General features: G+C 46.3%; 100 protein-coding genes (2 of these 100 cut by a window edge). 58 read left to right on the forward strand and 42 right to left on the reverse strand.

Annotated elements, in window-relative coordinates; translation table 11 throughout:
• Window positions 1-190, forward strand: partial view of a DEAD/DEAH box helicase gene (locus LQ567_RS02855; RefSeq protein ID WP_231002589.1) — the end only. 3,149 nt of this gene lie to the left of the window's left edge; only the last 190 of its 3,339 coding nucleotides appear in the window; its start codon lies beyond the left edge, outside the window; its stop codon occupies window positions 188-190.
• 190 nt (window positions 191-380) lie between these two features.
• On the opposite strand, the gene fbaA is transcribed toward LQ567_RS02855, so the two are convergent.
• From fbaA to LQ567_RS02875, 4 genes are all read right to left on the reverse strand, one after another.
• Window positions 381-1,451, reverse strand: coding sequence for a class II fructose-bisphosphate aldolase (gene fbaA / locus LQ567_RS02860; protein ID WP_231002590.1), 1,071 nt, complete (start codon window positions 1,449-1,451; stop codon window positions 381-383).
• A 190-nt stretch (window positions 1,452-1,641) separates the two neighbouring features.
• Window positions 1,642-2,769 carry a hypothetical protein gene (locus LQ567_RS02865; RefSeq protein ID WP_231002591.1) on the reverse strand — a complete coding sequence of 376 codons (1,128 nt, stop codon included), beginning with the start codon at window positions 2,767-2,769 and terminating at the stop codon, window positions 1,642-1,644.
• A gap of 170 nt (window positions 2,770-2,939) precedes the next feature.
• Complete coding sequence (locus LQ567_RS02870; protein ID WP_231002592.1) at window positions 2,940-3,275, reverse strand: YtxH domain-containing protein; 336 nt, start codon at window positions 3,273-3,275, stop codon at window positions 2,940-2,942.
• 441 nt (window positions 3,276-3,716) lie between these two features.
• The gene (locus tag LQ567_RS02875) at window positions 3,717-6,245 is read right to left on the reverse strand and encodes a TonB-dependent receptor domain-containing protein (protein ID WP_231002593.1); all 2,529 of its coding nucleotides are present in this window, start codon (window positions 6,243-6,245) and stop codon (window positions 3,717-3,719) included.
• 535 nt (window positions 6,246-6,780) lie between these two features.
• Here LQ567_RS02875 and LQ567_RS02880 point away from each other — a divergent pair.
• Window positions 6,781-7,569 carry a hypothetical protein gene (locus LQ567_RS02880; RefSeq protein ID WP_231002594.1) on the forward strand — a complete coding sequence of 263 codons (789 nt, stop codon included), beginning with the start codon at window positions 6,781-6,783 and terminating at the stop codon, window positions 7,567-7,569.
• Between the two features lie 23 nt (window positions 7,570-7,592).
• Here LQ567_RS02880 and coaE read toward each other — a convergent pair whose 3' ends face one another.
• The 4 genes from coaE to nusB all read right to left on the reverse strand — a co-directional run bounded on the left by coaE (window position 7,593) and on the right by nusB (window position 10,466).
• A complete protein-coding gene (coaE, locus tag LQ567_RS02885; RefSeq protein WP_231002595.1) occupies window positions 7,593-8,186 on the reverse strand; it encodes a dephospho-CoA kinase in 594 nt (197 codons plus the stop codon).
• Between the two features lie 301 nt (window positions 8,187-8,487).
• Entirely contained in the window at window positions 8,488-8,826 is a 339-nt protein-coding gene (gene yajC, locus LQ567_RS02890; RefSeq protein WP_231002596.1) for a preprotein translocase subunit YajC, read from the reverse strand.
• Window positions 8,827-8,843: 17 nt separating this feature from the next.
• Window positions 8,844-9,302 carry a DUF1573 domain-containing protein gene (locus tag LQ567_RS02895; protein ID WP_231002597.1) on the reverse strand — a complete coding sequence of 153 codons (459 nt, stop codon included), beginning with the start codon at window positions 9,300-9,302 and terminating at the stop codon, window positions 8,844-8,846.
• A 234-nt stretch (window positions 9,303-9,536) separates the two neighbouring features.
• Complete coding sequence (gene nusB, locus LQ567_RS02900; protein WP_231002598.1) at window positions 9,537-10,466, reverse strand: transcription antitermination factor NusB; 930 nt, start codon at window positions 10,464-10,466, stop codon at window positions 9,537-9,539.
• Window positions 10,467-10,671: 205 nt separating this feature from the next.
• On the opposite strand from nusB, the gene LQ567_RS26350 reads away from it, so the two are divergent.
• From LQ567_RS26350 to LQ567_RS02960, 12 genes are all read left to right on the forward strand, one after another.
• The gene (locus LQ567_RS26350; RefSeq protein ID WP_449585082.1) at window positions 10,672-11,142 is read left to right on the forward strand and encodes a co-chaperone GroES; all 471 of its coding nucleotides are present in this window, start codon (window positions 10,672-10,674) and stop codon (window positions 11,140-11,142) included.
• A gap of 106 nt (window positions 11,143-11,248) precedes the next feature.
• Window positions 11,249-12,889, forward strand: coding sequence for a chaperonin GroEL (gene groL / locus LQ567_RS02910; protein WP_231002599.1), 1,641 nt, complete (start codon window positions 11,249-11,251; stop codon window positions 12,887-12,889).
• A gap of 87 nt (window positions 12,890-12,976) precedes the next feature.
• On the forward strand, window positions 12,977-13,432 hold the full coding sequence (locus LQ567_RS02915) for a GNAT family N-acetyltransferase (protein WP_231002600.1): 456 nt from the start codon (window positions 12,977-12,979) through the stop codon (window positions 13,430-13,432).
• Between the two features lie 119 nt (window positions 13,433-13,551).
• Window positions 13,552-15,177: an ABC-F family ATP-binding cassette domain-containing protein gene (locus tag LQ567_RS02920; protein ID WP_231002601.1), complete on the forward strand. Its 1,626-nt coding sequence runs from the start codon at window positions 13,552-13,554 to the stop codon at window positions 15,175-15,177.
• Window positions 15,178-15,347: 170 nt separating this feature from the next.
• Entirely contained in the window at window positions 15,348-16,544 is a 1,197-nt protein-coding gene (locus tag LQ567_RS02925) for a C1 family peptidase (protein WP_231002602.1), read from the forward strand.
• 230 nt (window positions 16,545-16,774) lie between these two features.
• A complete protein-coding gene (locus LQ567_RS02930) occupies window positions 16,775-17,821 on the forward strand; it encodes a hypothetical protein (RefSeq protein WP_231002603.1) in 1,047 nt (348 codons plus the stop codon).
• Between the two features lie 217 nt (window positions 17,822-18,038).
• A complete protein-coding gene (locus tag LQ567_RS02935; RefSeq protein ID WP_231002604.1) occupies window positions 18,039-19,241 on the forward strand; it encodes a Gfo/Idh/MocA family protein in 1,203 nt (400 codons plus the stop codon).
• A 23-nt stretch (window positions 19,242-19,264) separates the two neighbouring features.
• Entirely contained in the window at window positions 19,265-20,302 is a 1,038-nt protein-coding gene (locus LQ567_RS02940) for a Gfo/Idh/MocA family protein (RefSeq protein ID WP_231002605.1), read from the forward strand.
• Between the two features lie 100 nt (window positions 20,303-20,402).
• Window positions 20,403-21,212: an alpha/beta hydrolase gene (locus LQ567_RS02945; protein WP_231002606.1), complete on the forward strand. Its 810-nt coding sequence runs from the start codon at window positions 20,403-20,405 to the stop codon at window positions 21,210-21,212.
• A 98-nt stretch (window positions 21,213-21,310) separates the two neighbouring features.
• Window positions 21,311-21,844 carry a DUF488 domain-containing protein gene (locus LQ567_RS02950; protein ID WP_262909542.1) on the forward strand — a complete coding sequence of 178 codons (534 nt, stop codon included), beginning with the start codon at window positions 21,311-21,313 and terminating at the stop codon, window positions 21,842-21,844.
• A gap of 271 nt (window positions 21,845-22,115) precedes the next feature.
• Complete coding sequence (locus LQ567_RS02955) at window positions 22,116-23,366, forward strand: putative DNA modification/repair radical SAM protein (protein WP_231002608.1); 1,251 nt, start codon at window positions 22,116-22,118, stop codon at window positions 23,364-23,366.
• 2 nt (window positions 23,367-23,368) lie between these two features.
• Window positions 23,369-24,163: a TIGR03915 family putative DNA repair protein gene (locus LQ567_RS02960; protein WP_231002609.1), complete on the forward strand. Its 795-nt coding sequence runs from the start codon at window positions 23,369-23,371 to the stop codon at window positions 24,161-24,163.
• An 86-nt stretch (window positions 24,164-24,249) separates the two neighbouring features.
• Here LQ567_RS02960 and LQ567_RS02965 read toward each other — a convergent pair whose 3' ends face one another.
• Both LQ567_RS02965 and LQ567_RS02970 read right to left on the reverse strand, forming a co-directional pair.
• A complete protein-coding gene (locus tag LQ567_RS02965) occupies window positions 24,250-24,765 on the reverse strand; it encodes a pyridoxamine 5'-phosphate oxidase family protein (protein WP_231002610.1) in 516 nt (171 codons plus the stop codon).
• 419 nt (window positions 24,766-25,184) lie between these two features.
• Complete coding sequence (locus tag LQ567_RS02970) at window positions 25,185-26,162, reverse strand: metallophosphoesterase family protein (RefSeq protein WP_231002611.1); 978 nt, start codon at window positions 26,160-26,162, stop codon at window positions 25,185-25,187.
• A gap of 263 nt (window positions 26,163-26,425) precedes the next feature.
• On the opposite strand from LQ567_RS02970, the gene LQ567_RS02975 reads away from it, so the two are divergent.
• Window positions 26,426-26,911, forward strand: a complete 486-nt coding sequence (locus tag LQ567_RS02975; RefSeq protein WP_231002612.1) for a hypothetical protein — start codon at window positions 26,426-26,428, stop codon at window positions 26,909-26,911.
• Between the two features lie 47 nt (window positions 26,912-26,958).
• Here LQ567_RS02975 and LQ567_RS02980 read toward each other — a convergent pair whose 3' ends face one another.
• Window positions 26,959-27,714 (reverse strand): sulfite exporter TauE/SafE family protein, encoded by a 756-nt coding sequence (locus LQ567_RS02980; RefSeq protein ID WP_231002613.1) that lies wholly within the window; start codon window positions 27,712-27,714, stop codon window positions 26,959-26,961.
• 954 nt (window positions 27,715-28,668) lie between these two features.
• Between LQ567_RS02980 and LQ567_RS02985 the strand changes: the two genes are divergently transcribed.
• From LQ567_RS02985 to LQ567_RS02995, 3 genes are all read left to right on the forward strand, one after another.
• Entirely contained in the window at window positions 28,669-29,895 is a 1,227-nt protein-coding gene (locus tag LQ567_RS02985; RefSeq protein WP_231002614.1) for a DUF763 domain-containing protein, read from the forward strand.
• 85 nt (window positions 29,896-29,980) lie between these two features.
• Window positions 29,981-30,829, forward strand: coding sequence for a LytTR family DNA-binding domain-containing protein (locus LQ567_RS02990; RefSeq protein WP_231002615.1), 849 nt, complete (start codon window positions 29,981-29,983; stop codon window positions 30,827-30,829).
• A 67-nt stretch (window positions 30,830-30,896) separates the two neighbouring features.
• Entirely contained in the window at window positions 30,897-32,087 is a 1,191-nt protein-coding gene (locus LQ567_RS02995; protein WP_231002616.1) for a dioxygenase family protein, read from the forward strand.
• A gap of 140 nt (window positions 32,088-32,227) precedes the next feature.
• Here LQ567_RS02995 and LQ567_RS03000 read toward each other — a convergent pair whose 3' ends face one another.
• Entirely contained in the window at window positions 32,228-34,069 is a 1,842-nt protein-coding gene (locus tag LQ567_RS03000; protein ID WP_231002617.1) for a hypothetical protein, read from the reverse strand.
• Window positions 34,070-34,387: 318 nt separating this feature from the next.
• On the opposite strand from LQ567_RS03000, the gene LQ567_RS03005 reads away from it, so the two are divergent.
• A complete protein-coding gene (locus LQ567_RS03005) occupies window positions 34,388-35,035 on the forward strand; it encodes a response regulator (protein WP_231002618.1) in 648 nt (215 codons plus the stop codon).
• A gap of 319 nt (window positions 35,036-35,354) precedes the next feature.
• Window positions 35,355-37,070 carry a sensor histidine kinase gene (locus LQ567_RS03010; protein WP_231002619.1) on the forward strand — a complete coding sequence of 572 codons (1,716 nt, stop codon included), beginning with the start codon at window positions 35,355-35,357 and terminating at the stop codon, window positions 37,068-37,070.
• 169 nt (window positions 37,071-37,239) lie between these two features.
• On the opposite strand, the gene LQ567_RS03015 is transcribed toward LQ567_RS03010, so the two are convergent.
• Together LQ567_RS03015 and LQ567_RS03020 are read right to left on the reverse strand one after the other, a co-directional pair.
• Window positions 37,240-37,521: a TFIIB-type zinc ribbon-containing protein gene (locus LQ567_RS03015; RefSeq protein WP_231002620.1), complete on the reverse strand. Its 282-nt coding sequence runs from the start codon at window positions 37,519-37,521 to the stop codon at window positions 37,240-37,242.
• Between the two features lie 156 nt (window positions 37,522-37,677).
• Entirely contained in the window at window positions 37,678-38,361 is a 684-nt protein-coding gene (locus LQ567_RS03020) for a Crp/Fnr family transcriptional regulator (protein ID WP_317206826.1), read from the reverse strand.
• On the opposite strand from LQ567_RS03020, the gene LQ567_RS03025 reads away from it, so the two are divergent.
• A complete protein-coding gene (locus LQ567_RS03025) occupies window positions 38,339-39,043 on the forward strand; it encodes an HAD family hydrolase (protein ID WP_231002622.1) in 705 nt (234 codons plus the stop codon). The genes LQ567_RS03020 and LQ567_RS03025 overlap by 23 nt on opposite strands.
• 47 nt (window positions 39,044-39,090) lie before the next feature.
• On the opposite strand, the gene LQ567_RS03030 is transcribed toward LQ567_RS03025, so the two are convergent.
• Complete coding sequence (locus LQ567_RS03030) at window positions 39,091-40,107, reverse strand: helix-turn-helix transcriptional regulator (RefSeq protein WP_231002623.1); 1,017 nt, start codon at window positions 40,105-40,107, stop codon at window positions 39,091-39,093.
• Between the two features lie 96 nt (window positions 40,108-40,203).
• Between LQ567_RS03030 and LQ567_RS03035 the strand changes: the two genes are divergently transcribed.
• The 8 genes from LQ567_RS03035 to LQ567_RS03070 all read left to right on the forward strand — a co-directional run bounded on the left by LQ567_RS03035 (window position 40,204) and on the right by LQ567_RS03070 (window position 47,210).
• The gene (locus LQ567_RS03035) at window positions 40,204-41,526 is read left to right on the forward strand and encodes a class I SAM-dependent methyltransferase (RefSeq protein ID WP_231002624.1); all 1,323 of its coding nucleotides are present in this window, start codon (window positions 40,204-40,206) and stop codon (window positions 41,524-41,526) included.
• A complete protein-coding gene (locus LQ567_RS03040; protein WP_231002625.1) occupies window positions 41,510-42,712 on the forward strand; it encodes a DNA ligase-like domain-containing protein in 1,203 nt (400 codons plus the stop codon). The genes LQ567_RS03035 and LQ567_RS03040 overlap by 17 nt, the downstream gene beginning before the upstream one ends.
• Window positions 42,713-42,732: 20 nt before the next feature.
• Window positions 42,733-43,650 carry a phosphatase domain-containing protein gene (locus tag LQ567_RS03045; RefSeq protein ID WP_231002626.1) on the forward strand — a complete coding sequence of 306 codons (918 nt, stop codon included), beginning with the start codon at window positions 42,733-42,735 and terminating at the stop codon, window positions 43,648-43,650.
• A 67-nt stretch (window positions 43,651-43,717) separates the two neighbouring features.
• Window positions 43,718-44,617, forward strand: a complete 900-nt coding sequence (locus LQ567_RS03050) for a serine hydrolase (RefSeq protein ID WP_231002627.1) — start codon at window positions 43,718-43,720, stop codon at window positions 44,615-44,617.
• A gap of 174 nt (window positions 44,618-44,791) precedes the next feature.
• The gene (locus LQ567_RS03055; RefSeq protein WP_231002628.1) at window positions 44,792-45,247 is read left to right on the forward strand and encodes a YkvA family protein; all 456 of its coding nucleotides are present in this window, start codon (window positions 44,792-44,794) and stop codon (window positions 45,245-45,247) included.
• A 101-nt stretch (window positions 45,248-45,348) separates the two neighbouring features.
• Complete coding sequence (locus LQ567_RS03060) at window positions 45,349-45,747, forward strand: VOC family protein (RefSeq protein WP_231002629.1); 399 nt, start codon at window positions 45,349-45,351, stop codon at window positions 45,745-45,747.
• A 369-nt stretch (window positions 45,748-46,116) separates the two neighbouring features.
• On the forward strand, window positions 46,117-46,476 hold the full coding sequence (locus LQ567_RS03065; protein WP_231002630.1) for a DUF2200 domain-containing protein: 360 nt from the start codon (window positions 46,117-46,119) through the stop codon (window positions 46,474-46,476).
• Between the two features lie 254 nt (window positions 46,477-46,730).
• Window positions 46,731-47,210: a DUF1772 domain-containing protein gene (locus LQ567_RS03070; protein WP_231002631.1), complete on the forward strand. Its 480-nt coding sequence runs from the start codon at window positions 46,731-46,733 to the stop codon at window positions 47,208-47,210.
• A gap of 208 nt (window positions 47,211-47,418) precedes the next feature.
• Here LQ567_RS03070 and LQ567_RS03075 read toward each other — a convergent pair whose 3' ends face one another.
• On the reverse strand, window positions 47,419-47,883 hold the full coding sequence (locus LQ567_RS03075) for a DoxX family membrane protein (RefSeq protein ID WP_231002632.1): 465 nt from the start codon (window positions 47,881-47,883) through the stop codon (window positions 47,419-47,421).
• Window positions 47,884-48,232: 349 nt separating this feature from the next.
• Complete coding sequence (locus LQ567_RS03080; RefSeq protein WP_231002633.1) at window positions 48,233-50,149, reverse strand: CshA/CshB family fibrillar adhesin-related protein; 1,917 nt, start codon at window positions 50,147-50,149, stop codon at window positions 48,233-48,235.
• Between the two features lie 439 nt (window positions 50,150-50,588).
• Between LQ567_RS03080 and LQ567_RS03085 the strand changes: the two genes are divergently transcribed.
• From LQ567_RS03085 to LQ567_RS03095, 3 genes are all read left to right on the forward strand, one after another.
• Window positions 50,589-51,020 carry a DUF1772 domain-containing protein gene (locus LQ567_RS03085; RefSeq protein ID WP_231002634.1) on the forward strand — a complete coding sequence of 144 codons (432 nt, stop codon included), beginning with the start codon at window positions 50,589-50,591 and terminating at the stop codon, window positions 51,018-51,020.
• A gap of 76 nt (window positions 51,021-51,096) precedes the next feature.
• Window positions 51,097-51,963 (forward strand): helix-turn-helix domain-containing protein, encoded by an 867-nt coding sequence (locus LQ567_RS03090; protein WP_231002635.1) that lies wholly within the window; start codon window positions 51,097-51,099, stop codon window positions 51,961-51,963.
• Window positions 51,964-52,074: 111 nt separating this feature from the next.
• Complete coding sequence (locus LQ567_RS03095; protein WP_231002636.1) at window positions 52,075-53,199, forward strand: epoxide hydrolase family protein; 1,125 nt, start codon at window positions 52,075-52,077, stop codon at window positions 53,197-53,199.
• A gap of 93 nt (window positions 53,200-53,292) precedes the next feature.
• Here LQ567_RS03095 and LQ567_RS03100 read toward each other — a convergent pair whose 3' ends face one another.
• The gene (locus LQ567_RS03100) at window positions 53,293-53,661 is read right to left on the reverse strand and encodes an iron chaperone (RefSeq protein ID WP_231002637.1); all 369 of its coding nucleotides are present in this window, start codon (window positions 53,659-53,661) and stop codon (window positions 53,293-53,295) included.
• 331 nt (window positions 53,662-53,992) lie between these two features.
• Here LQ567_RS03100 and LQ567_RS03105 point away from each other — a divergent pair, with 331 nt between their 5' ends.
• Window positions 53,993-54,457 carry a MarR family winged helix-turn-helix transcriptional regulator gene (locus LQ567_RS03105; protein ID WP_231002638.1) on the forward strand — a complete coding sequence of 155 codons (465 nt, stop codon included), beginning with the start codon at window positions 53,993-53,995 and terminating at the stop codon, window positions 54,455-54,457.
• Window positions 54,458-54,800: 343 nt separating this feature from the next.
• Window positions 54,801-55,205: an NAD(+)--rifampin ADP-ribosyltransferase gene (gene arr, locus LQ567_RS26250; protein WP_394800342.1), complete on the forward strand. Its 405-nt coding sequence runs from the start codon at window positions 54,801-54,803 to the stop codon at window positions 55,203-55,205.
• A 419-nt stretch (window positions 55,206-55,624) separates the two neighbouring features.
• Here the strand turns inward: arr and LQ567_RS03115 are convergent, their stop codons facing one another.
• Both LQ567_RS03115 and LQ567_RS03120 read right to left on the reverse strand, forming a co-directional pair.
• A complete protein-coding gene (locus LQ567_RS03115; protein ID WP_231002640.1) occupies window positions 55,625-56,509 on the reverse strand; it encodes an aminoglycoside 6-adenylyltransferase in 885 nt (294 codons plus the stop codon).
• Window positions 56,510-56,594: 85 nt separating this feature from the next.
• Window positions 56,595-57,440 (reverse strand): rhomboid family intramembrane serine protease, encoded by an 846-nt coding sequence (locus tag LQ567_RS03120; protein WP_231002641.1) that lies wholly within the window; start codon window positions 57,438-57,440, stop codon window positions 56,595-56,597.
• A 289-nt stretch (window positions 57,441-57,729) separates the two neighbouring features.
• Between LQ567_RS03120 and LQ567_RS03125 the strand changes: the two genes are divergently transcribed.
• A complete protein-coding gene (locus tag LQ567_RS03125) occupies window positions 57,730-58,293 on the forward strand; it encodes a cupin domain-containing protein (protein ID WP_231002642.1) in 564 nt (187 codons plus the stop codon).
• 24 nt (window positions 58,294-58,317) lie between these two features.
• Here LQ567_RS03125 and LQ567_RS03130 read toward each other — a convergent pair whose 3' ends face one another.
• On the reverse strand, window positions 58,318-60,195 hold the full coding sequence (locus LQ567_RS03130) for a heparinase II/III domain-containing protein (RefSeq protein ID WP_231002643.1): 1,878 nt from the start codon (window positions 60,193-60,195) through the stop codon (window positions 58,318-58,320).
• 107 nt (window positions 60,196-60,302) lie between these two features.
• On the opposite strand from LQ567_RS03130, the gene LQ567_RS03135 reads away from it, so the two are divergent.
• Entirely contained in the window at window positions 60,303-61,490 is a 1,188-nt protein-coding gene (locus tag LQ567_RS03135) for an AGE family epimerase/isomerase (protein WP_231002644.1), read from the forward strand.
• A 206-nt stretch (window positions 61,491-61,696) separates the two neighbouring features.
• Here the strand turns inward: LQ567_RS03135 and LQ567_RS03140 are convergent, their stop codons facing one another.
• Window positions 61,697-62,857, reverse strand: a complete 1,161-nt coding sequence (locus LQ567_RS03140; protein WP_231002645.1) for a galactokinase — start codon at window positions 62,855-62,857, stop codon at window positions 61,697-61,699.
• Window positions 62,858-62,892: 35 nt separating this feature from the next.
• Here LQ567_RS03140 and LQ567_RS03145 point away from each other — a divergent pair, with 35 nt between their 5' ends.
• Entirely contained in the window at window positions 62,893-63,933 is a 1,041-nt protein-coding gene (locus LQ567_RS03145) for an aldose epimerase family protein (RefSeq protein WP_231002646.1), read from the forward strand.
• A 116-nt stretch (window positions 63,934-64,049) separates the two neighbouring features.
• On the opposite strand, the gene LQ567_RS03150 is transcribed toward LQ567_RS03145, so the two are convergent.
• The 6 genes from LQ567_RS03150 to LQ567_RS03175 all read right to left on the reverse strand — a co-directional run bounded on the left by LQ567_RS03150 (window position 64,050) and on the right by LQ567_RS03175 (window position 70,462).
• Window positions 64,050-65,093 carry an NAD(P)-dependent alcohol dehydrogenase gene (locus LQ567_RS03150; RefSeq protein ID WP_231002647.1) on the reverse strand — a complete coding sequence of 348 codons (1,044 nt, stop codon included), beginning with the start codon at window positions 65,091-65,093 and terminating at the stop codon, window positions 64,050-64,052.
• A 420-nt stretch (window positions 65,094-65,513) separates the two neighbouring features.
• Window positions 65,514-66,509 carry a GSCFA domain-containing protein gene (locus LQ567_RS03155; protein WP_231002648.1) on the reverse strand — a complete coding sequence of 332 codons (996 nt, stop codon included), beginning with the start codon at window positions 66,507-66,509 and terminating at the stop codon, window positions 65,514-65,516.
• A 271-nt stretch (window positions 66,510-66,780) separates the two neighbouring features.
• Entirely contained in the window at window positions 66,781-67,716 is a 936-nt protein-coding gene (locus tag LQ567_RS03160; protein WP_231002649.1) for a transporter, read from the reverse strand.
• A gap of 89 nt (window positions 67,717-67,805) precedes the next feature.
• Window positions 67,806-68,858 carry a cytochrome-c peroxidase gene (locus LQ567_RS03165; protein ID WP_231002650.1) on the reverse strand — a complete coding sequence of 351 codons (1,053 nt, stop codon included), beginning with the start codon at window positions 68,856-68,858 and terminating at the stop codon, window positions 67,806-67,808.
• Window positions 68,859-68,862: 4 nt separating this feature from the next.
• Window positions 68,863-69,684: an MbnP family protein gene (locus tag LQ567_RS03170; RefSeq protein ID WP_231002651.1), complete on the reverse strand. Its 822-nt coding sequence runs from the start codon at window positions 69,682-69,684 to the stop codon at window positions 68,863-68,865.
• A gap of 388 nt (window positions 69,685-70,072) precedes the next feature.
• A complete protein-coding gene (locus LQ567_RS03175) occupies window positions 70,073-70,462 on the reverse strand; it encodes a hypothetical protein (RefSeq protein WP_231002652.1) in 390 nt (129 codons plus the stop codon).
• Between the two features lie 342 nt (window positions 70,463-70,804).
• Between LQ567_RS03175 and LQ567_RS03180 the strand changes: the two genes are divergently transcribed.
• A complete protein-coding gene (locus LQ567_RS03180) occupies window positions 70,805-71,410 on the forward strand; it encodes a DNA-3-methyladenine glycosylase family protein (protein ID WP_231002653.1) in 606 nt (201 codons plus the stop codon).
• Between the two features lie 27 nt (window positions 71,411-71,437).
• Here LQ567_RS03180 and LQ567_RS03185 read toward each other — a convergent pair whose 3' ends face one another.
• From LQ567_RS03185 to LQ567_RS03195, 3 genes are all read right to left on the reverse strand, one after another.
• Window positions 71,438-72,742 carry a Gfo/Idh/MocA family protein gene (locus LQ567_RS03185; protein ID WP_231002654.1) on the reverse strand — a complete coding sequence of 435 codons (1,305 nt, stop codon included), beginning with the start codon at window positions 72,740-72,742 and terminating at the stop codon, window positions 71,438-71,440.
• A 92-nt stretch (window positions 72,743-72,834) separates the two neighbouring features.
• Window positions 72,835-74,361 (reverse strand): flotillin family protein, encoded by a 1,527-nt coding sequence (locus LQ567_RS03190; protein WP_231002655.1) that lies wholly within the window; start codon window positions 74,359-74,361, stop codon window positions 72,835-72,837.
• A 16-nt stretch (window positions 74,362-74,377) separates the two neighbouring features.
• Window positions 74,378-74,944, reverse strand: coding sequence for an NfeD family protein (locus LQ567_RS03195; RefSeq protein ID WP_231002656.1), 567 nt, complete (start codon window positions 74,942-74,944; stop codon window positions 74,378-74,380).
• A gap of 353 nt (window positions 74,945-75,297) precedes the next feature.
• On the opposite strand from LQ567_RS03195, the gene LQ567_RS03200 reads away from it, so the two are divergent.
• The 10 genes from LQ567_RS03200 to LQ567_RS03245 all read left to right on the forward strand — a co-directional run bounded on the left by LQ567_RS03200 (window position 75,298) and on the right by LQ567_RS03245 (window position 84,143).
• Window positions 75,298-75,801 carry a hypothetical protein gene (locus LQ567_RS03200; protein ID WP_231002657.1) on the forward strand — a complete coding sequence of 168 codons (504 nt, stop codon included), beginning with the start codon at window positions 75,298-75,300 and terminating at the stop codon, window positions 75,799-75,801.
• A 92-nt stretch (window positions 75,802-75,893) separates the two neighbouring features.
• Complete coding sequence (locus LQ567_RS03205) at window positions 75,894-76,850, forward strand: energy transducer TonB (protein WP_231002658.1); 957 nt, start codon at window positions 75,894-75,896, stop codon at window positions 76,848-76,850.
• A 195-nt stretch (window positions 76,851-77,045) separates the two neighbouring features.
• Complete coding sequence (sufB, locus tag LQ567_RS03210) at window positions 77,046-78,527, forward strand: Fe-S cluster assembly protein SufB (protein ID WP_231002659.1); 1,482 nt, start codon at window positions 77,046-77,048, stop codon at window positions 78,525-78,527.
• 315 nt (window positions 78,528-78,842) lie between these two features.
• Window positions 78,843-79,592, forward strand: coding sequence for a Fe-S cluster assembly ATPase SufC (gene sufC, locus LQ567_RS03215; RefSeq protein ID WP_231002660.1), 750 nt, complete (start codon window positions 78,843-78,845; stop codon window positions 79,590-79,592).
• Between the two features lie 130 nt (window positions 79,593-79,722).
• Window positions 79,723-81,027 carry a Fe-S cluster assembly protein SufD gene (sufD, locus tag LQ567_RS03220; RefSeq protein WP_231002661.1) on the forward strand — a complete coding sequence of 435 codons (1,305 nt, stop codon included), beginning with the start codon at window positions 79,723-79,725 and terminating at the stop codon, window positions 81,025-81,027.
• A gap of 71 nt (window positions 81,028-81,098) precedes the next feature.
• Entirely contained in the window at window positions 81,099-82,358 is a 1,260-nt protein-coding gene (locus tag LQ567_RS03225; protein WP_317206827.1) for a cysteine desulfurase, read from the forward strand.
• Between the two features lie 133 nt (window positions 82,359-82,491).
• Window positions 82,492-82,932, forward strand: coding sequence for a SufE family protein (locus LQ567_RS03230; RefSeq protein ID WP_231002662.1), 441 nt, complete (start codon window positions 82,492-82,494; stop codon window positions 82,930-82,932).
• 29 nt (window positions 82,933-82,961) lie between these two features.
• The gene (locus LQ567_RS03235) at window positions 82,962-83,273 is read left to right on the forward strand and encodes an SUF system Fe-S cluster assembly protein (protein ID WP_231002663.1); all 312 of its coding nucleotides are present in this window, start codon (window positions 82,962-82,964) and stop codon (window positions 83,271-83,273) included.
• Window positions 83,274-83,319: 46 nt separating this feature from the next.
• Window positions 83,320-83,787, forward strand: a complete 468-nt coding sequence (locus LQ567_RS03240; protein ID WP_231002664.1) for an RrF2 family transcriptional regulator — start codon at window positions 83,320-83,322, stop codon at window positions 83,785-83,787.
• Between the two features lie 155 nt (window positions 83,788-83,942).
• A complete protein-coding gene (locus LQ567_RS03245; RefSeq protein ID WP_231002665.1) occupies window positions 83,943-84,143 on the forward strand; it encodes a hypothetical protein in 201 nt (66 codons plus the stop codon).
• Window positions 84,144-84,406: 263 nt separating this feature from the next.
• On the opposite strand, the gene LQ567_RS03250 is transcribed toward LQ567_RS03245, so the two are convergent.
• The 5 genes from LQ567_RS03250 to LQ567_RS03270 form a co-directional block, all read right to left on the reverse strand.
• Complete coding sequence (locus LQ567_RS03250; RefSeq protein ID WP_231002666.1) at window positions 84,407-85,720, reverse strand: hypothetical protein; 1,314 nt, start codon at window positions 85,718-85,720, stop codon at window positions 84,407-84,409.
• A 101-nt stretch (window positions 85,721-85,821) separates the two neighbouring features.
• Entirely contained in the window at window positions 85,822-88,434 is a 2,613-nt protein-coding gene (gyrA, locus tag LQ567_RS03255) for a DNA gyrase subunit A (protein ID WP_231002667.1), read from the reverse strand.
• 238 nt (window positions 88,435-88,672) lie between these two features.
• Window positions 88,673-89,926, reverse strand: coding sequence for a methionine adenosyltransferase (metK, locus tag LQ567_RS03260; protein WP_231002668.1), 1,254 nt, complete (start codon window positions 89,924-89,926; stop codon window positions 88,673-88,675).
• 89 nt (window positions 89,927-90,015) lie between these two features.
• Window positions 90,016-91,548 (reverse strand): DUF4270 family protein, encoded by a 1,533-nt coding sequence (locus tag LQ567_RS03265; RefSeq protein WP_231002669.1) that lies wholly within the window; start codon window positions 91,546-91,548, stop codon window positions 90,016-90,018.
• Window positions 91,549-91,583: 35 nt separating this feature from the next.
• Window positions 91,584-92,396: a glycogen/starch synthase gene (locus LQ567_RS03270; RefSeq protein ID WP_231002670.1), complete on the reverse strand. Its 813-nt coding sequence runs from the start codon at window positions 92,394-92,396 to the stop codon at window positions 91,584-91,586.
• A 73-nt stretch (window positions 92,397-92,469) separates the two neighbouring features.
• Here LQ567_RS03270 and panC point away from each other — a divergent pair, with 73 nt between their 5' ends.
• The 3 genes from panC (at window position 92,470) to LQ567_RS03285 (ending at window position 95,214) form a co-directional block, all read left to right on the forward strand.
• On the forward strand, window positions 92,470-93,333 hold the full coding sequence (gene panC, locus LQ567_RS03275) for a pantoate--beta-alanine ligase (RefSeq protein ID WP_231002671.1): 864 nt from the start codon (window positions 92,470-92,472) through the stop codon (window positions 93,331-93,333).
• A gap of 234 nt (window positions 93,334-93,567) precedes the next feature.
• On the forward strand, window positions 93,568-93,996 hold the full coding sequence (locus LQ567_RS03280) for an OsmC family protein (RefSeq protein WP_231002672.1): 429 nt from the start codon (window positions 93,568-93,570) through the stop codon (window positions 93,994-93,996).
• 39 nt (window positions 93,997-94,035) lie between these two features.
• Window positions 94,036-95,214 carry a trans-sulfuration enzyme family protein gene (locus LQ567_RS03285; protein WP_231002673.1) on the forward strand — a complete coding sequence of 393 codons (1,179 nt, stop codon included), beginning with the start codon at window positions 94,036-94,038 and terminating at the stop codon, window positions 95,212-95,214.
• A gap of 123 nt (window positions 95,215-95,337) precedes the next feature.
• On the opposite strand, the gene holA is transcribed toward LQ567_RS03285, so the two are convergent.
• Window positions 95,338-96,333, reverse strand: coding sequence for a DNA polymerase III subunit delta (gene holA, locus LQ567_RS03290; RefSeq protein ID WP_231002674.1), 996 nt, complete (start codon window positions 96,331-96,333; stop codon window positions 95,338-95,340).
• 190 nt (window positions 96,334-96,523) lie between these two features.
• Between holA and LQ567_RS03295 the strand changes: the two genes are divergently transcribed.
• The 3 genes from LQ567_RS03295 to LQ567_RS03305 all read left to right on the forward strand — a co-directional run bounded on the left by LQ567_RS03295 (window position 96,524) and on the right by LQ567_RS03305 (window position 99,897).
• The gene (locus LQ567_RS03295) at window positions 96,524-97,525 is read left to right on the forward strand and encodes a hypothetical protein (protein WP_231002675.1); all 1,002 of its coding nucleotides are present in this window, start codon (window positions 96,524-96,526) and stop codon (window positions 97,523-97,525) included.
• 596 nt (window positions 97,526-98,121) lie between these two features.
• Window positions 98,122-99,006 (forward strand): phytanoyl-CoA dioxygenase family protein, encoded by an 885-nt coding sequence (locus LQ567_RS03300; RefSeq protein ID WP_231002676.1) that lies wholly within the window; start codon window positions 98,122-98,124, stop codon window positions 99,004-99,006.
• 69 nt (window positions 99,007-99,075) lie between these two features.
• Window positions 99,076-99,897 carry an SDR family NAD(P)-dependent oxidoreductase gene (locus tag LQ567_RS03305; RefSeq protein WP_231002677.1) on the forward strand — a complete coding sequence of 274 codons (822 nt, stop codon included), beginning with the start codon at window positions 99,076-99,078 and terminating at the stop codon, window positions 99,895-99,897.
• 128 nt (window positions 99,898-100,025) lie between these two features.
• On the opposite strand, the gene LQ567_RS03310 is transcribed toward LQ567_RS03305, so the two are convergent.
• Window positions 100,026-101,318 (reverse strand): fasciclin domain-containing protein, encoded by a 1,293-nt coding sequence (locus tag LQ567_RS03310; RefSeq protein WP_231002678.1) that lies wholly within the window; start codon window positions 101,316-101,318, stop codon window positions 100,026-100,028.
• 30 nt (window positions 101,319-101,348) lie between these two features.
• Window positions 101,349-104,057, reverse strand: a complete 2,709-nt coding sequence (locus LQ567_RS03315; protein WP_231002679.1) for a TonB-dependent receptor — start codon at window positions 104,055-104,057, stop codon at window positions 101,349-101,351.
• 146 nt (window positions 104,058-104,203) lie between these two features.
• On the opposite strand from LQ567_RS03315, the gene LQ567_RS03320 reads away from it, so the two are divergent.
• Window positions 104,204-105,124 (forward strand): phosphoribosylaminoimidazolesuccinocarboxamide synthase, encoded by a 921-nt coding sequence (locus LQ567_RS03320; protein ID WP_231002680.1) that lies wholly within the window; start codon window positions 104,204-104,206, stop codon window positions 105,122-105,124.
• Between the two features lie 64 nt (window positions 105,125-105,188).
• Here LQ567_RS03320 and LQ567_RS03325 read toward each other — a convergent pair whose 3' ends face one another.
• The 3 genes from LQ567_RS03325 to LQ567_RS03335 form a co-directional block, all read right to left on the reverse strand.
• Window positions 105,189-105,923, reverse strand: a complete 735-nt coding sequence (locus tag LQ567_RS03325; protein ID WP_231002681.1) for a TlpA family protein disulfide reductase — start codon at window positions 105,921-105,923, stop codon at window positions 105,189-105,191.
• 181 nt (window positions 105,924-106,104) lie between these two features.
• On the reverse strand, window positions 106,105-106,818 hold the full coding sequence (locus tag LQ567_RS03330) for an SMUG2 DNA glycosylase family protein (protein WP_231002781.1): 714 nt from the start codon (window positions 106,816-106,818) through the stop codon (window positions 106,105-106,107).
• A 135-nt stretch (window positions 106,819-106,953) separates the two neighbouring features.
• Window positions 106,954-110,703 (reverse strand): DUF3857 domain-containing protein, encoded by a 3,750-nt coding sequence (locus tag LQ567_RS03335; RefSeq protein ID WP_231002682.1) that lies wholly within the window; start codon window positions 110,701-110,703, stop codon window positions 106,954-106,956.
• Window positions 110,704-111,236: 533 nt separating this feature from the next.
• On the opposite strand from LQ567_RS03335, the gene LQ567_RS03340 reads away from it, so the two are divergent.
• The 3 genes from LQ567_RS03340 to LQ567_RS03350 form a co-directional block, all read left to right on the forward strand.
• On the forward strand, window positions 111,237-111,875 hold the full coding sequence (locus LQ567_RS03340) for a class I SAM-dependent methyltransferase (RefSeq protein ID WP_231002683.1): 639 nt from the start codon (window positions 111,237-111,239) through the stop codon (window positions 111,873-111,875).
• 1,715 nt (window positions 111,876-113,590) lie between these two features.
• Window positions 113,591-114,010, forward strand: a complete 420-nt coding sequence (locus tag LQ567_RS03345; protein WP_231002684.1) for a helix-turn-helix domain-containing protein — start codon at window positions 113,591-113,593, stop codon at window positions 114,008-114,010.
• 215 nt (window positions 114,011-114,225) lie between these two features.
• A protein-coding gene (locus LQ567_RS03350; protein ID WP_231002685.1) for a hypothetical protein crosses the window boundary here: on the forward strand, window positions 114,226-115,343 show its 5' portion. It continues 829 nt past the right edge of the window; 1,118 of the gene's 1,947 nt are visible here — the first part of the coding sequence; it begins with the start codon at window positions 114,226-114,228; its stop codon lies beyond the right edge, outside the window.

A 115,343-nucleotide genomic window follows, 5' to 3' on the forward strand; every position in this document is an offset into this window, starting at 1 on the left:
CATTGACCGGAGTCACCGGATCGGGCAGGAGAAGAACATTGTTGCGGTACGCCTGATATGTACCAACACCATCGAAGAAAAAATCGTACGTCTTCAGCAAAAGAAAAAAAAGCTGGCGCAGGGATTGATTAAAACAGAAGCGGCTTTCTTTAAGACCCTGTCGAAAAACGAGCTCCTGGAAATGTTGTAGCCATTCGCTCCGTGTAAAATAAAATCGCAGAAGTACTAAGGTGATATTCTTTGGGGCCCTGGTGATTCCCAGGTAATCCGTTACTGAAGCGTTTGCACAAAACCTCAGTGTTTCAGTGGCGACGATCGCTGCAACATAAAAAATCCCCGCTCCGGAAGGAGCAGGGACGTTATAAAAACGAAGATATGTCTTACGCGTTTTTGCCGATACAGTTCAGATCGACAAAGGCTTCTTCCAAACGTTTTACAAATGTTTCTTCGCCTTTGCGCAACCATACGCGGGGGTCGTAGTACTTTTTGTTCGGTTTGTCGTCACCTTCGGGGTTACCCAGCTGACCTTGCAGGTAGGCCTCGTTCTTCTTGTAGTAATCGAACACGCCTTCAGCAAAGGCCCACTGCATATCGGTATCCAGGTTCATTTTGATAGCACCGTAACCAATGGCTTCGGTGATCTTCGCTTTTTCAGAACCGCTACCGCCATGGAATACAAAGTAAACCGGTTTGTCGGAGGCTGTGCCGAATTTTTGCTGAATGAATTTCTGGCTGTTATCCAGGATCGTAGGAGTCAGCACCACGTTACCGGGTTTGTACACACCATGTACGTTACCGAATGCTGCAGCTACCGTAAACAGGTTGCCTACTTTGCTTAGTGCTTCGTATGCCTGTGCCACGTCTTCGGGCTGTGTATATAATTTGGAGTTGTCCACGTCGGTATTATCCACGCCATCTTCTTCACCACCGGTAACTCCCAGTTCAATTTCAATGCTCATGCCCAGGGGGGCCATGCGTTTGAAATATTCAACAGAGGTCTCGATGTTTTCGTTGATCGGCTCTTCGCTCAGATCCAGCATATGCGAGCTATACAGTGGCTGGCCTTTTTCTTTGTGAAATTGTTCGCCGGCATCGATCAGCGCGCTGATCCAGGGTAACCATTTTTTTGCAGCGTGGTCGGTATGCAATACTACCGGAACTCCGTAGTATTTGGCCACATTGTGCACGTGCAGGGCACCGCTGATGGCACCGGAAATATTCGCCTGTAATTTGTCGTTCGGCATCCCTTTACCGGCAAAGAACTGAGCTCCGCCGTTACTGAACTGAATCATTACAGGGGAGTTTACTTTTGCTGCGGTTTCTAAAACAGCATTTACACTGTCGGTTCCCACTACGTTTACTGCAGGTAATGCAAACTGATTGTCTTTTGCGTCGTTGTAGAGGTCTTCCAGCTCTTTGCCAAATAAAACCCCGGCTCTGTATTTACTCATTCATTAAAATTTTTAAAACAACTGTATTTTTCGTTTTACGAGGCGCTAAGTTAACCATTCCTGAGAAATTATCTGCCATTTCGGTGAATATATTGAAGTTGTTCAAACTTCTTTACCGAAATGTGAATTTTTAATAATCAGGCTGCGGTTTTGGGTGCGGGAATGTGTATTTTTTACACAAAACCCTGATTTATTTCCCGGTATTCCGCGAAAACGGCTGGAAAACCGGTTTCTTGAGTGATCGTGTTTTCTCCTGGATCAGCTTCAGATTTTCTCGAAGCATATATTTGAGGTGCAGCTTCAGGATCTGTCCCATAGAATTGCAGCGGTTAAAAGCCGCCGTATGAAAATGCTGGTTTAATTGTTCCGCCAGTTGTTTTTGTTTGGCAATGGGGGAGATGGTATCCTGCGACATAATATTCAGCAATTCCATCAGCCGGAAGCGTCCGGCGGCAACCCGGAAGGCCATGGAGGATCGCTCTTCGGCCTTATATTGTTCGATGGACTCTTTATTCAAATGGCTCAGCACGGTTTGTACAAACCGGTTATTTTCTTTAAAGAACTGGGGCATGTACAGGCTTTTGCGTCCCTCATAACTTTGCTGGTCAAAATCGATCGCGCGGATGCGGTATTGGTATCCCTCAATATCCGGTGTGCTTACGATCACAAAATTATAACTCCGCATGTCGCCCAGCAGGCGTACAAAACAACGTTCATTGAACTTTACAAATTCCTTGGCAAAACGGGTCTTGTTGGTTTCGGGCAGGTCCAGGTACTGGCTCAGGAACACATCACCCGGTATACCGGGAATATGTTCTTCAACGAGCGTGCCGCCATCGGTATAAAAAGTGATCCGGTTGGGGGAGAGGATATGTTCCATCTCCAGACCGTAGATGCGGGAGGCATCCGTGATCTTCATATAATAATGATCGAAATTGGCATTGAACTTATTGATGATGCGGATGCGGAAGGGCAGGGAGTTGCCAAAGTTGCAATAATCGATGCGGGCCACATCCAGCTGGTCGGCAAAGCTCATATCGCCCTCCGTTTTTAAAATGGCATAGATCTTTACCAGCCCCTCTTTTAAAAAATCCCAGTCGCGTTTGTCATAGATCGCCTTCTCCCAATGGGTATAATTGCCATCTTTATCCTTTATGGGGATGGACCAGGTAAAATTAAGCAGATCCCGGTGCGATACGGGTAACTTCACTTCCCGTCCCTGGTGTTTCAAATAGGCCGAAAGCTCCGGATTCACCGGGTATAATAATTTTTTCCGGGACGGTTTGTCATTCAACTCATCAATCAGCGAAGTATCCATGGAGCAATTTAAACCAACCCATGTAAACTATCAAATTTTAAAATAGAAGCGGCTGTTGTTGTTTGATCCCATCCGGGTATAGTCTGTATTGAAAAAGCGCACCGGCACGGGCGGCTTCACTGTATAAAAAAGCCGCCTGTTGAGGCGGCTCTAAACAAAAAAATGTATCCTTATTCCTTATCTTTTAGGTCTTCCAGCTTTTGATCGGCTTTATCTGCAAGATTGGCAACGCCTTCTTTTGCTGCATTCAGTTTCTCTTTAGCAAATGCTTCCGCATCGGCTACCTTTTCCTGTGCTTTTTCGGCACCGGACGAATCGTCCTTTCCCCGGACCGTATCTATTTTTTCCCCGATCGAATCTTTTAGCTCCTCCGCTTTGTTTTTGGTGACATCCCAGGCGTCTTCCAGCGTATCTTTGGTTTTGTCCCAGGCTTCACCGGCTTTCTCTTTTAAGTCAGACAGGGTTTCTTTGGCTTTGTCGAAAAACGACGCTTTGTTTTCTTCCATAATCGTTGTTTTTAAAAATGATTCAATAAAGTGGCTGCTGCTCTTTAAAAGCCAATCCCGTGCCAAAGGTTGGGGGAATTTGAAAATGTAGCAATCTGGAAATTTGAAAATGCAGTGCCTGCTGTCATTCCATGGTCTTTCCTCCGGAACAAAATTCGGATCAACGTTACCCAAGCGGTCATCCGGCATCAAACAGTCCGGTTTCGGAAGAGCGAAATGCTGATGTTCAACACACCCGTATAAAACGAAATCCAACCTGGTCCCGATTCAGCTTTCAGCTATCTGTTTTCAGCCATGGGAATTGCTATTTGCTTTTTGGATCTTGTTATTTGTTTTTTTGAGATTTGTCTTATTAGAATTTTAGCCTTCCGTTTTCAACGGCATCGAGTACAAACGACCCCCAACCTTAAACGTTGAACATTAAACCTGAAATTGCCTTTTCTACGGAATCCGGAACCGCATACCGGCATAAACCATTCTTCCGGTAACCGGTCCCCAGATCAATGATCCGTCAAAATACGGACTGAACGGCGTTTGTGCGTCAATGATCCGGTATTCCTGCACATAATTGGTAAGATTTTCTCCGCCCACATATACTTCCCATTGTTTACTGAACTGTTTACTTACCTGCGCGGCCATCTGGAAGAAAGCGGGCGACCATGCATCCATTTGTTTGCCAACAGGATTGGAAGCAGTGCCAGGAATGCGTTTCCCGCTGAGCCATTGCGTGGTATAGTCAAACTTCCATTTGCTCCGGGTTTCATAAGCCAGGTTCACAAAAGCCCGGTGCTTTGCTGTAAATGGCTTATCCAGTAACCCCTGGTGGTATTGCGTTTGCACCTCCAGCCAGCGGTAAGCCATACGAAGCTCCAGTTTGCGCAGCAATTCATAATTGAGCTCGGCCTGAATACTGCTGGAGACCGATTTGCCGTTTAAATTGTAAAACAGGATGGCCTGGGGATCAGCGTCCAGATCGGCCACCGTTTGATTACGGAAACGGGTCTGGTAAGCATCCAGGGCAATGGACCCTTTGCGGTTGCCCAGGTTAAACTGGTGTATAAAATTGAGCCCGTAATTCCAGGCTTTTTCCGGATCCAGGCCATAGCCATAGGTGGAGCCGGGATGCTGGATCTCGTATTGCCGGGCACTTACAAAAACACCAATGTTCTCTGCAAAAATATTGCTTACACGGAAACCGGACCCGCCGGATAACCGCAGGTTGGTTTTGGGGGTGAAATCATATTTTACATGTACCCGTGGGGTGGTGATCAAGCCGTATTGATTGTGATGATCAAGCCGTAATCCTGCAATAGCTGTAAGCTTCTCCGAAGCGGTATAAGTGTATTCAAAAAATGCGCCCGGAACGATCTCGTTGCGTTTGAATAGGCGCTGGTTTAACCGCTCGTTATAATTGTCATTGGAGAAGCTGAGACCGGTGCGGAATTTATGATCGGTGGTGCCGATGATGGACTGATAAATAAGATTACCATAGAGCTGCTTTTGTTTGCCGCTGTATTCCGTTAGGCCATAATACGCATTGTTGGTGTATTGGTTGGCAGACAGGATCAGCCCCAGGCTTTTGTATTTATGCTGCGGAAACACATAGCCCACTTTACCGGTAAACTCGTATTGCTGCGCATCGATCCCCACTCCGTAATAATCGGTACCATACCGGTTGCTGTTACGGTCAAAATCCATTTGACCGGCATAGCGTTGATCGTTCAGTGCCTTCAACGCCAGCTGAACGATCCAGCCATTATTATCCATATACTTCCAGCGGTTGATCACATTCCACTGCGATCCGGTGGGCAGGTCCTTAAACCCGTCCATATTATGATCGATCTTTTTATTGCTGTAATTGCCATGTGTAAGCAGGGCCGTGCTCCATTTATCATTTAGTTTTTGGGCGGTGTTGATATTGGCTTCAAGACGCCCCATACTGTTCACATAGGTATTGACCAACAGCTGCTCGGAATTGTCCGGCTTTTTCTCCTCTACGTTGATCTGTCCGGCAATGCTTTCATAGCCATTCACGACGGAGCCGGTTCCTTTGGTAAGCTGAATGCCTTCGATCCAGGGACCGGGGATATACGTAAGTCCGTAATGTGCGGTAAGCCCCCTGATCTCCGGAACATTTTCGGTCAGCAGCTGTGTATAATTTCCCGACAGTCCCAGTAACTGGATCTGTTTTACACCGGTAACAGCATCGCTGTAGCTCACATCCACCGAAGGACTGGTTTCAAAGCTCTCGGAAAGATTGCAGCAGGCCGCCTTGGTAAGCTCTTTTGCACCCATATTCAGTGTATTCAGGATGCTCATGGTAGATACAAAAGTGGAGGGGTTCCTGGAACTGATGATGACTTCCTTCAGATCGCCGGTAGATGAATTTTTCAGGATGATGGTGAGCATCTCCTGATTTTTAACGCTGATGGTATCCGATTGAAACCCCACATAACTGATGGCAATATGGGTGGGAAGATCTGTCTCCAGCCGGAAAACACCGGTACTGTCGGTAACAAAGTACTGGTTCGAATGCAGGCTTTTTACCGTGGCACTGGCGATGGGGTTGATCTTTCCTTTAGCGGTTTCTTCCAGCACCACCCCGGTGATCAGCTGTTTTTGTTTGGGAGCAGCTGAATCGGTATCGCGGTGATAATGACAGCAGGCGGGCAGGGCCTGGTATACCGCATCCGGAGCTTTGAAACGTTCATTGTCGTGACCGGCTTCAGACACGGCTTTCAGGAGCTTTTCGTCGGTGGTTTTCGCCGGATCATAGCTCACTGTAAGGATTTGGGAAATAGCATCCCATTTTGCGGTTTTGGCCTTATGATCGAGCACGGTAGATTCTATCCGCTCTTTGCACATTTCGCAGGCTCCCAGTACTTTAAAAGTGGCAGTCTTTATATTTTTTTGAGCAAGACCAATCTTTGTAATCAGTAGAAATACAATGAAGAGATATTTGTGGTTCATGAATTTGTTTTTAGAAAAGAACAATAACAACAGGGCGGCACCGGCAATAGCAGGGCCTGCAAACAAAAAAGTTGTTTGTTCTAAATTCTAAAAACGCCCAAAAAGATGGAACGGTCTTCCTGCTGTGGCTCCGGGGGACCGGCGGGAGGCCGGGGCAGAAAGGCGGCAAAAGGCAATTCCGGTATATTGCCAAACAGGGCAGGAGGAGTAACGAAAAATGCTCCGGGCTGTGCCAGCGCTAAAACAGATGCGCCGTTGGTTTTTTGATCGATAGAAACCTTTGCATCTACTGTTTTGTTTTCACAGCAGTTTTTTCCTTTTTGTACAGGGCAATCTTTCGTTTCCGAAACATGAGACGTTAAGGATACCGATTTTAATTTGCCACAGCAATAGAAAAAATGGAGGCTAATCCCAAAGGATGCCAGGGCATAAAAAACAAAAACAAGTAATATGGTCAGTTTCCGTAACACAGTTGTAGCCAGTGAATACCTTTAAACAAGAAGGTTTATAAAAGGTTCAAAGATAAAAAATTATTTTGGGATACAGCGGCGGAGTCGCCGAAACACGAATCGTTCCAGCGGCGTTTCCGGAAAGGGAGGTGAAAATGATAAGATATCCCGGATCCCTTTCCGGGAGGCCGGCAATGAACGAAAACAAGGGCGCAGGTATGCTTTCTTCCATCAAAACTACCATTAGCATTGCAGGGGATAAAAGTTATTCCGTACCTTACATGGTAATGTTAACCGCTAACGAAAATTTTGAACCACTCTATTCGACGCCTGCCAAAGCGCGGACCATGGCGCTGAACGTTTTTTTGCTGAGCCTCTTCGCATTGCTATTGTTCGGGCTGTTGGTGATGGCCGTTGTTGCTTTCCAGCTAAAAAAGACGGAATACCGGCTTCCGGTTTTTGGCTTTACCATAGTCGTTTTGGGGCTTCTGATCTGGTTGGCTTTTGTTACTTACCAATCAAGCAAAGGGCCGCATAAGTTTACGCATCTATCGGTGGATGCCACGGGGATGCACCATTTCACTAAAACAGGACGGGCAGTATCGTTGCTTTATGAGTCGCTGTTGGTCAATAACAGGGGAGGCATACATGACGTGCTTTTAACCGATATGGGCTACAGTGAAGGAGATCTGGAACTCTGTGTTTTTATCAAAGACGATTCGGGAGCTGTTCGAATGCAGCCAATAAGGTTCAAACTCTTTTTGGTACCTAATGGCAATGCTTTGCGCGCGCATTTTATAAAAGGTATCAGGCATTTTCGTCCCGATTTAAAGATAGACCCGCAAGTGGTGAACGTGTATCAAATCACTTCTTGATTTTATTGCCTGCAGGAAAATTGTTACGCGTTTTTTTGCAGCGCTAATATTTGTTGATGAATCTCCATTACCTGGGCAATCAGGGATGTAGTTTCACTGTTATCAATTACAAAATGACAACGGCGCATTTTTTCAGCTTCGTCCATTTGTTGCTGCATGCGCTCCCGAACCTGTTCCTCCGTTATATGGTTGCGCTCCATGGTACGGCGGATGCGCAATGCCTCCGGTGCCGTAACGCCGATCATATAATCTACATACCGGTCGCTGCCACTTTCAAAAAAAATAGCGGCTTCCTTAATGGCATAAGGAGCTGCCTGCTTTGTAAACCAGTCCTGACTATCGCGAATGGTAACCGGATGTACGACCTGGTTCAGTTGTTTTAATTTTTCCGGATCGCTAAATACTTTTGAGGCTAATACAGCACGATCCAGCTGCTGCCCCCTATACGTATCGTTCCCGAACAGACGAACGATCTGTTCCCGGATCTCCGCACTGGTATTCATCAGTCTTTTTGCTGCAGCATCGGCATCGTATACCGGTATACCCAGCGTGTGAAATATAGCTGCCACCAGCGTTTTGCCGCTTCCGATCCCTCCGGTAATACCTACTTTAAGCATGAAGTTCGTTTTTCTAATTTGCCACAGAGACACAGGAATACTAAGTTTTTGATTCCTGTTTTCCGGCATCCATAGTAACGGATGATCAGGAACACGGTTTGTGGTATTCTTTCAACAAAAGTCCCTTACCGTTCGCCCCCCTCATTCGTCTCAATCCACAAGTCTAAAACCTTCTGTGTCTCAGTGCCACTGCGGCAGGAAAATAAAAAACACGGCAAAAATACTTCTTTGCCGTGTTTTATGTTCTTATTCATTAATCCGGTTCAGCGTCTGCTGATTACTGACGACTGAAGGCTGATTGTTATTTGGCCGGGGCAGTGGTACCCTTATTCAGTTGGTTCGTCCAATCCATGCTGATCGCCGATTTTTCAATCTTGATATAGTTGCCCGGGCTTACTTCAATACTCAGGGTTCCATCTTCGTTTACCTGGTTGATCTTGCCATGGATACCGGCAATGGTTACTATTTTATCGCCTTTCTGAAGATCTTCAATAAATTTCTTCTGATTTTTTGCTCTTTTTGCCTGCGGACGGATAAAAAACAACCAGAAAACGATGATCATTCCAAACATGAAGATCATTGTGGTCATCGATCCGAAAGGGCCTGGCGCACCCTGCGCCTGCAATAATACATTTGTCATTTCTATTTACGCTTTGATTATTTAACTACTTCTACTTTAAAATTTAAAACGGTTTCGGTAAAGGGTTTGGTGTTGGCACGTACCACCATGTTCTTATTATGAGAACCTTCTGCCTGTCCTTCACTGTTGAATTTAGCCACTACCTTTCCTTCCTCACCCGGCATGATGGGCTTCTCGGGCTTCTCGCCAACGGTACATCCGCAGCCCGGGCTTACAGAAACAATCACCAGCGGCTTATCGCCGGTATTCTTGATCGTGAAGGGGATCTCAACGATCTGTCCTTTCTTTACCTTGCCGATATCTTTAAATGTGGAATCTACCCAAACGGCAGTTGTAAAGTTTGCAGAATCGGTTAGTGCTGTTTCCTTTTGCGCTGTAGTAATACTGTCGCCGGAAGCGCTGCCGCCTTTTCCGGATGAATTCTTACAGGCAATCAGCGTTGCTGCTGCAACAATAACGAGTAACCCCTTTTTCATCAGTTTATTTTTTATATTTAATGGTCGCTCCGGATGTTCGTGAAAGATCCGGAAAATTATCACGCTATCCTGCGAAAATACTGATAACTGTCAGTATATCCGGCTTGTTTCAATGAATTCCTTTTTAAGATTGCAAACTTAGTTCAAAATCAGCAGGAGACCATCACCTTTTTTCTTTTCCTTCAAGCCTGCCAGGAACATATACAACACGCTGAACGTTTTTTACAAACCGGTTCAGGCTTTCTTGTAATCTGTTTTCTTTAACCGGCCTTCCTGTACCAGTTCTTTATGAATATTATCAAGAATACCATTTACAAAATGCCCGCTCTGGGCGGTACTGTATTCTTTGGCAAGATCAATATACTCGTTGATGGTCACTTTTGGCGGAATGGTTTCAAAATACAGGAATTCCGCTACCCCCATTTTCATGATCACCATATCCAGCAAGGCAATCCGCTCGGGATCCCAGTTTTTTAGTTTGGGCGTAATAAATTCCAGCAGGTAGGCATTCTTATCAAGAACCGTTGTTAACAGTTGCTGTGCAAAACGCGCTTTATCCGGGCTGATCATTTCCTGGAACTTGGCCGATCCTGGTTTGTGCAGGTAGGTCTGCAGCAATTGTACCACCATTTCCCCGTCATCACTCCAGTTAGAAAAAAGCTCTTCCGTATGATTGATAAATTCCTCGTTACCCAGCATATAATCATTCAGAATAAACTCGAAGATCTTCCGGTCTTCCTGTTTATTCTGCTGACTTACTGAAATATATTGCTGGTATTCAGGTGTTTTTACCAGTTGATTGTAAATTTTCTTTACCAACTCTTCATCAATAAGATTTTCGGGTTTATCCTTTTTCAACTGTTCTTCCAGTTGTTTATCTTCCAGGATCTGCCAGAGCAGGCTGCTGCCCGCAAGTTTGGTATTTACATTCAGATCGTTTTCAGAAGGAATGAATTTACTGGCACGTTTATGCGCGTCTTTCTCCGCATAACGGGCGATCTGCGTTAAAAAATAGATCAGGTAAACAAACAGGCTGCGGGTTTGATTAAAATGCTGGTCTAAAACTTTGGAGGGACTGGGTACTTTACTATTCTGTTCGGCTTCCGTGCTGCATGCGTATAGGGTTTGCATCACCTTAACCCTGATATTTCTTCTGCTAATCATTGATTGAATGAACTCTTTTGCGGCTGCGAAGATAGTTGATTTGTACCTTATTAAAGAAAAAACCGGAGAAAATGCAGGACAACACCCCAAATTACCTGCTTCATTTTATAGCCGGCGCCCTCGCTGACTAAAATGAAAACTACAGATCCTTAAGTTATGCCAGCCGGCTGCTGATGCTATTGATCGGGCTTAAAACAGGTTATGCATGTGCATTGCAGCAATGTGCAATTTTGACAGGAATGGGAATAACAGGGTTCACATTTCTTGCAAGAACGGGCCTGAAACTGAAAAAATTTCACTTTACAGCGGGATGGCATACTATTTATGCTACTTTAGCAGCCCAAAAATTACATTTTGGCACTATAAATTAAAATTTAAAAAAAACAATACGATTATGGCTAAAAAAACAACTGTTACCCCTTTGCACGACCGGGTAATTGTAAAACCAGCAGCAGCAGAAGAAAAAACAGCAGGTGGTATTATCATTCCTGACACCGCTAAAGAAAAACCCCAGCGTGGTACAGTAGTAGCAGCGGGTCCTGGCAAAAAAGATGAACCCGTAACAGTAAAACCCGGAGATACCGTATTATATGGAAAATATGCCGGTACAGAAATCCAGATTGGCGGCGAAGACCTTTTAATTATGAGAGAAAGCGATATCCTGGCGATTGTTTAATTTGAAAATTGATAATGTGCTGATATAAAAACGATTGGCCATTTCAAATAATATTCAAATTGATTCTCAAATTTTCAAATCCTCAAATTTTCAAATCAGAATAAAAATGGCAAAACAACTTTTCTTCAATATTGAAGCAAGAAATAAAATGAAAAAGGGCGTTGATTCTTTAGCCAACGCTGTAAAAGTTACATTAGGACCTAAAGGACGTAATGTAGTAATTGAGAAAAAATTTGGTGCACCTGCAATCACTAAAGATGGTGTTACCGTAGCAAAAGAAATTGAGCTGGAAGATGTAGTAGAGAACATGGGTGCTCAAATGGTGAAAGAAGTAGCTTCTAAAACCGCTGATATTGCCGGTGACGGTACTACTACCGCAACTGTTTTAGCACAGGCGATCATTGGCGAAGGACTGCGTATGGTAGCCGCCGGCGCCAACCCGATGGACCTGAAGCGTGGTATCGACAAGGCGGTTTCTTTGGTAGTAGCGAGCCTGAAGGCACAAAGCCAGACTGTTGGTAACGACAGCAAAAAGATCAAACAGGTAGCTACCATTTCTGCGAATAACGACGAGCAGATCGGTGAACTGATTGCCCAGGCATTTGGTAAAGTGGGTAAAGAAGGTGTAATTACCGTTGAAGAAGCAAAAGGTACCGATACTACTGTTGATGTGGTAGAAGGTATGCAGTTTGACCGTGGTTATATTTCTCCATACTTCGTTACCAACAGCGAAAAAATGGAAGCAGAATTGCAGAATCCTTATGTATTGATCTATGATAAAAAGATCAGCACCATGAAGGATATCCTGGGCATCCTGGAAAAAGTGGCACAAAGCGGTCGCCCGCTGGTGATCATTTCCGAAGACCTGGAAGGAGAAGCGCTGGCTACCCTGGTAGTAAACAAACTGCGTGGAACCCTGAAAGTGGCGGCTGTTAAAGCTCCGGGCTTTGGCGACAGAAGAAAAGAAATGCTGACTGATATCGCAATCTTAACCGGTGGTACCGTGATCTCTGAAGATCTGGGTCATAAGCTGGAAGGTGCAGATATCGCTGCTCTGGGACAGGCTTCTTCTATTACCATCGATAAAGACAATACCATTGTTGTAGGCGGTAAAGGTAAAAAAGCAGATATCACAGGTCGTGTAAATCAGATCAAGGCACAAATTGAAAATACTACTTCCGACTACGATCGTGAAAAATTACAGGAGCGCCTGGCTAAATTAAGCGGTGGTGTGGCTGTATTGTATGTAGGTGCGGCTACTGAAGTGGAAATGAAAGAAAAGAAAGACCGTGTAGATGATGCATTACATGCAACAAGAGCGGCCGTTGAAGAAGGCATCGTTCCTGGTGGTGGTGTGGCTTATATCCGCGCAATCGACAGCCTGGATGTAAAAGTAAAAGGACAAATCGAAGACGAAGCTACCGGTATGGCTATTGTTAAGCGTGCACTGGAAGCTCCGGTACGTACCCTTACTGACAACGCCGGTATCGATGGTTCGATCGTTGTACAAAAAATCAAAGAAGGTAAAGCTGACTTCGGTTTCAACGCCAGAACAGAGAACTACGAAAACCTGTTCAAAGCAGGTGTAATCGATCCTACAAAAGTAAGCCGTGTTGCATTGGAAAATGCTGCTTCTATTGCAGGTATGTTACTGACAACTGAGTGTGTGATCGCAGACAAACCCGAACCTAAAGCTGCGGCTCCTGCAATGCCAGGCGGTCCGGATATGGGTGGCATGGGCTACTAATCACATTCTTAAAGAATACAGGAACCGCCCCGGATTGCCGGGGCGGTTTATTTTTGCAGGAATAAACGCTTAAAAATTTTGAAATATATGCATCATGAAATCATCCGGCCGCTCACCCCGGCTTTTCTGAACGCCTTTATAGATATGAAGCGGGATTTCTTCGCTATTGACGGGTATCCGTTCGATGATGCGCTTATGCGGGAGAATACCGGCTATTTTCTGGACCATCCTGAAGTAGGGAAGATCTTTATGATCGTTGATGAAGCCGGAACCCCGATCGGCTTCCTGATCCTGGCCTTTATGTTCAGCTTTGAATTTGGCGGCCGCATCGCTTTTTTGGATGAACTGTACCTGGGTGATAAGGCCCGCGGAAAGGGCTATGGGAAATACGCGGTGAATTTTGTAAAGGCTTACGCCGCCGGTAATGACCTGAAAGCCATTTTCCTGGAAGTAGAACATCATAACGAACGGGCCGCCGGGTTATACGAGGCCAGCGGATTTAAGGATCATCACCGGCGTTTGATGATCTATCGGCCTGAATAACAGGAAAGCAAGTTAAAAGAGAAGCCCTTCCCAACTTTTAAACCGTCAAACTTCGCCACCTGTCAACTTTGCGTTACCTTTGCACCACTTTTTGAAAACAGATAAATAAAGACGGACTCATGATTAGTGTTAAAGATCTGAAACTGGCTTATGGCAAGCGGGTATTGTTTGAAGATGTGAACGTAAACTTCACAAAAGGGAACTGCTATGGCGTTATTGGGGCCAACGGAGCTGGAAAATCAACTTTTCTGAAAATTTTAAGTGGGGAAATCGAGGCAAACAAAGGCACCGTATCCATTACTCCGGGTGAGCGCATGGCGGTTTTGAAACAAAATCAGTTTGAGTTTGATAACCAGACCGTGCTGAATACGGTATTGATGGGGCATAAAAAAATGTGGGATACCATGTTGCGCCGGGACGCGATCTATGCCAACCCCGATGCAACGGAAGACGATTATATGAAGGCATCTGAACTGGAAGCCGAATATGGTGAAATGGGAGGCTATGAATCGGAGAGTGATGCCGCGGCTTTTTTAAATGGATTGGGTGTAAAAGATGAGCTGCACCAGATGCTGATGAAGGATATCCCCTCCAATATGAAAGTACGGGTATTATTGGCCCAGGCCCTGTTCGGAAATCCGGACATCTTACTGTTGGATGAGCCTACCAACGGTTTGGACATTGAAACCATCGGCTGGCTGGAGAACTTCCTGGCTGATTATGAAAACATCGTATTGGTAGTGAGCCACGACCGTCACTTCCTGGATGCAGTATGTACCCATGTGGCCGATGTAGACCGTCAGAAGATCAAAGTATTTACCGGTAACTATTCCTTCTGGTATGAAAGCTCGCAATTAATGGCGCGCCAGATCAGCGATAAGAATAAAAAGCTGGAGGAGAAGAAAAAGGAACTGTTGGACTTTATTGCCCGGTTTAGTGCCAATGCTTCCAAAAGCAAACAGGCTACCAGCCGTAAAAAGGCGTTGGAAAAGCTGGACTTCCAGGAAATTGAACCAAGCTACCGGAAATATCCGGGTATTATCTTCCAGCCCCTGCGGGAGGTAGGAAACCAGATCCTGAATGTTGAAAAATTAAAATCGGCAACCGAAGACCGGGTGCTCTTCAACAATGTAACGTTTAGTGTAAATAAAGGAGATAAGATCGCCTTTATTTCAAGGGATCCGCTGGCCGTAACACAGTTTTTTGAAATTATTAACGGCGAGGCGAAAGCAGATTCAGGCAGCTTTGAGTGGGGCACTACGGTTACCCCGGCATACCTGCCCATTGAGAACAGTAAATTCTTCCAGTCTGACCTGAATTTAATGGACTGGCTGCGTCAGTTTGTACCGTCTCATGTTACCGATGTGGATGAACCCTTCCTTCGCGGATTTTTGGGTAAAATGCTGTTCAGCGGGGAAGAAGTACTTAAAAAGACCAATGTATTAAGCGGGGGTGAAAAAGTACGGTGTATGGTGAGTAAAATGATGCTGCAAAATCCCAATGTGGTGATCCTCGACCAGCCAACCAACCACCTGGACCTGGAAAGCATCCAGAGTTTCAACGAACAATGTACGGTTTATAGCGGCGTTGTACTGCTGACCAGCCATGACCATACCTTTATGCAAACCGTAGCAAACCGGATCATCGAGTTAACGCCCAAAGGGATTATCGACCGTTTGAGCACCTTTGATGAGTACCTGGAAGATGAACGCGTAAAAGCGTTGCGGGATGAAATGTACGCATAAAAGAAACAGACGTATAGTACAGAACGGAGCCTCGGCTCCGTTTTTTGTTTTTGGGTACGGCGCCGTTCATAAAAAATTCCGTATTATTTGAACCAACAATCTTTTCTTTGCGGGATTAAGTATTGCTTTGGCGGGGATCCGCTTACAAACAACTGATAAATTTGAATAAAATGCGTAGAAAGTTTTTCTTAACTGCTGTGCTATCCGTAACGGTTGCCGGCAGCAGCTGGCTGCATGCCCAGGACGACCTCATCAAGAAGATCAGCGGCAACAGCAGCGACAGTACCGGTTTCCGGTTTACCGATGTGATTAACCTGGCCGTTACACCGGTAGAAAACCAGGGCTCCTCCGGCACCTGCTGGAGCTACTCTGCCAACTCTTTTTTAGAAGCTGAAATGATCAAGGCCGGGCGGAAACCGGTGCCGCTGGCAAAGATCTATACCGCCCGGAAGTCTTATGAGGATAAAGCGGAGAACTATGTAAAAATGAATGGCGCCGTAAGCTGGGGCGATGGCGGCGAACCGCATGATGTAATTAATATGTATGCCAAATACGGTGCCGTACCCGAAGAGGTATATACGGGTTTACTGAACGGCGCAACCATCAACAACTTCAGTGAAATGCAGGCCATCCTGAAAGCGATGCTGGATGCAGTTATTAAAAACCCTGCCGGCGTGCTTTCTCCCCGTTGGAAGAAAGCCTTTTCGGCTACCCTGGATGCCTACCTGGGACCGGTGCCTCCCATGTTTACCTATCAGAACAAAAGTTATACACCGCAGAGCTTTGCAAAGGAAGTAGTAGGACTCGATCCCAATCAGTACATTGAGTTTATTTCCCAAAACAATACGCCCTACTGGCAGAAAGCCATGATGATGGTACCGGATAACTGGGCGTTCCAGTGGGATTATAATATTCCGCCTGCGATGATTACCGAGGTTATCGATCATGCATTGAAGAGCGGGTATACCGTAGCCTGGGGCACCGATGTTTCTGAACCCTATTTCAGCTGGCCCAATGGTGTGGCATTTGTACCGCAAAACCCCATGACTTACGTAAAGAGCATTAGTGCGGCCCAGAAAAAAGAATTGTTCAGTGGTCCTAAATCCGAACCGGAGATTACCGCAGAACTGCGGCAGCTGGGCATTGAAAATGGCCAGACATCGGATGACCATGGTATGCATATCGTTGGGGTATCCAAAGATCAGAATGGCAAGGAGTATTATATTGTTAAAAACTCCTGGGGCACCGGAAATGATTATAAGGGCTACCTGCATGTAACCAAAGCCTATGTGCAGTTTAAAACCACCAGCATCCTGGTGAATAAAAAAGCCGTACCGCAATCGGTTGCTGCAAAGATCACCCTGTAGGAACAGACCACCGGTATAACGGAAAAACAACGCCCGCACCTGGCAACAGCCGGTTGCGGGCGTTGTTGTGCAAACGGTTGACTTACAAAAGCGGGTTAAAAAAAAGAAATATGTCATACATGTTTATTATATTGCGCTAGCATACGGCACACGCTTTAAAACGGTGCGGTGTTCCGGCAAACCTTACCTGCCGGCTGATTTTTATAAGTACGATTCATAAAACGAATGTTATGCTTCATTGCCCGCCATTTTGGCTGTCAACCGTCATCGCTGTATTTATTTCCCTGATTACTGGCTGTGCCGTTCAACCGGGCAGTGCCACTCAACCGTCAAAACCGCCGTTTACCGTTAGCGTAGTGCCCCACAGCAGGGAGGTGGTGCTGCAGCAAACGCTTCCCTGGGAAGAACAAATGATGGGATACTTCAAGGTGCTGGAGCCAAGGCCCGGTTACTGGCAGATGTGGTATTCCGGTTGGGATAACCATCGCAAAGACGATTATTCCGGCTACCTTTTATATGCAGCTTCAAAAGACGGCCGTAGCTGGCAGAAAAACCTTCCGGGTGATGCCGGAAATATCCTGATGGGTACCGGGCATCCGAAGCGGGACGGCGCGGTTGAGCAGGATGTTTTTATCGTCCGCAGCACCCCATATCCATACAAAATGATTTATACGGCCAGAGATGCCGGAGACGGGCATAAGGAGAAAACATTTATCACGGAATCTGCCGACGGGATACAATGGCGGCCCGCAAAAGTATTGTGGAACCGCAAACACGATTCGCAGTTTTCGGTCGTACAAAAAGGCGATCGGTTTCATATTTATCTGCGTTACTGGACCACGGTAAATAAGGTCCGGTACCGGACGATCGGTCGCGCAATCACAGACGAGCACTGGAATACGATTGAGGAACCGGTAACTGTTTTTACTGCGGATCCCGCCAGTGATTTTCCACACTTATACAACCCGGCTGCCAGTAAAATTGACGCCGACCTGGACCTGCTTTTTCCCACCTATTTTAATGAAGCCTCCAACCGTATTCGCATTGGCGTGTTGTATATGTATCGTAATCAGGCTTTTTCCACGGATATTGATCTGACAGAAGCGCTGCTGGAAAAAAGTAAAAATAACTGGGCCATCATAAGTCCTGGTCTGATCCCCGCTGGAAAAAATACCTACTGGTTGTATTACTACGCCACCAATATGGTACACAGCGACTATGAAAAAGCCGGCCGGCAATTCAGCTATTACCGGATCAAAATAAAAATTGTACGTTAAACCAACAGCAATCCTTTCAACACGTTTTTTGCCGTCCTTCCATTTTTTGATATTTTCGGTAACGTAACCGGAAATATTATCCGGTACATGCACATAATTGAATATCTTTAGAGGGGGCTGATGGATCATAGGATTGTTCGGCAGTGATGCTGTTATTTTATGAGCGGTTGTGATGCATCTGAAATCCTTAAATATATTAGCAGACTAAACAAACAAAATGAGTAAACGATTTTCGCGCCGTGATTTCCTGAAGCAAAGTTCGGTAGCTGTTGCCGGGTATTCTGTGGGAGCCGCTGCATTTACGCCGCTGATCAACAAAACGTATGTACGGGTGGGATTGATTGGGGTAGGTCAGCGGGGATTAGGCCTTGCCACAACACTCCAAAAAATAAAGACCGTGCAGCTGATAGCCTGCTGCGATATTGATGAGGCCCATTTGCAGTCGGGCATGAAGGTGGCAGCACCCGGCGCCCGCTCTTATAAGGATTATAAAGCACTGCTGGCAGATAAGCAGGTAGAAGCCGTGATCATTGCCACGCCGTTGTTTTTACATCACCCGATAGCAATGGATGCCATCAGCGCGGGTAAGCATATATATGTGGAAAAGACCATGACCTATAATATCGAACAGGCATTGTCGCTGGCCCGTATGATGAAGCAGCATCCCAGGCAGGTATTACAGGTAGGTCATCAATACCGCTACTATGAAATGTATGCAAAGATCAAAAAGCTGCTGGCGGAAGGTATGATTGGTACCGTTACTCATTTCGAATCGCAGTACAACCGCAATAACGACTGGCGCCGGCCGGTAGAAGGAGGGCGCAGTGAGAAGGCCGTTAACTGGCGGATGTATAAAGAATATTCCGGCGGACTGCTTGCAGAACTGGCCGCTCACCAGATCGACCTGGTAAACTGGCTGGCAGGAGCCGCCCCGCAAAGCGCGGTGGCCATGGGGGGCATTGACTTCTGGAAGGACGGACGTACTACATATGATAATATCCAGGCTGTTTATGAATATCCCAACGGGGTGCGTTCACTGGTAGGCTCGCGGCTCAGCAATGAATTTGTAGGCTACCGGATGCTGATCTTTGGTTCTAAAGGTACCTTTGAACTGGGACGGGATACGGCCATGTTCTATACCGAGAACCGGGTTCGAACCTATGCCACAGTAGACGGTGTCACCGGCGCTACCAAAGAGGCCCTGCAACAAGGCAAGGGAATTTATGTATACAAGGATGAGAAAAAAATAGAGCCAACATTTTTTGCGCTTAGCGGGTTTGCCGATTCCATTATCAATGGTACGCCGGTAGCCAGCAATGTACATACAGGAAAAGATGTAGCTATTGCGGTTCATATGGGCAATACGGCGGCAGAAACCGGCCAGGTGCAACGGTGGCAACCGGAATATTCGGCTATATAACGGCATTCCAAACAAACGATAACATGCTTAATCAACCAACGATGGACCGGAAGCAATTTCTGCGTCTTTCTGCGCTTGCGGGTATCGGGCTCAGTATCCGCAGCAGTGCCTCCGCAACATGGAATAAACCTTTCGCACAAGGTAAAAGAATCGGAATTATCGGGCTGGACACCTCGCATGCAGTGGCTTTTGTAAAATCGCTGAACGGGAACAATCCCGATCCGGCGTTTATGGGCTACCGCGTTGTGGCCGCTTATCCCCGGGGCAGCAACGATATCCCAAGCAGTGTAGATCGCATTCCCGGCTTTACCGCTGAGGTGCAGAAATATGGCGTGGATATCACCCCTTCCATTGCAGCATTGCTGTCAAAAGTAGATGCCGTTTGCCTGGAAACCAATGATGGACGGCTGCATCTGGAGCAGGCGTTGCCGGTATTAAAGGCCGGCAAACCACTTTTTATTGATAAACCCATCACCGCTTCGCTGAAAGATGCGGTTGCAATTTTTAAAGCTGCGGCCCAGTATAAGGTACCGGTATTCTCCAGCTCCTCGCTCCGGTACATTACCGGTATGGATGCGATCCTTAATGGCAGCTACGGGAAAGTGATCGGCGCCCAAACGTATAGCCCGGCTCCGCTGGAGAAAACACACCCGGATCTGTTCTGGTATGGCATCCACGGGGTAGAAATGTTGTTTACAGCCATGGGACCAGGCTGCCGGTCGGTGATCCGGTTGCATACACCGGATGCTGATGTGGTGGCCGGCATCTGGAACGATGGACGCATCGGGAGCTTCCGCGGCACGCGCAGTGGACAATCGGAATACGGCGGTACCATCTTTACGGAAAAGAAGACCGTAACCTTGGGTAGTTTTAAAGGATACGATCCTTTATTAAAAGAAATCATCCGTTTTTTTGAAACAGGCAAAGCACCGGTGGCCGCCAATGAAACGCTGGACATCCTGGCTTTTATGGAAGCGGCCGATGAAAGCAAAAAGAGAAACGGGCTTCCGGTGACCCTGGAATCCATCTATAAAAAAGCCCATTACAAACCCGATCACTAAATCCGCGATCAGCGTTCATGAGAATGTTACCAGGATGCCGACGCCATCCTGATCGGAGCGAAAGCCGTATCTTGCTGATCAGGATTTAAAAGGATCTGATATGAAGCAATTATTGATTTTTGTAATGCTGAGTTTAGTGCTCCAGGTAAAAGCACAAAACGGTTACGACTGGCAAAAAGATATTCCCTACTATCCGGCATCTGTTAAACAGGATGCATACCAGCAAAGCCAATGCCGGCTGGATATTTATTATCCGAAAAACAAACGCAATACAACTACCATTATCTGGTTTCACGGGGGAGGACTTAAAGCCGGGAAAAAAGAAATTCCGGAAGCCCTGATGAATAAAGGATATATTATTATAGGAGTGGGGTACCGGTTCTCACCCAGGGTGAAGGCGCCCCAATATATCGAAGATGCGGCCGCAGCGGTGGCCTGGGCGTTTCAGCACATCGAACAATATGGGGGCAGTGCTTCCCGCATCGTGCTCTCCGGGCATTCTGCAGGTGGCTACCTGGATCTGATGCTTACACTTAACAAAAAATATTTACGGCATTATAATATCGATGCAGACAGCATATTGGGAATTGTACCTTTTAGCCCCCAATGTATCACGCACTTTACCGTTCGGGAAGAGCAGGGCATAACGCCTCTGCAACCCAGGATCGATTCACTGGCGCCATTATACCATGTACGCAAAGCCAGGCCCGCAATCCTGCTCATCACCGGCGACCGCGAGCAGGAGCTCTATGGCCGCTATGAAGAAAATGCCTACCTGTTGCGGATGTTGAAACTGACCGGTAATACCCAGGTACAACTTTATGAACTGCAGGGCTACGATCACGGTGGCATGGCACAACCGGCATTTCCGCTGCTGTTGCGGGAGGTGAAAAGACTTTCGGGCAACTGACCGCTGGCAGAACCGTTGACCGGATGCAACGTCGTTGCCCCGGGTCTCTGCCGGCCGGGAACAGCGGGAATTCGTATATTGCATATTATTACACCGGTTTGCATACCCTTTATACCATAGGCCACTCTACACACAGCATAGAAGATTTCATCAGGATGTTGCAAGCATTCAATATCCGCATGCTGGCAGATATCCGGCGTTTTCCGGGATCAAAGAAATTTCCGCAATTTAACGGTGAAGTGCTGGAAGCAACGCTGAAAAACAACGGTATTGAATATGTGCACCTGGAAGCATTGGGCGGAAGAAGAAAAGTGCAGGAACATTCCAGGAACGATCGCTGGCACAATGCATCTTTCAGAGGTTATGCCGATTATATGGAGACACCTGACTTTGAAAAAGCCATAAAAAAACTGGAAGCATTTGCTATAAAACAACCCACCGCCTGTATGTGTTCCGAAGCGGTATGGTGGCGTTGCCACCGCTCCCTGGTTGCAGACTACCTGAAAGCAAAGGGTTGGAAGGTGCTGCATATTATGGCGGTTGGTAAGGCAGCAACACATCCTTATACGGCACCAGCAAGGGTAGTGGGCGATCATGTTTTTTATTTTGATGCCGGCTTATTTGATACATAAAAAGCAATTCGGTATCCTGCCAATGCATCCGGCTTTCGGAAAAGGAAAAACGTCATAAATCCTGTGTTGTGCTGCCGGTGTATGCATCATGGCCTTATTAACGCCGTTTATAAATACAGTCGACATATTAAAAAAGGGACATCTGTGTAGCAGTCCTAAAAGCATGCTTATTATGTGGCCATTATATATGCTGATTTTTTAATTGCATATTATGTATTCGCCAATAATTCAAAATACTAATATTTTTAGTATTTTGCCATCAAAAATATTCATGGAGCGAATCAGGGAAAAACTACGCATCCTGGCAGATGCTGCCAAATATGATGTGTCCTGTGCATCCAGCGGAAGCAACAGGAAAAATACCAATGGAGGGATAGGGGATACCGGATCTGGCATTTGTCACTCCTATACCGAAGACGGACGCTGTGTTTCCCTTTTAAAAATTTTACTCACCAACTTTTGCATTTACGATTGTGCTTTCTGCATTTCAAGAAAAAGTAATGACGTCAAACGGGCCGCCTTTACAGTAAAAGAAGTGGTAGACCTCACGATGAATTTCTACCGACGGAATTTTATTGAAGGATTGTTCCTGAGTTCCGGCATTTTTAAGCATGCAGACTATACTATGGAACGAATGCTGGCCATTGTAAAGAAGTTGCGGCTGGAGGAAAACTACAACGGATATATCCATTTAAAAACCATCCCGGGTGCCAGCCAGGAGCTGGTGAGAGAAGCCGGTTTGTATGCAGACCGGATGAGCATTAACCTGGAAATGCCCACCGAAGCCGGATTAAAAGCGGTGGCCCCAGAAAAGTCACATACCGAAGTACGAAGGCAACTTGCAACGGTAAACCATCAGCTGATCCGGTTCAATGATGAGCGTAGTATGATCCGCAGTGTTCCAAAATTTGTTCCGGCCGGGCAAAGCACGCAAATGGTAGTAGGCGCAACGCCCGAAACAGACTTGCAGGTACTGCAAACGGCCGCCGAATTTTATACCGCGTATGCACTGAAACGCGTATACTACAGCGGGTATATTCCGGTAAATACCGATGAACGCATGCCGTTGCTGAATAGCCAGCCACCTTTGTTACGGGAAAACCGTTTATACCAGGCCGACTGGCTCATGCGTTTTTACGGGTTTGCGGCCGGGGAAATTGTCAATGCTGCGCAACCGCACCTGGAAATGGAGATCGATCCCAAGTTGAGCTGGGCGCTGCGTCATCCGCAATTCTTTCCTGTAGACCTGAACCGGGCCGATTTTAAAACCATTATCCGCGTGCCTGGCATCGGCAGACAGTCTGCCCAAAAAATCATTGCAACACGACAGTTCGGCAATATTTATGTTTACCAGTTGCAAAAGATGGGTGTTGCCTATAACCGGGCGCAGTATTTTATTACCTGCACGGATGCGTTGAACCGGTATACAGATAAAGATCCGCAGCAATTGCGGGCGCTGATCCTGAAAACAGTGCAAAGCAAGTATGCTTCTTTACTGGCGCCACAGTTAGCCTTATTTTGATCATGCCACATTTAATTACACACCACTCGGTTGTTCAGTATCTATTTGACGGAAGCTTTTCCGGCCTTTTAACAGCGGTGTTTGAAAGTTATGCCGCCCGGCATTGTCATGTTGCGCTGTTTGAACAAGATAAGGCCCGAAATAATTTTTTTGACCCGGTGGTCATCATTACTACAACACCGGAAAAAGCCTTACGCGTATGGAAGGGGTTAAAAAAGAAACTGACCACCGCACTGCAGGTTGAGTATTATAGTGCTTTTCTTGCAGAAGATGCTGCTGTTATGCAGCAGCTTTTCAATTATGCGCGTTTTGTTTTTGATCACGCTGCCGGTGCTGCCGCCAACTACGGACATCCGGCGGTGATGGCCGTTCAGCAGATGGCCCAAAAAGTAAGCCGGGAGCGGCACCGGATGAAGGCTTTTGTACGGTTTCAAAAAACAGCCTGCGGGTTGTATATCGCTGCCATTGAGCCCGATTACAACGTGCTACCGCTGGTCCGTAAACATTTTAAAGACCGGTATGCCGATCAGCGATGGTTGATCTATGACCGTAAAAGAAAATACGGGATCTACTATGACTTACATGCCATTCATGAAGTGCTGATTGAAGCAGCGGCCGCCGGCACGGTAGTTCATGCTGCTGAAATGATGCTGGATGCTTCCGAAGCCCTATACAGCACACTCTGGAAAGACTATTTTAAAAGCACGAATATTCAGGAACGTAAAAACACCCGGCTGCATATCCGGCATGTTCCCAGGCGTTACTGGCGGCATCTAACCGAAAAGCAGCTGGGCTAAATGCTCCGGGTATACAATAAATTTACTAATCCTGCAGGGGGTAACCGGCAAGGTAATATTCATTGAAGCACACCAGGGCAACACCATCAGGCATTTCCCGGCAGGTCGATATCACCTTCCCGTCCCATATCCAGTTTGCTTCCCGTAACCGCGCTGGCTGCCAGTTTCAGGAAAGTGACCAGCTTATTGGCTTTATTATCCCAGTAATGCGCATCCTCCACCGTTACCTTCATAATACGGATATTCGGATCTTCTTTGCCCTTTTCAAACCAGGCTTCGGTAAATTTGCTCCAGTACTTTTCAATACGTTGAGGATCCCTGCTAATAACAGCGCTGCCGGTAACGGTCATAAAATTATAATCGCTTACATGTGCATACAGCAATTGCACCCGCGGATCTTCCAGTACATTTTTACAGGTGTCACTTTCCGCAGAAAGCAGGAACCAGATGGCGCCGGTATCATCTATTTCCTGCCGGCTCATCGGCACAGCATGCAGGCTGCCATTGCGGATTGCGGAGCAAAACATACAAACATCAATTTTATTTACAAGGTGCTGAAGCTTTTCAATAGCTTCCGTATACGATAGATTTTCCTGGCTCATGATTGATCGGTTTTAGAGTAATAAAAATGCGCGGATAAGTACGCCTTTATACGGGGTCTAAAACTATGCCGTTTTTAATCGACCGTTACTTTCAGAACAATCGGGGCTGGTTATTCCCGAATGGTGGAAAAAACAGGGCAGGCCCGCAGATAAGCAGGAACAATAATTCTATTGGGAAAAGTACGGGTACAGGTTTTAACACTTTTTCTCTTTGAAAATGCAATATCCTTTGCCAATAGCGCCGGGTTTATAAACAGGTGATATCCGTCAATGCGATCCTGCTCAATCAGCAACCTTACAAAATCGGCGCTTCAAAGGCTTAAAACGAAAATTATTTTTGCAGGAACAGAGCAGGCAGTATTGAGATAAACCTGTGGTAAACTTGCGTAACCAACAACCGGGAATGATTCTTGTAACAGCTACCACTTTACTTCGCTGATCCGGGGTACGATCTCTTTTCCGGCATGAAGCATTGCTGAATTTTGATAGTTCAGTTCCTCCGGGGATTTTCCTTCCCACTGACTGGCTTTTCCTTTTATATGGATCCTGCCTTTAACGGGATCGATAGTGAGCCTTGTGAAAAGCGCATCCTTATAGGGACAGGTATAGGAAAGATAGGGGTATTGCTGGTGCACAGCAGGGGTATAGATGGCGTGTTTGTACTTTTCACCCATCCAGTAATAGGAGGCGGAGTTGATATGTACATAATGAACACCGTTTATCTGCAGATGTGCATCAATATGGGTATGCCCGTTGATGGCCATCAGGATCCTGTTCCGGTGCTGCTCCAGCACTGCCTGTATTTCAGCCGCATTATCCACCGCCGCAGAACCTGCCAGCGGCTGGTGCGATACAATGATCACCGGTTCTTTCGCGGCTTCCAGCTGTTCTTTCAGCCAGGCCGCTTGCTCCGGACCAATATAGGAGGGATAGCCTCCTTTATGTCCTGGCGAACCTTTATCATTGCCATCCAGTACCAGCAAACGTATTCCTTTAAGCAGGTATGTATAATACCGTGCGGGCATGCCCCAGTAATCGATGCACTGCTGCTTGGTATAACCCGCATCGGTATCATGATTGCCGATCACGTGCAAGGTCGTAGGATGCGCGTTCTTAAAAAGGTCGATCAGTTTTTTATTTTTATCACCGGGGTAGGCAAAATCACCCATTTGCAGGAGTGCATCGGGCGCGGCTTTTTTCATATCCGCCACAAATGCAGTAAGACGCTCATAGCCATCGGGGATCAGGTCCTGGTGCAGGTCGGTAATAATACCGATTTGAATAATTTCTTTTTTCAATGCCGCCAATACAGCAGCAGGAATGCTCCATGCGAGGCCGGCAAATGCCGCGGCTTTTACAAATTGCCGCCGGTTAAGGGTAGTAGCTTGCAGTTTCATATTTATCTCCACAATTTAGATCAAATGCATTAATTATTAAGGAAGTGATGTAAACTTAATACCGTCTTTTCATCTTTTCCTGCGGTTCGGTATTTACCGCCAGGCGCGCAAAGCATCCGCCATGTTCGCAATGAGGTAACCGGTACCCAAATAATATTGCGTTCTTTGCAGAAACCTGGCGTTCCCTGCGTTTAAAATAAACCCGGAAACAATACGGAATAGTTTTTACTATCTTCATTGAATAAATCGTAAACAGATATTCTATGAGATTGAAAATTGCGGTCGCTTTTATATGCACCCTTGTTATATCCTGTGCCCAAGAAACGAAAGAAAAGATTGAGCAGGCCGGGCCGCCGATCAACGGTACCTGGAAGCTTTTAAGCGGAACACTTATTGAAAACGGCGATACCACCATTACGGATTATACGAAAGACCGGTCTTTCATAAAGATCATCAACAACAGTCATTTTGCCTTTCTGCATCATGGGTTAGAAAACGGGAAGGACTCCGCTGTCTTTTCTGCAGGCGGCGGTGCTTATACGCTTAAAGACAGTGTGTATACGGAGCATCTCGAATATTGCAACGCCCGGGATTGGGAAGGCAATGATTTCAGTTTTATAGTTTCCATTCACCAGGATACACTCGTACAGCAAGGGATCGAAAAAGTTGCCGGCAGCAATGTAAACCGGTACAATATTGAAACATATATCCGGGTGAAAACACCTTTAGCCGAAACTTCCGATAAATAAACAGTGTCTAAAATCAACTACCGGTGAAACCCGTGGGGCAATGAGCATCATGCCATGGTGGCCGGGGGCTGATACCAGGCCGTCAGCATTAAAATAACCCCAATGATCATCAGTCCGTAAAGCACATACCGGAGAAAGGACCGGCTATTTAATTTATGGTTCAGCCATCTGCCTAAAAAGGTGGCGGGAATAGAAGTGGTCAGCGCTATCAGGAAATAGTAATTCACTTCAGCCGTTACCAATCCCTTAACGGCATACCCGATAAAACCCAGCAGGCTTACGGGTAAAAAATAAGCTTGCAACGTGGCGCGAAAATGGACCGCCGACCAATTCCTGAGATTGCCGTATACCACCAGGGGCGGACCGTTCAATCCATAGGCGCCGCCAAACACACCCGACAAAAAGCCGCAGATAAAAAGCCACCAATGATTATCCTTCATTAAACTTTTTGTGGTTTTAACAGCCAATGTATACCATGCGTAACCGATAATGAGCAATCCAAGCACTGTTTTTACAAGGATTTCGTTGCCATATATAAGAACCAGCAGGCCCAGCGGAATGCCCGGAACTGCATAAAGAATGAGCCATTTCGCACTGTAAAAATGAATCTTCCGGTGGTCCTGGATCACAATGATCAACGCAATAACAATAGACAGCATCACCGATAACGGCACAGCTGTAGTTGCAGGCAGAAAAAACAGGAAAAGTGGTACGGCAATTAATGATTCCCCAAAACCCAGGGTTGACCTTACGAGCGCAGCAATAAAACTGATCACAAGAATTAAAATGATACTTAAGGACATAGGGGTGAAAATACACAAATATCCAGCTTCCGGAGCGCTGTAAATTATGAGTGGTAACAGCTGGATAGATATGGGTTGGAAATGGTAATTTATTTATTTAACATAATATAAATTATAAGAAATAAATAATTGACGTACCTTTGCAGATGCATGTATAGAACACCTGGCCGGGTTCCTGGCCGGATATTTATGCCTGCATTAGTTAGGGTTTACATTTAAAAACGACAGCGCTGTATTTCCATATGGCGCTGATTTTATTTTCAGTGAAGTGATGGTCAACCGATCATCTTCTTTAGGACCGGCGTGTGTGAACGGCATTCTTTTTTACAGGAGCGCAAATATGGTGCAGGCGGATTATTCTATTCACAAAATGATTCCCATTATTGATGGTCACGCATGATGGGTTCTGCGTTGCGGGCTGCGCCTGATTAGCGCTGTGGCCATGCTATCTGCCTGTAAAATTTTTGGTGGCGATTTTTCGAAATTTACGCCACAAATTTTACGCGCAGAGCCGCCCGCAGGCACTGGATTTAATTTCCTCCTTGAGCCACGCGTAAAGAAATTTGCCGGCGCTTAGGATATTTTTATTAGTCCTTTGTCTTAAAATAACAAAAAATCAAGGTCAACGGATGCTCCGCCGTTTGGCCGGCCACGCACACGAACACGCTATACGAAACGTTACACAAGCCTTATTGCAGGTGTTGGTTGCCTATTGTCTGATTATAAGAATTTCTATACTGAGCTGATTTTATGAGTATAAATACATATTACCTACAATTATATATGATGAAAATGACACTTTGAACTACCCTAATAGCGAAAACCTATCCGCCTCCTAATTTAACATAATGTAAGGCAGCCCTGCTATACTCATATTTGAGCATCTTAAAAACGACCGGTTTGGATAGGTTGTTTCATTAAGTAAATTTAAAATGCTAATTTTGTTAGTAATTCATGAAAAGATCCGGCAGTGCAGATTTACCGTTACATTATGGCCATGTTCCGCCATGGCTGGCGGAGCGCATGGCTAAATTGGGAAAAGCCATTGTAGAAGAAATTATTTCCGGTCAGGGTAAAAATGCCCTGTTATCTAAATTAAGTGATCCCTTCTGGTTCCAGAGCCTGGGCGCAGTAATGGGTATGGACTGGCATTCTTCAGGGATTACCACTTCGGTAATGGGCGCTTTAAAAAGAAGCATCAATCCGCTCGCTAAAGAATTCGGTATTTTTATCTGTGGTGGTAAAGGCAAACAATCCAGGAATACACCAAACGATATTGTACGGTTTGCTGAAACCACCGGGCTGCCGGCGCAGAGCCTGGTCCGGAGCAGTAAATTGAGTGCAAAAGTGGATAATACGGCGGTTCAGGATGGGTTTCAATTGTATCAGCATTATTTTGTTTTAAGTAATGAAGGTGAGTGGACGGTTATACAACAAGGCATGAGCAACAACAGCGCCACTGCCCGTCGTTATCACTGGCACTCCCCTTCTGTGCAATCATTTACAGAAGAGCCGCATACTAGTATATATGGAGCAAACCAGGGCCATATCCTCAACCTTACCGATAAAATGGCCCGGCCTTTGAAAACAGCCATGCTGGAGGTAACCTCAGAAAATCCGGATAAAATGTTATCTGAGATCTCCAGGATCCGGCACCTGGTCATGCCCGGGCATCATGACGTAACTGCAAAGGATGTTGACATAAAACGTTTGGGTGCTGTTCTATGGTTGGCGCAGGAGCAGCATGTGCGCAATTTTGAAGAACTATTGTTATTGGAGGGATTAGGTCCCAGAACACTGCAGTCACTGGCCTTGGTAAGCGAAGTGATTTACGGACAGCCGGCGCAGTTTAAAGATCCGGCGCGGTTTTCTTTTGCGCATGGCGGCAAAGATGGCCATCCCTTCCCTGTTCCCACCAGAGTTTATGATGAAACAATTGACACCTTACAACAAGCCATACAAAAATCGAAGCTGGGACGGCAGGATAAAATACAGGCTATTCAATCGCTTTCAAAAGTAACCGCCCGACTGGCAGAAGATTTTATACCGGATGGAAGTCTCGACGAATACATAGCCCATGAAAGGGCCAACTCGTGGAAATATGGTGGCAGAACCGTTTTTGGTAAGGCAAAAGCCCCTCAAAACCGCCAGTTGGATTTGTTCGATGAACAACAGTTATAATCAACAGGCGCTATTTTCTTCTTTATCTGCCACACCGTAAAAATGGTACATTGCCTGTTTTAAGCTACCTTGTGCCATATAAAAAATGAATTTGACCAGTCGCTTATTCTATTCTCTTTTCCAAAACAGGCTGAAGCCGAAGTATATTTTAACGGCCTGTTTAGGATTGCTGATAACTGCCAATGTGGTGCTGGATTATTTATTTACCCGGGTTCAAAACAGTGCGTTCTACTTTTCCGAGTCGCTGCTGTTCAGTTCTTATTGGGCGTTGTTTCTTCCATTGCTGACGTTGGCCTTAAAGCGCGCTGAAAAACCGGAAAAAGCCGCATCCAGGGTACTAATCGCCGGTTCAGCCATTGTACTACATTTGCTTTTATACCCCGCATTGGTTTGGATGCTTTCAAAAGTATTTTGTGCGCATACGTTTAACTATATGCAAACCTTTCATTTTGGTTTATCGGCTTATTTCATAAAAACGGTGCTTATTTACGGATTTCTGCTGACCATTTATCCGTTCCCGGTTCGAAACCATCAGCCGGCACCCATGCCTGAAAAAGCGGGGACGGAAACCGGATTGCCGCAATTCATCCATTCCATTTTAATTGCCGACGGTAATAATAGAAAATTGGTGTTAGCGGTGGCGGACATCCTTTATTTTTCGGCCAATCCCCCTTATGTGAACATCCATCATTCTAAAAAACACCTGCATACCGGCACCTTGAGGTCTTTGGAAACACAATTGAATGGTCATCAGTTTGTACGCATCCACAAATCCTATATCGTAAATGTCCATAAAATTGCATCCATGCAATCGCGGCAAAACGGAGATTACGATATTACCCTCCTGGACGATACGGTTTTGCGCGTGAGCCGTAATTATGCGAAGCATTTCAAGCTCCGGTTTTCGGAACGGCATCAGCTTACCATAAAATAAACTCCACTCGGCATATTTTAATTGAAAACCAATGGCTTCCACGGTCATTTTTGCAGAAAAATCAGTTATGCAAAAAAGGACTTATCAACTGATGCTGCTGTCCCTGGTATTTCTAAGCTGTAGCGGACAAGTCAATGAAAGGGCAAGAAACGAAAAGCATCCGCCAATCGGCGGTGGCTGCGACGGTTGCGAACTGATGTATATCGGAATGCCGGAGCAATTGCACGCGGTTGATACCAGTCCCGGTTGGAATGAAAAAGGACAAAAGCTGGTGGTTACCGGAACCGTTTTTCAGCTGGATGGAAAAACACCTGCTCCGGGCATAATTATTTACTACTGGCAAACGGATCATAACGGGTATTACACACCGGTACCGGGAATGGATCAACGGGTAAAGCGCCACGGGCATATCCGCGGCTGGGTTAAAACCGGGGAAAACGGGGAATATACCATCCGCACCATCCGCCCTGCCCCCTACCCGGATGATGTGCTGCCTGCACATATTCATTTGTCCGTTAAGGAACCGGATATAGCCAATGAATATTACACCGATGAGATCAATTTTGACGATGATCCTTTATTGATCCCCCACTTCAAAAAATACCCGCAGGAAAACCGCGGAGGAAGCGGCATTGTAAGAATACTGCTCAAGGACCGTCTGCAGATTGCGGCGCACGACATTATCCTGGGACTGAACATTCCTGGTTACCCAAAGAAAATAACCGCAGCAACACGATCGGGCCGAAGCATCGGCGAAGACCAGCCTTCATTTACACCCTTTCATGCAGTTGGGCCGGACAAGGACTCACAAACCTGCCCTGTTTGTAAATACGGCCGCTACCACGGTATTGTTTATTTTGTGGGCAACCGACCCGATTGGAAGGCCGTAAAAAACTGGCTGCAGTTTTTAGACGGGGAAAGCGAAGAGCATAAAAATTACCTGAAAGTGTATTTTGTATACGCCAACGATAACGGTTATAATAAAGAAGAACGGCAAGCGGAATTGGAAAAATTAGGAACCGAACTCCATATCAAACACGTCGCCTTAACTTTTGTGCCCTCATTTTATGACAAGGAAACCGAAGTGCACGTTAATAAAATAAATCCGGATGCCGCAAACACCTTTATCATTTATAAACACCGGCGTATTATAGACAAATACATTGACCTGGCCCCCACCCCGGAAAATTTCAAAATGCTTTCCAAGGACAAAACAAAGGGCAACTTTTTTGATCTGGCAGAACCAGTGCATGATTAGAAAAGGCTTGCTGCAACGGGCAGTGGTAAAGGCACCGATTCCGTTATAAATGACCGGCAGAAGTAGAAACAACACCGGGTAATTTACACGAGAAATACTTCTTTAAGAATATCTGTATATTAATAATTGTCCATAACGAATCACTTCGTTTCGCTTACTACTGAAACAACTTTTGAATATGTTTTTTGCCCATCCATATTTACCTGAGCGATCCGGATAAACAGCCTGTTGTTTGCATTATCGGATAAGACGCTGTTGTTTTTATTGCAGGAAGCACTGATAACTACCAGCAGCACGGTTAAAAGTGATAAAAACCGCCATTTTCGCTTTTTGAATGTAGGCAACAAGATGGCAAAGGCAATTACCGCAAATGCAGCACCAACCGGTAACGCCGTTTGGAAATGATAATCGGTCTTTATACTGGAGTTACCGTTCACAGCGCTGCTGTTCATAGTTCCGATACTGGTAAATGTTTTTCCGTCGTTTGATACTTCAATATTAAAATAGTTATTGTTGATTTCGGTAAGAGTGCTCCATTTTACATCTAATTTGCCGTCGACAATGGTGGCGGAAATATCACCGAAAATTACCGGCAGCGCCACTTGTCTGATGCCAAAGTTGATATCAACTGCGTCACTTGTACCTACGGTAAATACGGCGCTGGCACCATCCGCTAGCCCATCATTACCCGAGCCGGGTGCTCCGTTATATTCACCCGTATTTTGCCATCCTGCCGGCACAGAACCGGTGGCAGCCGTGGTTTGCGGATCGAGGGCATTTGTTGATAATACAGCAGTATAGGTACCCTCGAATATTGAGGGAAACGTATATGTACCGTCTGTTGATACGGGAACAGAGGCCACCACCATATTATTTGCATCCACGAGGTTTATATACATACCGCCCGGCACGGTATTGGCAACACCACTGCTGTTGTTTACATTACCTCCATCCGGATCATTAAATACGTTGCCGCTGATAGTCACCGGTGCCTGTAATGAAAGGCCGATGGTCAGGGCATCTCCATATAATCCTCCGGCGGGATCAACACCTCCTAACGCAGCAGACCATTTAGGTGTACGGCCGGCATCGGCGATTGTTTGTGCTCCCGCAGCAGTTGTAACATCCCCGGGATCGCCCTGGATAAAAATCCTGAATGTAAGTGTTGTAATATTGGTTCCCAATACAGCTACGCTGCCGGCAGCACCATATCGCATAGTACCATTAAGAAGAGCGCCCACTGCGTTAAATCCTAAGTTTGCTGCTGTATCCCTGATTGTATTGCCCATTACGTCAAATTTGCTGCTGCCCGATAATTTTTTCAGGCTTATACCAGGTGTAAGCAGGTCAAATTCTGATGCATACCCATGATTGTAATATTTTCCACCGGCAGTATAGTAATATTGGCCCCCGATACCTGCAAAATGTAAAACCGGATTAGAAACAGGTTTGCTGAAGGTGATCGTAAGATCGGCAAACCGAACCCTCGCTGTAATTGCAAATAAATTATTGTTAGCTGCATCAATAAGTGCATCGGCAAAAGGTTGCAGCTCTATTGCCCGGTTGGCTGCCACGTTAATCCCTGACCCCGGCGTACAGCCATTGCAGGGGGTAAAATAACTGTTCAGCGGACTGCCTACAACATTCATGGTTGGGTAGAACAGTTCCCCGCTGCCGGCGGCAGGTACCAGGTTTACATCTGTGCCTAAGGACAGATTGCTGCCAAAAGCCACCCCAGGCGTGGTAGGATTTCCTTCGATAGCACTGAATTGTTGGTTGGACAAAGAATACATAGCCGTAACAGCCGGGTTGGTTGGCGTTGTGCTGTTAACAAAAAATGTTACCGTTTGATTGGTGGTTTCAGGACCTTTACCGGCAGGACCACCGGCGCCCGGAGCGCCTACCAGTTGAATGATGTTTTGGGAGAAAGCCGTTCCCGCAATGTGGAAAATAAGTATTCCAGTGAGCACTTTTTTTTTCATGTTCTTGAATATTAAAAAGGAGTTATAGAAACAGTTGGTTATGCGGCTGAAATTTATTTATTAGGTATTACTGTTGCGCCGCAGCATGAAAGCAGGAAGTTTAAAATGGGCTTCCCTTTAGCCTGTTGAATCTGTATCATTAGTTCATAATTGTTTAAATAAGATAAACGTTGCCAGCATAAAGGGATATGTAAAAGTCAAACAGATCATCCGGTTTTACAATCATACATATACAGGAATTTAAATATCATTTTTATGAATTATCTACTATATTTATAGTAGATAATAATCAGACAGGGTATTGTAGCTTTGTAATGAATGATGCAGTACAAAATAGATATCCAGCGTATCAATGTTTTATTGATAGATGATCACTCCCTGGTAGCGGAAGGTCTCAGGCAACTTTTGACAAAAATGCTGCCGGCAGACAGCATCATCAACATATCTGATTCAATAGAAAAAGCAAAAGCAAGCCTTCAAAAGATCCAGTATGATTTTGTGCTTACCGATCTGGTGATGCCCGGCCAGCAGGTATCCGGGTTTATTTCTTACCTGCGCGCCCATTATCCCGATCTGATCATTCTTGTTGTAAGCAGTGTTATCGATACCAACACGATCAAAGAATGCTTATCCTTAGGCATCCATGGGTACATAAGTAAAGCTACAACACCCGGGGAAATCAAATTTGCATTTGAAAATACTTATAAAGGACTTAAATTCATCAGCAGCGATCTGAGTGGCCGGCTGGCAGGCAGTGTATTGCACATTGAGCATACAAATCTCACTAAAAAAGAATTAGAGGTATTAAGACTTTTAGCAGCGGGCCATAAAACAAAGGTAGTGGCAGACCTGCTTCATGTAAGCCCTATTACCATTATGACACATAAACGGAATCTGATGCACAAACTAAACCTGCATTCGGTTGTGGGCCTGGTAAAGTATGCATATGATCATCATTTGATATAAATAACCGTTTTTATTGTTGCAAATATGCTTTATAGATCCTGTTCTTTTATACTGTTACGGTTGAGGGACAGCTATGCTTCCGCTAAAAATCAACTAGTTTATGCCGAAAAGATTCTATATAACCGCTTGTGAGTACTTATTGCCGGTATTCAGAAAATTGCTGCCTGGTATCGCGTTGATCGTTTGCGGATATACAGGATGGGGTCAGATAACTGATAACCATTGGAAACAGTTAGATGCACTATATAACTCAGGCAAAATAAACGACACCTCTTATTTAAACAGCGTTCAACTATTGGCTGAAAAGTCTTTTAAGGATATGCTGCTTAAGAAGCATCTTGAGCTCTATAAAAAGATTGTGTGGCGTAAACAGCAATACCAGGCCTACCGGTATAAGTATTATTCATTTTTAGCCAATAATGCTGCTTTTACACACAAAGATGGCGCCGTTATCTATTACCTCCAAAAAGCAGAGGAAGAATTGAAAAAAAAGCAGCCATACATCAATTCTCTGAATGAACCCCGGCAATTACTCACTATTTATGGCACGAACGAAAACGCAAATTATGAAAAACGGAAAGCGGTTTTTGAACGCGTATTGCCTTTTTTGAAAGCCCTGCCGCAATATATACTGAATCAGGAAGTGCCCCCAAATACGTGTACAAATGCAATGACGATCCTCAACAATGCATCCAGGCTGTATGCCCATATACAAGATACTGCCATGGTGGTAGTCATACTGGGTATTTCAGGAAAGCTCTGGAATAGCCTTCAGGAAAGGAGCAATCTTACCAGGGACAAAATGGATCAATGCCGGTATCTATACTATCAGGTACAATACACGGCAAACCGGGTGCAAGGAGGTGCTGAGATTGCCAGAGCGATATTGGACAGCAGTTATACCGTCATCCGCTCGGATACGACCATCAATCAGGTATGGACCAGGTCGGTTGAAAGGGCGTTGTTAGTAAAGTATATTGACTTTTTTTTATCCCGCAATCAAACAGACAGCAGCAGGTATTATCTGCAATTGCTTGCCCGGAAGCGTAATAAAAATGATCCCGGTGAATATACCACGGAATTGCTGTATTCGGCGAAGATAAGCGCACTCGAACATGATTTTCAGCGGGCTTATCATGATCTTTTAGATGCTTACGAAATAAACGATTCAATCATCGATCTTAAAACGGCAGATATAAATAATAACTTGTATGCGCAACTTGTTGCCGAGCAGAAGCAGGAAGAAATTACGGATCTTCAAAAACAAAAGCAGCAGCAACGTATGATCATCGCCGGGGCTTCTCTCCTTGCGATGCTATGTATTGCTTTTCTTGTGGTGCTGATGCGGCGAAAAGACAAAAAGAACCGGCGTAAAATTGAAGCGCTGAACCGGCTCACACAGATAGAGATCGCTGAATTAGAGATTAAGGCTAATTTAATCCAGCGCCGGTTGGGCATGGAGCTTCATAACGATATAGCAGGCAAATTAGTTTATCTGTGTAACACGATCGACAAAAAAATACTGGATGAGGCAGACCCCACCCATAGAAACAGCTTAAAGGTTATTTGCGATTTGGCGAGGGATACGTACCTGGACACCCGGAATAAAAGCCACGAATGGTATGCCGAAGGATTGAAGGAAGAACAAACTGCGTTCAGGGAAAGCGTCAACAAGATCACAGCATATGCGTTGCCCGACGGACAATTCGAAAAAGTGATTGAAATAGATGATGATTCGATGCAAAAGGTCTCCAATCAGGTACGGATAGCATTGCTGCGTGTTATACAGGAATCATTTGTGAATATCTTAAAACACGCTGCCGCCCGAAAGATGTATTTATATATTTACGAAGAAGACCAAACGATCATTACACAGATTAAAGACAATGGCAGAGGGTTTGATGTCAGGCTTCAACGGAAGAAAAATGGTATAGGACTCTCATCGTTGCAGCGCAAAATAAAAGAGCTGGGAGGAACCCTGAATATCCATTCTTCGAAAGACGGAACGGAGATCATTGCTGCGATCCCGATTTAGTCATCAACCTTTGTCTAAAAGGCTTGTCTGGTACCAGGTTGGTCGCGTTAAACCAAACGGTATAGCCGGGCAGGAATTAAAAGGACCATCAATTTAAGCGCGCAGCAAGGGAATATGCCCCCGTGTCGTCTATCAGCGCATTGAGTACCGTATTTGAAAAGCGTTACTGCTAATCAAAGTCAAAAAAATCAGACAGGAAGGATTTCTTCTTACGCGGATACTGCTGCTCATATTTTTTATGACCTCTATGACCGGAGTACTGGTCACTGCGCGCTTCATAATTCTTCGTTTGCTGAGGCTCGGATATGTTGTTTTGTTCGGAAGCAACCTGTAATAATTTGTCAAGCTCGCCCCGGTCGAGCCACACCCCCCTGCAATTGGGGCAATAATCTATTTCAACCATCTGCCGCTCGGTCATTAACAAGGTTTCATTACAATTAGGACATTTCATTTCTTATCGCTTTTAATTGGCAAACAATGCTTCCCGGCAATATAATAAAATAACACCAGTGCCGCAATTGAAATGCAATTTTTGTAGTCTTGCTTGAACACCACAGACTGTTTTTAACAGTTCCTTGCCTTTTGGGCGTTTGGTGCATCTGAAGCATCAGCGGTGCCCGTCATTTTCCTGCACGGTCTTTAGTGCCCGGTTTAAACTCCGGATGGTAACACCGAGGTACGCTGCCATATCTTCTTTTGTAATGGCAACAGCCTGCTGTGCCTGCAAAGCCAGGAGCCGCGAAAGTGAATGCTCTATGGTATAAAGCTGCTGATAGGATGCCCGGCTGGATGTGTGCACAATACGTTGCGCAAAAACATCCAGCAACAGGTTATTGAGTTTAAGGTCTGTTTTGATAAGCGCCGAAAAATAAGAAAGGGATAGTGCATACACCTCCACATTGGTGATTGCCTCAATGGTACACAGGCAGGTTGTTCCGCGAATGGACTCGATCTCCCCTACGATCTCTCCTTTGCCCAAAAACTCTACGATGTAATCCTTATCGTTCTCCTCTGTAAAAAAACATTTGGCGATCCCCTCTTTTAGGAGCATTACCCTGGATACCTTGTCATGTTGCATCAGCAGTTTTTTCCCTTTGACAAAGGTTTTTCGAATAATGTCTTCTTTACGCTGCTGCGTCTCGTACAGCTGCTGCATGTAGGTCAAAAAAGACTGGTTGGTACGTAACATATCATTCCGGGACAAATGTCCTTGCCAGCCCCATGGCCGGCAACGAAATTTGCATTTTTTAGAATAATACAAAAATAAAATGAATTCAGGAATTACCACCATCGCTTTTGATGCAGATGATACCTTATGGGTAAACGAACCATACTTTCAGGCAGCAGAGCAGCAATTTTGTATACTACTGGAAGATTATCTGCCGCAGCATGCGGTATCGCAGGAACTGTTCAAAACTGAAATGCAAAATCTGCATCTCTACGGTTATGGCGTAAAAGGATTTATACTCTGCATGATTGAAACGATCGGAAGGGTGTCTGGAGAAACGGCCTCCCTGCAACTGGTGAACAAGGCCATTGCATTGGGCCGGGAACTGCTGCAAAAGCCCATCGAATTACTACCCGGTGTTAAAAGTACATTGGAATGCCTCCGGGAAAAGTACCGCCTGGTGGTGGCCACCAAGGGTGACCTGCTGGATCAGGAGCGGAAACTTAAAAAATCGGGATTGGAACCATTTTTTCACCATATCGAGATCATGAGCGATAAAAAGCGGGGCGATTATGAAAAACTGTTAAACCACCTGGATTGCCAGCCTGAAAACTTCCTGATGGTGGGTAATTCCATCAAATCGGATATAATGCCGGTTTTGGAGCTGGGCGGTTTTGCGGCGCACGTTCCCTATCATGTTACATGGACACATGAACAGTACGACAATACTTTGCAACACCCTCAATTTATGGAACTCAATACCATTGATGCGGTGCTGGAACACCTGGAGGATAGCAGAAAATAAATAAGGACCCGGTTTCTTGTGATGTTGTTCCGTTTTCCAACCAAAGATCAAATACCTCCGTATAACCTGGCTGCCTGTAACAACCGCCTTGCCACACGCCCGGCCAGCAAACGCGGTGCCAGTACTTTAATGGTTTCCCCAAAGCTAAGCAGCTCCCGTTCCAACTCAAAATTCAAAATCACATCGATCCGGATAATGATGCCCTCGTCATTTTCTTCAAGCAGTTGTTGAGAATGATGCAGCGGCTTTGTTAATACATAAGGAGCATTGGCCTTATTTACCTGGATAATGACTTTATGGGCACGATCATTTTGGTTTTTTGTTACCCCAACCAGGTCGTTATAATAACGGTCCCAATCCACACCGGTATGCTCCACAAAAGGCTCTCCCGGTACATCGGACAGGGCAATGATCCTGTCAAGTGCCAGATTTAGCAGATGACTTGCTTTTTTACTCCGACAGATAAGAAACCAACGGTTGCGGTATTCCTTCAGCAGGTAGGGATAATATACCGCCGTTGCCGGCTGTAAAGCCTTAAACGACTGATAGGTGATGACTAATGCTTTTTTATTCCGGATTGATTGGTAAAGCGGCGTAATAAAATGCAGCCCTTTCAGAAGGGCGTTTGCCTCAAATTGAATATAACTAACTGTTTGCCCCGCAGAACTGTAAAGCCGGTCCTCCAATCGGGCCACCAGTTCTCCCATATCCTCCAGGTATTGAAAGGCGTTAAACTGTTTCAAAAGCTCAATTACCTCTTTTAGGCGGTTCATGTCCACCTCGTTCATAGGTGCTTTGGTAATACTATAGCCTTCATCCGTATAATAATAATATTTACGTTCAGCTATCTCTATGGGCGCATTATAGCCAAGTTTATCGCTGCGCATGATCTGAATGTCGCCCTGAATGGTCCGTTTACTCACCCCATTTTCAACACCCTCCTGTTCATACAATTTTTCGGATACCGTATGGATCAACTCTTCCAACGTCCATTTCCGCATTCTGTTGCGTAAACAGTCATCAATGATCTTATAACGGATTAATGCCAGTTTATTGATCGCCATCGCTCTTTTTTTATAAAAATCGGGAAATATTTTTTACTGCGCAAATACATTGCGTAGTACTGCTAACATCTTTGTTTCAACAAAACATAAAAGGGTATGATTTTAAAAATCTACAGTAATAATGACCATTTGGCTGACCTGCTGCATAAAAATCCACAGACAGATGAGGGTTTATATGCCAAACCGCTAAAATCAGGTATTGTTATTGGCAACGTAGTTTCAGCGCATCGGTATGAAGTGTTGTTTCAGGACATGAGTAACGGCTTTACGGAAGAAACCGGCAATCAGCTGGATTTCCAGAGTCTATGTAATCCGTTAGCCGTTTTAAACAGCTGCACGGAATTATTTGGTCATGTATTGAAAGAAAAAAACGAATACGAGGCACAGGAAATGAAATGGCTTAACGGGTTAACAAGAGGACAGGCAGATACACAACCCTGTACCATACAGGTGCCTGTATTTTATATTAATTCGAGCTGGTATCGCAATGGTGTTTTCCTTTTAGAAAGATATTTTAAAGGGATCGATGTAAAACGGATGGTGGGTAATAATTACTACCTTACGATAACCGCCTCCACTTTGTTTGAAGCAATGAATTTGCTGAATCTTACAGCACTGTTTACGCACTTGACCAATGTAGATGCATTTAACACATTCATTGATGATTCCTTTGCGCAAAAATACTTACGCGTACTTACTAACCTGGAACAGGTGCCTTATTTTGTATTGTATCTGTTTATAAAGCGAGCGGTAAAGAACAACGCCCAGTTTACGCTGGTGAAACCTGTTTTAGAAGCCTACCTGGCCCAATATGGCATTGCCGCAAATCTTACCAGTGAGGACACGCAGCGGTCGCGGCTTGGATTTATTACTAGTGAAATCGGGATAGATCATGCGGTATTGGATATTGGCTGTGGTGAGTTCGCTTACTACAAACAGCTTACAAACAAAGGATTTGCGCATTCATACTATGCGGTAGACCGGGATGAAAATCTAAGGCGGCTGGGGGAAAATATTATGAACAGGATGAATACGGACAACCTTTCTTTTTATACCCGTATTGATGAAGTGCTACCTAAAGAGCGGATAAATATCATTATGTCAGAGGTTATAGAACATAATGCCCCCGAAGTATCTGCAGCGCTGGTGAAAAGGGCTTTGTTATTTGACTTTGGCAAGTTGGTTATTTCCACTCCAAACGCAGCGTTTAATAAGTTCTATTTTGAAAACGGATTCCGTCACGAGGACCATCATTTCGAATTTACGGGTGAAGAATTCCGTTTGTTTATTGAAGCATGCACGGAAAACAGAGCGGATATACAGGTAACCTACATGCAGGTTGGCGATGAGCTAAACGGCATTTGTCCTACACAGTTGGCAATTATCAAAAAAAAGATACAAGATGAAAAGCAACGATAAAATTCAGGAACTTAGAAAAATAAGAGCGAGGATCGACTGGATGGCACAGCATAAAATCAATGCGTTCTCTCCTACCATTGCTCCTGCGCCCAAATCAGTTGAACGTAATGAAATTGAAAGTATTTATGAGGGACTGCGCTATTATTTAAGGAACGGAGTACAGGATGTGGTAATACAAAGGAAGTATATGGGCTCATATTGTGACATTTACCTGCATAAGAACCCTGAGGACACCTACTTTGTAAGCAGGAACGGGCATAAAATAGAACATATAAATCTTACAGAAGCCAAAATAGCTTGTGAAGGGTTATATGACCGGTTCGATTGGACAGAGTTGGAGATCGTCATTATCCAGGCAGAGTTATTACCCTGGAATGTGCTGGGAAAAGGGCTGATTGAAAAAGAATTCGAAGCTTATCTAAATGCACATAAAGAACGCCTGTCATTTTTCCGGGAATCCACCTTGATGAATAAGATCCTAAGCGTCAAATCGGGCGAAGCATACACCACATTTGACAAAGATAGTATGGAATTGAAACCGGCCGCTTTTAAAGCGAAATACCCGGCTCACATTATTCGCCAGTATGAGGCATTGCGGGACTTTGATATACCAAACATAACCCAATACACCCAAGGGGTCCACATTTTTGAAAACCAGGTTACGCATTATGGCAAGGAAGCGGCACTGTATTTTAAGCCTTTCAATATATTAAAAAAGATATATGCAACCGGAAGAGAGGAAATACCGAATGATAACCGCACCTATCAGCAAATCAATGATGACGAAATGAAGGTATTACACCTAAATTCTGAGCTGGAAATAGCGGAAAGTGCGACTGGTATTTATGAATGGTTTACATCCCTGAGCGAGGAAATGGAAGAAGGTATCGTTATTAAACCCCTTAAGGCATTTGCAACGGGATTACCGCCGGCATTCAAAGTAAGAAATAACAACTACCTGACCATGATATATGGGGTACATTTTCAGCATGAGTTGGAGCATCAGGTCAAAAAGCGGAATATCCGCGGTAAACTAGCCTGCTCCATTAATGACTGGGCAATCAATTATCAATTATTGTTGGTACCCTATAGCGAAATTACCCCGGAGAACTATTATTATAAAAACCTGATGCTCGACCGGATCCTGGAAGAAGCAACAGAGAGCAGGCTGGACCACGCGTTATAAAATCTTTTAACTTTTTTAGCATGAAAAATAAAAACCCGCAACTATTGATACTTATAGGTGCTCCTGGCAGCGGCAAGACCACTTTTGCAAAATATCATGTGCGAACACACATAAACTGGGTACGCGTTTGCAGGGATGATTTCCGTACCATGCAATTTTCGCAAACATTTCTCTCCGATGAAATGGAAGCAGCTGTTACGGAAATGATATTTGCAACGATTGAAAAGACGCTAACGAGAAAAATGAATGTGCTGGTGGATGCAACACATACCAAGGCGGAATATCTGGAACAATATACAGCTGCTTTCGCACATTTGGCAGATATTGCGTTTAAGGTTTTCGATATCCCCCAAGCGGAGCTGTTGTTGCGCTGCAAAAAGCGGGAAGCAGCAACAGGGAAATGGATACCGCCAAAAGCAATCAGTCGTCATTCAGATGCTCTCGAAAAATTGAAAGCCAATTTTGATCTTTCTGTGAGGCATCGTCAACGGATGTGTAATACGGTTAAAAGGCAGGATATAAATCTTCCCAGGGCCGTTATCTGTGACCTGGATGGAACCCTAGCGTTAATGGATCACCGGGATCCGTTTGATGCTTCCGATTGCGAGAATGACCGGTTGAACAAAGCAGTTGCCGATACACTGATTTTTTATCAACAGAACGGGCATCATATTTTACTGGTTTCGGGAAGGGAAGATAAATACCAGCAACAAACACTTCGTTTCTTGAAGAAACACGCTATCCATTTCGATGCTTTGTGGATGCGCCCTTCCGGAAACTATATAAAGGACAGCGTATTGAAGAAAGAGTTGTTCAAACAACAAATAGAAGGCCGGTATCATGTTTCCCTGGTTCTTGATGATCGTGATCAGGTAGTGGATATGTGGCGGAAGGAGTTGCAGTTGCCCTGCTTTCAGGTATTCTATGGTCCTTTTTAAAATAAAGTCCGTTCTGTACTCCGTACGCGGAACGGACTTTTCCTATATTTGTCAAAACCGGTTTACCATGTCAAAATATATCCTGCTTGCAAGTTTGCTCTTCATGTATACTTTAACCTACGCTCAAAAGGAAGACAAAAAATTAAAAACGCGTATTGAACAGGCGGTCGGCGACTTTCATGGGGATATTGGCGTGTACGTGCACCATTTGAAGAAAAACAGGTCAGTGGCCATCAATGCAGATACCGTATTTCCCACGGCCAGTATTGTAAAAGTGCCCATCCTGGCAGGTATCTTTAATAAGATTGCACAACATGAGCTGAAGTTGTCGCAGGAGTTTGTGTATGATGCCAAACGGGTGTATGGCGGCTCGGGGTTGATGCAGTTTTACAAAGATAGTGCCCGTACCGATCTGTCGACGATGATCTCCCTGATGCTTACATACAGCGATAATGTGGCGTCCATCTGGTTACAGGAGCTGGCTGGCGGTGGTGCCGCTATCAACACGATCATGGATCAACTGGGCTTGCCCAACACAAAAGTGAACTCCCGTACGGCGGGCCGCCAGGACATCTGGAAGAAATACGGCTGGGGGCAAACCACACCCAGGGAAATGGCACAGCTTTTTACGCTGATCCGGCAGGGCAAGGTGGTGGATGCCCGGCATTCCGATAAGATGTATCGTTATTTGAAAAACCAGTTCTATAATGGCCGCTCCTTATCGCAGCTGCCGGCAACGGTAAGTACGATTTGTAAAACCGGATCGGTGGATGACGCACGTGGAGAAGTGGTGCTGATAAATGCACCCGGAGGCGATATTGTTTTTTGCATTTTGACAAAAAATAATAAGGACCGGAGCTGGACCGATAATAACGAAGCAGAAGTACTAACCCGGAAACTCGCAAGCATTATCTGGAACTATTATGAGCCCAAGCATCCCTTTACTGCTTTTGAAAAGATCGATTGATAGCGTGGGCGTCACAAAGGCACAGCCGCACAGAAGCTATTATTTTGTTTAATAAGGGGCATCTTAATACCGTGTACAAAAGGAACGCAGATCTATTTGGTTGCAGATCCGGTTTAGAAAGGAAAATATAAAGCTCCGTATTTCAGCGCCTCAGTTGCCATATAAACAAGTGGTATGTTTAATAAGCTGAAGGAACGCGTAAGAAAGGTAAAGCGGGAGATCGTTCCGGTTTACTATGCCCTGCACGACCGGCGTACCCCGCTGGTGGCAAAGCTGCTGGCAGCGCTAACCGTAATTTATGTGTTAAGCCCGGTAGACCTGATCCCCGATTTTATCCCCGTACTGGGCCTGCTGGATGATCTGATCATTGTACCACTACTCATCAGGGCTACCCTTAAGCTGATTCCCCCCGCGGTTATCAAAGAAATCAGGGCAAGGATCGATACAAACAAAAACTGCCACAAAGATGGTATTATGCCCTGCCCGTGGCTGCCGTGTATGCATACCTCCTATTCCTGGTTCTGCGGTATTTCTTGTATCATTAATATTACATACTTCGCTTATGCATGGCATGCCGTTGCCCGGATTGTCTTAAATCCCCCCGTCAAATGCCGTTTTTGCACTGTTTGATACTCCAGGCTTTGAAGTAGTTTTGTGAAAGCAATTTAATATATAAATAAGGGGCTGCCGATTTATAGCGCATGACGTATAAGCCCCGAAAAATTAAACACATGAATCCAAAAAAGATATGGGCCAATATGGCCGTAAACGACCTGGAGCGAACTACCGCGTTTTATACCCAATTGGGATTTAAGCCCAATGGCACTCCCAATAATGCACTAACCAGTTTTATTATTGGTGAAAATGATTTTATCATTCATTTCTTTTTAAGAGATGCACTCAAACCGGGCATGAAAGGTGAAATAGCCGACGCCCAGACCGCCAACGAAATTATATGTACACTCTCTGCCGGCAGCAAGGATGAGGTGGATGCCTGGTCAAAAGAAGTGGAGCCCGCGGGCGGAAAAATAGTGTCTCCCCCGGAAGCATTTGGAGCGGGGTATTACGGCTTTGTTTTTGCAGATCCGGACGGACACCGGTTTAACGTCTTTTATATGGAAGGGCTTTAGACGGACGCTACCTGTTAAACGGCCATACTGTTTTTGTTGGTGCGGCACCGGGCCTGCCGCGGTGGCAAATCAGCGGTGAACCCTATGCAGGTTTTGATCCTATTACCTGGGTAAAGGCTGCAGCATCACGCATTTTAAACTTTTTGAAAGCCGGGGACATTTTATCTGCGGCGATAAAAACTGGGAGGAAGTAGCCGGGTATGTATATGACTGGATAAAATAAAGGGAAAACGATGTGCATTTTTAAATAGCGTAATGATCAGTTGCCGGTGCATCTATTTACGTAATTTTGACAAACCTGCAACTCGTGGGCGCGTTGCCCTTGCCCTGCAGTGCTGATTGAAATTTTAACCATCAATACGTTCTGACATGAATAATGCAAATAATGCCCGGGTTTACAAGATGGCCTTTGCCGGCGTTTATCCGCTTTACATTCAAAAGGCGGAAAAAAAAGGCCGTACAAAAGAAGAAGTGGATACCATTATTTGCTGGCTAACCGGGTATGATTCGAAAACATTGCAAGCCCAGATTGACAACAAGACAAATTTTGAAGATTTCTTTGCGCAGGCGCCGCAACTGAATCCGAATGTTTCAAAGATCACGGGAGTGATCTGTGGCTACCGGGTGGAGGAAATAGAAGACCCGCTTATACGGAAAGTGCGTTACCTCGATAAACTGATTGATGAACTGGCCAAGGGTAAGGCCATGGAGAAGATCTTAAGGAAGTAGTTGATTACAAATGTTGCACTTCTGAAAACGAATACCTTATTGCCTTACAGAAGCATAAAAATAGTTCCAGGCCGTTCCCGGTCATTCATAAACCTTGTATTGATAACCTGCTTGCTCCATTGAACCACCTCCGGGCGATCGGCGCCGGAAAGCAGCATCCTCTTTGTAAAATACAGCTATAGGATTTTCTGGCAAAATGCAATAACTTTATTGTTTGAAACAACGTGTTGCCTAACGCATTCAAAAAATAAGCCATGAAAAAATTCTGGTGGTATTGCAGTCTGATCCTGGTTATGCTGGTTACCGGAGTGTTCTGGGGCACCTGGTTCACCCTTACACGTAGCCTGGAAACCTTTCCCCCCGATCATTTTATCCGGATTGGCCAAACCATAATTGCCAATGTAGCCTTTCCCATGCGGATTCTGATGCCTGCAACCTTGCTGGTACAGCTATTGCTTGGTGTTAGTTCCCGGAAACAAAAGCCCGCCATTTATTTTTTTGCAGCTTCATTTATATTTATGATCATTTCCCTGCTGATCACCTTAATTGTTGAAGTGCCGATCGATAACCAGATTAAAACCTGGACCCCGACCACGATCCCGGATAACTGGACAGCGTTAAGGACTACCTGGAAACAGTTTCATTTTTTCAGGACCCTCAGCAGCATGCTCAGTTTTGTATTACTCGCCTTACCGGTTTTGTTCCGGCATAGAAGCAGGTCTGCGTACCGGTAGCAGGACCGGATAAATCCTGACCCGGTTGATGCAGGATACACCGAGAAATACTTACAGCGGAGTGCTTCTATTGAATAATTTTGAGAACCCAGCGTTTCACTGAGACCACTAATATCAGGTTACCTTTCATAAAAGAATAGCTACTAACTCCCAAAAGATACATGCACCCATTTCCCGAATTTCATTTTTCCCGTTTGATAGTCGCGGCTTAAAGGGATACTGCCATCTTTTTTTTATTGGCGATCCGATTGTCGATACTGTATCCGTACCGGCTGAAATTGCCAAGTAAAAAAGCGGCAGCAGCCCCTGTCCATACAGAATAATCCAGGCTGGGCTTAATGCCAAAGCTATAGGTCATGGCAGCTGCAAAACAGCATAATAAAACACCAGTTGCAATGGATGCCCATCTGATTTTATATCCCGTTATCAGTAATAAGGGCAACAGTATTTCCAGGCCTGTAGCCGTAATAGCCAGCAGGCTGTTCAATTGAGGTCCTGCAAAGGAATTTACAGCGTTGCTATAGCTGAGAAAATTTTCCCAATTGCCCCAAACCACGCGGGGGCTGCCGGGTTTGCCCCATAAGCCGAACCGGTCCGCTACAGCCGACAGGAAAGCACCTGAAATAGCGAGTCTTAAAAAGAGTTGAGTGCAGGTGGTAACGCGGGTACCCATATGTCCGTAATTTTCCGTAAAGTTAACCAGCAATCCATTTTGTATACATTAAACTGGTTTAAGAAATTACGTTCCTTTTGCCTTTATTGTTCGAAACATCGCTGTTCCTGATTAAAAGCCGGAAAGCATTACAAGGTAAAATGTGCTTAAAACAGCCTGCCGGATTTTAATAATGACCGGCGGAAGTAGAAACAACACCGGGTAGTTCTCATAGAAAATGCCTTGTTCAAAATGCGTTAATGCCGGTAACGGATCTTCCCCTCCTGCTAAAAAAAGCGAAAACCAGCGGTCTTTTTCAAGACCACCGGAAACACGCTTTGCGGTATTTGTAAAGGTTAAAACGGACCAGTTACTGCGCTTCGTTTATTACTGACACAATCTTAGAATACGATTTATTGCCGTTGATATCGACCTGGGCGATCCGGATAAACAATTTAGCACTTGCTTCCCTTTCAATAATAGTTGAATTTTTATTACAGGATGCATTTATCAAGATCATTGCCACTAGTGCCGTACAAAACATAGTCCATTTTCTTTTTTTAATGGCCGGTAGTAACATTCCAAAGGCAATGAATACAAATACGGTAGTCGCGGGAAATGTTGTTTGAAAATGATAATCCATTTCTACACTTGAATTGCCATTATCCGCCTTTGTGTGCACTGTGCCAATTTGAGTGAAATTGGTACCATCATTAGAGGCCTCTATAGCAAAATAACTATTATTAGTTTCTTTCAGACTACTCCAGTTTATCATAAGCAGATCTCCCTTCCGGACTGCACTGATGGTACCGAATGTTACAGGTAGCGCAGCCGGGTAAGAATAATCTTCTGTCTCCCCATCAGCTAACGCCACAAAACTGCGTTCGTCCACAAATGTATTGGGGTTATCCGCCAGAGCGCGAGGATCAGTGGGCGATATCCTAAAGCGGGCATAAGGTATCATGGTGCTCACAGGTGTGGAAGACAAATCCCAGATAAGAGGCACATTTACCGTACTATTATTAGTGGTAAATAAAGTTGTAGTATATTCAGTGCTGCTAAATATGCCATCGCCGTTGAAATCTATCCAGGCCATAATATAAACCGGAGTAGTAGCATCATCTGTATTTTTAAAAGCCGGAATTGTTAACGAATAAGAACTGCCCCCGCCCAGGTTAATAGCTCCAAGCCCGGAGGGGAAGGCATCCTCATCATCTGTGCCATCTAAATCATCTCCTGTAGCAGTACTGCCTGTGCTGGCCACTGATTCGTTATCACCCCCGATCGCGCCCAGTCTCGGATTTTGCGGTGGTGTTAGGGTTCCCGCAGTAATAATCGGTGAGCCTCCGCCAGTTCCAGAAGATAAATACACCATCCCGCCCGATGCGGGAGGATTATTGCTTCCTCCGGTGATTACCGGGAAGAAAAAATTGCTTGCCAGGCCGTAAGACACCGGAGCATCCCCAAAATCCTGATTAATGATCAAACCCAGTGCCTCTGCAGAACGACCGGCTCCAAAAATCTGCAGATCAACAGCCATCGGATTGGAGCTACTGGTGTTTTGAAGTGAGGTATACAGCAATGCAACATTTGCTGTAGATGGTGTTGGAGCACCGGTTCCGCCCATCCGCATCCTCGCTGTACGGTTTGAATTTGAATAGGCAATCTGTCGGCTGGTTGTGTTGGTATTAATGACACCTTCCAGTAATCGCCATTCAGTGCCATTTGTAGTTCCTTGGGTATATTCAGGATTGCCTGTCGATGTAACACCGCTATCATCCTCAGCACTGCTAAACACGAGTCCAAGACTAATTGGCTGGCCGCCTAATGTGGCATATGCCCGTACTCTAAAATTGGCGGTAAGTCCGGCGGTGTCTGAAAAGCCGCCACCTACCCAATTCGTGCTTAATGCATTTATCAATGTATTTGATGTTCCTGTTCCTCCAATATTATAAAGATCGTCCAGTCCATCCCCGGGCCAGGTGCCAGGAACATATCCTTGTAATTTTGCATTAGCCGCGCTACTTCCGGGATAAAAGGTGGTATTCGTTTCACCGCTGAAGCGGACGTTATCAATTATTACGGTAACCAAAATACCATTAATTGAATAAGTCTTGGAGGTGCTTTCGCCGGCAGCCATATTTACCCCTGTAAAATCAAACCAGTAAATCTTATCTTTATTTGCACCGGTTCCACCGGTTGCCAGTTTTAATGTTTGTGCATGTAAATTTCCGGTAGCTGTCGACAGCGCCACCGCGAATAATAGAAAATGTATTTTTTTTGTCATCTTAGGGGAAAGATTAAGTTTTGAATGATATGGGATCTGAAAAAAGACGTTGCCTCCTTTATAATACCTGATTATTTAACGCTGCCTGGAATATTACTTTTCAACTTTCTCTGACTTTTCCTGGGAGAGTTTTGGATTTTTCAGGATGAATAGTATCAATGCTCCTTTGTGTGCCCTGCCTGCCAAGCCATTCAATAGACGCAAAAAGTATATCGTTTGTATGAGTCCAGCTCCCTTGCCTTTTTGATTTTATGAGTAAATGATTCATTTTATTATTTTAATCATATTCGACATTAGGTCTAAAGGGAGCGTGCAAAGTTGAATTAACTATACAAAGTGTGCAATCGGCTGTATGTACGATTTTTAAGAAAGAATTGATTGCATTTCTACTATATACGTAGTATAAAACAGCCCGGCTCCTGGTATACCGGTTACCGGAGTGTTCTGGGGCACCTGGTTCACCCTTACACGTAGCCTGGAAACGTTTCCTCCCGATCGTTTTATCCGGATTGGCCAAACCATTATTGCCAATGTGGCTTTCCCTATGCGGATTCTGATGCCTGCAACCTTGCTGGTACGGCTATTGCTTGGTGTTAGTTCCCGGAAACAAAAGCCTGCCATTTATTTTTTTGCAGCTTCATTTATATTTATGATCATTTTCCTGCTGATCACCTTAATTGTTGAAGTGCCGATCGATAACCAGATTAAAACCTGGACCCCGACCACGATTCCGGATAACTGGACAGCGCTAAGAACTACCTGGAAACAGTTTCACTTTTTCAGGACCCTCAGCAGCATGCTCAGTTTTGTATTACTCGCCATACCGGTTTATTACGGCAGAGAAGCAGGTTTGGATACCGGTAACAACTGAAATAAACTGCCAGCGTATTTATCTTACATTTGATGCGTATTTAGTATGATCAGTCGTCTGACTTTAACGTCATCTTATGCTCAAGAACCTCCATCTTAAAACTTTCAATCTTTTTGATTATCTCAGAGAGCAGCAGCGGCAATACATGAGCGTGCCCTACCTGCTGGCGGACAAAGATGCCTACCGCGATGCCCGCGTGCGCTTTCCCTTCCGCACGTTTACCTATGGCATCGGCATCACGTACTCCGGCGGCGGCGATAAATTCCGGATCGGCAGTATGGATTACGAGGTCAAAACCGGCAGTCTTACCACGATTGGTCCCGGTATTGTATGCCACTGGATGGGCGATTATACCGCCGTACACGACACGGTTTATTTTACCGAAGCGCTGTTTTCCGACACGCTCAGGGTGTCTTTTCTTAAATCGCTGCCCTTTTTTATGCCCGGTGGCAATCATGTTATTGCACTGCCTCCGGAGCAGGTAGCGGAGCTGTCCACCTTGTTTGGTACGATCAAAACCTTTGACAAGGATAAGGAGGTGATCGCCGGCCTGGTATATGCCCTGCTGATGCTCGTTAAAAAATACCATAACCTGCAGCACGGTAAGGCACAGGCTTGCGGCTCGCACCAGGAGCAGCTGGCCGCCCGTTTCCGCCAGTTGCTGGCACAGCATTTTGCCGCGCAGAAGGATGTCGGCTTTTATGCAGCGCAGCTCCATATTACTCCCAAATACCTGAGCGAGGTTTTGCAGGCCCAGCTGGGTAAGCCTGCCAAGACGCTTATAGACGAATACATCGCCATGGAAGCCAAAAGCCTGCTGCGGCAAACCACCATGTCGGTACAGGAAATAGCCTATACCCTGGGTTATGAAGACGGCTCCTATTTTGCCAAAGCCTTTAGAAAATGGGAAGGACTTACCCCTGCCGCCTATAAAAAGCTGTAAATGGCAGAAACCGAAAAAACTACCATTTTCCCCGTCCTTTGTACCTGTCTGAACGGCCTTACTGTATGCATCTTTGCATTGTTGATCCTTTAAAACAATCAACAAAAAGGTATGAGCACAGCAAACACTTTCCGTATCGAAGTAAGCCAATCCGTACTGGACGATCTGCAGGAACGCCTGCAAAAAACACGCTGGACCGACGAGCCCGCCGATGCCGGCTGGAACTACGGTACCAATCCCGCCTATCTCAGAGAGCTGGTAACATACTGGCAAAAGATTTACGACTGGCGCCGCCATGAAGCCATGCTCAATACCCTGCCCCATTTTAAAACCGAGATCGATGGCACCGGTATCCACTTCATTCATGTAAAAGGAAAAGGTCCCAACCCCAGGCCCCTGCTGCTTACCCATGGCTGGCCCGACAGCTTTTACCGCTTTTATAAAGCGATCCCCATGCTGACCGACCCAGCCGGCCAGTCTTTTGATGTCATTATTCCCTCTTTACCCGGCTTTGGCTTTTCGGATAAGGTGGCGCTCAATACCGACCAGGTAGCGGCGCTCTGGGCAAAGCTTATGACCGACGTGCTGGGCTATGAGCAATACGTGGCGGCCGGCGGCGATATCGGCGCCATCGTTACCAAGTCGCTGGCCAACCAGCAGCCGGATCGTGTAAGTGCCATCCATCTTACCGATGTGGGATATCCCACCGGCCAGGAAGACTGGGCCACAATGTCGGCGCCGGAGCAGGAATTTGGTCGCTACATACAGCAGTGGTGGTATACCGAAGGCGCTTATAACATGATTCAATCCACCAAGCCGCAGACCCTGGGCTATGGCCTTAACGATTCGCCCGTGGGACTTGCTGCCTGGATACTGGAAAAATTCTACAGCTGGAGCGACAATGGCGGCAATATCGAAACCTGCTTTACCAAAGATGAGCTGCTCACAAATATCATGATTTACTGGGTCAGCCAGACCATCAATACATCAGTACGCAGTTACCTGGAAAATGCGCGTGCCGCCTGGTCCGGTACCCCGTCGCCATCGGCGCAGTATGTGAAAGCAGCTACAGGAGTAAGCGTCTTCCCTGCCGAAGCACCCATGCCGGTAGAATGGGCGCAACGTATGGCCAATGTACAGCGGTTTCATAAAATGCCAAAGGGCGGTCACTTTGCTGCATTGGAAGTGCCCGAAGACTGGACAGGCGAGCTGCGCAGCTTTTTCTACAGCCTGTAGTTGAGGTGACCTTTTTACAGCATATACCCGGTAAAGAAAAACGAAACGCTGTTTTACATGACCGGGACTACAGGTTGTTTTAATAATGATATTTTACTTCTTAGCCTCGCATTCTTTTTTTCGGAACGTTATGAGCCGCTTTATAAACGTTGTGGGCAGCGGCTTGTCCGACGGGAGCTGGATGGCAGACCGGGATACCTTCAGCCCTTCCAGCTCGGTTTCAAATTCCTTCAGCAATGCCGGGCTCCAGGGGCTGGAAAGGGAAATATGTTTGGCATAGGCCGAATAGTAAATCAGGAACTGTTTGCCGATCCTGAAGGCCGGGATCTGGTAACTGATCACTTCTTCCGCCTCGGGCGCCATTTCTTTTATGATCCTGCGAATCTGCTGCATGCGTTCCTGCACCGCTGCGGGAAAGGTGTTTTGGTATTCGTCAATCGTTTTGAAGTCTGTTTTAGCCATGGGGTCTTCATTTTGCCGATAAAAATAATCGTTTAATGGTAATTTTTCGCAGCCGGATAATGCACTGCCGGCGGTACTATAATGCTATCGCGTACAGCCCGGATGTATAGCCACGGCTTTAGCCGGAGCGAGGACTACAGGTGGATTATTCGCTATCTTTTTATTTATTTTTAATAATACTCATGAACGCTTCGACGTTACGCGGCCCTCAAAAGAAGTCTCATAACCTTCTACTCATTCATGGCAGCTTCCTTTCAGCACTGCCCTCCTATCGTATTTTTTTGATCATTTTTCGAAAATTTATTTTATCTTTGTAACTAAGATAATTAGTTTGGAAGATAAAATGAAGAACCAGGTCATCCAGTTAAGAAAGCTCAGCCAGCAATATGCCTATGCCTCAATCCGCATGCACGAGGCCGTGGGGCGTAAGGCCGGGCTGTCGGGCACCGATCACAAATACCTGGGCTTCCTGCTGCAGCAGGGCTCCATGACGGCGGGCGAGCTGGCCGATATTACCGGTCTTACCACCGGCGCGGTAACAGGCCTGGTAGACCGGTTTGAAAAGAAGAAGCTGCTGAAGCGGCAACCCGATAAGACCGACAGACGCAAGATCATCATCGTTCCTGATGTTGATAAAATACGGGCATTGCTGCAACCGCTGTACCAGGATTTCCAGGACGATACGGACCGACTTTTCGCTTCTTTTTCCGCTGCAGGGTTAAAGACCCTGGAAACGTATTTTATAAAAGCACTGGAGATCATGCAGCATAAAACAGATCAACTCAATCAAAAATAATCGAATGGAATTCAACCCCAACAACCCCGTTATACAACGCTGCATGCAGGGCATGGAGCTGGCAGAAAAAGACCAGTCCGAAGCCGCGGCTTCGGTGTTCCTGCAAGCCTGGAATGAAGCCGGCAACGATTTTGAAAAATTTATCGCTGCGCATTTTGTGGCACGGCATCAACAGGATGCCCGTAACAAATTAACCTGGCTGCACGCTGCTTTGGAGCATGGACTAAGTGTTAACAGCGATGCGGTGAAGAGCGCGCTGCCCTCCCTGTACACCAATATGGCACAATGCTATACAGCCCTGGGTGATGCGGACAATGAAAAGAAATACCACAGATTGGCTGTCTTGGCCGGAGCACAGTTGCCAGACAAAGGACCTTTTTATCATGGCACCCGGGCCGATCTGCAGCCGGGCGACCTGCTCGTAGCAGGTGGCATATCCAATTACCAGAGCGATGTGGTCATGAATCATATTTACTTTACGGGCCTGGTCAATGGCGCAGGGCTGGCAGCCGCACTGGCAAAGGGCAACGGGCCCGAGCGTGTATATATCGTAGAACCCACGGGCAGCTTTGAAAATGATCCGAACGTAACCGATAAAAAATTTCCAGGTAATCCTACGCGTTCGTATCGCAGTACGGCGCCGTTGAAGATCACTGGTGAGGTGGCTGATTGGGACCGGCTGACGCCGGAGCAGCTGCGTCAATGGCGGGAAAAGCTGGCCAATAACAAAGGCGCTATTATTAATTAGCGTTGCTCCTGCACGTCCTGGCTGCATAAGGCCTGAGCGACCGGCTTCATATATCTGTATGGAAGCCTGCTTGTAATAACATTTTGAAACATCCCGCTACAAAAAAAAGGTAATGATAAGCAGGACTTTTGTGCGGGGAGGTACTTTTCCTCGTTTTCTGGAAACAGGCAACCGCATAAAGATTTTATCCACAATGCGCAGATTCTTTTTTATACGTTCCTGTAAAATGCTCCGGCACAAAAATCTGTACATCTGCGGCCATTAAAAAAAGTTAGTATCGCCTTTAACCGTAATAACGCCCAACACTACAAAAATGAAGAACATTCCGGGTTGCACCCGCAGATCTGAGAATAAAGGAAAACCCCTCCAACTAGAGGCGATCACCGGCCACTGCTGTGGGTGATCGATATCGAAAATAGCTAGTAGATTCCTAGCGCATTCCCCCGCAGCTGTTGTACATGTTGCATATAAGCAGTCACATTGTTATCCCAGTCTGCCGGGTAAGTGTAGCCCAGTTCTATTGCAATAAATTGTGCGGTACTTCTGAAAAGATCCTGCATCGCGTATACCGCCTGCCAGATCTGCGCCAGATCCGCAACCGGATAAGTGGCCAGCAACTTTTCATAGGTAGCCGGTTCGAGATAACGCTGGTAATGCTTTCCAAATTTCCCAGGGTTTACGTTGAAATGATGCCGGCAACCAATATACCAGTCTATCATTTGCAGGAGTGCGCCGCGGATCACCTGGTTGATGAGTTCCTGGGCCAGGATCACCTCCCCTCTCCAAAGACCTTTTGCCAAGCCGGCATTGGTATACCAGAATTCATTGCAACAATCAACAAAAGAGCGTTCCGAAGGTTTTTGTACCCTATATCCGGCATCGCTGGCAGGCGGCAGCGGATGGTTCGTAAAGATCCCGGTCTTATCCCATAACACTTTACAAAGACTATCTCGGGTAAACTGTTCCAACCGATCCAGGGGCACTATGGTGAGATCGATCCGGTTGCCATCTTTAAACTGCAGCAGGTAGGAAAAAGCGCCTTCCAGTTCCGGTGCAGGCGGGTACAGTTCCATTGCTTCCGGCAGCTGCATGATCATCCGTTCGCCGAATACATCCACCCAGCCATGATCCTGCAAAAAGGACTGCAATGCATTTACCACATAAATGATATCATAATCCTGGAAGATATCCGGCGTTATATTGGGATTGGACCGCGATCCATCCTGTAATACGGCCAGTATCCGGGGATCCTTTGCCACCTCCAGTATTAATTCCATCATCTCCGCATTGCTCCTGCTTGTCATCGTATTACGGTTTATTCAAATTTAGGGATAATTACCGGGGAACATCGTTAAGACGTACTGCTTACCATTCTTTACCACAACGCTCCTAAGGTATGTTTTTCGAATGTTCTTTTAATTTTTCCAGCTCAGCCCTGCTGAGACTGGACATTCCCCGTTTATGGATCTTATCAAGAATGCGGTCAATATCCCGCTGTGCGTTATTCTTTTCCGCATTGTACCGGTCGTCCATGGAGTAATTTTTATGGTGGGTTTTAAACCAAAAATTATCTACTACCAGTAGATCCGGTCTTCTTATCATCATCCAGATAAAAGCAATGGAAGGTATCGCAATCAGTAGAATTGTAAAATAGTTGTGTACAAAAGCATCCGGCTTCATCACTAAAGCTGTAAGCATGCCAACGACCCCACCGCCCAAATGTGCATCATGTCCGATATTATTTTTACCTGAGCGGATCCCATAAATGGAAAACAGCACGTAAAGGATCCCGTACAGCCAACCCGGAATGGTGAATGGAAGTCCAAAGAAACCAATCCCAATACCCGGGAACAGGGCAATCGCCGCAAAAATGATCCCGCAAATAGCTCCGGAGGCGCCCACTGCGCTGTAATCCCCGTGATGCCGGTGGATCAGCAAAGAAAGCAGCCCGCCACCGATCAGTCCCGAAAAATAGATAATCAAGAACCGCAGGCCACCGAGGTGATCTCCGATCAGCCCGCAGAAAGCATAAAGACTGATCATATTAAAAATAAGATGTAGCCAGCTAACATGCAGGAACCCCGATGTAACCAGACGTTTATAATCTTTGCGAACCAGTATTGGATCTATCTCAAACTGATAACTATCAAAAAAGGTCCGATTGGTAAATCCCTTGTAGGAAAAAAGAATATTCAACAGGATCAGCAGGAGCACAATGATGCCGGTATCAGTCATGAGCAGGGTGGTTTAATCATTTTTCTAATCAAAAATACGCGAACGCTTGCATTTATATGCAGGAATGACACAGCAACTTCCCGGAAGTTGTTCTTCTGATAAAAAAACAGTAACTAAAAGTTCGCACTTATTATCCAATAGCTTGGGTGCATATCCCTAGGGTTGTTGCAATACGTACTCCATATATATTAAAAATGTGTAAATTTATAATAGCAGTAGGTCTTTATTTTGGCAAAGGCTTCATTCGCGGACCTACTGCCCTGCATTCCGTACCATTTAACACGCAGCTATGAAACGTAGTTATTTTATTTCTGCAGTGCTTACAGCTATTCCGCTTTTCACATGGATGAAGATAAAGGCCACCCATGTGCTGCAGACGGTAAAGGGGTTTAAAGTTCCCGCCGGACAGGCCCGGTTTGGTGTTCATTACAACATGAAAGGCGTTACCCTGAACCGGCTGGACATTAAAATATCGGGTAAGGACACCGATGGCAGGCTGGCTGTTTTTGAGCAAACAAGTCTCACCTATAAAGGCGGACCACCCCTGCATATCCACCTGAATCAGGACGAATGGTTTTATGTGCTGGAAGGAAAATACCGGTTCCAGGTGGGAGACGATCTATACGATATGCACGCAGGCGATACCATTTTTTTGCCTCGCCAGGTGCCGCACGCATTTATCCAGCTTACGGAAAAGGCCAGTGTGATTGTTTCCTACTGTCCCGCCGGCCGTATGGAGGATTTCTTTGCGGTAACCAGCCAGTGGGCAATCGCTCCTACCAAAGAAGCCATCGCCGGTGTATTTGCAGATCATGAAATGAAAGTAGTAGGCCCCCCGTTAAAAGCAGATTGAGCTCTTCTATGGCGGCCCAAATCGTTATCTCCAGTCCTTGAGCGGTACAATCTTGGCATCCACCTTTGATGCATTATTTTCCGGAACCAGTCGCACCACAAAACGTTTTTTACCGGATGCCGGAAGCTTCGTTTCAAAGCCTACCAGTACGGTGCCCGGGTTGGGCGCATCGTAATCAGTGGCGGTCGCCGTACTCCAGGTTTTTACAGTAACCGGCTGATCGGAAACAACCTGCATCAGCAGCGTTTTGCCGTTCTTTTTTAGTACCAATTCGTTGGATGATTTAACCTCTACATCGGCCGGGGTTAACATACGCCACTGCATATTTACGGCATGATCGCCGGTTTCAATCTCGTCCTGTATCAGTCCATACGCCTTATCCTTCAGAGCTACTCCGCGTACCGCTTGTTTTATCTGTCCTTTGTATACGGGCAACAGATCCGACTGAGCGAAACTGAACTCCGGCCGGTTACCATACCGGGTAATAGCGGTTACCCCTTCCATACGTTGCAAACTGTCGTCAAACGTAAGGGTACTATGTGCATAATTGGTATAGCGAAAAACCGTCCACCGCGGGGAGTTTTGTGTGCGCAGCCAGATGTTCAGTCCTTTTGATTCCAGCGATTCATAGTTCTGCATGCCGAAATCCATTCCCCAACGAACGCCTTCCGCTTCAAATACGAAAGAACCCTCATCCATATGCGCATGGTTCACAAAGGGAGAACCGGCTTTAAAACCCAGGAACAATGCATCCGGGTTGGTCCAGCTGGTGCGCATCATTACCACGGGACTGGCACCACCACCCTCCCAGAAGGTTTTCTCTGGTGGGGTAACGCCGGCTGCCGCCAGCTGTTTGCCCCAGATAAGTAAGGTTGGTAAAAAACGATCGCCTTCCAATGCCCGCTTGTTTTTATCATTGTGCAGGTATTGCAACTCGTTCCAGGCCAGCGAAGGTCTTTTTAATTTTTTTGCAAACCAGAACATCGCCCCGTTGGATTCGGCACCCGGACCGGAATCGGCATAATTAAACGGAAGTCCGCTGGGAGTGATCATATGCTGGAAATAATCCGCTGTTTTCAAAAAACCCGGTAAGGCGCTCAGTCCTTCATCGCTCCCTGTTAACTGTTCGAGGGCATCGAGAAAAAATACATTATAAGTCGTTCCATAACTCCAGTACCCATAGCCCTCTGGATAAGCGCCATCCGGTGCATATTGTTTCATAGGGATCTTTATCGATTCAATAGCGCGGCGGATCACCTGGCTGCATTGCTCCGGTGCGGATTCATAAATGGCCCAGGCTCCATAAGCCAACCCGGTATTGCAAACCTGGTTCCAGTTGTTTTCAACCCTGAGCCAATAGTTATATTTCGAATCCAAAGAAGTGCGGATCCCTTTTTCGAGGATCGCATCTTTGATCTTCGTTCTCGCATCCGGGGAGAGCTCGTTGTATAACCAGTCGTATCCGATAGCCGCCGCCATGGTCATTTCCGCCACATCCAGGTAATGTGTGGGATTCCAGTCTGCAAAGGAACTGATCGTTAATAATTGTTGTACTGCTGCATCCCTGTAGGTTTTATTCCCCGTCATCCGCCAGGCATAGGAAAGAAAAAAGATCCGCCGGATGGCTTCCCGTGAAACCGAGAGCAAGCGCTTCCCGATTTTTTTATGCTCCAGTGGTGCTGCGGCACAGATGCGGTCGGATGCATCCAAAAGCAACTGGTGCACGCGCCTCAGGTCCGGGTTCCGATCCATTGCCAGCTTTACCTGTGCTTCTTCGCCATTGGTGAGCAGCAAACGCGGATGCGCCTTCCCGGATACTCCGTCCATCATGTTTTTTTGCGAAAAAGCAGGGGTGCCCAATAAAAACAGCAACCAGCAAATCATGTGCGCAATCGGTTTCATAACTCCAGTTTTGGAACTAAAAATACTTAAGTAATCAGGATTATTACCAGAACCTTTTATTTTTTATTATTTTGCCCGTTGATCTTTTAATTTTTAAACTTCTGTTAATGAAATGCTTTCTTAAACTGGGTATTGCTGCCGGGCTGATGTGTTGTTTTTTAACTGCAGGTGCTCAAAAAGATATGCGAGCGCTTATTAAAAAAGACGCGGCTTTTGCAGCCAGTCAGTACAAATTGCTGATGAAAAATATACCGGCCGATAAAATGCCCCAAAATTATGATCCGGCTAAAGATCAGCTGGTAACTTCTGCTACCGATTGGTGGACGAGTGGATTTTATCCCGGTACCCTATGGCTGATCTACAAAGCAACCAAGGACCCGCAGATCCTGGCCGAAGCCAAACAACGGCTGGTACTAGAGGAACCGATCAAATATTACACTGGGAACCATGATATTGGTTTTATGATCTTTTGCAGTTTTGGCAATGCTTATGCCATTACAAAAGCCCCTCATTACAAAGAAGTGATCCTTACCGCGGCGGAAACCGCCACCAAGCGGTACAAACCGGGGATGAAAGCCATCCAGTCATGGAATAAAAGTAAAAAATTCAACGCCCCGGTGATCATAGATAATATGATGAACCTGGAAATGCTGGAATGGGCTTCCCGTAACGGCGGCAGCAAACGGCTGGCCGAAATTGCAGAGAACCATGCCAACACAACATTAAAAAATCATTTTCGCCCGGATGGCAGCAGCTATCATGCCGTAGATTATGATACCGCTACCGGTGCGGTTTTAAAGAAGGTTACACACCAGGGATATGCCGATGAATCGGCCTGGGCGCGCGGACAGGCCTGGGGGCTCTATGGTTATACCATGATGTATCGTTTTACAAAAAAGCCGGAATACCTGGCCCATGCACATAAGATCGCAGCGTTTATCCTGAATCATCCGAACCTGCCAAAAGATAAAGTACCTTACTGGGATTTCAATGCACCGGATATTCCAGCAGCTCCGCGGGATGTATCTGCTGCAGCGGTAATGGCTTCTGCCCTGCTGGAGCTGGCCCAATACAGCAATCCGCAACAAAAAGCAACCTACGTAGCAAACGCGGCAACCATGATCCGCTCAATGTCCGCCATCTATAAATCCAAGCCGGGCGGCAGCAAGGGATTTATCCTCACGCAGAGTGTTGGGCATTTGCCGGGAAAATCGGAAGTAAATGTATCGCTGTCTTATGCCGACTATTATTATATGGAGGCGCTGGACAGGTATAAACAGTGGGTGTTGAAATAGGCCTGCTGCCTGTGGCAAATTCCGGTACCGGTCCATATGCGGCACCGCTTAATATACTGCAAAAAAAAGGCTGTATCAAGGTCATTCTGGAATGTCATCCTGAACTTGGTTCAGGATCCGCTTTACTACTATAATGCTGAAACAAGTTCAGCATGACAATGCGATGTAAACAGCTTTGATACAGCCCCTTTTATACACTACATTTCTTACACTAACGTACGTACTCCTTCTGCGATCACAGAGGAAAATACGCCCGGCTTATAGCCTATTTTTTCTTCATACGCCGCTGTTACCTTTTCTGCAAAATCATCAAAGCTTTCCTGTTTGATCAGTGCAATGGCGCAACCACCAAAACCGGCGCCGGTCATGCGTGCACCGATACAATCTTCGTAGGTTCTGCAAAAATCAACTATGCTATCCAGTTCGATCCCGGATACTTCATACAGCTGCTGCAGTGAATCATGCGAAGCATACATCAATTTTCCAAATGTTTCGATATCACCGCTGGTAAGCGCATCCTTTGCTTTTTTCACCCGCTCATTCTCTGTGATCACGTGCAGGGCCCGTTTTTCCAGTACCGGGTCATTTAGCAGCCCCTTTTCTTGTTCAAAATCATCCACGCTGATCTCTACCAGGTGCTGCACCGGAAATTTGTCCTGCAGCCGTTTCAATGCTTCCCGGCATTCGCTGAAGCGTTCGTTGTATTTGGATTCTACCAGCTTGCGGGGTTTATTGCTATTGATGATCGCCAGTACATAATCGCCAATCTCAAATGGCAGGTATTCATATTCCAGCGTATCGGTATTTAATAAAACAGCATGCGCTTCCTTTCCTACGGCCACAGCAAACTGATCCATGATACCGCTGTTGAGTCCCATAAAATCGTTCTCCACTCTTTTACCCAACAGCGCCAGGTCTACTTTTGAAAGTCCGCCGTTAAACATTTCGTTTAATGCAAAGGCGGTCAATACTTCAATCGAGGCACTGGACGATAGTCCGGATCCAATGGGAAGATTACCCGAAAACAGGAAATCAAGCCCCGTGATCTCCTTGCCCTTTTGCTGAAACTCATGGAGTACACCTAGCGGATAGTTAAACCATTCCGGTCCCTGTTTGCTATATCCATCCTGGCTAAAAGCGATCTCCGCAGATTCGGGGAAATCCAGTGCGTGAAAACGGAATTTCCGGTCTTCATTTTTCGCCACCAGCAACGTGGTCCCCAAAGAAATGGCACAGGGCATTACCTGTCCGCCATTGTAATCAATATGTTCCCCGATCAGGTTTACGCGGCCCGGACAAAAGAAAATATGCTCCGGTTGTTTATGGTAAATTTTTTCAAATTCTTTTTGCAAATCTCCAATGGTCATAACAATTATATTATTTTTATCAAAATTAAACGTTCATGATTGAAATAACTGAGCAGCTTGCTACGCAGCACCCCAACGGAAAAGATGTGTATGTGTTCACCCTCAAAAACGGTTCCGGTACAGAAGCAACGGTTACGAATTACGGCGCCATTATCATGTCGATAAAAGTACGGAAATCGGATGGAACTTTTAATGATATTGTTTTAGGATTTGATACCCCGCAGGAATACTGGTCGGAAGCATACTTTAAAAACTACCCTTACTATGGAGCCGCTATCGGGCGTTATGCTAACCGGATCAACCACGCGGCGATCACTATTGATGGCAGGGATTATCCTTTAAACAGTACCAATCCCGGTTATCAGCTGCACGGTGGCGTGGAAGGCTTCGACAAAAAAGTATGGGATAAGGTTTCTGCAACCGATGGTCATGTGGTATTGCAATATATAAGCCCGGATGGTGAAGAGGGCTACCCGGGGAACCTTACCGTACAGATCATTTTTTCATTGAACGAGGATAATGAGTTCAGCTACGAATACCGGGCAACAACCGATCAGCCAACGGCGGTAAATATTACGCACCACAGTTATTTTAACCTCAATAACGGCCAGGGCCGCATCGACCAGCAGCACCTCCGCATCCATGCTTCCAATTACCTGGAACAGGACGCCAACTATTGTACTACAGGAAACGTACTTCCGGTAAAGGGTACACGGAATGATTTCAGCAACTGGCAGGAAACCGGGAATATTGAAAACCCGGAACAAGGTATCGATATCAGTTATCCGCTCGATAGCCCGGGCATACACCAGGTGGCAGCTGAGGCCTGGTGCGATGAAGAAGCCGTAAAATTAGAAGTATATACGACCGAACCGCTGGTACATCTTTACAACAGTTATGGTTCTCCGGAGATCAAAGGGAAAAACGGTCAGCAATATACCGCCTTCTCTGCTTTCTGTTTTGAAACACAGGTACATCCCAATGCGATCAATATTCCTTCCTTCCCAAATACGATCTTGCGCCCGGGCGAAGTGTATCAAACAAAGACAACGTACAGGCTTACGGAGAAGGGATAGCAGCGAGAATCGAGATTTGAGAAATCAATTGACTAATTGCCGGTACACAGGTTCCTGTGGTACCAGTCAACTACAATGTACTTTCTCAAATCTCGGATCTCAAATCTGCACCACTTCTAAATCGTAGCCAGATCAATCACGAACCGGTACTTTACATCACTTTTTAACACGCGTTCGTAAGCGGTGTTTACGTCTTTGATATCGATGAGCTCGATATCGCTTACGATATTGTGTTCGGCACAATAATCAAGCATTTCCTGTGTTTCCGGAATGCCGCCGATGGAAGATGCCGTTAACACCCGGTTTCCCCGCATTAAACTGCCTCCGGCAATGCTTAGCGGTTCGGGCGGTAATCCCACGCAGATCTGCACCCCGTTTGTTTTAAGCATCTGCAGGTACATATTGTAATCATGCGGCGCAGAAACCGTATCGATAATAAAATCAAAATAGCGGTCGAGTTTTTTTACCTGTTCGGGATCTTTGGTAAGTACAAATTTATGCGCGCCCAAACGTTTGGCATCTGCTTCCTTGGAGGGTGAAGTACTGAGCATGGTTACCTCTGCACCAAAAGAAACCGCAAATTTCACGGCCATATGTCCCAGTCCACCCAGGCCCAGCACACCTACCTTATGTCCCTTCCCCACCTTCCATTTACGCAACGGGGAATAGGTAGTAATGCCGGCACAAAGTAATGGCGCTACCCCCTTCAGGTCTAATTTATCCGACACATGCAGCACAAAATGCTGATCGCAAACGATCTTATCGGAGTACCCGCCGTAGGTTACCGATCCGTCTTTATCCCGTGCATTATAGGTCCATACGGTTTGCTTATTATCGCAAAACTGCTCCTGTCCATGATCACAGCTATCGCAATGCTGGCAGGAGTTAACCATACAGCCGATGCCCGCCAGTTCGCCAGCCTTGAATTTGGTTACGTTAGCCCCCACTGCGGTAATCCGGCCAACGATCTCATGTCCAGGTACGATCGGATAAATGGCCGGTCCCCACTCGCTGCGCACCTGGTGAATATCCGAATGGCAGATGCCGCAGTATAAAATATCGATCAGTACATCGTCCGCACCCAATTCCCGGCGCTCAAAATCCCAGGGTCGTAAGGGTTCTGTCTTACCGTGCGCGGCGTATCCTTTTGCGTTTATCATGCTTTTATTTTTTTGTGTGGTAATTTGTTTTCTTAGAGCGAAGCGAAGCCCTTGCTTCTATTTATTGGTATTCCGTGAGGTTCAGGCTCCGTTATCACTCTTCCTGTATATAAAGGTAACAGGAATTCGGTTTCCGATACGGACCGGGGAAAAATTTACCGGCCACTGAAGCACAGCGATGCGTTCCCTGCAGTTGAACCAATCGTGAAGGGAGGTATATAGAAATATAAAAGCAATGAACGATACGCCGCACCCTTGCAGGAAAGCCCGGCGATTTTAAAATACTGAGTTGTTGATTCTTGTTCCGGCATCCATCATCGCTGAAGATCGGGAAGACTGTTTTTTATCTTTTTTCCAACAAAAGCCCAGCCTTCTTTTCAGCGGCACACACAGGAGTTACTAAACATCTTATGCAGTATTTTATTGACTGAAATAGGCCATTTCCTCCTTCAGATCCAGGAACGGGTATTGCTCCATCAGGTTCCGGGCCTTTTCATACTGGGCTTTCAAAAACTGCTGATGCGCCTTTGTTTGAGGATGAAAGGGTTTATGTCTTCTGGCGATCATGAGGGGCCGGATCGCTTTCATGAGTTGCCTTGACGGTTCGTCAATGCAGGTTTCGGTAAATTTTTCCAGTACAAATTCCGTAGCCGGATAGTTGGGATGTGCCAGATCCACGTCGTAAAACCGGTAATCCCGCAGTACATCGATTACCAGCTCATAGGCCGGAAAGTAATACAGCCCTTCGAATTTATGCACCATATGATGCACCGCTTCAATCAGCCGGGCCTTGCTCCGGTTATTGGCTACCACACCATCCCGGAGATGGCGTACCGGACTGATGGTGAACAGCAGTTTTGCACCGGGGTTAAAGATGCGGATTCGGTGGTAGAGGTTATCCAGCAGGGAAACGGTTTCCTCGATCTCCAGCATTTTCTTATCAAACCACTGCCCCGGCGCCCGGTGGCAATTGGCCACTTTCAGCCCCGATAGTGCTGCCTGCGGATTATTGGCGTTGAGCCGGTAGGAAAAAGAAGAACCCAATGTAATAATGATCCACCCGGTTTGTTTTAAGAACCGGTGTGCCGTTTCCAGTGCTCCGTTCATCTGGAGCAATACCGTTTCCTTATCCGTACCGGAAAAACGAGAATGATGATGCCAGGATTGCCATACTTCATTCAGGTAAAAGAGATCTGCTTCCGTGTACGGCTTGTTTTCTATATAGCGGATCAGGCTGTGGTATACGCTGGCCGGGTCAAACAGGATCCCATGCGGATTCTGAAGCGTTTCAAACTTGTGCTCGGCCAATGCATTGCCGATATGCTCGGTAAAGCAGGAGCCGATCAGCAAGAGCTTATCCGCATACCGGATCGGTGGCGACAGCGGTTCCATCTGTATGGGGGCCATGAAGTCCATTCCGCAAATATCCGGAATTTACGATTACGGCCCTCATTACAATGCTCCCATTCATTCCGCGCACCGGCGCGAAGGAGCAACGATCACTGCATTGCCGGCACAAAGCCGGATGACGCTCCACCCCCACTACCGGGTAAAGCGGATCACTGAAATTTGTTTCCGGTTTGACGCATACGGCTTTCACTCCAGGAACCTCATTGCCTATTTACTATTGCCCATTCGCTGCATGTTGATCCCGTTTAATACCCGATGCTTTGCATCGATCTGCTGTTCACAGCGCTAAAGATACATGAACCATTACCCGGTTATTGGCCTTTACAATACCGTTGGCCAGGTTCTGCGAAAACGGCGTTTGAAAATTGGCACCGATCGCTATTTTTTTATAGGCGGTTTCCAACCCTGCCGTCCCCATCAAAAGATTCCCCCCCGATACCGTAACCAGTACATCATTGTCCACGTCGGTTTTCCCTTTTTCATATTGTACACCCGCATTAGGCGCGATCATTACCGCCCCCGCTATCCGGATCTTGTAATACGCCTGCGCATTCAGATTGAGCTTGTTTCCATACCGGTAATCATACCGGTTGGCAGTATTGATTTTATAATGTGCATTGAGGTTGATGCCGGCATCCTGTACCCGCAGGTCGTACATACCGCTTAGTGCAAAATCAGTACTCCCGGAGCCCAGCTGAAACAGGTTAGCGCTCTCTCCTGCAGCGCTTTTATCCGCCGGGTTATAGTTCCCCGTGGCCAGTTTTATATTTCCTCCCAGCCAAAGACTTTGCACCAGGAGTTTGTTTCCTGCGGGCTCCCGCTTATTGATCAGCTGGTAAAATGCCGATACGGTTATATCGCCGGCACCACTCTTTGTAACGCTTTCATCCTGGTTGCTGCGCCGGTTGCTGCTATAGGGAACCACGGCCATTACCCGGAACTTTTCAGAGATGTTCCATCCGCCCCAGGCTTCCAGGGTACGATACTGCTCCGAGGTGGTGAGATAGGTGTGCTGTCCGCCCACGCCCAGGTGACTTAAAAGCGCATTATGACGGTAGCGCAGCCCGAAAACATGCCGGTGAAAATCTGGAAGAATACCGATATAATCATTACCCACGCCGCAGCCGCAGATGTCACAGGCGGTAGCCGGTTTTGAAAAAGCACCGGAAGCTATTAGAAAGAAAAAGAGTTTTTTTATCCATTGGTTTTTCATTGTATCTGTTTTTTTAAGCGCGTGAACAATGCCGGTGTTGATCTTTCATTCGCTTGCCGGCATACGCGCAGGTGAAGTTTATCCGGCTCCTACTGCTCAGCTAAAAGTTTATCTGTAATAAATGCCCGGTCGTTCAATGTATTCAGAAAGGCCAGGATCGCTTTCCGCTCACCGGGTGTAAGTGCCATACCTCCTTGTCCAGTAGCAAGCAACGGATCCAGGTTCGGCGTTAATTTTACACCCGTGCTGTAATGGTCAAGCACCGCATCCAGCGTATAAAACCGGCCGTCGTGCATATAGGGTGCGGTATAGGCCAGGTTACGCAGACTGGGTACTTTGAAAAGATACCGGTCTTCCGACCGGAGGGTTACCATAAAGCGGCCCTGATCATCATTGGCACCTACCCCGATACCATTGTTGCGGAAAGTGCCATCGGCAAACAGCGGTTCATGGTGGCAGCCGCCACATTTTTCCGATACCAGTGTGTGCCCCGCCGCTTCCTCGGGTGTAAAAGTGGTATTACCTTCTTTACGCATCACACTATCGTATTTTGCGCGACTCGAAACACACATCACCATAAATTGCGATAAGGCTTTCATCAGGTTGCCGGTGTTGATCTGCTCCGTTCCAAATGCTTTCTTGAAAAGTACCCGGTACTGAGGTAATGCCTGCAACTTGCTGACGACATTGGCCACTGTTTCATCCATTTCCTCATGACTGGTTATGGGGGCTACAGGCTGCAGATCGAGGTCGAATATACCGCCATCCCACATCAGGAGCGGGTTCCAGGCCAGGTTCATAATGGGCGGCGCATTCCGGCTCCCCAACCGGTCGTCGATGCCATGACTTACATCATGTCCATGCTGGGTGAAGGCCGACGACTGAATGTGACAGCTTCCGCAACTAATGGTATTGTTCCGGGATAGACGAGGCTCGTAGAAGAGCTTTCGTCCCAGTTCAAATCCTTCCTTTGTAACCGGGTTGGTTTCAAAATGATACACCGGAACCGGAAAGTTGCCGGGCTGCTGAAACCCGGCAAATATTCCTGTATCGTTTTGAGCGTCGTCACCCGGAAGTTTCCTTGAGCAGGCAAATACCAGCACCACCAAGGTGCCGATCACTGCGATATATTTCCGGTTCATGATTTTAATTTTCGGTATGATCGTGTACAAACATTTTTGCATAGTTGTTGGCGATCTGTACGCTGTAGTCGCTGAACATTACCTGCGGATTGGTGGCAAAACTTACATTTGTTGAGCCGTTCAACGCTTTTGAAACATCTACCATCAGGTGAATATTCGCCAACCGGTCTTTGCGCACCTGGGCGATTCCCCGGGCCGTAAGATCAACAGTGATTACCTTGATGTTATTGATCGTTGGTGCATTGTACCCTCCGAAGCCGCCGATGTGATACCGGAACTTATGCTGGCCGGTTGGATCCGCCGGTGCGTCAGGAGCGGTACCTTCCATTTTAAAGAAGATGTATCCGCTGTTCCATCCCCAGTACATCCCATCATGATTCCCTGCACCGGGGTCCAGTACGCCGGTACGCTTACTGATATCCATGATACTCCGCAAACTGTCTACTCCCACGGTAAAAGTGAGTGCGGTATAATTGCCCTCCGGCACTTTTACACGGGCGAATCTGCTCGTGGGATCATCCTGGCGGATCAAAAAATAACTGCTGTCCGCATTAACCGTATAGGCAGTTCCGTCTGCTTTCTTAACCTGGATATTGCTGATAAAATACTGCAATAGCTGTATATTATATGATTGCCCCAACGCATTGACATAGGTACCCGTATTTAATACCAGTTTTTGTCCGCCAACGATATTGTCGAATTCCACAGCCAGCGGCGCCAGCGCGCGCTGGTCATAATTGGGCTCTACCGGGTTTTTAGAACAAGCGGTCAGCAAAACGACCGCGCCAAACAGCAGCGTCATAAAAAAAGTATATAATGATTTCATATTAAAAAGATAATAGCGTGCCTGGAGATGCTCCTGGAAGCCATTTAACGCTACACGGTCAACATATCCTGAATAGTTTCAGGGACCGTGCAGCACACGCAGGCGTTAGCTCTTTTTCAGCAGCGAACGGCAGGCCTGTTTGCTGAAAAAGATGCTTCCGGTATTCATCTCAACACTGGTTAAATAATCCCTCCCGGCAACGGATACAATAGCTGTTACGTTGCAGCAGCACCCGCAGGAAGTACAAACAGTACTGAATTTCATAAAGGATTGACCTGAAGTAGTCGGAGAAAAGCAGCTTCAACTACGGTTCCTATGTGCGTTATCTGTGCTATACACGACAATACCGCATATAGCATAAGGAAACAGGAAACAGCAGTTTCGCAAATCAGGCCATATCATTGAGGCGTAAAGCAGGAGGATGAAAAACCGAACGCGGTCTTTTGATCTCCATGCCCATAATGATCTGGTGATAAACAGAAGGCTGGCTAAGTGTAATAAAAGTAAGTTCGGGGAAAAATGATTTCGAGGAAAGGGTGATTTCGTTTTTGAATTCCAGCTTCCGTTCCGGGTGCTGCTGGCTTTTTTTCTCTTCCTCTTCAATCTGTTTCATCAGCTGGCAATGCCCGTTACAGTGCATTTTCGGACGAAATTTATTTACGCAATTCTTTGCGTAGGCCTGCTGGTTTACCCTGTAGTCGATCATCATAATGGTCTTGCTGAACGTTTGCATCGTAAACGTCATCAAAAAAAACAAGGCCATGATTCTTTTAAACAAGGAAATAATTTTGCGCAAAACTATCGATTCCTGCTTAAAGAGAAAAGAAAAATCGTCATTAAAAAAACGGATGCGGATCAGGATACCATTATCGGATCCCCGTAAATGCGCGGAGCTATTTTGCATGGCACACAGGCAATCGTTATACAGGCATAGTGCCCTTCAATTGTCCTTAGTATAATTGCGCCCGAAACAGATACGGTTATTCCGCGATACCATATGCGTGTTTGGACGGCCTTATTGATTTTATGTGTATCGATCAAGAAGTAAGGATGACAGGATGCCGTTCGTACAGATTTGAATTATCCGGAACTGGTGGAATTATTTATTTAATTTTATACCATGGCATATCACAAACATCTGTCAAAAGACAAAGTTTTAAAAAAGCTGATCCGGGAACAGGGACTCCATGCCCTGCAACTGCAGCAAAACATTTTATTCCGCTTATGTGGTTCCATTATGGGACAGCAACTGAGTACAAAGGTGGCGGCAGTGATCCGCAACCGGTTTCTTGAGTTATTTGATGGCAAAAAACCTACTGCGCAAAAGATCCTCGCCATTCCGCATGATACCCTGCGTGCCATAGGTTTGTCAAATGCAAAAGCGGTTTACATCAAAAATGTATGTCATTTTTTTATTGCGCACAAACTAACGGATGCCAAAATTCATGCCTTAACGGATGATGCCTTCGTCAGCCTGATCACGCAGATAAAAGGCGTTGGAAAATGGACCGCTGAAATGCTGCTGATGTTTTCCCTGGGACGGGAAGACGTATTTTCGATCGGAGACCTGGGACTGCAAAAAGCGGTGGCTGAACTTTATGATATCAGTTATACCAATAAGAAAGAATTCGAAGCAAGGATTCTTTCCGTTACAGAAAACTGGAAACCCTACCGCACTTATGCCAGTATTCATCTTTGGCGCTACCTGGATGCAACACCGGATTAGTGCGGCAGATCGCCCCGGCTCCCAGCCTTATGCACCTTTTCCGGACCGCCCGTCAAGTGCCCTCCGTTTCCGGTAACTTTCATGACATAATAAAGCCGCCGTTGACGCCTGCACCCCGAAACGGGTATCCGCAACATTTTTCCCCTCGCCTCTTACGGCTGTAAAGAAGTTTACAAAATGATCGTGATGCGCGCCCTTGGCCCCTTTAGGCCCATTAAACACGTATTCGTTGTCAGACACCTTAACCGGGTCACCGGACCATTCCTTTAACGGGCTGAAGGCTGCGATATCAGTTTTACCGGGCGTTTTCAATGTGAGTTGATCCCAGCCTACATTCAACAGGCCCCGGGTACCTTTTATGGTAAAATCGGTACTTCCCCATTTTTTTGAAACCCCATCGGCCTGGTTGGCAGAGAGGGATAAGGTAAATGCGCCTTTTTTCTGCACATCCGGATAATCCAGGTAGCCCAACAGCACATCAGGTGTATCCCTGGATCCATCCGTATAATACCGGATCCCACCCGTGCTGTACACGTTTTCCGGTTTACCGGCACCCATGATAAAATGCGTGCTTGCAATTACATGTACAAACAGATCTCCGGCAACTCCGGTGCCATAATCGCTCCAGTTCCGCCAGTTCAAAAAACGTTGTGCATCAAAAGCACGCTTGGGGGCATTCCCCAAAAAACGATCCCACCAAATATGTTGGATTGTTGCATCATCAGGCGCCGTAAATGGCCTTAAAGCCTGCGGCGGCGACGTAAACTGTCCCTCAACCTGGGTTATCTGGCCGATCAGCCCCGCCTCTACAATACGTTTTGCAAGCTGGTTACCCCAGGACGACATGCCCTGGCTGCCCATCTGAAAAATACGCCCGGTTTTCTCCTGTGCTGTAATCAGCGCCTGGCCCTCCTGCAACGAATGGATCACCGGCTTTTCGCAATACACATCCTTGCCGGCCTGCATGGCTTCAATGGCGATCTTCTGATGCCAGTGATCCGGAGTACCGATGATGACCGCATCAATATCTTTCCGGTTCAGGATATCCCGGTATTCCCGGGTAAACACCACCTCTTTCCCGGACTGCTGCCGCAAGGCATCCAGGTTTTTATCATAGATATCACAAACGCCCGCCAGGGTAGCCATGCCGGTAGATAAGGCGGTACGCAGATCGCTGGATCCCATACGCCCCTTACCAATAACGGCCAGCCGCACAAGGTCTTTCTTTTGCGGATACTTTTTTATTCCGGTTCCTCCGGACAACTTTGGAAGCGCAGCAACGGCAACGGTGCTCATGAGCGCGTTCCGGATAAATTTTTTACGGTTGTACATGATAATAGCAATAGTTAATAAGACAAATAATTGAATCGTTATCGGGCAATCAGTAAAAAAAGCGCCCCAAAAGAAGCGCTTTTACCATCCGTTTATCCTTTCGGATCCGTAGTAATATCGGTCGAAGGCGTTTGCGTTTCTTTCGGGTCTGTACCCTTTAAATAACTGGGCAGGTTCAGGCCCGCCATATTAAAGAGGTCATTCAGCGGCGGCACCGATTTCATCAGCCCCTGTACAAAATTAGCGGTAGAACCGTTACCGTTTTCACCGTTTCCGCCATCCCATACGGTTACCTTATCGATCTTGATATTTTTCACCGCTTCAACCTGTGTACGTACCAGCTCCGGCAGTTTTTCCAGTAACAACAACTGGAATGCATTAGTAGCGTCGCCACCGGCAGCTTTCACCACTTTGTCGTACCCATCGGCCTGTTTGGTAAGGATCTCAAATAAACCCTTTGCTTCTGCTTCCATTTTTGCAAAGATGGCATCGGCTTCCCCCTTGGCTCTTAAACGGATGCGCTCCGCCTCTGCTTCTGCATCGATAATGGCTTTTTGCTTGGCAATCTGCGCGGGTATCACCACGTTTGCATTCTGCGTGGAACGCTCCCGCTCTGCACGGGCCTGCTCGGCTTTTTGTTCTGCGAGATACGATTCCTCCAATGCCCTGGCCGATTGCACTTTCTCGGCTGTTACCGCTATTTTCAATGCTTCCGCTTCTTTCTCCCGGCGCAATGCATCTGAATTGGCAATGGTGATCTTGGCATCATTCTCTCCTTTTACCGCCAGTGAGTTGGCTTCGGAAGTAGCAATACGCGCATCCCGCTCAGCTTCGGCCTTACCAATGGCTTCGTCTTTCCCGGCCGCCGCAATACTGATCTCCTTATCTTTTTGAGTGATGGCGATCTTTACATCCCGGTCGCGGTTGGTTTCTGCGATCTGTGTATCCTTCTCCCGGTCGGCAATGGCCTTTCCCGTTTCCCCGATCTTTGTTTGCTCTGCCACACTCACAATGGCTTCATTGATCGCTTTGGCAGCGGCTTCCTTACCCAGCGCCTCAATATAACCGGATTCGTCCCGGATATCGGTAACGTTCACGTTGATCAGTTTCAAACCGATCTTCTTCAGTTCTGTATCAACATTCTTTGAGATATTGTCTAAAAATTTATCCCGGTCTGAGTTGATCTCTTCAATGGTCATGGTCGCAATCACCAGGCGGAGCTGTCCGAACAGAATATCTTTCGACAATTCCTGGATCTGCTCCGGACTCAATCCCAGTAAGCGTTCTGCCGCATTCCCCATACTTTCCGGTTCGGTAGAAATGGCAATCGTAAAGCGACAGGGTACATCCACACGGATGTTCTGGCGGGATAATGCATTGGTCAGATTGGCTTCGATAGAGATAGGCTTCAGATCCAGGTACGCAAAGTCCTGGATCACGGGCCATATAAAGGCACCGCCTCCATGTACACAACGGGCGGAACTGCCGCCTGTTTTACCGTAGATCACGAGGATCTTATCAGAAGGACAACGCTTGTACCGCGAAATCAGCGATACAATCGTAACAAACAGGATCAGGGCTCCTACAAGGATCAGGATAAATGGTCCGTCGAAATTCATAAGTGGATTGTTTTTATTAAAGTTTGGTTACAATGAGTACACGGTCTTCGATATCGAGCACCTTAACCCGGGTGCCGGATACCAGTCGTTCCCCTTCGGTAACGGCCAGCAGTTCGTGGCTGGTATTGTTATAACTGATCTGGATCTTGCCTACGCCGCTCCGGTGTTCCGGGATGGTTAAATAAACAGACCCCGACTTGCCGATGAGGCGTTCGGCTTTAAAGGTATTGTCTTCCGTCAGTTTCATCAGCTGGCGGATCACGAAAAAGAACAGCAGCACAAAAAAGATCCCAACGGCAACTGCCAGGGCGGTCAGCAAGGCTTTGCTTTCAATGGAGCGGTAGAAGGCCACACCGGTCCAGCCAAATCCCATCAGGAAATTAATAAGATTTCTTAGTGAAAACATCTGGAAAGGCGCGTCCGCGCCGCTAAGGTCCCCGTCGAAATCGGCATTGATTCCATCTGCACCATGGCCGCCGGCAAACGTGAGCACGGTCTGGATCAAAAAGATCACACTGGTGATAATGGCTACCCACCAGAATCCCTGGAGCAATGAGGGCATTCCCTCAAAAAATGCATTCATATTTTAGATAGATTAGGTACAGCGTTATTTTTAATCATTCGTCAACAGCAGTAATATAGCTCATACAAATATATTCAAGTTCATGGATTTTTCAATACCCCACACGAAAAAGAAGGCTTCAGGTTCCTGCACCACCGGACGATGGTTACCATATAGTGTTGTTGATACGCCTGCATAAAAGGGCTGCTGCAGCTACAAACTTCAAACTCGTAACAAATATATAAAAGACATACAACGGGGAACGCCAAAGGAAAAACGCAGTTTGTATACTATTGTTTTATAAAAAAAACTACCTAAAAACAGGTATTTTTTTAGACAACGGGACCCTTACTTTTGCAGAAATTTTTTCCATTATGAAATTGAAAATGACCTTATGTGTTGCACTTGCCTTTACTGCAACTGCTTTATTTGCCCAAAGCGACTACAAACAATCGATCGGTTTACGGTTTGGTAGCGGCTATTATGATATAGTTTCTGCGGCATACAAAACCTTTTTAAACGAAGCCGGTGCTTTGGAAGTGAATGCCGGTTTTCACCCCTATGGTGTAACAGGATACCGTTGGGTAAATGCGTCGGCATCGGTGGGCTATCAGCACCATTTCCCGATTAAACCTGTTGACGGACTGAAATGGTTCGTAGGCGGCGGTGTTGTTGCAGCCAACTCTTTTTCCTCCAATGATTATTACAAGGGTTTTAGCCTGGGACTGTTCCCTACTGCCGGCGCCGACTACAAATTTTCAAAAATTCCGTTGGCCGTTTCTGCCGATGTGCGTCCTACCATCCATGTAATTAAAGCGGTAGATTACCACAACAGCTTTTACCCCAATGCCGGTGTTTCTGCACGGTATACATTCTAAAATTTATCCCTTATGCTCCACGGGCCGCACTTTTGATAAGTGCGGCCCGCTTTTTTTAGGGAAACGCTATTTTTGTATAAATAATTTAAGAGATGCACCGTAAACTCCAACTGCTGCTGCTGGGCATGGTAATTAGTACCAGCTTAAATGCCCAAACTACCGAACGTTATTACGATTACTCATGGAAGGCCTGCAAACCTGAGGAAGCCTTGTTTTATTCGACGGTTATCAAAACAGACACCGGCTGGTATCGCAGGGATTATTACCTGCGGGAAAAGAAATTACAGATGGCAGGCCTTTACCAGGATGAGGACTGCAAGGTTCCCAACGGTACTTTTTTCTATTTTTATCCCAATGCACAGATCAGTTCTGTTGGAAAATTCAGGTCAGGGAAAAAAGAAGGGATCTGGTTGCGGTATTATCCCAATAAAATGCTGCAGGATTCAGCTTCCTATCATAATGACCGCCCCGTCGGCCTTGTGCTAAGCTGGCATTCCAATGGCTACCTGAGTGATTCGGCTATTTACCGTCCGGATGGTTCGGGGCTCAGGGCCTCATGGTTCGATAATGGAATGCCTTCCTCCGCCGGTCGTTTTTCCGAAAAAGGAAAGGCCGACAAAAAATGGGTCTATTTTCATAAAAACGGAAAACCTAGCTGCGTTGAAATGTACAATAATGGCACCCTGACCGCCCGTCAGCATTTCGATATCACTGGTAGCCCGCTCTCAGATACCACCGATATAGAACGGGAAGCGGAATTCCCCGGAGGCGCAAATGCCTGGTCAAAATATCTTCAGAAAAAGCTATACTTCCCGACTCAGTATAAATTCGACAATGATGGAAAAGCTGTTGTTATCGTAAGCTTTACAGTTGATGAAGCCGGAAAAGTAGCCGATGTGTATGTGAGTACTTCCCTACACCCCACTTTTGACAGGATTGCAGAAAACGTTGTCCGACAATCGCCCCAATGGATCCCGGCCTTTAGAAAAAACCGCAGTATAAAATCATACAGAAAGCAGCCGGTATTTTTCGGCCAGGAAACACGGTGATATTCCTCCGGTGCTTGGCTTATTTGCATATGTTTAACAGACTTGCGGGCACTGCATGCCTTTTCAGGAACAACACAACGGGTGGATCTGCGAAGGTACAGGTACGTTTGTATAAGGTATAAAAAGGCGACCGCCCACCCGCATTTTCCCTTCATTTATACTTTTTTGTACAAATAAAAAACGTACCTTTGCAAAATGAATATGGAAACTGATCAATTAGTGCATAGCAACACAGCAGCAGAACCGGATGTTATTGAAAATCATGTAAATAGCGAGTATAAGTATGGTTTTGTTACGGATATTGAGATGGAATCGGCCCCTAAAGGTCTTGATGAAAATACCATTCGTTTTATTTCAGCCAAGAAAAATGAACCGGAGTGGATGCTGGAATGGCGGTTAAAGGCTTTTGCTCAATGGCAGAAAATGAAGCCGCCGCATTGGGCCAATCTGACCTACCCGGATATCGATTTCCAGGATATCATTTATTACGCAGCGCCCAAGCAAAAAATAAAGCCCAACAGCCTGGATGAAGTAGATCCCGAACTGATCAAAACATTTGAAAAACTGGGTATTTCACTGGATGAGCAAAAACGCCTGACCGGCGTTGCGGTAGACGCGGTGATCGACAGCGTTTCGATCGGTACTTCTTTTAAAGAGCAGCTGGCCGAACTGGGCATCATTTTCTGTTCCATCAGCGAAGCCATCCAGGAACACCCGGAACTGGTACGGCAGTACCTGGCTTCCGTGGTTCCCGTTACCGATAATTTTTACGCAGCATTGAATTCCGCCGTATTCAGCGACGGTTCTTTCTGCTATATTCCCAAGGGTGTACGCTGCCCCATGGAGCTTTCTACCTATTTCCGGATCAATGCCGAAAATACCGGTCAGTTTGAACGCACCCTCATCGTTGCCGAAGAAGGCTCCTATGTAAGTTACCTGGAAGGATGCACCGCTCCCATGCGGGACGAAAACCAGCTGCATGCGGCCATTGTGGAGATCGTTGCAATGGACCATGCCGAGGTAAAGTATTCCACCGTGCAAAATTGGTATCCTGGTGATAAGGAAGGCAAGGGCGGTATCTATAATTTCGTTACCAAAAGAGGGATCTGTAAGGGCGTACATTCCAAAATCTCCTGGACACAGGTGGAAACCGGTTCTTCCATTACCTGGAAATATCCCAGTGTAATTTTACAGGGCGACTATTCTACCGGTGAGTTTTACTCCGTAGCGGTAACCAATAATTTTCAGCAGGCCGATACCGGTACCAAGATGCTGCATATTGGTAAAAATACCAAAAGCCGCATCGTCTCCAAAGGGATCTCTGCCGGGCAGAGCCAGAACAGCTATCGCGGATTGGTGCGCGTAGGTAAAAATGCCGCCAATGCGCGGAACTTCTCTCAATGTGATTCCTTATTATTAGGCGATAAATGTGGGGCGCATACCTTCCCCTATATTGAAGTAAAAAACAATACAGGCGTGGTAGAACATGAAGCCACCACTTCAAAAATAGGCGAAGACCAGATCTTTTATTGCAACCAGCGAGGCATCGATACCGAAAAAGCGGTAGCCCTGATCATCAATGGTTTTGCAAAAGAGGTGATGAACCAGCTTCCGATGGAGTTTGCAGTAGAAGCGCAGAAGCTACTGGCAATTAGTCTGGAGGGTTCTGTTGGGTAGTTCAACGTTTAAGGCTACGAGCTGCATTATTGGGCCAGCAGTTGAATGCCTATCGGCTTCGTTGTGTCACTCACTTGTTTTGCAGTACATTACCCGGCAATTTGCCGGAGCAAGGTAATAAGAGTAGCCTTTGAACATCAAGCCTAAAACAGGCTTATCGTAAAACGCTTTGAAGATCTCAACATCCGGAAAACATAGCTGAAGGTTTTGAGCAGGATGGCAATAATGATTTCCGGGGCAATAAGTTCAAGTCCGGGCTCCAACCTGAAACTTAGAACTTAAAACTAAATAAAAACGAAAAATTACAAATAAGAAATGTTAAGTATCAAAGACCTCCGCGCAGGTATCGAAGAACGGGAAATATTAAAGGGTATTAACCTGGACATTAAACCAGGTGAAGTACACGCGATTATGGGGCCCAACGGCTCGGGTAAAAGTACCCTGGCATCGGTGCTGGCCGGAAAACAGGATTATGAAGTAACCGGCGGCTCTGTAACGTTTGAAGGCAAGGACCTGCTGGAACTGGCACCCGAAGAAAGAGCCGGCGAAGGTATTTTCCTGAGTTTTCAGTACCCGGTTGAAATACCCGGATTAAGCACCACCAATTTTATGAAAACAGCAGTGAACGAGATCCGCAAATACCGCGGACAGGATGAACTGGATGCTGTTTCTTTCTTAAAGAAAATGAAAGAGAAAATGGCCCTCGTAGAAATTGACCAGTCTATGCTGAGCCGTTCGCTCAACGAAGGTTTTTCCGGTGGTGAGAAAAAACGGAACGAAATATTCCAGATGGCAATGCTGGAGCCCAAACTGGCGATCCTGGATGAAACCGATTCCGGTCTGGACATCGATGCCATCCGTATTGTAGCCAATGGCGTCAATAAACTGCGTACCCCCGAAAATGGTATCCTGGTGATCACCCACTACCAACGCCTGCTGGATTATATCATCCCCGATTTTGTACACGTGTTGTATAACGGGCGTATCGTAAAATCCGGTACCAAGGAACTGGCCTACGAACTGGAAGAAAGAGGATATGATTTTATAAAAAGCGAGCTGGTGTAGCATCATGTGCTAATTTGAAAATTTGAAAATGACACAGATCAAAGCGGCGTTTTTAGGCCATTGATCATTGGAGCTGTTGTGGGTCCATTCATTTTCAAAACTTCAAATGCTCGAATTTTCAAATTAAACAATGGATACAATAACATATTTTAAAGATCGTTTTGAAAAGCTGCAGGGACAACAACTCGATTCCCGGTTGAAATCCTTACGGGACGACGCTTTTAGCGCGTTTGAACAAACAGGCATTCCTACGGTAAAACACGAGGAGTGGAAATATACAAGGATCAATGATTTTTTCAACAAGGATTATCATTTTACTACGGACCTGAAGGAACAGCAATTCCGGTCCGCCGAGCTGCAGCCCTTCCTGTTGCCGGGGCATGAAAATGCCAATATCATTGTTTTTGTAAACGGGCATTATCATGCCGAGCATTCGGTATTGCGTTCGGAAGAACTGGAGATCATTTCCCTGGAAGCTGCTGCACACAATCAATATGCCGGTATTGTAGAAAAACATCTGGGCCATAGCGCCGATTATCATAAGGACGGCATTAATGCCCTGAATACGGCGTTTATCCAGGAAGGCGTATTCATTCATATCCAAAAGGGCAAAACGGTGAACCACCCGGTATATATTTATAATGTAACCGATGCCCGTTCGGGAAATATTTTTGCACAGCCCAGAGCATTGGTACATGTAGGCGAAAATGCGCAGGTGGAGATCCTGGAAACCTTTGCCACCATCGGTGCCGATGAAAGCTTTACCAACCAGGTGTTTGAAATCGCCGTGGAGGAAAATGCCGTGCTCAGCTTGTACAAGATCCAGAATGATGCCGCTAATTCTACCATCGTTAGTACCACACATGTACACCAGATTGGAAAAAGCGTTGCCAATGTGGTAACCATTTCATTAAGCGGCGGCCTGGTACGTAATAATCTCAATATGGTAATGTCTGCCCCCTATTGCGAAGCTAACCTCTCCGGGTTATACCTGCAAAGCGGACATACGCATGTAGACAATCATACCGTGGTAGACAACCGTCAGCCCAATTGCCTCAGTAACGAATTGTACAAGGGCATTATGAATGGCCACGCCACCGGGGTATTCAACGGAAAAATATTTGTGCGCCAGATCGCGCAGAAAACAAACGCATACCAGACCAATAAAAATATTTTGCTCTCCGGCAACGCCACTGTAAATACAAAACCGCAGCTGGAGATTTTTGCCGATGATGTAAAATGCTCCCACGGTTGTACCGTAGGACGCCTGGATGAAGAAGCGCTGTTCTATCTGAAGTCGCGTGGTATTTCTGAAGCCACAGCACGCTCGCTGCTGTTACACGGGTTTGCACTGGATGTACTGGAAAAGATCGGCTCTGAAGACGTACGTCAATATGTGAACAAGCTGGTAACCGCCAGTCTGAACCTGGGTTAACGCCGTAAAAAACAGCAGGCCAACAGCAACGAAGCCGTTAAAAAGATCCAAATCGATTAAAAATACAGGTGATGAGTAATGAAACAATAGCGGAAACTGCAGCAGGAAACAAGGTGTTGGATATTGAAGCGATCCGGAATGATTTCCCGATTCTCAACCGGTTGGTAAAAGGACATCCGCTGGTATATCTTGATAACGCGGCCACTTCACAGAAACCGGCAGCTGTTATCGATGCGTTGGTATATTATTACACCCAGCTGAATGCGAATGTGCACCGTGGCATTCATACACTGGCCGAAGAGGCTACTGCCGCTTTTGAAGCCACCCGCGATGCCCTCCGGCAGTTCATCAACGCGGCGCACCGGGAAGAGATCATTTATACAAAAGGGACTACAGAAGGCATTAACCTGGTAGCCTATACCTGGGGCCGGAAAAACCTGCAGGAAGGCGACGAGGTGATCATATCCGGAATGGAACACCATTCCAATATCGTTCCCTGGCAAATTGTGTGCGAGGAAAAGAAAGCGGTGCTGAAAGTGATCCCCGTAAACGAAAAGGGCGAACTGATCCTCGAGGTATACGACCAGTTGCTTTCAGAACGGACAAAGCTGGTTTCGGTAGTGCATGTTTCCAATGCAATGGGCACCATCAACCCGGTAAAAACCATCATCGATAAAGCACACGCCAAAGGCGCCCTGGTGCTGATCGATGGTGCGCAATCGTCGATGCACCTGGATATTGATGTGCAGGAACTCGATTGCGATTTTTTTGCGTTATCTGCGCACAAAATGTTCGGTCCTACCGGTGCCGGTGCGTTATATGGCAAAAAACACATCCTGGAGGCAATGCCGGTATTTAACGGTGGCGGTGAAATGATTAAAGAAGTCACATTTGAAAAAACAACCTACAATGAACTGCCGTATAAATTTGAAGCGGGCACGCCGAATATTGCAGACTTTGTAGCATTTAAGCCGGCGATAGAATATATCAATACACTGGGCAAGGAAAATATCCGCAAACATGAAGACGAGCTACTCTCCTATGCCACCCGAAAAGTAACGGAACTGGAGGGCGTGCGTATCATTGGTGAAGCAGCGGAAAAAGCAAGCGTACTTTCCTTTGTGATCGACGGTGTGCATCCGCAGGATATTGGAATTCTGCTGGATAATAAAGGCATTGCGGTACGTACCGGTCATCATTGTGCCGAGCCCCTGATGAACCGCTTTTGTATACCTGGTACCATTCGCGCTTCTTTTGCGGTGTATAATACCCTGGAAGAGATTGATAAACTGGCAGACGGATTAAAGAAGGCTATCCGGTTATTGCGATAAAACGCTGCCGGCGATTCTATAAAAGAGGATATGGATGTAAAAGCAACAGGATTGCGCACTTCCGCCGGCACCAGTGATAAAATATATAGAGAAATAAGGACCTGGTGAAAGGAACTGATAAATAACACGAACAATGGCAGCGCACAAAAGCATTGAAGAAATAGAGGAAGAAATCGTAGATGAATTTTCGCTTTTTGATTCCTGGGACGATAAATATGAATACATCATCGACCTGGGGAAAAAACTGCAACCGCTGGACGACGCTTTTAAAAAAGATGAAAATAAGGTAAAAGGCTGCCAATCGACCGTGTGGCTGGTGGCCGATTACCAGGACGGCCATGTGATTTATAAAGCCGAAAGCGATGCGGTGATCGTAAAAGGATTGATCAGTATGCTCATTCGCGTACTCTCGAACCATACGCCGGACGAAATTCTGAACGCGGATATGGATTTTATCAATAAGATTGGTATGACCAGCCACCTGGCTCAAACCCGGTCCAACGGATTGCGTGCCATGGTAAAACAAATGAAGCATTACGCACTGGCATTTAAAAGTTTAAAGTTTGACGCCTGAAATTAAACTTAATCCTCAAACAGGAAAATATGGAACCCGATACAATTGAAGAAAAGGTCATAAAAGAACTGCAAACGGTTTTCGACCCCGAATTGCCGGTAAACATTTTTGAATTGGGACTGATCTATAAAATAGAAGTGCTCGATAATAATTATGTAAAAGTGCTCATGACGCTTACGGCCCCCTCCTGTCCTGCGGCACAATCGCTTCCCGTAGAAGTGGATCAAAAGATCCGCGCCATTGATGGGGTAAGCGATGTGGAGGTAACCATTACCTGGGATCCGCCATGGAATAAAAGCATGATGAGCGAAGCGGCTCAGCTGGAGTTGGGATTTTTATGAAACAGTATTTAAAACAGGAACAAAAAATCCGGGAGAAATCAAAATAATGAAAATTACCGCACAGGAAGAATATGGTTTAAGGATCCTGATCCGCCTGGCAGCATGCAAGGATGAGGAAGGATTGAGTATTCCCCAGCTCAGCGAGGCAGAAGGCCTGACCACGCATTATGTGGCAAAATTTGCCCGCACATTGCGCATGGCCAATTTTATACGCAGCACACCGGGCAATAAAGGTGGCTATATTCTTGCCCGGCCGGCAGGGGAAATTGTTATTAAAGACGTACTGGAGGCCCTGGGCGGCGTATTATTTGACACCAGCTTTTGTGGCGCCCATACAGGCAATATGCGGTTTTGCACCAATTCGGTAGATTGTTCCGCCCGCTCCTTATGGCAGATATTACAGCTAACGATCGATAAATTGCTGGTGCAGATCACCTTAGCCGATCTGATCGGCAAGGAGGAAGCTTCCGCCGTAAAATTTAACAGCCTGGTGCGCCAGAACCCGGTGCTCTAACCCTACTGAGAACTTTTTTATATTTTTTTTATAATAATTTATAAGTAAATAATAATCAATCGTTAGTTTGAAAATATTTTTTTATAAAAATTGGTTACCTTTTTTAAAAACCGGTATTAATATCAAATTATAATTTTAATATTAAAAAACAAACAATGAAAAAATTATTTGCAATTGCTCTGATCGCGGTTTCTTTCGCAGCTTGTAACAGTTCTGAAACTAAGCAAGAAGAAACTCCTGCTGTTGATTCTACTACAGTTGTAGTTCCTGCTCCTACTCCTGCTCCGGATACTGCAACAGTAGCTCCTGCTACAGATTCAGCTGCTAAAGCTGCTGCTGATTCTATTAAAAAATAATTAAGTAGTTATTGATATCCTTTAATAAGGCTATTGGATACCGTTCCGATTTTATCGGAACGGTTTTTTTTATGTCCCGACCTGCCGGTCCCGTTAGTAGTTACAATACACGGCCTATACACACACACGCAACAGGGATTCTGGAAAAACAGGCCCCGGTCAAAAAACGGCAGTCGCTTCCATTAAGCAGGTTGCTGGTTGGCCCCATAAAAAAGCGGGGATGCTTTCACATCCCCGCCTTAAAAGCGTTGGTACTTTTATTGTTATTTCAAACTCTTGTAAATCGTATCGTATTTTTTCTCCAGGGCACTGTACTTTGTTTTATTGGCTCCGGTTGCATCCTGACCGATAACGAAATAATACTGAGCCAGGTTTCCGGCAATAACCCGGTATTGGCGCTTCTGTACATTATCCGGTTGCGCTACCTTACCCAGCATGTCGGCAGCTTTTTCAAAATTCTCCGCGGCCTGTGCATATTCGGCTACATATGCTTTCTTGGCGTCTGCAAATTTTTGTTTGTCTGCAGCTGTTGCCTTTGCACCTTTGCTATCTACCACTTTTTCTGCATTCCGCATTTCCTCTTCCTGTGCGCTGGCCTTGGTCATAAAATGGTCGCCCATCAGTAAAATCGGCTGCAGTTCGTTGCCATTAACTGCGTTTGCTTTCTTTAATGCAGTCAGCATTTTTGTTTCCAGTTCTGCTGCATTTGCGGGTTTTGCATCGCCCTCTTTTGCCCGGTTTAATTTTTCAAAGATAGCCTCTCCCAATGCTAGGTTGGCTTTATAATCTTCAGGCGTAGCCGTTACGATCTTTTCCAGATTGGCTACTTTTTCCTCAAAACTATTACTGCCGCCTATGGCAAAGTCCAGCTTGTTGTAATTAAAGAACTCACTCTGAGGATATAGCTCTTTTCCCAGTTTACGGTACTTTTCAAAATTCGCATCGTCATTTTTACCGGCATAGTACCGTACCAGGCTCTGGTATACCTGCTCATAATTAGGACCGGTAATTTTAAGATCAGCCAGGCGGGTGTTGTATTTTACCGCATCTTCCATATGCTTATTGGTTTCGGCCAGTACACCGGCGTAGTAAACCGCATTGGTATCAATAGGGCCAGGAAGGTTGATCTTTTTTGCGATCAGCAGGTCCGACAGATCCACTACATTTTTAAACTTATTGTAGGCCGCCTCGTAGTTTTTTGTATTGATATCGGATACGCCGCTGTTGAAATAAGACGCATACAGCTGGTAGGGCGCATTTTTATACGTATCCAGGTCCTTCATGGTAGGATCCAGCTCCTTATATTTATTAAATGCTTCAAGACCTGCTTCCCTGTTCTTTTCTGCATCTCCTGCCTTAGCGCTATCCAGTGCATCAAAAGCAAGAATATAAGATTTGATAATGTACCCCTCTGGTTTTGAAAAAAACTTTTCGTTGGCAGACTCTTTATCATAGAGCTTGCGTGCTTCTGTTATATTGTTTGTTAACAAAGCACCTTTAATCGGATCGTATTTTTGTGCATATACCGCCGATCCTGCCAGCAGTATAGACGCAAAAAGCGTAATTTTCTTCTTCATATTCTTTTTAAGTTTTTAAGTTCTAAATTGTTCAAGGCTTTAACAACACGGCCGTCCGTCATAAACGGCAATTTTCGTTCCGAACTTATAACGCAAAACCGTTAATTTTCTGATGTTTCTGCTTCATTATTTTTTTCTTCACCAGAATCTTCACCGGAAGGTACATCATTTTCTCCGGTTGACGTTTCAGATGCGGTATCCGTTGCGTCTGTCGTTGTTTCACTTTCCTCGGCTATTTCCTGTTCATCTACCTGACTGATTGCGGCGATCTGGTCATCTTCTTCCAAACGGATCAGTTTTACGCCCTGCGTGGCACGGCCCAGTTCACTGATATCTTTTACACGCATCCGGATGGTGATGCCGCTTTTACAGGTAATGAGCAGGTCCTGCGTTTCATCCACATCCAGTAACCCTACCAGCGACCCGGTTTTCTCGGTTACACTGATCGTTTTAACCCCTTTTCCGCCCCGGTTTGTAAAGCGGTATTCATCGATCTTCGTCCGTTTGCCATATCCCTTCTCGCTTACCACCAATACGGATTTGGAAGTTTCGGCAGACAGGCAGATCATTCCGATCACTTCATCATTTTCATCATCCACCTCAATACCACCAACGCCGATGGCCCCCCGTCCGGTTGAACGTACTTTATCCTCCGAAAAACGGATGGCCCGGCCGCTTTTAACCGCCATCATAATTTCCGATTTACCGTCTGTTAAGCGTGCCTCCAGCAGACGGTCGCCCTCATTAATGGTAATGGCGTTTACACCGGTCTGGCGCGGACGGCTAAAGTCTTCCAGTGCCGTCTTTTTAATGATCCCGTTTTTGGTACACAACACAATATTATGACTGCTTACAAATGCCTCATTTTTCAGATCCTGAACATCGATGATGGCGCGGATCTTATCATCCTGTGGCAACTGCATAAGGTTCTGGATGGCTCTTCCTTTTCCGGTCTTTTCTCCTTCGGGGATCTCGTATACGTTCAGCCAGTAGCATCTGCCCTTTTCGGTAAAGAATAATAAGGTATGGTGGGTAGATGCCACGAACAGGTGCTCAATAAAGTCCTCGTCCCTCGTTTTTCCGCCCATTACACCTCTTCCGCCTCTGCGCTGCGCCCGGAATTCATCAACCGGTGTACGCTTGATATAACCCAGGTGAGAAATGGTGATCACCACATCTTCTTCCTTGATCAGGTCTTTGATAGAAACCTCATCATTCAGGTAGGTGATCTCGGTTTTACGGGCATCACCGAACTTTTCTTTTATCTCCAGTAACTCGGTTGTAATAATGTCGTACCGCATGCCCTCATTGGCCAGTACCTCCTTCAAATGCGCGATCAGTTTCATCAGTTCATCGAACTCTTCCTTGATCTTCTCGCGCTCCATTCCTGTAAGTCGCTGCAAACGCAGTTCGAGGATGGCCTTTGCCTGGATCTCATCCAATCCCCAGCCGGCATTGATCAGGTTATCTTTTGCCACTTCCGGCGTGGGCGAATTACGGATCAAACGGATCACTTCATCCAGGTGATCCAGGGCGATCAGGTACCCCTGTAAAATATGCGCCCGCTTCTCTGCTTCCTTCAATTCAAATTTTGTACGGCGCACCACCACTTCATGCCGGAACGCCACAAACTCGCTGATAAGGTCTTTCAGGTTCAGGATCTTCGGACGGCCCTGTGTAATGGCTACGTTATTGATACCATAAGAGGTTTGCAGATCCGTATTCTTATACAACTGGTTGATGACCACGTTGGCGATGGCATCCCGTTTTAAATCGATCACAATACGGGTGCCTTCCTTTTTATTCGATTCGTTGTTTACGTGGGCAATACCATCGATGATCTTGTTATTCACCAGGTCGCCGATACGGCTTGTAAGCGCATCACGGTTTACCTGGTACGGCACTTCCGAGATTACGATCTGCTCTCTTCCGCTGGCTTTGGTATCTACCCGCACCCTTCCTCTTAATACCACGCGTCCGCGGCCGGTATGCATACCAGCCCGGATGCCTTCAATGCCATAGATGATACCACCGGTTGGAAAATCGGGTGCCTTTACATGCAGCATCAATTCTTCAATGGAGATCTCCCGGTTGTTAATATAGGCCACACATCCATCAATTACTTCAGAAAGGTTATGTGGCATTACATTCGTAGCCATACCCACGGCGATACCACTGGATCCGTTTACCAGCAGCTGTGGGATACGGGTAGGCAGTACCACAGGTTCCTCCCTGGAATCGTCATAGTTCGGTTGAAAGTCTACCGTTTCTTTTTCAATATCCAGCAGCGTATGTTCTGCAATACTCTCCAGTTTTACCTCCGTATAACGCATGGCCGCCGGACCATCACCATCCTGGGTACCAAAGTTACCCTGGCCGTTTACCATGGTGTAACGCATACTCCAGTCCTGCGCCATACGCACCATCGCGTCATATACCGAACTATCACCGTGCGGGTGATATTTACCCAATACCTCACCTACTACCAACGCCGATTTCCGGTGCGGGCGGTTTGATCTCAGGTTCAATTCATTCATGGCGTAAAGGATGCGGCGGTGAACGGGTTTTAAACCGTCCCGCACATCGGGTAAGGCACGACCAACGATCACCGACATCGAATAATCGATATAGGCCGTTTTCATCTGCTCTTCAATATTTACGGGGATGATGCGATTGTTGTCCTGTGTTGCCTGCGGATCTAAATTTTCTTCCATCTAATATATTCTAAATCATTCTGAATGTTGCAAAATGCACTATATGCAAATTTAACTTTTCCGGGCCGTATTTGTGCTTCCCGGGCCTTGTTTTTTAGCGGGAATTATCCACTTTTTACGCCCTTTTACCCCCTCATCTAACGTTTAATGTTTTCCGGGAATACCCGTGGGTATAAGCGGAGCTTCCAAAATAAAAAAGCTGCCCCGAAGAGCAGCTTTTTATAAGGTTATGATGTGGTTATTTCAAACCGAATGCTTTCTTTACCTTGGGTACGTAATCCAGCTTTTCCCAGGTAAACAGTTCTACCTTCTTGGTTACTTTTTTGCCGTCAGGAGCTACAAATACCTTTTCCACCACACTGTTCTCCCGGCCCATATGACCATAAGCTGCCGTTTCACTATAAATCGGGTTGCGAAGCTTCAGGCGCTGCTCAATAAAGTAAGGGCGCATATCAAAAATCTGTGCTACCATCTGGCTGATCTGACCATCGGGCAGATCTACTTTAGCCGTACCATAGGTATTTACGTTGATGCTGGTGGGTTCTGCCACGCCAATGGCATAAGAAACCTGTACCAGTACTTCATCGCAAAGCCCGGCAGCTACCAGGTTTTTTGCAATATGACGGGTAGCATAGGCTGCAGAACGGTCTACCTTGCTGGGGTCCTTGCCGCTAAACGCACCACCGCCATGCGCACCTTTACCACCATAGGTATCTACGATGATCTTTCTTCCGGTAAGACCGGTATCACCATGTGGGCCACCGATCACAAAATTCCCGGTCGGGTTGATATGATACTTGATCTTATTATTGAACAGGTGCTTGTATTGCGGGTATTTTTTGATCACGCGGGGGATCAGGATCTCTTTCATATCCTTGCTGATCTTCTCCTGCATTTTTGCTTCTTTATCAAAATCATCGTGCTGGGTAGAGATCACAATGGCTTCGATACGAACGGGCTTATTGTTATCATCGTATTCCAGGGTTACCTGGCTCTTTGAATCCGGGCGCAGGTACTGGATCTTTTTGTTTTCACGACGGAGCGCCGCCAGCTCGATCAGTAAGGTATGTGCCAGGTCCAGCGCCAGTGGCATATAGTTGGCAGTTTCATTGGTGGCATATCCAAACATCATTCCCTGGTCGCCCGCACCCTGGTCTTCCTTTTTCTTCCGCTCTACGCCCTGGTTAATATCGGATGATTGTTCATGAATGGCCGACAATACACCGCAGGAACGGGCTTCAAACATATATTCACTCTTGGTATAACCGATCCGGCTTACCACGCTCCGGGCAATTTCCTGCACATCGAGGTATGCCCTGGACTTTACTTCTCCGGCTAAAACCACCTGTCCGGTAGTTACCAGTGTTTCACAAGCCACTTTCGACTGCGGGTCAAAGGCTAAAAAGTTATCAATAAGTGCATCCGAGATCTGGTCGGCTACTTTATCCGGGTGTCCTTCAGAAACACTTTCAGAAGTAAATAAATAAGGCATAAACGATGGGTTATTAAGAAATAATTAAAAATTTACGGGTGCAAATATAGCACCCGTTGTTATTTAAATAAAATAATATCAGTTCAGGATCACAGCTTTGAGTAAACGATCCGCAATTTCATTTTCTGGGTAGGATGCTGTCCGCCTCCGATCCGTACCCGGCCTACTGCAGGAATGGCGGAAGTAGCGGCTGCCGGCGGGATCACAAACTTAATTGCTTCCAGGTCTGCGCTGATGCCCGGATCTCCCAATGACAGGCGGCTATAGGCCGGTGCGTAAAGCCGCATGGTATAAAGCGGCACGGCGCCCGTAACCAGCTTCTGTACATAAGGCGTCAGATTAAAACGCCATTGCTTAACGCTGTTATTACTTAACGGATCTTTTTTGTAATAGTAGGTTTGCCCCTGTGTTCTTGCACTGAAGAACGGATCGTACCCGGATAAGCCCCCTGATGTGTTAATCTGGAATGCATACGGCATCAGCTTATACTTACTCTTGGTAGAATCATATACATCCAGGAACATATTACCAGGTGCGTTGAACACCGTATCGGAAACATCGTATATCGATTCCATCTGCAACTCTGCCAAATGAATAATATACTTGGGGAAGGTCTTCAACCCGGGGATCTTCAAATTGGCATAAGAGCCCGGTGTATTCTGAATATACAGGATGTTATCGGCGATATCGTCCGAAGTGGCCGAAATGATCTGGGTTCCGTTATAATCGCGGCCAATATAATTGGCTGCGGCAGACTGGTTGGCGAAATTCAATACCGCAACGGCCGTATCAATATCACCAGGAGTATCGGTTTTTTCAAACCGGTAGTAAACAGTGATACGGGTATTGGCCGTATCGGCCAGCGCAAATCCGAGCAATGCATTTCCTCCGCCAACAGATTGCAGGGCAAATCCGTTCACCTTGGTTTTGAAAACAGAATCAGAAGAATAGGCATCATTTGCGCCGGTTGTATCATAACCCAGCAACCGCTGTCCAAAACTATTATCCAGCCGTATTCTCAGCTGATTGGCGATTTTTACCGTATCCAGCACGCGGATGTCGGTAGTGGAATCCTTCAAACGGAATGGCACCACACTTGCGGATCCGAGGATGCCTGCGGTGGTTAACCAGCTGTTGTCTCTAACGGAATAGGCTACCGCCGTATCACGGGTATTATAAAGATGGAACTGTGTTGCCTGGTCAATTTCAGATACCTGTATGGTCTGGGTCATCGCCGTATCACCATAGGTTCCGGCATACCGCACGCTCAGCACGATGGAATCCAGGTACCGTTTTCCCAAAGCCCCTTTCAATGTATTTTTTCCGCTAAAGGGAAGCAACTGGAAATACATCCGGGCATCTGTTTTACCAAAAATGGGGTCGTTGCTGATTACGCCCAGAAACTGCCGGTCGCTCCAAAGCGTTTTAAAAGTGTCGTTTGCCGGTGTAAATAATTTATTAAATGTTTCCACATCCAGCGTCGTATCAAACGTATGGATATTGTCTACCTCCGGAATTAATCCCTGTCCCAGTTCAGTAGCCAGGTTAATCTTGCTGCAGGAAACAATAAATCCGGCAGCCAGGATGAAAAGACCGAGTGCAATAAAATGCCTTTTTTTCACAAAAAATATTGAATTTAATAAGCGTAAAAGATTCATCAGCTCGCAAGATCGTGATACAGTTGTAAATACTCTGTTAAATCAGAGTCTTCTTTAAACGGCAGGGTCTTTTTCCCCCGCACTTTTGAGAACTCTGTTACCAGTTTTTTATCTACATCTGCGGAGCCAAAGCTGATCGCATCGGAAAAGGTGGCGCCTCCGCGCATCAGGGCAACGTTTGTTCCCTCTTTATACACATCCAGGTCCTTTTCCTTTAAAGACGGATGGATCAGTGCTTTTTGTATAAAATCTTTTCCCAGTTTTTCTTTAAAGGTGCTTTCACCAATGGTGTATACGATCTTGCTATGGGCAAAAACCGGTTCCTTTTTATAAACGGTTTTCAGGTAAGCAGGGATTAGCCCGGTCATCCAGCCGCTGCAATGAATGATATCCGGCGACCAGCCAAATTTCTTTACCGTTTCCAGGGCTCCTTTACAATAAAAAACCGTTCTCAGGTCATTATCATCAAACCACTGGTCGTTCTCATCATGAAAAAGCGTTTTGCGCTTAAACAGTTCTTCGTTTTCCAGGAAATACACCTGCAGGCGCGCACTGGGCAAAGAAGCTACCTTTATCTGTAAAGGCATGTCATCATTGTCTACCGTAACATTAATCCCCGAAAGCCGAACCACTTCATGCAGCCGGTGCCGGCGCTCATTAATACTACCGAAACGGGGCATAATACACCGCACTTCAAATCCGTTATCGTTGGCTTTTATGGCAAGTTTGTTAACTGTTTCGGAGAATTCTGTCAATTCAAGATAGGGTGACATTTCATTGGCTATAAATAAAATTCTTTTCTTTGCTGACATGTTTTACAAACTTTAAAGGCTGCAAAGGTACATTATTATAGGCAAAATTGGTGCGAATATTCTATTTTGCAGGATGCGTTTATTCAAAAAGAAGCGTGATATTCAGGGTTTTATTACTGATTTACACGATAAAAAACAGGAAATTGGCTTTGTACCAACGATGGGTGCACTGCATGCCGGCCATATCAGCCTGGTACAGGCAGCCCGGCAGCAGTCCGATTTTACGGTATGCAGCATCTTTGTAAACCCCACCCAATTCAATGATCCCAGAGACCTTGAAAAATATCCGCGTACCATTGAAAAAGACCTGCAATTACTGGAGCAGCAGGGCTGTGACGCTGTTTTTTACCCGGATGTAGCGGAGGTTTATCCCTCCGGCACCACCCACCCGCCTCATTATGAGCTGGGCCAACTGGAATATATACTGGAAGGCAAATACCGGCCCGGGCATTTCCAGGGCGTGGCCGATGTGGTTAGCCGCCTTTTTTATACGGTTGATCCCGACCATGTTTTTTTTGGCCGGAAAGACCTGCAGCAATGCAAGGTGATTGAACAGCTAATTGCATTGAACCCCGATTTTAACCGCATCCGCATGCATACGGTACCCACCCTGCGCGAAGCGGATGGTTTAGCTATGAGTAGCCGGAACACCCGCCTTAGCCCTGGGGAGCTTCAAAAAGCGCCGGCCATTTATCAAACATTAAATTACCTGAAGGCGCAGCTGGCACCGGGAGATCTCACTCCTTTGCTGGACGAGGCCCGGCAGCGGCTGATCAGCGAAGGTTTCCGGCCGGATTACATATCCATTGCACAAACGGATACCCTGGAGGAATGCATGTATTGGGACGGGCAAACACCTGTAACGGCTCTTATTGCGGCCTTCCTGGGACCTGTACGCCTCATTGACAATATGGAGCTTTATCCGGGACGGGGTTAGGTTTCCAGGTTTGATGTTTCATGTTTCAGGTTGGGTTCTGGTCCGGTATCGGCGTGTAATACGCTGAAGGGCTATTTATAACTGAAAGCTGATAACTGACAGCTAAAGATCCAGCCTGGGTTCCGTTTTACCCCTGATGCAGGTCCCTCATTGTCACATTTTCGCATTTTAAAGTTTTCAAATTCTTAAGTTTCCACATTTTCAAATAATTTTGCGGCCTAAACAAACGAGCACATGGCAAAAGTTGTATTAAAAAGAGTGAGCGGTGATTATGGTTTTGATACCATTAATGAGAACGGAACGGTGATAAAGCTGGACAGCAACCCGGAAATGGGCGGCACCGAATACGGAGCCCGTCCCATGCAGGTTTTATTAAACGCGCTTGCCGGATGCGCCAGCATTGATGTGATCAGCATCCTGAAAAAGCAACGCCAGGAAATAAAAGACTATTCGGTAACCGTTACCGGTGAGCGGGAAGCAGGTGTGGAACCTTCATTATGGAAGGAGATCGACCTGGTGTTTGAAATAACAGGCAATGTAGACGAAGGCAAGGCCCAACGGGCGGTAGACATCTCCATGAACAAATACTGTTCTGTGGCCGTAACGCTTACCAAGGCCGGCGCAACGATCCGCACCCAAGTGATCGTTCATCCCGGCGCTTAATTTTTTCCATTCACTATTAACCATCCACGATTTCCCGTAATGAGCAACAGACAATTACATCCTTCTACACTGGCAGTTCGCGCACAGATGGAGCGCACCGCACAAATGGAACACTCCGTCCCTCTTTATCTTACCAGCAGTTTTGCATTTAATTCGGCGGAAGACATGCGGGCCGCTTTTGCAGATGAGATCGATGCCAATATTTACAGCCGGTATAGTAACCCTAATGTAGATGAGTTTGCCAACAAGATGGCGCTGCTCGAAAAAGCCGAGGCCGGTTTTGCAGTGGCAAGCGGTATGGCAGCTGTTTCCATGTCGTTCTTCGGACTCTTAAAAGCCGGGGATCACCTGCTTTGCAGCCGCTCAATGTTTGGTGGCACCAATACCGTGGTTACCAAATTCCTGCCGCGTTTTGGTATTGAATACACCCTTGTTCCGACAGACGATATTGCAGCCTGGGAAGCGGCCATCAAGCCGAATACCAAAATGATCTACCTGGAAACGCCCACCAACCCCCAGTTGGAGCTGATAGACCTGGAAGCCGTAGGTCAGCTGGCCCGCAAGCACGGAATTATCTATAATGTAGACAATTGTTTTGCAACGCCGGTATTGCAAACACCGGTTGATTTTGGGGCCGACCTGGTTATTCATTCTGCTACCAAATGGCTGGATGGGCAGGGCCGTGTTTTGGGCGGTGTGATAGTGGGTAAAAAGGAACTGATCCACGATATTTATCTTTTTTGCCGCAATATGGGGCCGGCACTCTCCCCTTTTAATTCCTGGGTACTTTCGAAAAGCCTGGAAACCCTGGATGTACGTATCCAGCGGCATTCGGAAAACGCCATGGCAGTGGCCAAACATTTTGAGCATCATCCCAAATTAACATGGGTAAAATATCCGTTCCTCCCCTCTCACCCGCAGTATGAGATTGCCAAAAAGCAAATGAAAGCCGGTGGCGGTATTGTTTGTTTTGAACTGAATGGCGGACTCGAAAGCGGGCGCCGGTTTATGGATGCACTGGAGCTGTTATCGCTAACACCCAACCTCGGCGACTCCCGGAGTATTGCCTCCCACCCGGCCAGTACCACACATTCTAAAGTGCCGCCGGCAGATCAGCTGGCAGTAGGCATTACACCCGGGCTGATCCGGATCTCTGTAGGCCTGGAGCATGTGGATGATATCATCTATGACATTGAGCAGGCGTTAGAGAAGGCGTAGGTTTGGGAGTCCAGATTTGAGATTCGAGAATTGAGATTTCAGAATTCAGAATTCAGATTTGAATTCCGGTGTATCGGCGCGTTGGCGCTGCATCGCCATGGGTTTCAAGTCTGTGCTTCCTTCCTACATCATTATCTTTACTACCATTTCTGTTAACAGGGATTCATCTTCGATCCTCGTGGCGTTGATACCAATGCTTCGCAAATTATACTGGTGCAACAGGAGCAGTATTTTTTCAACACCTTCATACCCGTACGTACGGGAAGCCTGGGAATAGCTCTTAAAAAAGAACCCATTCACCCCGATCTGTTTGGCAATGGCATCATCAGCACCTGAGGCTCCAAAGATCATAAACACCTTGCTGAAAAAGGAATAAAGAGATGGCAACACCAACTGGATGGGCGCCGCCTTGGGGTTATCGCCAAAATACCGGATCACCCGCATGGCCTTTGCCAGATCCCGGTTGGCCACCGCAGTCTGCAATTCAAAAATATTAAAGTCTTTGCTGATGCCTACGAAGTTCTCTACATCTTCTTCAGTAATGGCGGTGCGTGTTTTCAGGTTGATCAGGATCTTTTGAATCTCATTCTCAATACGGGCCAGGTCATTGCCAATATGGTCTACCAGCAGCATAGTAGCCTTGGGTGAAATGGTATACTGCAGTTGGGCTACATAGGCGTTTACCCATTCCGGCAGGGCGCTGTCATAAATCTTTTTAGTGCTCAGGAACTCGGAGCGTTCCTTTACCAGCTTTGCAAATTTTGTACGGGCGTCCAGCTTCTTTTCCTTATAGGCTACTATAAAAATGGTGGAGCTCAGCGGCTGGTTCAGGTACACCTCCAGTTTCTCTATTTCCCTTAGCTGCTGGGCCTCTTTAAGGATCACCACCTGTTTATCGGAAAACATCGGGTATTTCCGGCAGGCATTTACAATATCGGCCCAGGCAGCATCTCTTCCATAAAAAATGGCCAGGTTAAAGGAAGCCTCGCTTTCTGTAAGGATATGTGTTTCTGCATAATTAACCAACTGATCGATATAATAATCCTCCTCGCCCTCAAGCCAATAAACCGGTTTATAACTATTCTTCTTCCATTCACTGAGAATTTTTTCCACGCTCATAACCTGCAAGATAGCGTTTTTAACAATTTGTAAATATTATATAAATACGCATATGTTTATCGTAAAAAAGTGCTTTGGCATAATTTCTGTTTACAATCATAATTAGCATCCGATACATATCCACATTAAACTATATATTTCGGAACAATTAAATTCATACACGATAAAAAACGATTAAATTTTGAAGATTATGGCAAATACGAATTACCCTTCCGCTTCTTCACAAACTACAGGTTCTCCTTCCGGCAATTCTAATAGCAACAATACCGGCCGGAACGTTTTGATCGGTTTACTGGTAGCTGCCCTACTGGGAACCTGGGGTTATATCTTATGGAGCAAAAACGCACCTGGTGGTGCCGGTACCTCCCAGGGTACCAATACTGAAGTAGCCACTGTGATGTCCGAATCCGATTCACTACGGCAAATGTTTAACCTTGCCGAAATGCGGCTGGACTCTATTACCGGCGCTAACAACAGTTTGCAGGGAGAAAAAACCGCGCTTCAAAAAGAGATCGAAGATCGCAAGGGCGAGATCAACAAAATTCTGAACGATAAAAATGCTACGGCATCCGATCTGCAGCGGGCCCGCCACATGATCGGCGAGCTGAACGGACAGATCGGCCGGCTGGAAGCACAGGTAGCCCAGCTCAAAGGTGAGAACATGGAGCTGAACGCAAAAAATACGCATTTAACAGCTGAAAAAGATATCCTGAGTCAAAACCTGGATACCCGCACCAAGGAGAATGATGAACTGGCCAGCACGGTAGACGTAGGTAGCACATTATCCGCTTCCGGTATGTCTATTACCCCTTTAAAAGAAAAACGCAACGGCAAGGAAAAGGAAACCAGTTTTGCGCGCCGGGTAGATATGTTACGTATTGCCTTTAACGTAGAAAACCGGATCACTACCTCAGGCCCTGCAGATCTTTATGTAGTGGTTACCGATCCTAAAGGACAGGTAGTTCAAAATACACAACTGTCCTCCGGTTCCATGACCACCCGCCAGGATGGCGACCGCAACTTTACAGCGAAAGTGCCCGTAGAGTATGAGCAGGGAACCCGTAAGGGCGTATCCTTCCCTATCCGCAACCCTGATGGATTTACACACGGAGATTATAAAATTGAAGTGTATCATAATGGATTTAAGATCGGTGAAGGAATCCGTAGCCTGAGAAAAGGAATCTTTGGATAAACCTATTATAAACCGATCATGATCATGAAAAGCTGTTCAGTTTCTGAGCAGCTTTTTTTTGCCCCTACCCGCACTGACGATCATAACCCCGTACCCGTTAACAGGTGCCTGTACGTGATTAAAGCAGCATTGCTTTAGATCGAATGCGATCGTATCGCTTCCCGGATATTTACGGAACAATAAGACCATAACACTGAATGCCACTGTTCATCAAATACACCCTGAACCATCTTGCAAATAATATATCGAAAAGCAAAGACCTTTTCCCACTCCTTAAAGCTGATCAAACGTATCAATTCATAAACGAAAACTTCCCCCGCAGATCGGTCGCATCCCTCCTGTTTTAAAAACTGTAGTAAAAAAATTTGGCCGTATGAAAAATCTTTTTATTTTTGTAGTCTACAAAATAAGTAGACTAATAAAACAACAGTGCAAACACATTCTTCATACAAGGTTTTCTGCCGTCCGGGTCTTCTGCCGGCTACCTGCCGAATGTGTTGTTGTTAATGCCCTTTCTTCGGGGAGCTCATCTCCGGGCGCCGTTTCCGGCATGCTGTTTATTTCCACATTCAATCATTCCTAAAAAATACAGTTCCATGAATCATCATCTGCAAAGTTTTACCTTTAATGGCCATATTGAGCCGGTACACCAGGCCTATTTAAAAAAGCACGGGGTGCTGCATTTTAAACGGTTCGTTTCCCAAAGCACTGTTGCCGGTTTCCTGGCAGAGATCGGGCATATTGAGCAGTACCTCATTGCCCGGCACATCACCAAAGTAAACGGCATCCCGCTTAAATACGGAACGGGTGTCGATGGCCGGCCCATCATCCAGCGCATTGCTTTTGCATCCAAGTACAGCAATACCCTGCACCGTTTTTTAAACAGTGAGGCACTGGGTGCGCTTACGGCATTGCTGGCACCCTACCGGGGCCGCATTGGTGAAGACGAGAAGGACGGTCTTGTAGTAAATCATTATATCAATTCCGGGGACAGCAGCTTTACACGCCTGGGCTGGCATACGGATAGCCCGAGAGATCTGTTTCTCGGTTCGCGTATAAAGCCCATGCTGAATGTGGGATTGCATCTGGACGACTGCCCTTATGAAAATGGCGGGCTCCGCATACTGCCCGGTACGCATAACCAGGGGTTGTGGACGCTTTTCTTTAAGAAGAAATACTTTATCGATCATACACCGGATAAAAATGAAACCGGCTTTTCCATCGAGGCCGGCGACCTTACCATCCACGACGGAAGACTTTGGCACCGGGTACAACAATCGCCGTTCACGGGCGAAAAAAGCCGCAGGCGGGTGATGTATATTCCGGTTATTACCGGCAACTACCAACCCAAAGATGCCAACAGCACCACGCCCTTTTATCATCAGCTGGCCGGCATCAAACGGAGTCCGCTCCTGTTTAAAAGAAAACAAAAGCAGGAGCAGCAGGCAACGCTTCCTTTATTACCTGAACTCAATACCTGATAGCATGATCTGGGTCCTCCTTTACATTTTTATACGAAAACGAATTTTAAACCGACGCATCCAAAAACCATGTCATACGCATTAATTACCGGCGCGGCCAAAGGTATCGGTCGCGCCATTGCAGAAGATTTAGCAGCAAAAAACTACCAGCTGATCCTGGTAGATGTTGACAAAGAACAGCTGGCAAAAACGGCCGCCCACCTGCAAACGAAATATGAAGTCTCCGTTAAGTCCATCCCGCTCGATCTGTCGGATCCGCATGCGGCCACTTATATCTTCCGGCAAACCGTATTTTACCACTCCAAATTGCAGATCGTTATCAACAACGCCGGTTATGGGCTCAACGGAGCGTTTGAAACCCTTGGCCTGGAACAGCAGCTGAATATCATCGACGTAAATATAAAGGCCCAGCTGCGGATCGCCCACCTGTTCATACCGGTTTTAAGGCAAGTTCCCAACGCCTACCTCCTGAATGTAGGCAGTACCACCAGCTACCAATCCGTGCCCTACCTGTCTATTTATGCCGCTTCCAAAGCCTTTGTATTATCGTTTACCAGAAGCCTGCGACAGGAATTGAAAGGCTCTTCGGTTTCTGTAAGCTGTTTGAGTCCCGGAAGCACGGATACCGATTTTGTGAACCGCGCAGGTATGGCTGCCCACACAAAAAAGATCGCCGATCGCTTTAACATGACGCCGCAACAAGTAGCCCGCATCGCCGTAAGGGGAATGTTTAAAGGGAAGGCTGAAATCATCCCGGGGTTTACCAACCGGCTGAATGCGGTACTCCCAAAGTTTTTTCCAAAAATAATAACCGAGCGCATCGCCGCCGGTATTTACCGGCCCCGGCCGGAGCAGGAACCGCCGCCATCTACACTACTAACTCCATCATAAACAGCATCGTAAGGATGCACAAAAAAGCAGCACATCAACCCGTGCTGCTTTTCGTTTTCATATCCGTCTCCAGCCATTAAAATAGTTGCTGCAAAAACAGTGCCTCGTATTATGAACCGCCTCAAAACCTATTGCGGCAGCAATACCTGATCGATCCGTTGAATAACCCCGTTTACATGATTGAGGTCATTGGTGCTGCTGGGCGGTGCACTGAGGATGATATTGGATGCCGTGGCATTGCCCAGGCCTTTTGCCGTAGCGGATGTAAGACTGGCGCCGGAAAAGGTGGCCTTCAGGCTTACGCCCGGATGCGCCGGTACGGAGGCATTCACCAGCGTGGGTACATTTACGGCGTTATCCGCCGGAAAATTCACGGTAAAATCCCGGTATCCCAAAACAGTAGTTCCCGGCTTGGCCAGCAGGTGATAAGCCACCAGCCCCTGTAACAGCTGGGGAGTGATCACCGCCGCCAGATCCGGCCCGTAAACCGGTACGGAAGCCGGGTTTGAAATAAGCGTTACACCATAACCCGCTACCAATGCGGTGGCAGCCGTACCCGCCGCAGGGCCCGGCATGCCCTTATCCATCAGCGCCTTGGTAATTTGTCCAACAAGTAATTGTTCAAATGCCGTATTGGTCGGTATTAAAGCGGTAAAATTGGCATTAGCCGTACTCAGTGCGCTTTGGAACTGGCCGGTGGCACTCTCTCCCCCATCGGCCCGTATCACCGCGGCTTTAAAATACGTATAGCTTCCGCCGGCATTGGCGGCAATGGTTTGCCAAAGTACTTTATCCGGCGGCAGCAAGGCCACGGCCACTTTGTGCATCACACCATTTGAAGCCATGATATCCGGCGTTTTAACCGGAACATTGTTTACAAAAACGGCAGAGCCCTGTTTGCCCAGGAAAATGGGCATCCGGTAGCCGGGGGGCAAATTTGCTGAAGGCGCTGCCAGTATCAGCATACTCTGTAAATACATATTCAGCGCGGGGGCTGTACTGCTGATACGGCTGCTGGTAAGCTGTGTGCCACCAATAAGGTGGTATTTTAACATCGAATCCAGTTGACCGGCCCGGAAGAAATTTAATGAATTGGCATCTGCGGGTAACCCCAGCAGGCTAAAGGAGGTTAGAATTGCGGTATTGTCCGGGGCAAAAAAGGTAAACTCGCCGTTGGCATTGCTCAGCAGGTCTGTTAGTTTTCCGGTGGTGCTCGCAAACGTACTTGCTTTTTCAACGGCTGTTTTTAAAATAGAAAATTCCGGTGCATTCAGCTTTTGCAGCAGGGTTTCTGTAGCTGTTGGTGCTTCCGGTGTGAGCGGCACGGCCTCCGGCAGGTCTTTATTACAAGCCTGCAGGAGCAATCCTGCAGCAAACAGCACGCATCCGGTTCTCTTAAAAAATGTATGATTAAGGCGCATATGAAGTCATGTTTAATGTAAGCAATGGGGTTACTGTAAATTATAGGTAAACGCAAGATAATAGAGGCCCCCGATGCTGGGGTTGCCGATGGCATTGATGTAATACTGGTTCAGCAGGTTGTTGGCGCCCAGCTTCAACTGCGATTTGATGGCCGGTAGCCGGTACATAAGCGCCGCGTCCACAATATGGGTGGGGTTAATGCGACCGGAGGCAAAATCGCCTTCAAAATCGATCTTGTCCTGCCAGCGCCAGCTTACATTAAATCCAAACAGGTCTTTCGGACCAAAGCCGGAATTACTCAATCCCAGCAAGGCCCTGTACTTGGGCGAATTGAACGAGGCCCTGAAATTATCGGGCACGTCTTTGATCTCATCAGACGAAATATTTCCGTTCACCGCAAAATTGGATGGCAGCCGCCAATCGATGCTCATACCCCAGCCAAAGGTTTTTACCTTTACATCGGAGTTCACCACTACCGAAATGCCCCTGTATTTGGTAGGATCGCTTTGATCATAAAATTGCACCACATCCCTTCTCCCGATAAAATTTTCATACTGCCCGGTATATACATAGGCATCCAGCAGCACTTTATTTTGGATCAGTGCTTTATAGCCCAGTTCATAGCTGGCCACGCTTTCCGGTTTTATTTCTTTATACGTTACCGGTATCCTGTTGGCCGGGTTGGCGATGAATTCCGGTGCAGAATACCCGGGATTGTTGATCAGGTCATAGGACTCCCATATCACTCTATTTCCGCCAATCAGTGTACCGCTGCCCACTGTAAGATCGATCCACTGTTGCTGGGTACTGGGGAACCGGTAAGCCGTCTGGTACGACAAACGGATGTTATGATCCTTTGCCGGCTGGATCACTGCGGTGATCCGGGGTGTAAATTTCCCTTTGAAGTATTCGTTCTTATCATACCTGCCCGAAGCGGTTAATTTTAAGCGGTCTTTAATGATCTCCTTTCCTACCTGCATATAAGCGCCCAGCTCATTGATCTTAATGGGACCGTTCACTTCATGAAACAGGGTCTTTTCGCTGTTGAGCACAAACTGCCGCCAGTTGCCGCCTACCAGCACATCCACCACATGGTTCAGCAAGGATGAAAAGTTATACTGACCTTCGGCCACATACAGGTCTGATTTATCCAGGAACAAACCTCCGTTCTTATAAATAGGTTTTAGGCGTACCGAATCCCACATGCGCTGGAATTCAGCAGAACCGGCTTCCGGCCGGCCCACGTCTGCCACCGTGCGGGCCTGGTTATGGGCATCCAGATCGTTCATACCCGCCATTTTTGCATTCAGGTAAGCAAACCCATATTCCTGGTACCATTGGGTGCTGGGCTTCCACAGCTCGTTAAACTGACGGGCGGTGGCCGTAAGGTTATGCGATTCCCCGGCGTTTTCCTGGGTGGTATATGCGCGTGCAAACCAGTTGTCGGACCGCAGTTCAAACTTATATTGTGCAATCTTCAGATCCTTTAACGAATACCGGTCGCTACCGGTATAAATGGTATTACCCGTTCCAAACTGTCCCATCAGGATGGCTTCCACTCTTGGGGTGATCTTATAATGCAGCGCTCCCGCCAGTTTGTAGTTGATGGTATTAGGATCGGCCAGTTCATCCTCCGTATAACCCGTTCTGGAAACCGGGATATTGCCCGGCAGCTGGTTGATATAAGATTGCCAGAAGGGCACCTGGGAGCCAATGGCATTCAGCACCAGCGATCGTAAATTAATGGTGGTTTCATCGCCGTATACATTCACCCCGTCATAATTGGGATCGGTTTCACGGGTACCATCCTTAATGGCCCCGTTGGTACCCACGCGGCCGTAGTTGCGGTAATCCCGCGCCAGCCAGTCCTTTGCATGGATATATTCGGACGTGATCTTGTACGCAAATTTTTCGGATACCTTCTGCGCCCACCGCAGGGATAAATTGTAGTAGGGCGATGCGCTCCTCCATTTATTATCCAGGTTCATCACCCCGGTTTTTGCCTGAAAAGAAAGCCCCGTATAGTTGAAGGGGTTCTTACTGTTTACCAGCAAGGTACCGTTCATACCCCCGGAGCCGTACAGTGCAGAAGAAGCACCGGGCAGCAGTTCCATACTCTCCACATCCAGTTCGCTCAGGCCCACCACACTTCCTACGGAAAAGTTAAGCGCCGGTGCCTGGTTGTCGATGCCATCTACCTGCTGGTTAAAACGGGTATTACCACTCCCCCCAAATCCCCTGGTGGTGGGTGAGGTAAAGGTAAGCGATGCGTTAACCACATCCACCCCTTTCAGTTTGGAAATAATGTCGTAATAGCTGGCGGCCGGCGTGTTCTTGATCGCCGCAGCACTCACCCGTTCTATGGTAACGGGCGACTCGATCAGCCGCTCTGCTGTTCTACTGGCCGAAACCACCACTTCCTGGCCGAGGGCGGTTCCCAGTACCAGGGAAACGGTCACCGGGTCATAGGAGTTTACCGTAAGCTCCTGTGTGGCAAATCCAACGGAACTTACGATCAGTTTTACCGGCAGCGATGATACCCGGATGGAAAAGCTACCGGCCGTATTGGTGTAGGTGCCGGACACACTTCCCGCAACAATTACGGAGGCGGCATTGATTGCTTCCCCGGTTTCGCTGTTTTTGACGGATCCTGTAATCGTTCCTGTTTGGGTAAAGGCAAGGGTATAACAAAAACTAAACAGGCATACAAAGGTTGATAAGCGAATCGCGCGTCTCATAAATTTTAAGTGGTTTAGTGATTTTGAATGTTAAAATAACACTTGTTAGTCGTAATTAAAAATTTAATTTTCAACATAAAAGGATTCCCCGGAAATTTTTTACGACCGGAAGCCGTTCATATTCAAAGGCTGATTATTTTCGCAACATGTCAAACTTTAATTTTCCAGGCCAAACCGCCTTTTATAAGGGTAAAGTACGGGATGTGTATACCATTAACGACGACCGGTTGGTGATGATCGCCTCCGACCGTATTTCTGCTTTTGATGTGATCCTGCCCCGCCCCATTCCTTTTAAGGGACAGGTGCTGAACCAGATTGCGGCGTATATGCTCCATGCCACCCGCGATATTTGTGCAAACTGGCTGCAGCAGGTGCCAGCGCCCAATGCCTCCATCGGTATCAAATGCATTCCCTTTAAAATTGAAATGGTGGTGCGCGGACATTTAACCGGCCATGCCTGGAGAACCTATGAATCCGGGAAACGAGAATTATGCGGCGTGCCGCTGCCCGAAGGCATGCGTGAAAATGAAGCCTTTCCCAGTCCCATCATCACCCCCAGCACCAAGGCCGATGAAGGGCACGATGAAGACATCAGCAAGGAAGCCATTATTGCGCAGGGACTCGCTTCCGAAAGCGAATGGAAGGAACTGGAACGCCTGGCTCTGGCCCTTTTTAACCGCGGACAGGAACTGGCTGCCAAACAGGGATTGATCCTGGTAGATACGAAATATGAATTTGGCAAGAAGGACGATGCCATTATCCTGATGGATGAGATCCACACCCCCGACAGCTCCCGGTACTTTTATGCCGATGGTTTTGAGGAGCGCCTGGCTGCCGGCGAAAAACAAAAACAGCTCAGTAAGGAATTTGTGCGGGAATGGCTGATCGCCAATAATTTTATGGGCAAGGAAGGCCAAACGGTTCCGGAAATGAGCGATGAATGGATCCAAACCATTTCCAACCGCTATATTGAATTATATGAAAAAGTAATTGGCAGCGCATTTCAGCCGGAGCCCGTAAATGATGAGGAGCTCTACCGCCGCATTGTAGCAGCCCTGGAAGTATAAAAGGAAGCATCTGCTTTTATGGTAGATATGGCCATCCGCAGCAAATAGCGGATGGCTTTTTTTATCAATGACCCGGCAAACGACCGGCAGCGCGCTTCAAAAACGGCTTTAATTGATCAATGGAGCTCACTACTTTTAAGATTTTTCCATCCGGGCCAATAAGGATATGGGTTGGATATGAATTAATATGTAGTTTATCAACCATAAACGGCCCCGTTTCCGGGATAACTGCATACCGGAGCGCACGTGTTTTTAAAAAGGCCTCAAGCTCCTTTTTTTTGTCAATTGCCAGGCTCACAAACAGTACATCTTTCCGGTCCTTATACGCATCCACCAGGGCATTGCAATCGGGGAACTCCTGTACGCAGGCCACGCAATGGATAAACCAGCATTTTAATACAAGTAGCTTCCCCTTCACAGCTTCATTTGTATAAGACTGTCCGTTCAGATCCGTAAACCGGAATTCCGGTAACAGGGCTCCTTCCATCTGAAAATTTTTCATCTCAATAGAAGCCAGTTGTGCTGCGGTTGACCGGATATTATCAAGGTGCCGGCCGGGTTTGTATAATTTGTATACCGGCATTCCCTGCACGAGCCGGATCCTGAAGGCAATTACATCTTCCGTTATTAACTGGTGCAGGAACGTTCGTTTATCAATGCGATTGGAATCTGCATCCAGACCGATAAAATCCTGCGATAGCGGCACCTTGTCATAGGTATACGCATACCACCTGTCATAGTCCTTCAGTATTTCCTCCGGATGAATGGTGTAATTTTCATCCGGTGCTGTTGCAAGCATATCTCCTTTTGCAACGGCAGCCGGTTGGCGATCCTCATAATGGCAAGATAAAAGGCTCCAGCAAAAAATGAACGCCCAATACCGGTTGCGGCAATAACCGGGTAAAAATTGCTTTTGGGGTATCCGTGCGTACCGCAACCGAAAAAGTCTGTAATACCCGGTACAATGAAGGAGTAGCTTCTTATTCATCAATCTTCTTTTTTGTTACCACTTTTCCCAGCTCCCGGATATATTTATCAATATACCATGGTTTATCTTTCGACCGGTATTGTTCTATATACCGGGGATGCTCCAGCACCGTTGCCCGTTCAAACAACTTCGCCCTGTCATTCAGCTTACGGATAAATGCCGCATTTTTCTTTCCCAGGATAAACACTTCGGAGGTATCCAATCCCATGCTGATGTGCTTTTTCAGGGATGCAATCATAAACGGCGTTACCATTTCAAAAAGCTGCGGATCATCATAATAGTTTGCATTTACCCATTTTCCATCCGTTGTGCTGCGGATAATGGCCAGCGGAAACGGGGAATTGATGTAAAACGCGCGGTAAAAAGAAGCCGGCCCACCCCAGGCCGTAATCATATCATACATAAATACGGAAGATACCTCGTGCGTATAGGCCGATTGCATACGGATGCCGCAAACCTGCTCCAGCCGCTTGGTATCTGTAAAAGGCACGCCCGTAACGCCGGCCCCATGACGGCTGGGGTTAATGCCGATCAAAAATTTCCGTTGCCGGGTATCTTTATAATACTTGTTATAAAAGGTCCGCATTACCTGCAGGGTTTCCGGATTATCCAGGTAGGGGTTCATCACCCGGAACCCATCCGGCAGCTCCCCCGTATAGTGTAACCGGCTGTTAAAATCGATCACCTTGTCTGCAAATGTTTTCATCACTGCTAAAGCTATAAAATAATCCGGTGCAGATTGGTTTAATTTTTCCAGACCGGAAGCGGTTTGCCGCTTCCTCCGCAATACCCCCTTTGCATTTCAGCAGCAGTAAATTTTTACAATGATCGCTCGCTCTAATTATTGGTACCCGATAAACTTCTGCTCTGCTTTTATAATTTTTTCAAAAAAAGAGCGCAACCCTTCATAGTCTTCCGGTGCATAAAACTGCTGCCGGCTATTGGTAAATGTACGGTTAACCTGCAGTTTACCGGGCGCCATCAATTTAAACTGCAGCGTATACTGCAGGTCCTTAAACGACAAAGACACTGAAGCTGGCGGCGTTGTAAACTTCGTGCCCTGCGGTGCAAAAACGGTTACCCGGGTTTCATAAACATCTGTATTTTCATAACTCCAGTATTCCACCGGCTGCGTTCTTTTCTCCGCCGGAAATTTATCCATCGTTGCTACCACATCATGATAATTAATTTTAAAGGCATTCATCGGGCCTATTTCAGAAACCTGGTCTTTAACCACATAAGAGAACTGGTATTGTACAGAATCTGTTAGCGCATCCAACCCGGAAAACCGGAGGTCCTTCAGTTTTAAAGCCGTGGAATAGCCCCCTGCCAGAGCTTCCTCCATATCCTTCATCCGCTTCTCCTCATCACTGTGCCGGTAATTTGCGCGCGTGGCTGATGCCAGGTGCCCTGTTTTAACCAGGTTGTTGGAATACTGCAGATCGGATCCCTGTGGCCGGATCTCTATCATCCGGAGAATTTTATCCCTGGACCGGTTGGGGGTATGCAGGTAGGTAACGCCGGCACCGGATACCGCCGGGTTGCGTGGAATATCCAGCATCAGCGCACCGCTAAGACTATTGGGCAATGCCGCAAAGGGCAGATTATTGTCCGTGAGCTCAATAAAATACTCCTTATTATCCAGCGTGGCTTTGGCAATGCAATGGTTAAAATCCATTGCAGGCAGCAGCATACTTTTTGTACCGTTATTACGTGTATTGATCAATACCATATTAGCCGCTATCCCCGCTTTATGACATAGGGCTACAAAGAGCCGCGACAGATCCTTACAATCACCCAGCTGTGTATTGAGCGTAACAGAGGGCTTTTGCGGCACGTAACCGCTTTGCCGGAACGCTACAGAGCTGTAATGAATGCTATTTTCAATATAATTATAAATACGCCGCGCTTTTTCAAACTGGCTTTCCGGTTTGGCACCGGCAGGGAATAATGTATTAAATACATCCGTTACCTCCTGCTCCGGTTCATTATAGTTGACTACATCCGCATACCAGGAAACAATTTTATCCCAACCACCAATGGTAGATACATGCAGCACATTTGCAACATCCACCATTTCCGGCATCATTGGTTCGTCTTTTTCGGGAGCGGAGTGCAATACCTCCCAGGAATACCGGGTAAAATGCTCCACCTGACTAACCTGTGGCCGGATGCTATCCTTGCTAAAACGGAATCCGATGGGGGCATTTTGCGGGGTCAGCAAGGTATACCGCGATGCATAGCAATAAACACCCGCTGTAAAAAAGTACTGGTCGGCAAAATCTTTTGCAAAATGTCCATTCGCAAAGGTGCGCAACCGGTACCGGATAAACACCACGTCCCCCGGTTCCAGGTTGGTAAATACAATATCACCCTCTTTTTTATCGCCCTGCACCCGCTTGTCTTTTTTGATCACTTCGGCCTTTTCTATAAGCAGGGACTGATTATTGTCATAATTCAACGATACCTCTTTATACCGTTCAATGCCCTTTTCATTCACAATCCTGACCATGGAGGTGGTGTACTGTTCGTTGCCTCCATCCGGGTATAAGATCACATCCCGCTGATCCAGTAAGAAATAATATCCCGCTTTTTCCTTGTCTGCGCCCTTATAATCATCGCTGCTGATGATTTTATCTTCATCAACGGTGGGCAGCAGTTTATAAGCTTCGTTCTTACCCTCCAGTTTTCTTACCGTATTGATCAGCTCATATTGGTTGGCATTGTACTTTAGCGCCGTATGATACGCTTCCAGCGCCCCGGCTGTTTCATTTTTTTGTTGGCGGATGTCGCCCAGCAATTTCCAGTAAACATCATAATAAGGGCAAATGGCCAGGGCTCCAAGGGTATATTTTTCAGCCTTGTCATATTGTTTTTCTCTTAGAAAAAATTCAGACAGGGTAATATAATACTGGGGAACATGCGGAAACACTTTTATCTGTTCTTCCAGCAATGCCTGATGTTCCTTTTTCTTACCATTGTCCAGCAGTGCCTGCAGGTATGCATAAAGTACATTGTAATTGTAGTTGTTCTTTAAAAAAGACTGGTAGGTGTCCAGCAGCACCTCAGGAGATTTTCCGGTTAATTTTCTCAGTTTATAAATGGCCGATGGCATACTGGGGTCATCCGGGTAACGTTGCGCTATCTTTTCAGCAATGCTTACGATCTCCTCTATTTTTTGCTCCTTCGACTTTAGCAGAAAATAATACCCGTCGGTATATTCGTTCTCCCCGTATAGTTGTATATACCGGTTCCGCTTCTGTTCCAGTTCCGTATATTTTTCGTTTTTACTCAATTGCTGCATAGACAGGGTCATGGCATATGCGCTGTTACTATCCAGCCGCGTTATGCGTTCATTCTCGGTTTCAACCAATGCATTATTGCCTTCATCCGAAAGAATATTGATGTATACCGATCTTAACAGCGAATTACCAGGCGCTTTTGCCAGCGCCTGCGCCATCACCTGTTTGGCCCCTTCCGTTTTTTTACTGCGTAAATAACATTGGGCAAGCAGCACATAATTCAGCAGGTCTGCAGAATCCTTTGCCAGGCGGTTTTCAAAATACTGCTCTGCAAAATGCGGTAATAATGCCGGCAGCGGTGCGGCGGCATCCGGTTTGTTATATGCCTTATATACCGGAGAGCCCTTCAGGTTTACCGGCTTTTCATCCGCATCCAGGAACCGGAGCGTAAAATTGGGATAGTTATTATTGGTATACCCCAGCTGCACCAATAGCCGGTTGGTTCCTTTTTTAAGCACCGTTTTGGTCCGGTAGGCATCAAAATCCGTAAACCGTTCCCGGGGTTCGGAGATCATTAGCTGATCGTTGAGCCAGAGTTTTAGATTGCCGGAAAATCCTATAGCCAGTGTAACGGCTTTTTCTTCGGGCACATCCACAAAGGTTTGGGTGTATACGATGCCGGTGGTAACCGGTATTACAAAAGTGGGCGTAATCCAGCCGTCGGGGTTTTCAAATGCAGGAGTGAACCACTTGATGGCATTGCCGGAGGCATCTTTAAAAACAGCTTCCGGTTGAGGATGCTTCAACGGATCGTATGCATTATAAAAACCGCTGCCGGAAAGGTTTTCAAAAGCCCCCGCGTACTGCCAATTGCGTATGGCGCCAACAGACGGTTCCTGCGGCGCGCCGGTAGCAAGCTTACCGGCCAGGATTTCATTGGAGGCCTGCAGGTAACTGGCGGAGGTTTGCATTAAGACGGGCGCTTGGGTATCCCCGGCAAGTTTCTGCAGCAATGCGAGCTGATGCGGTTTTCTTTTAACCGCGTAAGGCCCTGCAACCGCCGGATTAAACCACAGGGCATAGATATAAGGATACGGATCTTCCATTTGTGTATAAACAGAATCCGCAAACCGCGTCATTCCCGCATTACTGTTAAACGACTGAAGCAGCAGGTTGGTAATAAATGCCTGCCCGCGGGTACCGGCATCCTTTTGCGCCTCCTTTAAAAAGCCCGTGGCCGATGCCCGGTCGTTGTTATTCAGCGCCGTCCAGGCTTTTTGATAATTGCTTTGGGAAAAACTAGTTATACCGGTAATTACGCATACAATAAGCAGCAGCTGTTTTTTCATTATTTTAGTCATTTTCAACAAAAGGAAGGATTGTGTTTTACAGGTTATTCCTTAAAAACCGCAACAATATAGGGAATTATTTGATCGCCGACCGCATAAAATATGTAACAGGAGCGCTATCAGCCGGCATAGCTTCGCTCCGGGAATATTACCCCGCCAATAATCCGTTAGCCGTCAGCAAATTACACATTAACCATTCACTGGTCGTCATCTCTTCCGGCAAGCACGGTTCGCCCCGTACCGGCAGCCCAACGCCATACACCGCTATCAGCTGCGCGGCAAACCCCTCTGACGGCTATTTTAAGTATCTTTAAGCATCGGTAGTTTTTTAAGAAAATGCTTTACCCGGTCTTCATGTTGTTTAACCCCCCATACCATCCATATGCATAAACCGGTTTTTATACCGGGCGGCGCCAACCGCAGCCATCAGCGGAAGGACGATTCGCTTATTGTGGGGGCAGATATAACCGAACTCCTATCATCAAAAGCAGCAGCCGGTTTAAACCCGTTCATTCATTATTATTTATGTATCTATGCAATCACTCAACAAAATAATAACCACGTATAACACCGTGGCCAACGATTACGCCGCCGAGCGCAGCGACGAACTTTCGAAAAAACCGCTGGACCGCCTCCTGCTAAAGGAATTTGCCCGGCTAAATGCCGGTAAAGGCCCCATGGCCGATTTTGGCTGCGGGCCGGGCCATACCACCAAGTTTTTGTATGATAACGGGGCTACGGATATTACCGGTATCGACATTGCCGAAGCCATGGTACAGGCCGCGGGCCGGCTGTTTCCGCAAATACCATTTGAAACCGGCAATCTGCTCAAACTCGACTATCCCTCCGGTCATTTTGGTGCGGCCCTGGCCTTTTATGCCATTGTGCATTTTAGGGATGCGGAGCTGGCTACCGCCTTTAGCGAGGTGTACCGGGTGCTAAAACCGGGCGGACAATTCCTCTTTTCCTTTCATGTGGGCGAGGAAACCGTGCATTTTGACAAAGCCCGGGATAAGGAAGTGGATATCGATCTCTATTTTTTTCCAATGGATAAGATCCTTCGGCTTGTGACCCAGGCGAGCTTTACCCAGCTGGATGCCATTGAGCGCTATCCCTATAAAGATGCCGACTATCCCAGCAAGCGGGGCTATGTGTGGGTGGAGAAACAATAAAACCGGGTAAACTTCACGATAACAAATAATCCTTAATCTTGCAAAAGTTACCAAAAATTGGTAATGCAGTTGCTGGCACTGGTAAGTGAGGTAATCTATGGACAGCCGGCATAGTTTATGGATCCTGCCCGTTTTTCCTTTGCTCATGGCGGCAAAAATGGTCACCCCTTCCCGGCGCCTACCCGGGTTTATGATGAAACGATTGACACCTTGCACAGGCGATACAGAGATCGAAGCTGGGCCGGCAGGATAAAATACAGGCCATACAATCGCTTTCAAAAGTTACGGCTCGACTGGCAGAGGATTTTGTTCCGGATGGAAGCCTTGACGAAGTCATTGCGCATGAAAGGGCCAACTCCTGGAAATATGGCGGCAGAACGGTATTTGGTAAGGCCCGGCCGCCTCAGAACCGCCAACTTGATCTGTTTAATGATCAATTATACTAACGCTACATTAACGGGTGTTACTCCTTAGCTTTAGCGCATCGAAATAGCAGAACCGCCCGATATATGTCTTCAACTTAACGCTCATCGTGTGTAATCCCTAACTCAATGCCTTCAACGCTAACATGTATATGTCAGCGGCAAAGCGATCAACGGCCCCAATTCCCCATTCCCTGGCCATGTTGTGAACAAGAAATCTGTGAACAAAAATAATGTTCACAAAACGCGTGTTCACAAATTTGTGAACAGCCAAATTGTCAACACAAAAATCATTCACATAAGTCCTGTTTACAAGGAGCCGTTTCTTACGCACTCGTTTTGACAGCCAGCCATTTATTGATGAGGCAGATCTCCGGGCGGCGTACAATGCTCCATCTGCTTTTATATAATAGGCTTAAAAACTACTAGAAAATAAGGCTAACCTATTCGGGCAGTATGTTCCAAAATGGAATTAACTGAACCTGTGCTGGCACCAGCCAAATGGTTTCTTGCTCCAGCTTTACATCAAACACACTCTTACACATTGGCAATTATACTTTAGTCATGCCGTCCCGATCAATCGGGATTGTTTCGGCATCTATGCATGGTTTAGGCAGATCCTGAAACAATCCCGACTCGTCGGGACAGGATGACCCAAAGCAGATTTGTCATGGCTTCATTAATGCTGCTCTACAAATGAAAAACTCAGAATAACGGCACCAGATGCGGCGCACAACAATCATACTTTCGTCCTGTTGAGCGGAGCAACGCGCAGCCCCCGCTCGGGATGAACCGCTCGGTACGGGCGGGGAAACATCCCCGTAATGTCGGACAGTCCGGCAATTGAGAGACCCTTCCGCTCTGTGGCGCTTTATTCGAAGGGCAAGAGGCATCGCCTTGGCCAACCAGCAACTGCGAACTTCAGTTCGCAGTACAGGAGCATAATACAGAACACAGAGCCATAGGCTCGGGGCATACATTGAAGCACAGCCGCTCCCCTGTCACCCTGAGCCCGCTAAAGCGCAACAAACATCCCGCTTCCCCCACGGGCGGACAGGCGTCCGGCTCAGCATCACAAGCCCCCCTCACACCCTCTTGGGGTAGTTCTGTTATCATGGTTGTTTTTTTAGGTGATCCATTGGGGTTTTTATCCGCACCAAGGTACTCCGCCGCCACCCCGTATGCAACATTGCCGGTGTGTAAAATACCGGCCCCACGCTGTTATTTACCCATGTATTTTACGTATCTTTATAAAGGAACCCTGTTTCGTTTTTTCACCCTAAATTTGAACCTATGACAAATACAAATGCTATGGAGAAAAAGATACACGAAGGCCGTAATGTAAAGCGTTTCCGCGAAATGCTGGGCATCAAGCAGGATGCCCTGGCCCTTGAGCTGGGCGATGACTGGAATCAGAAAAAAATATCCATACTGGAAACCAAAGAAACCATCGATGCCGCCCTGCTGCAGCAGATCTCCGCCGCGCTTAAGATACCCGCCGAAGCCATCCAGAATTTTGACGAAGAACAAGCAATAACTGTAATTTCAAGTACATTTAATGATGGTGCAGCAGTTATTCAGCACAATCCTGTTTTTAATCCAGTTGAGGCAGTCTTAAAACTTCATGAAGAAAAGATGGCCTTATATGAACGCATGCTAAAGGAAAAAGATGAAATGATGACCGAACTAAAAAAGCTAATACCAGCGAAGTAATTTTTTTGGGCGTGCCCCCTGCCCTGCCAGCGCGCAAGATCAACACACGGCAGCGGTCGGGCAACGGCGAAGCCCTCATGAGCACCATTAAAAAACAATAAAAAAGATGGCGAATAATCCGCTATATTTTTTGCTTCGTTGCACTCCACAAAAGGATGCCGCTGCTATCCCTCACGCGGGGATGGACAGCAATCTTCAAAAAATCATCTATTTAAATGAATGCGAAACGCATGAGAATTGTGTTTTTTTCTAAAGAAGATGGTTCTGCACATCATTTTCTAACAATGGCTGAAGATTTATTGATAACTCTTGATCTTGATGCAAGATCAGAAATTAATGACTTGCTAGAACTATATCATATACATCTCTATTTTGATTCTGGTTTATTTCTTCCTACCTGGGATGAGGCAAAGAAGCAAGCTTTTATAGGGATCGTAAAAATATCCTTTGACAAACTAAAGCGTTTTATGCTTGCGCTTCCTGGTACAGATATAATAAGTATAATTAAAAGCCTGGATTCTCCAGAATATTTAAAATCATTCTGGAGATTATTTAATGACTTAAGTATCTATAAAAAGGTAGACAAAGCAGATTTTCTTCTCATTCTTGAAAGCAAACCATCACAAATTAGAAAAGTTCTTTTGTATAAAAACCTTGTTGAGCATTTTCATAACGAAATAAAGAGCTTTTTATTCAACTATGATGAAGCTGCAGAATTACTGTTATCTAAATTTGAACAAGAACATAGGCATAAAGCACCGGCTTATAATTTCCCCAGTTCCTTAAACCATACAGATAAGGAAAAGATAATAGAAAAGTATATAGACAGTGAAAATGCCAATTTGAATTATCTGCAATTGGTACAGCAGTCGAAAGATTCAAATGACCTCAAGTTTTCGCCTAAAATAAGGTTGAAAGCAAAAAGAAAATCAGAAGTTTTAAATAACGAAATATTAGAGAGCAATAAAGATCATTTATGGTGTATAGGTGTGGATATAGGTTTAGATTCGGGAATGAAAGAGCTTGCCGAGTATTATTATGAAGGTGATGTTTTTAGAGCAATATATAGCCGCGACTATCTTGATACGATAACCTCAGATACAGAACTTTTTCAAGTATTCAGACATCCATTTTGCTATATCGATGAGCATGGATTATCGACTTTGGTCAACAAAGAAAGTGAAATGGACGTTATGGAAAAAATATTTATGAAGTCTAAAAATGCTTACCCTGACGGCATTGTATTTAAAAGAAAAGCTTTTTTAGCACAGGGGCAAATAGTGCTATTAAATAGTTATTTAAAGTCCAAAGAAAATTCTGTCGAACATATTGT

The organism is Niabella pedocola (assembly GCF_021044425.1).
Taxonomy (GTDB): Bacteria; Bacteroidota; Bacteroidia; order Chitinophagales; family Chitinophagaceae; genus Niabella; species Niabella pedocola.

What these genes read in the sequence shown, in the direction of transcription:
- LQ567_RS03345 (WP_231002684.1), top strand. Translation starts at nt 113,591, where the DNA reads ATGACAAATACAAATGCTATGGAGAAAAAGATACACGAAGGCCGTAAT.
- LQ567_RS03155 (WP_231002648.1), bottom strand. Translation starts at nt 66,509, where the DNA reads ATGGACTTCATGGCCCCCATACAGATGGAACCGCTGTCGCCACCGATC.
- LQ567_RS03030 (WP_231002623.1), bottom strand. Translation starts at nt 40,107, where the DNA reads ATGGCGATCAATAAACTGGCATTAATCCGTTATAAGATCATTGATGAC.
- LQ567_RS03295 (WP_231002675.1), top strand. Translation starts at nt 96,524, where the DNA reads ATGGCAAATACGAATTACCCTTCCGCTTCTTCACAAACTACAGGTTCT.
- sufB (WP_231002659.1), top strand. Translation starts at nt 77,046, where the DNA reads ATGAATATGGAAACTGATCAATTAGTGCATAGCAACACAGCAGCAGAA.
- LQ567_RS02970 (WP_231002611.1), bottom strand. Translation starts at nt 26,162, where the DNA reads ATGAAACTGCAAGCTACTACCCTTAACCGGCGGCAATTTGTAAAAGCC.
- LQ567_RS03060 (WP_231002629.1), top strand. Translation starts at nt 45,349, where the DNA reads ATGAATCCAAAAAAGATATGGGCCAATATGGCCGTAAACGACCTGGAG.
- fbaA (WP_231002590.1), bottom strand. Translation starts at nt 1,451, where the DNA reads ATGAGTAAATACAGAGCCGGGGTTTTATTTGGCAAAGAGCTGGAAGAC.
- LQ567_RS03320 (WP_231002680.1), top strand. Translation starts at nt 104,204, where the DNA reads ATGTCAAACTTTAATTTTCCAGGCCAAACCGCCTTTTATAAGGGTAAA.
- LQ567_RS03240 (WP_231002664.1), top strand. Translation starts at nt 83,320, where the DNA reads ATGAAAATTACCGCACAGGAAGAATATGGTTTAAGGATCCTGATCCGC.
- LQ567_RS02920 (WP_231002601.1), top strand. Translation starts at nt 13,552, where the DNA reads ATGATTAGTGTTAAAGATCTGAAACTGGCTTATGGCAAGCGGGTATTG.
- gyrA (WP_231002667.1), bottom strand. Translation starts at nt 88,434, where the DNA reads ATGGAAGAAAATTTAGATCCGCAGGCAACACAGGACAACAATCGCATC.
- LQ567_RS03130 (WP_231002643.1), bottom strand. Translation starts at nt 60,195, where the DNA reads ATGAAACCGATTGCGCACATGATTTGCTGGTTGCTGTTTTTATTGGGC.
- LQ567_RS03330 (WP_231002781.1), bottom strand. Translation starts at nt 106,818, where the DNA reads ATGAAAACATTTGCAGACAAGGTGATCGATTTTAACAGCCGGTTACAC.
- LQ567_RS03160 (WP_231002649.1), bottom strand. Translation starts at nt 67,716, where the DNA reads ATGAAAAACCAATGGATAAAAAAACTCTTTTTCTTTCTAATAGCTTCC.
- LQ567_RS03235 (WP_231002663.1), top strand. Translation starts at nt 82,962, where the DNA reads ATGGAACCCGATACAATTGAAGAAAAGGTCATAAAAGAACTGCAAACG.
- LQ567_RS02975 (WP_231002612.1), top strand. Translation starts at nt 26,426, where the DNA reads ATGAGATTGAAAATTGCGGTCGCTTTTATATGCACCCTTGTTATATCC.
- LQ567_RS03325 (WP_231002681.1), bottom strand. Translation starts at nt 105,923, where the DNA reads ATGCTTGCAACAGCACCGGATGAAAATTACACCATTCATCCGGAGGAA.
- LQ567_RS02865 (WP_231002591.1), bottom strand. Translation starts at nt 2,769, where the DNA reads ATGGATACTTCGCTGATTGATGAGTTGAATGACAAACCGTCCCGGAAA.
- LQ567_RS02965 (WP_231002610.1), bottom strand. Translation starts at nt 24,765, where the DNA reads ATGAGCCAGGAAAATCTATCGTATACGGAAGCTATTGAAAAGCTTCAG.
- LQ567_RS03190 (WP_231002655.1), bottom strand. Translation starts at nt 74,361, where the DNA reads ATGAATTTCGACGGACCATTTATCCTGATCCTTGTAGGAGCCCTGATC.
- LQ567_RS03055 (WP_231002628.1), top strand. Translation starts at nt 44,792, where the DNA reads ATGTTTAATAAGCTGAAGGAACGCGTAAGAAAGGTAAAGCGGGAGATC.
- LQ567_RS03080 (WP_231002633.1), bottom strand. Translation starts at nt 50,149, where the DNA reads ATGACAAAAAAAATACATTTTCTATTATTCGCGGTGGCGCTGTCGACA.
- sufD (WP_231002661.1), top strand. Translation starts at nt 79,723, where the DNA reads ATGGATACAATAACATATTTTAAAGATCGTTTTGAAAAGCTGCAGGGA.
- LQ567_RS03205 (WP_231002658.1), top strand. Translation starts at nt 75,894, where the DNA reads ATGCACCGTAAACTCCAACTGCTGCTGCTGGGCATGGTAATTAGTACC.
- LQ567_RS03035 (WP_231002624.1), top strand. Translation starts at nt 40,204, where the DNA reads ATGATTTTAAAAATCTACAGTAATAATGACCATTTGGCTGACCTGCTG.
- LQ567_RS03245 (WP_231002665.1), top strand. Translation starts at nt 83,943, where the DNA reads ATGAAAAAATTATTTGCAATTGCTCTGATCGCGGTTTCTTTCGCAGCT.
- LQ567_RS02895 (WP_231002597.1), bottom strand. Translation starts at nt 9,302, where the DNA reads ATGAAAAAGGGGTTACTCGTTATTGTTGCAGCAGCAACGCTGATTGCC.
- LQ567_RS03000 (WP_231002617.1), bottom strand. Translation starts at nt 34,069, where the DNA reads ATGAAAAAAAAAGTGCTCACTGGAATACTTATTTTCCACATTGCGGGA.
- LQ567_RS02960 (WP_231002609.1), top strand. Translation starts at nt 23,369, where the DNA reads ATGCCACATTTAATTACACACCACTCGGTTGTTCAGTATCTATTTGAC.
- panC (WP_231002671.1), top strand. Translation starts at nt 92,470, where the DNA reads ATGCGTTTATTCAAAAAGAAGCGTGATATTCAGGGTTTTATTACTGAT.
- LQ567_RS26350 (WP_449585082.1), top strand. Translation starts at nt 10,672, where the DNA reads ATGTGCATTGCAGCAATGTGCAATTTTGACAGGAATGGGAATAACAGG.
- LQ567_RS03010 (WP_231002619.1), top strand. Translation starts at nt 35,355, where the DNA reads ATGCTGCTTAAGAAGCATCTTGAGCTCTATAAAAAGATTGTGTGGCGT.
- LQ567_RS03270 (WP_231002670.1), bottom strand. Translation starts at nt 92,396, where the DNA reads ATGTCAGCAAAGAAAAGAATTTTATTTATAGCCAATGAAATGTCACCC.
- LQ567_RS03285 (WP_231002673.1), top strand. Translation starts at nt 94,036, where the DNA reads ATGAGCAACAGACAATTACATCCTTCTACACTGGCAGTTCGCGCACAG.
- LQ567_RS03075 (WP_231002632.1), bottom strand. Translation starts at nt 47,883, where the DNA reads ATGGGTACCCGCGTTACCACCTGCACTCAACTCTTTTTAAGACTCGCT.
- LQ567_RS02955 (WP_231002608.1), top strand. Translation starts at nt 22,116, where the DNA reads ATGGAGCGAATCAGGGAAAAACTACGCATCCTGGCAGATGCTGCCAAA.
- LQ567_RS03065 (WP_231002630.1), top strand. Translation starts at nt 46,117, where the DNA reads ATGAATAATGCAAATAATGCCCGGGTTTACAAGATGGCCTTTGCCGGC.
- LQ567_RS03225 (WP_317206827.1), top strand. Translation starts at nt 81,099, where the DNA reads ATGAGTAATGAAACAATAGCGGAAACTGCAGCAGGAAACAAGGTGTTG.
- LQ567_RS03145 (WP_231002646.1), top strand. Translation starts at nt 62,893, where the DNA reads ATGATTGAAATAACTGAGCAGCTTGCTACGCAGCACCCCAACGGAAAA.
- LQ567_RS03315 (WP_231002679.1), bottom strand. Translation starts at nt 104,057, where the DNA reads ATGAGACGCGCGATTCGCTTATCAACCTTTGTATGCCTGTTTAGTTTT.
- LQ567_RS03120 (WP_231002641.1), bottom strand. Translation starts at nt 57,440, where the DNA reads ATGACTGATACCGGCATCATTGTGCTCCTGCTGATCCTGTTGAATATT.
- LQ567_RS03100 (WP_231002637.1), bottom strand. Translation starts at nt 53,661, where the DNA reads ATGGCTAAAACAGACTTCAAAACGATTGACGAATACCAAAACACCTTT.
- LQ567_RS03140 (WP_231002645.1), bottom strand. Translation starts at nt 62,857, where the DNA reads ATGACCATTGGAGATTTGCAAAAAGAATTTGAAAAAATTTACCATAAA.
- LQ567_RS02985 (WP_231002614.1), top strand. Translation starts at nt 28,669, where the DNA reads ATGAAAAGATCCGGCAGTGCAGATTTACCGTTACATTATGGCCATGTT.
- LQ567_RS03050 (WP_231002627.1), top strand. Translation starts at nt 43,718, where the DNA reads ATGTCAAAATATATCCTGCTTGCAAGTTTGCTCTTCATGTATACTTTA.
- LQ567_RS02990 (WP_231002615.1), top strand. Translation starts at nt 29,981, where the DNA reads ATGAATTTGACCAGTCGCTTATTCTATTCTCTTTTCCAAAACAGGCTG.
- LQ567_RS02945 (WP_231002606.1), top strand. Translation starts at nt 20,403, where the DNA reads ATGAAGCAATTATTGATTTTTGTAATGCTGAGTTTAGTGCTCCAGGTA.
- LQ567_RS02980 (WP_231002613.1), bottom strand. Translation starts at nt 27,714, where the DNA reads ATGTCCTTAAGTATCATTTTAATTCTTGTGATCAGTTTTATTGCTGCG.
- LQ567_RS03020 (WP_317206826.1), bottom strand. Translation starts at nt 38,361, where the DNA reads ATGGTGGTAATTCCTGAATTCATTTTATTTTTGTATTATTCTAAAAAA.
- LQ567_RS03090 (WP_231002635.1), top strand. Translation starts at nt 51,097, where the DNA reads ATGCTCAAGAACCTCCATCTTAAAACTTTCAATCTTTTTGATTATCTC.
- LQ567_RS03125 (WP_231002642.1), top strand. Translation starts at nt 57,730, where the DNA reads ATGAAACGTAGTTATTTTATTTCTGCAGTGCTTACAGCTATTCCGCTT.
- holA (WP_231002674.1), bottom strand. Translation starts at nt 96,333, where the DNA reads ATGAGCGTGGAAAAAATTCTCAGTGAATGGAAGAAGAATAGTTATAAA.
- LQ567_RS03185 (WP_231002654.1), bottom strand. Translation starts at nt 72,742, where the DNA reads ATGTACAACCGTAAAAAATTTATCCGGAACGCGCTCATGAGCACCGTT.
- LQ567_RS03025 (WP_231002622.1), top strand. Translation starts at nt 38,339, where the DNA reads ATGAATTCAGGAATTACCACCATCGCTTTTGATGCAGATGATACCTTA.
- LQ567_RS02870 (WP_231002592.1), bottom strand. Translation starts at nt 3,275, where the DNA reads ATGGAAGAAAACAAAGCGTCGTTTTTCGACAAAGCCAAAGAAACCCTG.
- LQ567_RS03095 (WP_231002636.1), top strand. Translation starts at nt 52,075, where the DNA reads ATGAGCACAGCAAACACTTTCCGTATCGAAGTAAGCCAATCCGTACTG.
- LQ567_RS02935 (WP_231002604.1), top strand. Translation starts at nt 18,039, where the DNA reads ATGAGTAAACGATTTTCGCGCCGTGATTTCCTGAAGCAAAGTTCGGTA.
- LQ567_RS03300 (WP_231002676.1), top strand. Translation starts at nt 98,122, where the DNA reads ATGAATCATCATCTGCAAAGTTTTACCTTTAATGGCCATATTGAGCCG.
- groL (WP_231002599.1), top strand. Translation starts at nt 11,249, where the DNA reads ATGGCAAAACAACTTTTCTTCAATATTGAAGCAAGAAATAAAATGAAA.
- LQ567_RS03045 (WP_231002626.1), top strand. Translation starts at nt 42,733, where the DNA reads ATGAAAAATAAAAACCCGCAACTATTGATACTTATAGGTGCTCCTGGC.
- LQ567_RS03170 (WP_231002651.1), bottom strand. Translation starts at nt 69,684, where the DNA reads ATGAAATCATTATATACTTTTTTTATGACGCTGCTGTTTGGCGCGGTC.
- sufC (WP_231002660.1), top strand. Translation starts at nt 78,843, where the DNA reads ATGTTAAGTATCAAAGACCTCCGCGCAGGTATCGAAGAACGGGAAATA.
- LQ567_RS03310 (WP_231002678.1), bottom strand. Translation starts at nt 101,318, where the DNA reads ATGCGCCTTAATCATACATTTTTTAAGAGAACCGGATGCGTGCTGTTT.
- LQ567_RS03250 (WP_231002666.1), bottom strand. Translation starts at nt 85,720, where the DNA reads ATGAAGAAGAAAATTACGCTTTTTGCGTCTATACTGCTGGCAGGATCG.
- LQ567_RS02930 (WP_231002603.1), top strand. Translation starts at nt 16,775, where the DNA reads ATGCTTCATTGCCCGCCATTTTGGCTGTCAACCGTCATCGCTGTATTT.
- LQ567_RS02875 (WP_231002593.1), bottom strand. Translation starts at nt 6,245, where the DNA reads ATGAACCACAAATATCTCTTCATTGTATTTCTACTGATTACAAAGATT.
- LQ567_RS03015 (WP_231002620.1), bottom strand. Translation starts at nt 37,521, where the DNA reads ATGAAATGTCCTAATTGTAATGAAACCTTGTTAATGACCGAGCGGCAG.
- nusB (WP_231002598.1), bottom strand. Translation starts at nt 10,466, where the DNA reads ATGATTAGCAGAAGAAATATCAGGGTTAAGGTGATGCAAACCCTATAC.
- LQ567_RS03305 (WP_231002677.1), top strand. Translation starts at nt 99,076, where the DNA reads ATGTCATACGCATTAATTACCGGCGCGGCCAAAGGTATCGGTCGCGCC.
- LQ567_RS03280 (WP_231002672.1), top strand. Translation starts at nt 93,568, where the DNA reads ATGGCAAAAGTTGTATTAAAAAGAGTGAGCGGTGATTATGGTTTTGAT.
- LQ567_RS02925 (WP_231002602.1), top strand. Translation starts at nt 15,348, where the DNA reads ATGCGTAGAAAGTTTTTCTTAACTGCTGTGCTATCCGTAACGGTTGCC.
- LQ567_RS03040 (WP_231002625.1), top strand. Translation starts at nt 41,510, where the DNA reads ATGAAAAGCAACGATAAAATTCAGGAACTTAGAAAAATAAGAGCGAGG.
- LQ567_RS03005 (WP_231002618.1), top strand. Translation starts at nt 34,388, where the DNA reads ATGATGCAGTACAAAATAGATATCCAGCGTATCAATGTTTTATTGATA.
- LQ567_RS02915 (WP_231002600.1), top strand. Translation starts at nt 12,977, where the DNA reads ATGCATCATGAAATCATCCGGCCGCTCACCCCGGCTTTTCTGAACGCC.
- coaE (WP_231002595.1), bottom strand. Translation starts at nt 8,186, where the DNA reads ATGCTTAAAGTAGGTATTACCGGAGGGATCGGAAGCGGCAAAACGCTG.
- yajC (WP_231002596.1), bottom strand. Translation starts at nt 8,826, where the DNA reads ATGACAAATGTATTATTGCAGGCGCAGGGTGCGCCAGGCCCTTTCGGA.
- LQ567_RS03340 (WP_231002683.1), top strand. Translation starts at nt 111,237, where the DNA reads ATGCAATCACTCAACAAAATAATAACCACGTATAACACCGTGGCCAAC.
- LQ567_RS02995 (WP_231002616.1), top strand. Translation starts at nt 30,897, where the DNA reads ATGCAAAAAAGGACTTATCAACTGATGCTGCTGTCCCTGGTATTTCTA.
- LQ567_RS03115 (WP_231002640.1), bottom strand. Translation starts at nt 56,509, where the DNA reads ATGACAAGCAGGAGCAATGCGGAGATGATGGAATTAATACTGGAGGTG.
- metK (WP_231002668.1), bottom strand. Translation starts at nt 89,926, where the DNA reads ATGCCTTATTTATTTACTTCTGAAAGTGTTTCTGAAGGACACCCGGAT.
- LQ567_RS03165 (WP_231002650.1), bottom strand. Translation starts at nt 68,858, where the DNA reads ATGAACCGGAAATATATCGCAGTGATCGGCACCTTGGTGGTGCTGGTA.
- LQ567_RS03070 (WP_231002631.1), top strand. Translation starts at nt 46,731, where the DNA reads ATGAAAAAATTCTGGTGGTATTGCAGTCTGATCCTGGTTATGCTGGTT.
- LQ567_RS03230 (WP_231002662.1), top strand. Translation starts at nt 82,492, where the DNA reads ATGGCAGCGCACAAAAGCATTGAAGAAATAGAGGAAGAAATCGTAGAT.
- LQ567_RS03150 (WP_231002647.1), bottom strand. Translation starts at nt 65,093, where the DNA reads ATGATAAACGCAAAAGGATACGCCGCGCACGGTAAGACAGAACCCTTA.
- LQ567_RS03335 (WP_231002682.1), bottom strand. Translation starts at nt 110,703, where the DNA reads ATGAAAAAACAGCTGCTGCTTATTGTATGCGTAATTACCGGTATAACT.
- LQ567_RS02940 (WP_231002605.1), top strand. Translation starts at nt 19,265, where the DNA reads ATGCTTAATCAACCAACGATGGACCGGAAGCAATTTCTGCGTCTTTCT.
- LQ567_RS03200 (WP_231002657.1), top strand. Translation starts at nt 75,298, where the DNA reads ATGAAATTGAAAATGACCTTATGTGTTGCACTTGCCTTTACTGCAACT.
- LQ567_RS03180 (WP_231002653.1), top strand. Translation starts at nt 70,805, where the DNA reads ATGGCATATCACAAACATCTGTCAAAAGACAAAGTTTTAAAAAAGCTG.
- LQ567_RS03195 (WP_231002656.1), bottom strand. Translation starts at nt 74,944, where the DNA reads ATGAATGCATTTTTTGAGGGAATGCCCTCATTGCTCCAGGGATTCTGG.
- LQ567_RS03135 (WP_231002644.1), top strand. Translation starts at nt 60,303, where the DNA reads ATGAAATGCTTTCTTAAACTGGGTATTGCTGCCGGGCTGATGTGTTGT.